This window comes from Ensifer sp. GW101-20A05 (assembly GCF_059424735.1).
Window position 1 is genome coordinate 444,258 of sequence record NZ_JBWKZT010000003.1, and the last position, 115,343, is coordinate 559,600.

91 protein-coding genes, 2 tRNA genes, 2 pseudogenes and 1 riboswitch (1 of these 96 only partly in view) are annotated in these 115,343 nt (G+C 62.0%); of the genes and pseudogenes, 46 read left to right on the forward strand and 49 right to left on the reverse strand.

Annotation, left to right across the window (positions count from 1 at the left end; translation table 11 throughout):
• Nucleotides 1-945, reverse strand: partial view of an alpha/beta hydrolase gene (locus AC070A_RS11365; RefSeq protein ID WP_082615711.1) — the 5' portion only. The gene continues 333 nt to the left of window position 1, outside the view; only the first 945 of its 1,278 coding nucleotides appear in the window; it begins with the start codon at nucleotides 943-945; its stop codon lies off the left edge, out of view.
• Nucleotides 946-1,139: 194 nt separating this feature from the next.
• Nucleotides 1,140-2,303, reverse strand: a complete 1,164-nt coding sequence (gene ampC, locus AC070A_RS11370) for a class C beta-lactamase (RefSeq protein WP_200964154.1) — start codon at nucleotides 2,301-2,303, stop codon at nucleotides 1,140-1,142.
• Between the two features lie 535 nt (nucleotides 2,304-2,838).
• Between ampC and AC070A_RS11375 the strand changes: the two genes are divergently transcribed.
• A complete protein-coding gene (locus AC070A_RS11375) occupies nucleotides 2,839-3,090 on the forward strand; it encodes a YMGG-like glycine zipper-containing protein (RefSeq protein ID WP_057248089.1) in 252 nt (83 codons plus the stop codon).
• A 17-nt stretch (nucleotides 3,091-3,107) separates the two neighbouring features.
• Nucleotides 3,108-3,458 (forward strand): EF-hand domain-containing protein, encoded by a 351-nt coding sequence (locus AC070A_RS11380; RefSeq protein ID WP_057248090.1) that lies wholly within the window; start codon nucleotides 3,108-3,110, stop codon nucleotides 3,456-3,458.
• Between the two features lie 83 nt (nucleotides 3,459-3,541).
• Here the strand turns inward: AC070A_RS11380 and AC070A_RS11385 are convergent, their stop codons facing one another.
• Nucleotides 3,542-4,216, reverse strand: a complete 675-nt coding sequence (locus tag AC070A_RS11385) for a type 1 glutamine amidotransferase domain-containing protein (RefSeq protein ID WP_057248091.1) — start codon at nucleotides 4,214-4,216, stop codon at nucleotides 3,542-3,544.
• A gap of 57 nt (nucleotides 4,217-4,273) precedes the next feature.
• A pseudogene (locus AC070A_RS11390) lies at nucleotides 4,274-4,878 on the reverse strand (enoyl-CoA hydratase/isomerase family protein); the annotation flags it as partial.
• Nucleotides 4,879-4,880: 2 nt separating this feature from the next.
• On the opposite strand from AC070A_RS11390, the pseudogene AC070A_RS11395 reads away from it, so the two are divergent.
• Nucleotides 4,881-5,093: pseudogene (locus AC070A_RS11395) on the forward strand (DUF2721 domain-containing protein); the annotation flags it as partial.
• 58 nt (nucleotides 5,094-5,151) lie between these two features.
• Here the strand turns inward: AC070A_RS11395 and AC070A_RS11400 are convergent.
• Nucleotides 5,152-6,162, reverse strand: a complete 1,011-nt coding sequence (locus AC070A_RS11400) for an AraC family transcriptional regulator (protein ID WP_057248092.1) — start codon at nucleotides 6,160-6,162, stop codon at nucleotides 5,152-5,154.
• Nucleotides 6,163-6,365: 203 nt separating this feature from the next.
• Between AC070A_RS11400 and AC070A_RS11405 the strand changes: the two genes are divergently transcribed.
• The 3 genes from AC070A_RS11405 to AC070A_RS11415 all read left to right on the forward strand — a co-directional run bounded on the left by AC070A_RS11405 (nucleotide 6,366) and on the right by AC070A_RS11415 (nucleotide 9,295).
• The gene (locus AC070A_RS11405) at nucleotides 6,366-6,827 is read left to right on the forward strand and encodes a hypothetical protein (RefSeq protein ID WP_057248259.1); all 462 of its coding nucleotides are present in this window, start codon (nucleotides 6,366-6,368) and stop codon (nucleotides 6,825-6,827) included.
• Between the two features lie 165 nt (nucleotides 6,828-6,992).
• Nucleotides 6,993-8,426: a DUF1254 domain-containing protein gene (locus AC070A_RS11410; RefSeq protein WP_057248093.1), complete on the forward strand. Its 1,434-nt coding sequence runs from the start codon at nucleotides 6,993-6,995 to the stop codon at nucleotides 8,424-8,426.
• 197 nt (nucleotides 8,427-8,623) lie between these two features.
• On the forward strand, nucleotides 8,624-9,295 hold the full coding sequence (locus AC070A_RS11415) for a VOC family protein (RefSeq protein WP_057248094.1): 672 nt from the start codon (nucleotides 8,624-8,626) through the stop codon (nucleotides 9,293-9,295).
• Between the two features lie 122 nt (nucleotides 9,296-9,417).
• Here AC070A_RS11415 and AC070A_RS11420 read toward each other — a convergent pair.
• Nucleotides 9,418-9,493: transfer RNA gene (locus AC070A_RS11420), tRNA-Thr, on the reverse strand.
• A gap of 76 nt (nucleotides 9,494-9,569) precedes the next feature.
• Nucleotides 9,570-10,580 (reverse strand): NAD(P)H-dependent flavin oxidoreductase, encoded by a 1,011-nt coding sequence (locus tag AC070A_RS11425; protein ID WP_057248095.1) that lies wholly within the window; start codon nucleotides 10,578-10,580, stop codon nucleotides 9,570-9,572.
• A 341-nt stretch (nucleotides 10,581-10,921) separates the two neighbouring features.
• On the opposite strand from AC070A_RS11425, the gene AC070A_RS11430 reads away from it, so the two are divergent.
• Complete coding sequence (locus AC070A_RS11430; protein ID WP_057248096.1) at nucleotides 10,922-12,133, forward strand: hypothetical protein; 1,212 nt, start codon at nucleotides 10,922-10,924, stop codon at nucleotides 12,131-12,133.
• Nucleotides 12,134-12,234: 101 nt separating this feature from the next.
• On the opposite strand, the gene ppk2 is transcribed toward AC070A_RS11430, so the two are convergent.
• Entirely contained in the window at nucleotides 12,235-13,131 is an 897-nt protein-coding gene (ppk2, locus tag AC070A_RS11435) for a polyphosphate kinase 2 (protein WP_057248260.1), read from the reverse strand.
• Nucleotides 13,132-13,363: 232 nt separating this feature from the next.
• On the opposite strand from ppk2, the gene phoR reads away from it, so the two are divergent.
• The 7 genes from phoR to phoB all read left to right on the forward strand — a co-directional run bounded on the left by phoR (nucleotide 13,364) and on the right by phoB (nucleotide 21,289).
• Nucleotides 13,364-14,632: a phosphate regulon sensor histidine kinase PhoR gene (gene phoR / locus AC070A_RS11440; protein WP_057248261.1), complete on the forward strand. Its 1,269-nt coding sequence runs from the start codon at nucleotides 13,364-13,366 to the stop codon at nucleotides 14,630-14,632.
• Between the two features lie 195 nt (nucleotides 14,633-14,827).
• Complete coding sequence (locus tag AC070A_RS11445; RefSeq protein ID WP_057248097.1) at nucleotides 14,828-15,862, forward strand: substrate-binding domain-containing protein; 1,035 nt, start codon at nucleotides 14,828-14,830, stop codon at nucleotides 15,860-15,862.
• 96 nt (nucleotides 15,863-15,958) lie between these two features.
• Nucleotides 15,959-17,443: a phosphate ABC transporter permease subunit PstC gene (gene pstC / locus AC070A_RS11450; protein WP_057248098.1), complete on the forward strand. Its 1,485-nt coding sequence runs from the start codon at nucleotides 15,959-15,961 to the stop codon at nucleotides 17,441-17,443.
• Nucleotides 17,440-18,762 (forward strand): phosphate ABC transporter permease PstA, encoded by a 1,323-nt coding sequence (gene pstA / locus AC070A_RS11455; RefSeq protein WP_057248099.1) that lies wholly within the window; start codon nucleotides 17,440-17,442, stop codon nucleotides 18,760-18,762. Before pstC ends, pstA begins: the two co-directional genes overlap by 4 nt.
• A gap of 13 nt (nucleotides 18,763-18,775) precedes the next feature.
• On the forward strand, nucleotides 18,776-19,591 hold the full coding sequence (gene pstB / locus AC070A_RS11460; RefSeq protein ID WP_057248100.1) for a phosphate ABC transporter ATP-binding protein PstB: 816 nt from the start codon (nucleotides 18,776-18,778) through the stop codon (nucleotides 19,589-19,591).
• A gap of 42 nt (nucleotides 19,592-19,633) precedes the next feature.
• Nucleotides 19,634-20,347 (forward strand): phosphate signaling complex protein PhoU, encoded by a 714-nt coding sequence (gene phoU / locus AC070A_RS11465; protein WP_093231848.1) that lies wholly within the window; start codon nucleotides 19,634-19,636, stop codon nucleotides 20,345-20,347.
• A 258-nt stretch (nucleotides 20,348-20,605) separates the two neighbouring features.
• On the forward strand, nucleotides 20,606-21,289 hold the full coding sequence (gene phoB, locus AC070A_RS11470) for a phosphate regulon transcriptional regulator PhoB (protein ID WP_057248102.1): 684 nt from the start codon (nucleotides 20,606-20,608) through the stop codon (nucleotides 21,287-21,289).
• 68 nt (nucleotides 21,290-21,357) lie between these two features.
• On the opposite strand, the gene AC070A_RS11475 is transcribed toward phoB, so the two are convergent.
• Nucleotides 21,358-21,879 carry a GcrA family cell cycle regulator gene (locus tag AC070A_RS11475; protein WP_057248103.1) on the reverse strand — a complete coding sequence of 174 codons (522 nt, stop codon included), beginning with the start codon at nucleotides 21,877-21,879 and terminating at the stop codon, nucleotides 21,358-21,360.
• Between the two features lie 420 nt (nucleotides 21,880-22,299).
• Here AC070A_RS11475 and AC070A_RS11480 point away from each other — a divergent pair, with 420 nt between their 5' ends.
• The 3 genes from AC070A_RS11480 to AC070A_RS11490 all read left to right on the forward strand — a co-directional run bounded on the left by AC070A_RS11480 (nucleotide 22,300) and on the right by AC070A_RS11490 (nucleotide 25,787).
• Nucleotides 22,300-23,499: an aspartate aminotransferase family protein gene (locus AC070A_RS11480; RefSeq protein ID WP_057248104.1), complete on the forward strand. Its 1,200-nt coding sequence runs from the start codon at nucleotides 22,300-22,302 to the stop codon at nucleotides 23,497-23,499.
• Nucleotides 23,500-23,599: 100 nt separating this feature from the next.
• Nucleotides 23,600-24,517 carry an ornithine carbamoyltransferase gene (gene argF / locus AC070A_RS11485; RefSeq protein WP_057248105.1) on the forward strand — a complete coding sequence of 306 codons (918 nt, stop codon included), beginning with the start codon at nucleotides 23,600-23,602 and terminating at the stop codon, nucleotides 24,515-24,517.
• Between the two features lie 280 nt (nucleotides 24,518-24,797).
• Nucleotides 24,798-25,787 carry an Hsp33 family molecular chaperone gene (locus AC070A_RS11490; protein ID WP_057248106.1) on the forward strand — a complete coding sequence of 330 codons (990 nt, stop codon included), beginning with the start codon at nucleotides 24,798-24,800 and terminating at the stop codon, nucleotides 25,785-25,787.
• 21 nt (nucleotides 25,788-25,808) lie between these two features.
• Here AC070A_RS11490 and apaG read toward each other — a convergent pair whose 3' ends face one another.
• Nucleotides 25,809-26,201, reverse strand: coding sequence for a Co2+/Mg2+ efflux facilitator ApaG/CorD (apaG, locus tag AC070A_RS11495; protein WP_057248107.1), 393 nt, complete (start codon nucleotides 26,199-26,201; stop codon nucleotides 25,809-25,811).
• A gap of 238 nt (nucleotides 26,202-26,439) precedes the next feature.
• Nucleotides 26,440-27,624 (reverse strand): O-succinylhomoserine sulfhydrylase, encoded by a 1,185-nt coding sequence (locus AC070A_RS11500; protein ID WP_057248108.1) that lies wholly within the window; start codon nucleotides 27,622-27,624, stop codon nucleotides 26,440-26,442.
• A gap of 46 nt (nucleotides 27,625-27,670) precedes the next feature.
• Nucleotides 27,671-27,749, reverse strand: a riboswitch (SAM riboswitch).
• A 74-nt stretch (nucleotides 27,750-27,823) separates the two neighbouring features.
• Between AC070A_RS11500 and AC070A_RS11505 the strand changes: the two genes are divergently transcribed.
• From AC070A_RS11505 to AC070A_RS11515, 3 genes are all read left to right on the forward strand, one after another.
• Nucleotides 27,824-28,921, forward strand: a complete 1,098-nt coding sequence (locus tag AC070A_RS11505; protein WP_057248109.1) for a 2'-deoxycytidine 5'-triphosphate deaminase — start codon at nucleotides 27,824-27,826, stop codon at nucleotides 28,919-28,921.
• 81 nt (nucleotides 28,922-29,002) lie between these two features.
• Nucleotides 29,003-29,077: transfer RNA gene (locus AC070A_RS11510), tRNA-Gly, on the forward strand.
• 141 nt (nucleotides 29,078-29,218) lie between these two features.
• Complete coding sequence (locus AC070A_RS11515; protein ID WP_057248110.1) at nucleotides 29,219-30,052, forward strand: transporter substrate-binding domain-containing protein; 834 nt, start codon at nucleotides 29,219-29,221, stop codon at nucleotides 30,050-30,052.
• 143 nt (nucleotides 30,053-30,195) lie between these two features.
• On the opposite strand, the gene AC070A_RS11520 is transcribed toward AC070A_RS11515, so the two are convergent.
• From AC070A_RS11520 to AC070A_RS11530, 3 genes are all read right to left on the reverse strand, one after another.
• Complete coding sequence (locus AC070A_RS11520; protein ID WP_057248111.1) at nucleotides 30,196-30,606, reverse strand: tellurite resistance TerB family protein; 411 nt, start codon at nucleotides 30,604-30,606, stop codon at nucleotides 30,196-30,198.
• 146 nt (nucleotides 30,607-30,752) lie between these two features.
• Entirely contained in the window at nucleotides 30,753-31,607 is an 855-nt protein-coding gene (locus AC070A_RS11525) for a thermonuclease family protein (protein WP_112994407.1), read from the reverse strand.
• A gap of 13 nt (nucleotides 31,608-31,620) precedes the next feature.
• Nucleotides 31,621-32,271 (reverse strand): S24 family peptidase, encoded by a 651-nt coding sequence (locus AC070A_RS11530; RefSeq protein ID WP_057248113.1) that lies wholly within the window; start codon nucleotides 32,269-32,271, stop codon nucleotides 31,621-31,623.
• 181 nt (nucleotides 32,272-32,452) lie between these two features.
• Here AC070A_RS11530 and AC070A_RS11535 point away from each other — a divergent pair, with 181 nt between their 5' ends.
• On the forward strand, nucleotides 32,453-33,541 hold the full coding sequence (locus AC070A_RS11535) for a calcium:cation antiporter (RefSeq protein ID WP_082615702.1): 1,089 nt from the start codon (nucleotides 32,453-32,455) through the stop codon (nucleotides 33,539-33,541).
• A gap of 27 nt (nucleotides 33,542-33,568) precedes the next feature.
• On the opposite strand, the gene AC070A_RS11540 is transcribed toward AC070A_RS11535, so the two are convergent.
• The gene (locus tag AC070A_RS11540; protein ID WP_057248115.1) at nucleotides 33,569-34,078 is read right to left on the reverse strand and encodes a winged helix-turn-helix transcriptional regulator; all 510 of its coding nucleotides are present in this window, start codon (nucleotides 34,076-34,078) and stop codon (nucleotides 33,569-33,571) included.
• Between the two features lie 135 nt (nucleotides 34,079-34,213).
• On the opposite strand from AC070A_RS11540, the gene AC070A_RS11545 reads away from it, so the two are divergent.
• Complete coding sequence (locus AC070A_RS11545; protein ID WP_057248116.1) at nucleotides 34,214-34,687, forward strand: SRPBCC family protein; 474 nt, start codon at nucleotides 34,214-34,216, stop codon at nucleotides 34,685-34,687.
• A gap of 60 nt (nucleotides 34,688-34,747) precedes the next feature.
• Here the strand turns inward: AC070A_RS11545 and AC070A_RS11550 are convergent, their stop codons facing one another.
• Nucleotides 34,748-35,329 (reverse strand): LysE family translocator, encoded by a 582-nt coding sequence (locus tag AC070A_RS11550; RefSeq protein WP_057248117.1) that lies wholly within the window; start codon nucleotides 35,327-35,329, stop codon nucleotides 34,748-34,750.
• Nucleotides 35,330-35,548: 219 nt separating this feature from the next.
• Between AC070A_RS11550 and AC070A_RS11555 the strand changes: the two genes are divergently transcribed.
• Entirely contained in the window at nucleotides 35,549-36,433 is an 885-nt protein-coding gene (locus AC070A_RS11555) for a DMT family transporter (RefSeq protein ID WP_057248118.1), read from the forward strand.
• A gap of 38 nt (nucleotides 36,434-36,471) precedes the next feature.
• On the opposite strand, the gene AC070A_RS11560 is transcribed toward AC070A_RS11555, so the two are convergent.
• The 6 genes from AC070A_RS11560 to AC070A_RS11585 all read right to left on the reverse strand — a co-directional run bounded on the left by AC070A_RS11560 (nucleotide 36,472) and on the right by AC070A_RS11585 (nucleotide 43,687).
• The gene (locus tag AC070A_RS11560; protein WP_065372322.1) at nucleotides 36,472-37,305 is read right to left on the reverse strand and encodes a methyltransferase domain-containing protein; all 834 of its coding nucleotides are present in this window, start codon (nucleotides 37,303-37,305) and stop codon (nucleotides 36,472-36,474) included.
• A 73-nt stretch (nucleotides 37,306-37,378) separates the two neighbouring features.
• Complete coding sequence (locus AC070A_RS11565; protein ID WP_057248120.1) at nucleotides 37,379-37,807, reverse strand: GNAT family N-acetyltransferase; 429 nt, start codon at nucleotides 37,805-37,807, stop codon at nucleotides 37,379-37,381.
• Between the two features lie 168 nt (nucleotides 37,808-37,975).
• Entirely contained in the window at nucleotides 37,976-40,192 is a 2,217-nt protein-coding gene (locus AC070A_RS11570) for an FAD-dependent oxidoreductase (RefSeq protein WP_113479368.1), read from the reverse strand.
• A gap of 11 nt (nucleotides 40,193-40,203) precedes the next feature.
• Complete coding sequence (locus AC070A_RS11575; RefSeq protein WP_057248122.1) at nucleotides 40,204-40,614, reverse strand: YbaY family lipoprotein; 411 nt, start codon at nucleotides 40,612-40,614, stop codon at nucleotides 40,204-40,206.
• Nucleotides 40,615-40,616: 2 nt separating this feature from the next.
• Complete coding sequence (locus tag AC070A_RS11580) at nucleotides 40,617-41,825, reverse strand: acetyl-CoA C-acetyltransferase (protein WP_057248123.1); 1,209 nt, start codon at nucleotides 41,823-41,825, stop codon at nucleotides 40,617-40,619.
• Nucleotides 41,826-41,890: 65 nt separating this feature from the next.
• A complete protein-coding gene (locus AC070A_RS11585) occupies nucleotides 41,891-43,687 on the reverse strand; it encodes an acyl-CoA dehydrogenase C-terminal domain-containing protein (RefSeq protein WP_057248124.1) in 1,797 nt (598 codons plus the stop codon).
• A gap of 485 nt (nucleotides 43,688-44,172) precedes the next feature.
• Here AC070A_RS11585 and AC070A_RS11590 point away from each other — a divergent pair, with 485 nt between their 5' ends.
• The 4 genes from AC070A_RS11590 (at nucleotide 44,173) to AC070A_RS11605 (ending at nucleotide 50,497) form a co-directional block, all read left to right on the forward strand.
• Nucleotides 44,173-47,994: a peptidoglycan-binding protein gene (locus AC070A_RS11590; RefSeq protein ID WP_057248125.1), complete on the forward strand. Its 3,822-nt coding sequence runs from the start codon at nucleotides 44,173-44,175 to the stop codon at nucleotides 47,992-47,994.
• Nucleotides 47,995-48,333: 339 nt separating this feature from the next.
• Nucleotides 48,334-49,260, forward strand: a complete 927-nt coding sequence (locus AC070A_RS11595; RefSeq protein WP_057248126.1) for a sulfite exporter TauE/SafE family protein — start codon at nucleotides 48,334-48,336, stop codon at nucleotides 49,258-49,260.
• Complete coding sequence (locus tag AC070A_RS11600; protein WP_057248127.1) at nucleotides 49,260-50,060, forward strand: TIGR02186 family protein; 801 nt, start codon at nucleotides 49,260-49,262, stop codon at nucleotides 50,058-50,060. The genes AC070A_RS11595 and AC070A_RS11600 overlap by 1 nt, the downstream gene beginning before the upstream one ends.
• Nucleotides 50,061-50,260: 200 nt before the next feature.
• Nucleotides 50,261-50,497, forward strand: coding sequence for an Lrp/AsnC ligand binding domain-containing protein (locus AC070A_RS11605; RefSeq protein ID WP_034797129.1), 237 nt, complete (start codon nucleotides 50,261-50,263; stop codon nucleotides 50,495-50,497).
• A 48-nt stretch (nucleotides 50,498-50,545) separates the two neighbouring features.
• Here the strand turns inward: AC070A_RS11605 and pdeM are convergent, their stop codons facing one another.
• From pdeM to AC070A_RS11625, 4 genes are all read right to left on the reverse strand, one after another.
• A complete protein-coding gene (pdeM, locus tag AC070A_RS11610; RefSeq protein WP_057248128.1) occupies nucleotides 50,546-51,271 on the reverse strand; it encodes a ligase-associated DNA damage response endonuclease PdeM in 726 nt (241 codons plus the stop codon).
• Nucleotides 51,272-51,358: 87 nt separating this feature from the next.
• Nucleotides 51,359-53,905, reverse strand: coding sequence for a ligase-associated DNA damage response DEXH box helicase (locus AC070A_RS11615; RefSeq protein WP_162770860.1), 2,547 nt, complete (start codon nucleotides 53,903-53,905; stop codon nucleotides 51,359-51,361).
• 175 nt (nucleotides 53,906-54,080) lie between these two features.
• Nucleotides 54,081-54,716 (reverse strand): YitT family protein, encoded by a 636-nt coding sequence (locus AC070A_RS11620; RefSeq protein ID WP_057248129.1) that lies wholly within the window; start codon nucleotides 54,714-54,716, stop codon nucleotides 54,081-54,083.
• A 106-nt stretch (nucleotides 54,717-54,822) separates the two neighbouring features.
• On the reverse strand, nucleotides 54,823-55,761 hold the full coding sequence (locus AC070A_RS11625) for a class I SAM-dependent methyltransferase (RefSeq protein WP_113479371.1): 939 nt from the start codon (nucleotides 55,759-55,761) through the stop codon (nucleotides 54,823-54,825).
• A 162-nt stretch (nucleotides 55,762-55,923) separates the two neighbouring features.
• Here AC070A_RS11625 and AC070A_RS11630 point away from each other — a divergent pair, with 162 nt between their 5' ends.
• The 3 genes from AC070A_RS11630 to AC070A_RS11640 all read left to right on the forward strand — a co-directional run bounded on the left by AC070A_RS11630 (nucleotide 55,924) and on the right by AC070A_RS11640 (nucleotide 58,374).
• The gene (locus AC070A_RS11630) at nucleotides 55,924-56,190 is read left to right on the forward strand and encodes a DUF6460 domain-containing protein (RefSeq protein ID WP_057248131.1); all 267 of its coding nucleotides are present in this window, start codon (nucleotides 55,924-55,926) and stop codon (nucleotides 56,188-56,190) included.
• Nucleotides 56,191-56,192: 2 nt separating this feature from the next.
• Complete coding sequence (locus AC070A_RS11635; protein WP_057248263.1) at nucleotides 56,193-56,696, forward strand: CAP domain-containing protein; 504 nt, start codon at nucleotides 56,193-56,195, stop codon at nucleotides 56,694-56,696.
• 322 nt (nucleotides 56,697-57,018) lie between these two features.
• Nucleotides 57,019-58,374 (forward strand): MATE family efflux transporter, encoded by a 1,356-nt coding sequence (locus AC070A_RS11640; RefSeq protein ID WP_057248132.1) that lies wholly within the window; start codon nucleotides 57,019-57,021, stop codon nucleotides 58,372-58,374.
• Here AC070A_RS11640 and AC070A_RS11645 read toward each other — a convergent pair.
• Together AC070A_RS11645 and AC070A_RS11650 are read right to left on the reverse strand one after the other, a co-directional pair.
• Nucleotides 58,350-59,435: a quinone-dependent dihydroorotate dehydrogenase gene (locus AC070A_RS11645; protein ID WP_113479373.1), complete on the reverse strand. Its 1,086-nt coding sequence runs from the start codon at nucleotides 59,433-59,435 to the stop codon at nucleotides 58,350-58,352. The genes AC070A_RS11640 and AC070A_RS11645 overlap by 25 nt on opposite strands.
• Complete coding sequence (locus AC070A_RS11650; protein ID WP_057248134.1) at nucleotides 59,432-59,779, reverse strand: DUF952 domain-containing protein; 348 nt, start codon at nucleotides 59,777-59,779, stop codon at nucleotides 59,432-59,434. The genes AC070A_RS11645 and AC070A_RS11650 overlap by 4 nt, the downstream gene beginning before the upstream one ends.
• 169 nt (nucleotides 59,780-59,948) lie before the next feature.
• Here AC070A_RS11650 and AC070A_RS11655 point away from each other — a divergent pair, with 169 nt between their 5' ends.
• Both AC070A_RS11655 and AC070A_RS11660 read left to right on the forward strand, forming a co-directional pair.
• Nucleotides 59,949-60,368, forward strand: a complete 420-nt coding sequence (locus AC070A_RS11655) for a hypothetical protein (protein WP_057248135.1) — start codon at nucleotides 59,949-59,951, stop codon at nucleotides 60,366-60,368.
• Nucleotides 60,369-60,449: 81 nt separating this feature from the next.
• On the forward strand, nucleotides 60,450-61,100 hold the full coding sequence (locus tag AC070A_RS11660; protein WP_113479375.1) for a response regulator transcription factor: 651 nt from the start codon (nucleotides 60,450-60,452) through the stop codon (nucleotides 61,098-61,100).
• 67 nt (nucleotides 61,101-61,167) lie between these two features.
• Here AC070A_RS11660 and AC070A_RS11665 read toward each other — a convergent pair whose 3' ends face one another.
• Nucleotides 61,168-64,671, reverse strand: coding sequence for a PAS domain-containing hybrid sensor histidine kinase/response regulator (locus AC070A_RS11665; protein WP_057248137.1), 3,504 nt, complete (start codon nucleotides 64,669-64,671; stop codon nucleotides 61,168-61,170).
• Between the two features lie 262 nt (nucleotides 64,672-64,933).
• Here AC070A_RS11665 and mscL point away from each other — a divergent pair, with 262 nt between their 5' ends.
• Together mscL and AC070A_RS11675 are read left to right on the forward strand one after the other, a co-directional pair.
• On the forward strand, nucleotides 64,934-65,362 hold the full coding sequence (mscL, locus tag AC070A_RS11670; RefSeq protein ID WP_057248138.1) for a large conductance mechanosensitive channel protein MscL: 429 nt from the start codon (nucleotides 64,934-64,936) through the stop codon (nucleotides 65,360-65,362).
• 207 nt (nucleotides 65,363-65,569) lie between these two features.
• Nucleotides 65,570-66,736: a pyridoxal phosphate-dependent aminotransferase gene (locus AC070A_RS11675; protein WP_057248139.1), complete on the forward strand. Its 1,167-nt coding sequence runs from the start codon at nucleotides 65,570-65,572 to the stop codon at nucleotides 66,734-66,736.
• Nucleotides 66,737-66,770: 34 nt separating this feature from the next.
• Here AC070A_RS11675 and AC070A_RS11680 read toward each other — a convergent pair whose 3' ends face one another.
• The 8 genes from AC070A_RS11680 to AC070A_RS11715 all read right to left on the reverse strand — a co-directional run bounded on the left by AC070A_RS11680 (nucleotide 66,771) and on the right by AC070A_RS11715 (nucleotide 74,689).
• On the reverse strand, nucleotides 66,771-67,079 hold the full coding sequence (locus tag AC070A_RS11680; protein WP_057248140.1) for a chorismate mutase family protein: 309 nt from the start codon (nucleotides 67,077-67,079) through the stop codon (nucleotides 66,771-66,773).
• A 467-nt stretch (nucleotides 67,080-67,546) separates the two neighbouring features.
• On the reverse strand, nucleotides 67,547-68,551 hold the full coding sequence (gene cydB / locus AC070A_RS11685; protein ID WP_058323579.1) for a cytochrome d ubiquinol oxidase subunit II: 1,005 nt from the start codon (nucleotides 68,549-68,551) through the stop codon (nucleotides 67,547-67,549).
• Nucleotides 68,541-69,962, reverse strand: coding sequence for a cytochrome ubiquinol oxidase subunit I (locus tag AC070A_RS11690; RefSeq protein ID WP_113398436.1), 1,422 nt, complete (start codon nucleotides 69,960-69,962; stop codon nucleotides 68,541-68,543). The genes cydB and AC070A_RS11690 overlap by 11 nt, the downstream gene beginning before the upstream one ends.
• Before the next feature lie 315 nt (nucleotides 69,963-70,277).
• A complete protein-coding gene (locus AC070A_RS11695) occupies nucleotides 70,278-71,447 on the reverse strand; it encodes a M20 aminoacylase family protein (protein WP_057248143.1) in 1,170 nt (389 codons plus the stop codon).
• A 1-nt stretch (nucleotide 71,448) separates the two neighbouring features.
• Entirely contained in the window at nucleotides 71,449-72,273 is an 825-nt protein-coding gene (locus AC070A_RS11700; RefSeq protein WP_057248144.1) for an ABC transporter permease, read from the reverse strand.
• The gene (locus tag AC070A_RS11705) at nucleotides 72,270-72,995 is read right to left on the reverse strand and encodes an ABC transporter permease (protein ID WP_057248145.1); all 726 of its coding nucleotides are present in this window, start codon (nucleotides 72,993-72,995) and stop codon (nucleotides 72,270-72,272) included. The genes AC070A_RS11700 and AC070A_RS11705 overlap by 4 nt, the downstream gene beginning before the upstream one ends.
• A gap of 101 nt (nucleotides 72,996-73,096) precedes the next feature.
• Nucleotides 73,097-73,879 carry a transporter substrate-binding domain-containing protein gene (locus AC070A_RS11710; protein ID WP_057248146.1) on the reverse strand — a complete coding sequence of 261 codons (783 nt, stop codon included), beginning with the start codon at nucleotides 73,877-73,879 and terminating at the stop codon, nucleotides 73,097-73,099.
• A gap of 36 nt (nucleotides 73,880-73,915) precedes the next feature.
• A complete protein-coding gene (locus AC070A_RS11715; RefSeq protein WP_057248147.1) occupies nucleotides 73,916-74,689 on the reverse strand; it encodes an ABC transporter ATP-binding protein in 774 nt (257 codons plus the stop codon).
• 272 nt (nucleotides 74,690-74,961) lie between these two features.
• Between AC070A_RS11715 and AC070A_RS11720 the strand changes: the two genes are divergently transcribed.
• The 8 genes from AC070A_RS11720 to AC070A_RS11755 all read left to right on the forward strand — a co-directional run bounded on the left by AC070A_RS11720 (nucleotide 74,962) and on the right by AC070A_RS11755 (nucleotide 84,184).
• Entirely contained in the window at nucleotides 74,962-75,585 is a 624-nt protein-coding gene (locus AC070A_RS11720; protein WP_057248148.1) for a TetR/AcrR family transcriptional regulator, read from the forward strand.
• Between the two features lie 17 nt (nucleotides 75,586-75,602).
• Complete coding sequence (locus AC070A_RS11725; RefSeq protein WP_112994394.1) at nucleotides 75,603-76,793, forward strand: pyridoxal phosphate-dependent aminotransferase; 1,191 nt, start codon at nucleotides 75,603-75,605, stop codon at nucleotides 76,791-76,793.
• Nucleotides 76,790-78,397, forward strand: coding sequence for a 5-guanidino-2-oxopentanoate decarboxylase (locus AC070A_RS11730; protein WP_057248150.1), 1,608 nt, complete (start codon nucleotides 76,790-76,792; stop codon nucleotides 78,395-78,397). The genes AC070A_RS11725 and AC070A_RS11730 overlap by 4 nt, the downstream gene beginning before the upstream one ends.
• A gap of 183 nt (nucleotides 78,398-78,580) precedes the next feature.
• Nucleotides 78,581-78,988 carry a hypothetical protein gene (locus tag AC070A_RS11735; protein WP_245299219.1) on the forward strand — a complete coding sequence of 136 codons (408 nt, stop codon included), beginning with the start codon at nucleotides 78,581-78,583 and terminating at the stop codon, nucleotides 78,986-78,988.
• Nucleotides 78,989-79,100: 112 nt separating this feature from the next.
• A complete protein-coding gene (secD, locus tag AC070A_RS11740; RefSeq protein WP_057248152.1) occupies nucleotides 79,101-81,638 on the forward strand; it encodes a protein translocase subunit SecD in 2,538 nt (845 codons plus the stop codon).
• A 509-nt stretch (nucleotides 81,639-82,147) separates the two neighbouring features.
• Nucleotides 82,148-82,360: a hypothetical protein gene (locus AC070A_RS11745; RefSeq protein ID WP_057248153.1), complete on the forward strand. Its 213-nt coding sequence runs from the start codon at nucleotides 82,148-82,150 to the stop codon at nucleotides 82,358-82,360.
• A 212-nt stretch (nucleotides 82,361-82,572) separates the two neighbouring features.
• Nucleotides 82,573-83,028 carry an RrF2 family transcriptional regulator gene (locus tag AC070A_RS11750; RefSeq protein ID WP_057248154.1) on the forward strand — a complete coding sequence of 152 codons (456 nt, stop codon included), beginning with the start codon at nucleotides 82,573-82,575 and terminating at the stop codon, nucleotides 83,026-83,028.
• Between the two features lie 145 nt (nucleotides 83,029-83,173).
• Complete coding sequence (locus tag AC070A_RS11755; protein WP_057248155.1) at nucleotides 83,174-84,184, forward strand: KpsF/GutQ family sugar-phosphate isomerase; 1,011 nt, start codon at nucleotides 83,174-83,176, stop codon at nucleotides 84,182-84,184.
• Between the two features lie 32 nt (nucleotides 84,185-84,216).
• Here AC070A_RS11755 and AC070A_RS11760 read toward each other — a convergent pair whose 3' ends face one another.
• Nucleotides 84,217-84,741 carry an Lrp/AsnC family transcriptional regulator gene (locus AC070A_RS11760; RefSeq protein ID WP_057248156.1) on the reverse strand — a complete coding sequence of 175 codons (525 nt, stop codon included), beginning with the start codon at nucleotides 84,739-84,741 and terminating at the stop codon, nucleotides 84,217-84,219.
• 48 nt (nucleotides 84,742-84,789) lie between these two features.
• On the opposite strand from AC070A_RS11760, the gene AC070A_RS11765 reads away from it, so the two are divergent.
• On the forward strand, nucleotides 84,790-85,962 hold the full coding sequence (locus AC070A_RS11765; RefSeq protein WP_058323572.1) for an MFS transporter: 1,173 nt from the start codon (nucleotides 84,790-84,792) through the stop codon (nucleotides 85,960-85,962).
• Nucleotides 85,963-85,998: 36 nt separating this feature from the next.
• Here AC070A_RS11765 and AC070A_RS11770 read toward each other — a convergent pair whose 3' ends face one another.
• The 5 genes from AC070A_RS11770 to AC070A_RS11790 form a co-directional block, all read right to left on the reverse strand.
• Complete coding sequence (locus tag AC070A_RS11770) at nucleotides 85,999-87,309, reverse strand: capsule polysaccharide biogenesis protein (RefSeq protein WP_113737125.1); 1,311 nt, start codon at nucleotides 87,307-87,309, stop codon at nucleotides 85,999-86,001.
• 28 nt (nucleotides 87,310-87,337) lie between these two features.
• Nucleotides 87,338-88,930 carry an LTA synthase family protein gene (locus AC070A_RS11775; RefSeq protein WP_093231877.1) on the reverse strand — a complete coding sequence of 531 codons (1,593 nt, stop codon included), beginning with the start codon at nucleotides 88,928-88,930 and terminating at the stop codon, nucleotides 87,338-87,340.
• 97 nt (nucleotides 88,931-89,027) lie between these two features.
• Complete coding sequence (locus tag AC070A_RS11780) at nucleotides 89,028-89,867, reverse strand: SDR family oxidoreductase (RefSeq protein WP_110877956.1); 840 nt, start codon at nucleotides 89,865-89,867, stop codon at nucleotides 89,028-89,030.
• A 100-nt stretch (nucleotides 89,868-89,967) separates the two neighbouring features.
• Nucleotides 89,968-91,383 (reverse strand): aminotransferase class I/II-fold pyridoxal phosphate-dependent enzyme, encoded by a 1,416-nt coding sequence (locus AC070A_RS11785; RefSeq protein ID WP_058329027.1) that lies wholly within the window; start codon nucleotides 91,381-91,383, stop codon nucleotides 89,968-89,970.
• Nucleotides 91,380-98,888, reverse strand: coding sequence for a type I polyketide synthase (locus tag AC070A_RS11790; RefSeq protein WP_112994390.1), 7,509 nt, complete (start codon nucleotides 98,886-98,888; stop codon nucleotides 91,380-91,382). The genes AC070A_RS11785 and AC070A_RS11790 overlap by 4 nt, the downstream gene beginning before the upstream one ends.
• A gap of 407 nt (nucleotides 98,889-99,295) precedes the next feature.
• On the opposite strand from AC070A_RS11790, the gene AC070A_RS11795 reads away from it, so the two are divergent.
• The 3 genes from AC070A_RS11795 (at nucleotide 99,296) to pncB (ending at nucleotide 102,596) form a co-directional block, all read left to right on the forward strand.
• On the forward strand, nucleotides 99,296-100,477 hold the full coding sequence (locus AC070A_RS11795) for a polysaccharide biosynthesis/export family protein (protein WP_057248163.1): 1,182 nt from the start codon (nucleotides 99,296-99,298) through the stop codon (nucleotides 100,475-100,477).
• Nucleotides 100,478-100,653: 176 nt separating this feature from the next.
• Nucleotides 100,654-101,253, forward strand: coding sequence for a bifunctional nicotinamidase/pyrazinamidase (gene pncA, locus AC070A_RS11800; RefSeq protein WP_057248164.1), 600 nt, complete (start codon nucleotides 100,654-100,656; stop codon nucleotides 101,251-101,253).
• 38 nt (nucleotides 101,254-101,291) lie between these two features.
• Nucleotides 101,292-102,596, forward strand: coding sequence for a nicotinate phosphoribosyltransferase (pncB, locus tag AC070A_RS11805; RefSeq protein ID WP_057248165.1), 1,305 nt, complete (start codon nucleotides 101,292-101,294; stop codon nucleotides 102,594-102,596).
• Between the two features lie 862 nt (nucleotides 102,597-103,458).
• Here pncB and AC070A_RS11810 read toward each other — a convergent pair.
• The 6 genes from AC070A_RS11810 to AC070A_RS11835 form a co-directional block, all read right to left on the reverse strand.
• Nucleotides 103,459-106,065: a P-loop NTPase gene (locus AC070A_RS11810; protein WP_492384473.1), complete on the reverse strand. Its 2,607-nt coding sequence runs from the start codon at nucleotides 106,063-106,065 to the stop codon at nucleotides 103,459-103,461.
• Nucleotides 106,066-106,459: 394 nt separating this feature from the next.
• On the reverse strand, nucleotides 106,460-109,570 hold the full coding sequence (locus tag AC070A_RS11815) for a type I restriction endonuclease subunit R (protein ID WP_492384474.1): 3,111 nt from the start codon (nucleotides 109,568-109,570) through the stop codon (nucleotides 106,460-106,462).
• Between the two features lie 6 nt (nucleotides 109,571-109,576).
• The gene (locus AC070A_RS11820) at nucleotides 109,577-110,473 is read right to left on the reverse strand and encodes a GIY-YIG nuclease family protein (protein WP_492384475.1); all 897 of its coding nucleotides are present in this window, start codon (nucleotides 110,471-110,473) and stop codon (nucleotides 109,577-109,579) included.
• Nucleotides 110,473-111,816 carry a restriction endonuclease subunit S gene (locus AC070A_RS11825; RefSeq protein ID WP_492384476.1) on the reverse strand — a complete coding sequence of 448 codons (1,344 nt, stop codon included), beginning with the start codon at nucleotides 111,814-111,816 and terminating at the stop codon, nucleotides 110,473-110,475. Before AC070A_RS11825 ends, AC070A_RS11820 begins: the two co-directional genes overlap by 1 nt.
• Complete coding sequence (locus AC070A_RS11830) at nucleotides 111,813-113,648, reverse strand: type I restriction-modification system subunit M (RefSeq protein WP_492384477.1); 1,836 nt, start codon at nucleotides 113,646-113,648, stop codon at nucleotides 111,813-111,815. Before AC070A_RS11830 ends, AC070A_RS11825 begins: the two co-directional genes overlap by 4 nt.
• 477 nt (nucleotides 113,649-114,125) lie before the next feature.
• Nucleotides 114,126-115,310, reverse strand: coding sequence for a hypothetical protein (locus tag AC070A_RS11835; RefSeq protein ID WP_492384478.1), 1,185 nt, complete (start codon nucleotides 115,308-115,310; stop codon nucleotides 114,126-114,128).
• Between the last annotated feature and the right edge of the window lie 33 nt (nucleotides 115,311-115,343).

Genomic DNA, 115,343 nt, shown 5'->3' on the forward strand with positions numbered 1-115,343 from the left:
CTGGGTACGGTAGGGCTCCGCCGATGGGTCGATCGCGCCAAGGCGAGATACGTCACCGGAAATGAAACTCGAAAGTGCCAGCGCACGATCGTCCTGCGAAACGAAGATCGTGAACTTCGGCCGCTTCTTGCCCATCTCGACGAATTGCTTGGCAAAGACGTCGAGATCGATATCCGGCGAGGCGAGAATGACGTTCTCGATCTTCGACGGCACGTTGCCGTCGCGGATGGCCATCTGCCGGAGCGATTCCATCGTCAGCCAGGTCCCCATCGAATGGGCGAGGATGGTGATGTCCTTCACCTTCGGCGCGTCCGAGAGCTTTTTCAGAATGTCTTCGAGTGCCGTGCGCGAATAGTTCGTGCTTTCCTTGTCGTAATTGTAGTCGAACACATTGGCACGGGACGGCCAGGTAAACAGGACTGGCGTTGCCTGGACCTCCGAGTCGTGGACGATCTGGGCAAGGCGGTAGACGGAATCCTCGTAGCGGTTGTTGAAGCCGTGGACGAAGACGAAGGCGTGGCCGCCGACGTCGTGTTGTAGAAACCAGGACTTGGCTTCATCGAGTGTCTGGAGCTCACGCACACGCGTGACGGCGAATTCCTTGGCGGGATCCGGGGGCAGCTTGCGCGGCCATTGCACGGTGCCAGATTTCCGCACCGTGTCCGGCGGGATCGAGACCGCGACGTCGGTGAGGAAGGTATTGGCGTCTCGCTCGCCGGAAAACAGCGTCGCCGGATCGCCGGACGGTTGGCGCGTGGTTGCGACAAGCATGTCTACGGTCGATGTACCGGGGGTGGGAGCGGTGACCGCGACAGGTGCCATCACGCCCTTGGCATGACCACCGCATCCGGCAAGCAATGCCAAAGCCGCCAGGACGAAGGTTGTCCGCCCTCCTCTTGCACATCCGTGCTGCAGCGAACCCTGAAACCCCACCCGCTCGAACATCGGCATCCCCATATACGCCTGAACTTGGCCGCATCTGATCGCGCTTTCGCGAAACGAAGATGACAACACTCGGCGCTAATATGCAAGCGGCTGGGGATTGCGGTTTCGCCGTTGGGTTGTTGATGAGCGCAGGTTCTCCCGTGCTGCGGGCTGCCGCAACACGGGGAGGGTGCCTTTGATGGACGCTTGGCCGCCTATTCCGCCGCAGTTGCCAGCGTCTTCAGAATTGCATGCACTGCCTTGATGCGCTCCGGATTCGGGAAGTTCCGGTTCGCCAGCATGACGACACCGATCTTCTTTTCCGGAACGAAGGCGACATAGCCGCCGAAGCCGCTGGTGGATCCGGTCTTGTTGTAAAGCGTCGCGCCATCGGGCCGCTTCGGAGGGTTCAATGCCGTAGCCGGATTGGCTTCCATGGCCATCGTCCCGGAGTTGCCGTCGAGCAGCCGCTCCAGCGAAACCGGGTAGGGATACTGCTCCCAGCCGAGGCTCTGGATCATCTTGCCGGTATCGAAGTAGCCGATATGCGTTCCCTCTAGGGCCTTGCGAACGGGGCCGTCGAACTGCTCCGGCTGGATATTGGCTTCGACGAAGCGGATCATGTCTGCCGCGGAGGATTTCACGCCGTAGGCCTCGGCGTCGAACATGCCCGGGTTGACCCGGATCGGCTTGTCTGCCTTGCCGTAGCCCCAGGCGTAGCTGCCCATCGCGCTTCTGGGCACGGTGACATAGCTGTGCTTGAGGCCGAGCTTCGGAAACAACTCGGTCTCGAGCGCCGTGGCGAAATTGCTGCCCATCGCCAGGCCCGCGGCATGGCCGAAGAGGCCGATGCTCGGGTTGGAGTAGCGACGCTCCTTGCCTGGTTCGGCGCCCGGTTTCCAGTTGCTGAAGTAAGTCAGCATGTCAGCGTTGCTCTTGACCTCGTCGGGGAACTGCAACGGCAGGCCGCCGGCGGTATAGGTGGCGAGATTGAGCAGGGTCGCCTTGTCGATCGCGCTGCCGCTGAGATCTGGCATGTATTTGCCGGGATGGTCGTCGAAGGACAGCTTGCCGAGCACCTGCGCATAGGATGCGAGCGTGCCGGCAAAGGTCTTGCTGATCGAGCCCAGCTCGAACAGTGTGTTTTCGGTGACGGGCGCCTTCGTTTCCTTGGAGGCGACGCCGTAGTTGACGAAGTAGTGCTGGCCGTCAACGGTGACCGCGATCGCCATGCCCGGCACCTTGTATTCGCCCATGATCGGTCGGATTGCCTTGTCCACGGTGGCGGCAATTCGGGCCTGCTCGCCGTCCGCGGCAAAGACGGTCGCGGTGAGTGAAAAGAGGATTGCAGTAGTAAGCCCTAATTTGATTGTCGTCATTCTATCCATTCGGTCTGCTCTTTCTTGCAAGGCGGGGATGCCCATGGTTTGGCCGGATCGGGCATCTGCCCGAAACAGCAGCGGATAATCGGGTCGGTTCCGCTGAATGTGCGTTTCGTCCGTGCGGTGGATACGCGAGGTGAAAGCAAGAGGCCCGTGCCGGGCAAGCCAGACCTAGCCCGCTCGCCGCTAGGCCACAAACGATGATATCTCGCGGGAGACCCAAATAAATCTAGGGCGAGGGGATTTTTCGTCCGTCGGCGCACGTCCCTGGCCAAGGCTGTGGGTTATTGCGGCGGGAAAGCTAATACTACGCGGAACATTGTCATTGCCGGCGGCAAAGGGTAGTATTCGCCCGTCAAGTTTGGGGCCCTTGTCTCCGGACTATGTGTTTTATTGGTGAGCTGCTTCAGAAAAAACAGAAGAGCCTCCCTTATCCTGGGAGCATACTCGGAAGCTTATTTACATCCGACGCCACTCAATGGCGCCTCCGCCCGATCTCTATTCCAAACAGACGGCCATATTGGAGGATAAAATGAGCAAACAGACCGTAACTATCATTCTTGCCGGCGCCCTAGCCTTGTCCGGGTGCCAATCTGCCTACGTGTCGAAGAGCGGCCCGACGGGCAACGAATTCGGCTGCATTGCCGGAACGGTGGGTGGCGCAATCGTCGGCGGCCTGATCGGCTCGACGATCGGCTCTGGTACTGGTCAGCTCTGGGCGGTTGGCGGTGGTGCGACACTTGGCGCTGCAGCCGGCAATGCGCTGACGTGCCGCTACTATTGATCGCGGAAGGTTGAGGGATGAGAAAGCTCGTTCTTTTCAGCGTCCTTGTGTTCTACCCGGCTGGTCTCGCTGTCGCGCAGCAGGCTGCAACGATGAACCAGGGCCAGATGAGTGCGCTCGACAGCAACAAGGACGGCGCGGTCGAACGTTCCGAATACGAGAGCTTCATGACGGCCGCCTTTGCCAACCTCGACAAGAACAAGGACGGAAGTCTCAGCCCCGACGAGACGAAGCAGGCGCTGAACGCTCAGCAGTTTGCTGCCACCGACGCCAACAGCGACGGCAAGGTCACCCAGAAGGAGTTTCTGGACAGGGTGATGGCCGACTTCAAGACTGCGGATCGCAGTGGCGACGGCAACCTGAAGTGACGGCTGAAACGGCAGGTTGGTCTGGGTTTGATGTCCCGTTGTGAATGTAGCGGCCGGCTGAAATGCCGGCCGCCACCTCGCATTCACCGCAGAAGCTTCAGCAATTCCTTGGCGCCGGAGGTCGAGGACGCCGGATTCTGTCCGGTGACGAGACGGCCATCGACGACCGTGAAATCCGCCCAATCGGCTGCCTTCTCGAAGCGACCGCCGAGACGCTTCAATTCGTCTTCGACGAGGAAGGGGACGACATCCGTCAGTTGCACGGCTTCCTCCTCCGAGTTGGTGAAGCCGGTGACGCGCTTTCCCTTGACGATAGGCTCACCCTGATAGGTTACCTTGCGGAGCACCCCCGGCCCATGGCAGACGGCAGCGACCGGCTTGCCGGCATTGTAGAAGCTCTCGATCAGCGCGATCGAGTTCACGTCGTTGGCGAGGTCCCACATCGGTCCGTGACCGCCCGGATAGAACACCGCGTCGAAATCATCGGCCTTGACGTCGGCAAGCCGGTGGGTGTTGGCGAGGACCCGTTGCGCGGCGGGATCGTCCTTGAAGCGGGCCATCGCTTCGGTCTGGTTGCCCGGATCGTCGCTTTTCGGGTCGATCGGCGGCTGCCCACCCTTGGGCGAGGCCAGGGTAATGTCGACGCCCGCATCCCGGAAAACGTAATAGGGCGCAGCGAATTCCTCGAGCCAGAAACCGGTCGGTTTGCCGGTATTGCCAAGCTGGTCATGTGAGGTCAGAACCATCAGTATCTTCATCTTTCGCTCCCTTTGACGCGGCGGCTCCCGTTGAGCCGCCGATTGGCATGGCACCGGCTACTCGCGGTACTTCGCGGTGTAGTGGCCGAGGTTCCTTTCAATGTCGCCGGGTTGCTGCAGTCCCTGCTCGACCAAAGCCTTGACGCGGGATTGCGCCGCTGGGCGCTGGACCGAAGTGATGAACGCATCCCACCCGGGTTGCATTTCCGCCTGCGGTGGCAGGCTGGCGCTGTCAATCAGCTTCTTGGTCTCGACAATGGCATATTGATCGAACGGGGCGATGCGTTTCGCCAGGGCATCGACAAAGGCATCAGTTCCGCGTCCGGTAGTGCTCTGTTCACGTAGCCGTAGCGTTCGGCCAGTTCACCGTTGAAATCATCCGCGCCGATCAGAATTTCGATCGCTCGGCCGCGGCCGACGAGGCGAGGCAGGTAGGCCATCGGCCCGCCGCCCGGGACGCAGCCGGCACCGACTTCGAACTGCGATAGTACCGCTTTCTCGCGGCTGGCGAAACGCATGTCGGCCGCAAGCGCCAGTTCGCTGCCGATGCCGCTTGCCCGCCCGCGAATGGAAACGATCGTCACGGCCTGCAGGCGGCTGAGGCGCGTCATGAAATCGGGCACGGGATGCATGCCCGTCGGCCCGGGAGGCATGCCGGTGGAAGATGGCCGGCATTTGCACGGGCGGCGCAATCCTAAATCTCCTTGCTGGCGCTCTTGCCATCGGGCTGCGCCAGGAGAATCTCTTCTGGTTTTTCGGTGGTGCCATAGTCTCGCTCATTGGATCACTTGTCGCATTCCTGTTTGAATTGCTGATCGCGGGACGAAACCTGTTGCGGCAGATACGAATGGACCGAGTTCCCATGGAGCAAGACTGACCAAATACTTCTCACCTTGGCAGCCGTTCACGCTGCTGAACGGCCAACGGCCGTACCTTCAAGGCGAGATATTCGAGCGAAATTCCCGCGGTCCGTTGCCGGTTGCCTTTCGGAATGCCCGGGCAAAATTGGCTGGGGACGAATACCCTAACTCCGCCGAGACGCGCGTGATCGAGCCGTTCGTATGCAGCAGCAGCTCAATGGCTCGCTGAACCCTTGCGGCGCCCGCCAACCCGCGAAAATCGGTGCCAGCCCGATTCAGTTCACGTTGCAGCGTCCGGACGCTGGTGTCCAATGTTTGCGCGGCGCTATCGATCGACACGCTGCCGGTGAGAACTTGGACCCGCACCTGCTCCACGATGACCTCGAGCAGATCCCGTGGAGCGCCGCCTTGCCGGTCTCGCGCCACATCCTCGATGGTGACAATTGGCCACGAAGCGGCCCTTGGAGCAGCGGAAAGATGATGGCGATCCATGACGATGCTTGTCGCGGGTGCGTTGAAGAGAACCGGACACTGGAAGACGTCTTCAAAAATGCCCGTCTGGCGCGGTCTGTCGGTGTCAAGCTCGACGCGCAGCGGTCGCCAGTCAGAGGGCAGATAAGGCTTGAAGAGGCTGAGCAGGACGCCCGCGGCGGCACAGACAATACTGGCATATCCAGAGTGGCCGGCCAAAGCGAACGCATAGCTGTACCGTACCTCGTCGCCAACCACTGCGACTGACATCCTATCAACCGTACTGTGAAAACGAAGGCCAGCAATGCTGCGCTCGATGGCCTGCCCCAAGGAGTCGGCGCCAAGCACGTAGTGTCCGAAGCTGCCATAGTTGGCGATGTTCATCATCGGCGTGATCAGAATTCCGAAGTTGGCCTCACCGGCTGTCCGCGCGGCCGCCTCGACGAAGCCGATTACCGCCGCGTGCGGGATGAAGCAGTTCTCTCCCTCGGTCAGTTCGAGATCGAACCCGATAGCACGATTGGCCTGCAGCAGCGCCTTTTGCCCCATTTCACGGCGTATGAAGGCCGGCATACCAGACAGGATGCGGTTGGAGATGACCGGGATCTCAGCCATGCGTGCAACACTCCAGAAATAAGACAGCCGTGGCGCAAAATGAGTGGTTTTGTATTGCGAATACTGTTTAGTGCCGTAAAACGTGTGAGTAGCACAAGTAGAGATCTGAACGTCTTGCGACCTATGGGAGGGGTACGACTATGACAACCAGACGGAACCTACTGCTAGCAGCCACAGCTGTCGCGGCGACGACAGTGCCGTTCATGCCGCGACTGGCGCAGGCGACCGATGAAGCGGCCGACTTCCTGTTCGTTCAAACCGCAAGCGCTATGAAATTCGACAAGGCGACGAGCAAGCTGACGCTCGAAGGTATTGGCGGCGCCACGTTGTTTTTCTCTGACCGTCCGGAGCGCATTGCCGGGAACATGGCCACGACCGCTTTCTTGCCGTTCTGGAGCAAGGGCAAGGACAGCTTCCTTTCCGATCCGCCGAATGCCGACCTGTCGATCCTCGAAGGGAACAAGCTCCGACAGGTTGTCGTCGTCCTGGAGAATCCGGAGCTGAACGACAATAACTTGACTTACACGGTCAAGGTGGTTGGTGGCGAAATGCCGGAGAAGGGCTCCGAGGTCTCTGTGTTCATCGACATCATCGGCATGCCGTTGACGCCGCTCTCTTATGCAGGCGTGGCCAGGCGCGGCTACCGGCGGGCATTTCTGTATTAGCACCCGCCGGATTGCGCGTCGGTGCGATCCCGACTGCAGCCTGCACAGCTCTCGCGAATACCTCACCAACAGCCAACGAACTGCACAATTGCGTCCAGGGTTCCTGAGCTGCCCCACAGCTCTCGTCGTTTCGATAACTCATCGAATAATGGAGGAGTACGGTAAATGTTGACGAAGAGAGATCTACTTCGATCCACCGCGGTGATCGCCGCTAGCGCTGCGATTGCGAGGCCAAGCCTGCTGATGGCGCAGAGCTATCCCGGCATCATCGAGGCCAAGGACATTGCCGAGGAAGGCTTCATCTATGGCCTGCCGCTCGTGATGAACTATGCGGTCATGCAGGAGTATGCCGTAGACCGAAACTCGGGGCAGTTCAAGGCACCGTTCAACGAAATTTACAACATGCACCATGTCGCCACCCCGGCGGACACGGCAATCATCACGCCGAACAGCGACACTCCTTACTCGATTCTCTGGCTGGATTTGCGCGCCGAACCGATGGTCATCTCTGTGCCGACGGTCGAAAAGGACCGCTACTACTCGGTCCAACTGATCGACGGCAACACCTACAATTTCGGCTACATCGGCACGCGCGCCACGGGGACTGAGCCGGGCAACTATCTGGTGGTCGGCCCCGACTGGAAAGGGGAAACGCCCCCCGGAATCAAGCAGGTCTTCCGATCGACGACGCCGTTCACGTTCGCGGCTTTCCGTACCCAGCTCTTCCACCCTGACGACATGCCGAACGTCGAGAAAATTCAGGCCGGCTACAAGGCGCAGCCGCTTTCCGCTTTCCTTCGACAACCCGCCCCGCTTGCCGCGCCCAAGATCGAGTTCCTTCCTGCCACCACTGCCGGGATCAAGGATAACTTCTTCCAGTATCTCGACGCGGCCCTGCAGTTCGTCCCTGAGACGGCAAGGGACAAGGAGGTTCGTGCGAAACTTGCCAAGATTGGCATCGGTCCCGGCAAGACCTTCGAGTTCAAGGATCTATCGCTCGAACATAGAGCCGAATTCCTGGTGGCCATGAAGCAAGGAAATGACAAAGTCGACAAATGGCTGGCCAGCGGAAACAAGGACATCAACGGCTGGAACATCGGCTCGTTCTTTGGCGACGAGGCCTTCTACAACGGCGATTGGTTGATGCGGGCAGGCGCCGCCAAGGGCGGCCTCTATGGCAACGATGCCGTAGAAGCCATGTACCCCTATACCCGAACGGACGCTACCGGTGAGCCGCTCGACGCCAGCAAGCATAACTACACGATCACCTTCGCACCCGATCAGTTGCCGCCAGTGAATGCGTTTTGGTCCGTTACGATGTACGACGGCAAGAGCCAGCTCTTGGTCAAGAATCCGATCAATCGCTACCTCATCAACTCTCCGATGTTGCCGGCGATGAAAAAGGGGGCGGACGGCTCGCTGACGCTGTACATCCAAAAAGACAGCCCCGGTGCGGACAAGGAGTCCAATTGGCTTCCGGCGCCGGACGACAAAATCTATCTCGTGATGCGCCTATATTGGCCGAAGCCTACGCCACCTTCGATCTTGCCGGCGGGCCAGGGCACCTGGCAGCCGCCGGGCGTCAAAGTGGCGCAATAATCCCGACCAAGCTGATGCGCGGCCGGTGCCAGTGCCCCTCGCGGCCATCGTGCCCGGAGGACAGTTGGCGACGGCCGGCATTTGCGCACACGGCGCCGGCAGCGGTGAATTGGTAACGCGAGCTTCTTGACCTCAACTTATGTTGAGGTCGTAACAAGGAGCTCGAAAAGCTAATTGCGTCGTCGGGATCGGATTTCATGCGCATAAATAAACTGACACTCCCTGCATCGGATGTCTCGAAGAGCGTAGCCTTCTTTCGCGATGTGCTGAAACTGCCGACAGCCGGGAATTCCATCCAAGTGGGATGGAGCGAAATCCGGCTGGTCTCGGCCGTTGGAGATGCACCACACGGCGTGCACCTGGCTTTCAATGTGCCCTATGATCGGTTCGATGCCGCAATAGAATGGCTGAAGGAACGTACGCCTCTCCAACGGGAACCGGATAGCGGAGAGTGCTTCGTTCTTGAGGGGCATTGGCAGTCAAAATCCATCTACTTCGATGGTCCCGATAGCTCGGTGCTGGAATTGATCGGCCGCCGGAGGCTAATCCGCCCGACTGGAAAGCGGCCGTTCAGCGGCGCTGATTTATCCTGCCTCAGCGAGGTCGGACTTCCGACCGAAGACGTCGGGAGTGTCGTTGCCGAGGCCGCCCGGACGTTCGGGGTCGCAACGCTCGGACCGGCCTCTCCCGGCTTTGCCGCCATAGGGAATGATGAAGGGGTGCTTATTGCCGTGGATACAAAGCGGCCATGGTTCCCGGAAAAGCGCCAATTGCCGAGCGCCAAGGGTTTGGAAATTTGGTTGGGCGGCGTGTGTGCGCCTGGAGCCATGTCGGACCTGGCTAATGGTTGGAAGATCCACGCGGCATAGCGCCGTTCTCCGTCGCGACCTGCAAACGGTCGCCTTGCCGCAAGCGAAAGCGCCGAAACGCAGACTTGGGAGCCACCGCACCAGGCTGCTGAATGGAGTTCGATTTGATTTCCGGAGAAGAATGGTGCCGCTTACGTGACTCGAACACGTGACCCCATCATTACGAATGATGTGCTCTACCGACTGAGCTAAAGCGGCCCGGAGGCGGTTCCGCGGAAGACCGCGGAACGAATGTGAGGCGCTGATAAACGCAAAGCGCCAAGATTTCAAGCCATCAGTTTCGAGAACTTGAAAATTCCTTGTTGGTGGCCGCGACGGGCATGGCGTTCAGGCCAAGGCGGGTACGTGCCGCATCGTATTCGCGCTCGAGCCGGTCGACGAGACGGGCGACGGAGGTCACTTCCCTGACCGCGCCGATGCCCTGGCCGCAGCCCCAGATGTCCTTCCAGGCCTTGGCGCTGTCGGTTGCGGCGCCAAAGTCCATCTTCGACGGATCTGCTTCCGGCAGATTGTCCGGATCCATGCCGGCAGCAGCGATCGAGGGCTTCAGGTAGTTGCCGTGAATGCCGGTGAAATAATTGGAATAGACGATGTCGGCAGCGTTGCTGTCGACGATCATCTGCTTGTAGGCGTCGGTGGCGCGCGCCTCTTCCGTCGCGATGAACGGCGAGCCGATATAGGCCATGTCGGCACCCATCGCCTGGGCGGCCAGGATGGCGCCGCCGGTGGCGATCGCGCCGGAAAGAAGCAGCGGGCCATCGAACCAGGAGCGGATTTCCTGGATGAGCGCAAACGGCGAAAGCGTGCCGGCATGACCGCCAGCGCCGGCAGCAACGGCGATCAGGCCATCGGCGCCCTTGCGGATCGCCGAATTGGCGTGGCGGTTGTTGATGATGTCATGCAGCACGATGCCGCCGTAGGAATGGATCGCGGCGTTGACCTCGGGCACGGCGCCAAGCGAGGAAATGACCACCGGAACCTTGTATTTGATGCAGAGCATCAGGTCCTGTTCGAGGCGCGCGTTGGACTTGTGCACGATCTGGTTGACGGCGAAGGGCGCGGCGCGCCGGCCCGGGTTCTTGGCGTCGTGATCGGCGAGCGTCTCGGTGATCTCGGCAAGCCATTCGTCGAGCTGCGAATGCGGACGAGCATTGAGTGCTGGGAAGGCGCCGATCACGCCGGCCTTGCACTGTGCAATCGTCAACTGGGGATTGGAGATGATGAACAGGGGCGCGCCGACGACCGGCAGTCTCGTCGTTCCGGAAAGAATTGGCGGAAGCGGCATCGGTTTCTCCATCCCTCGATTGGCGCATTGAACTTTGACGTTTGCGTAAACGTCAAAACAGATAGCAGCAAGTTCATCGCTTGCAAAGAGGTGGTTTTCGCGCTGGCGACGCCGGCTTATCCTGCATTGTGCCTGCGAAGTTGTCGCGTTTTCCCCGGGCTTGGCCGGTCGACCGGGCCGCCGGACTTGCGGATTCCGAAAGCAGCGGTTACGCAATTGTTAACAAAACCAACGGCGTGCCTCCAGATTTAACCGTTAGGCCCTTGGAGAAAGATCGAGGGGTACCGATCAGCTAGAGCGCGCCGGCAGGCCCAAAGCCCTGCCTACACAGAGGACTTGATGTGAGCGGACTTGAGACTGCGATCAGAAATGCGCTTGAGCGCTCCGACCGCGCCAGCGCGGAAACGCGCGCGCGCATCTACCAGTCGGCCCGCCAGGCGCTGGAAGCCGGGCTGCAGAAACAGGGAATTGAGGACGGCAACGTCATCGCCCAGCAGCGCCATCGGCTGGAGGCGGTGATCCATGCGATCGAAACGGAGGAGCGTGCCGCCCTCAGGGCGCGGCAACCGGCGCCTCCAGTTGCCACACCTCCCGTCGTCAGTGTCGATGATAACGTCCGCGCACGTGGCCCTGAGCAGGCGCGTATCGAGCCGCAATCCCAAGCGCAATCCCGGCCTCAGGCCCAAGCGCAGTCGCCGGCGGCGGACCGCCGCGAGCCTGGCTTTGCTGCCGATGCGTCCCGTCCCGCGGCGAATGACGGCGGTCTCGGCGGCCTTCGTGCCGACCGTGTTGGCCCGGTCGTCTCGACGCGTGCGGCAGCGGATACTGCTGCAAAGAGCGCGGAAGCCGCCGCCGCGCCCGAGGTTCGTGGAGATACCGATCGAAAGCGCCGCCGCAAGCGCAGCCGCTTCCTGTCCTTCACCATGGTGGTCGTCACCCTTGCCGCAGCCGCAGGTGCTGCCGCCTGGTGGGTGCAGACCAATGATCTTCTGAAATCCGCGGCCGAACGCGACACCAACGTCGCCAACCCGCCGGCATCGGTGGCATCGGAAGATTTCGACGGCGCTGCCGGTCTGCAAACGCTCGGCGCCCAGCAGGGCTTCACCGGTGACTGGGTGGAAGTCTTTGCGCCTGAAAACACTGCCGCGGTCGTGGCGGGCTCACGCGCCAAGGCCGAGCCGGTGGATGACGACGGTGGCAAGCGCATCCAGTTGACTTCCTCGGTTGCCGAAACGGAAGGCGACATCACCATCGAAATCCCGGCAACGGTCCTGGCGCAGCTGTCCGGCAAAACCTCGACCATGGCGCTGACGGTGCAGGCCCAGCCAGGCAAGACGACCGAGTTTGCCGTCGAGTGCAATTTCTCCTCGCTTGGCGAATGCGGCCGTCATCGCTTCACGGTGCATGACGAACGGCTCGACATGCTGTTCAAGGTCACCTTCGATCGCAGCCTTGCACCGAACTCCGCCGGCCGGATCGTGATCAACAGCGATATCAGCGGCGAGGGCAAGGGCCTCACCCTCTACGCCATACGCGTCCTTCCGGGCCAATAAGTCCCGCACGAGGCCTCTTCGTCCTCGAGCCTCTGACCCCAATTGACCGCGTTGGCCGCCCTCTGGCGGGGCCGTCGCCTTCGGCCGCTGTCGTATGGGCGCTACTTCAGAAAGCCCGGGCCGGACCCGACAATCTTGTCGTCGACCTCACCGATCGCGCCCTTGTCCTTGCCGTCATAGTCGAGCGTGGAGAGCATGTGGCGGATGAGATTGAGGCGCGCGCGTCGCTTGTCGTTGCCGCGCACCACGGTCCAGGGTGCGTGGTCCGTGTGTGTTGCCTTCAGCATCTCGTTGCGCTTTGCCGTGTAGTCGTCCCACTTGTTGAGGGCGGCGATGTCCATCGGCGACAGCTTCCAGATCTTCAGCGGATCGTGGCAGCGATCGTGGAAGCGCTTGAGCTGCATCTCGCGGCCGATGTTGATCCAGAATTTGAAGAACTGGATATCCTCGTGCACGATCATCTTTTCGAAGCGAGGCGTCTGCTTCAGGAACTGCTTGTGCTGCTCGGGCGTGCAGAAGCCCATGACCGGCTCGACGCCGGCGCGGTTGTACCAGGAGCGGTCGAACAGCACGAATTCCCCAGCCGTCGGCATGGTCGCGACATAGCGCTGAAAATACCATTGCCCGCGCTCAGTCTCTGTCGGCTTCGTCAGCGCCACGATGCGGGCCCAGCGTGGGTTCAGGTTGCCCATGGTCGCATGGATCGCGCCGCCCTTGCCGGCGGCGTCGCGGCCCTCGAACAGCGCGATGATGCGTTTTCCGGTTTTCTGCTGCCAGAGCTGAACCTTGACGAGCTCGATCTGAAGCTTCTCCAGCGTCTCGAGATATTCTTCCTCGTCGAGCTTCTTCTTGTAGGGATAGTCATCGGACGCAAACGCTGCGTCGTCGATCCACTTCGGCAACTCGGGATTGTCGATGTCGAAGACGCGGCTCTTGCCGTCGATCTGCAGCTCCACTGCGCGGCTTTCCGCCTTTTCCGCCGTCTCCGCTAACGCCATATGCTCGCCCCTTCGGCTTGGCGCACGGGCCCGAAAACCGGCTTCGATCATCGGCAGGATCATGCGCGTTTTCAAACTTCTGCAGCTCCAAGCAGCGCCGAAAAGTCGCGGTGCTCAAGGCCCGATTTCCTTGGAGGAGGCCACAATTGCATTGCGGATTCAAGCCGGTCGTGAAAATCATGTCATGAAGGATCGCTATTCCTCGATCATTTTGGTCCGGGAGGAAGACAAAGTGATTCATGAGGATGTCGAGGTGGACGGTTCGAAAGCGTTCTGGCGGGACCTGGTGCCGCGGCTGAAGGCTGAGCGCTGGCTGCTGGGCCTCACCCTGCTTTTGGCGATCCTTGCGACCTTTGCCGGCATCCATTTCCTTATCGTGCTTCCCTTCTGGATCGTTCTGGTTGCGGCGCTGCTCAACCGCAGTGCGCCGGCCTCGGTGATCTTGAGCCCGGCCAAGGCTGTGGCCGTCGATGGCCCGACCAGCGATCCGCTGGTGCCGGCGCTGAATGCGCTCGACATGCCGGTGTTGGTCGTCGCCGCCGATGAGACGGTGGTTTTCCAGAACATCGCCGCGGAGAAAGCCTTCGGCACCATTCCGCCGAACACTTACCTGGCCGCCCGGGTGCGTTCGCCCGGTGTTCTCGACATGATCCGCGAGACGATGGCGACCGGCAAGGCCAACCAGATCGAGCATACCGAGCGGCTGCCGTCGGATGCCGTCTATGTCGTGCGCGTGGCACCCGCCGAAATCGGCGGCGAGGGGCGGACGCCCCGCATCTTCCTGATCACCTTTCGCGATATCTCGCAGGCGCGCCGCATCGACCGCATGCGGTCGGATTTCGTGGCCAATGCCAGCCATGAGCTGCGCACGCCGCTGGCATCGCTTCGCGGTTTCATCGAGACCCTCCAGGGCCCCGCGCGCAACGACTTGAAGGCGCAGGAAAAATTCTTCGGCATCATGCATGAGCAGGTGACGCGCATGAGCCGCCTCGTCGACGACCTCCTGTCGCTCTCGCGACTGGAGCTGCGCTCGCATATCGCGCCGGACGATCCGGTGGACCTTGCGCCCTTGCTCGGCCATGTCCGCGACAGCCTCCTGCCGCTGGCGAAGGACCTGAACGTCACGGTCTCTCTCGTGGTGCCGGACAAGCCCGTCATCGTACAGGGCGATCGCGACGAGCTCATCGAAGTCTTCGAGAACCTGATCGAGAATGCCTGCAAGTACGGCCAGGAGGGCAAGAAGGTCGACATAACCTTGCGTGGCGGCGAAGAAGGCACGCAGGCCGAGGTGATCGTGAAGGACTATGGGCCGGGCATCCCCGCCGAGCATGTCCCGCGCATTACCGAGCGTTTTTATCGGGTCAATGTCGAGGCGAGCCGCTCGAAAAAGGGCACTGGATTGGGCCTTGCCATCGTCAAGCACATCCTCACCCGGCACCGTGCCCGGCTGCTGATCCATTCTGAGATCGGCAAAGGTACGACTTTTACGGTCCGGTTCTGACATATTGGCGCGGGAAAACCCGGGACCGTTCATTTTCCCTTAGCATTTTCAATGACATGAGCTGTCATAAATGTTTCGTCAAACTGACATAAAAGGTGTGGCCATCGGCAGCTAACTAGGGGCAGCCGATAAGACGGCGAAGAGCGCTGCAACGCTTGGCGCACACCAACACAAGCCCATTCCGGGAGAACTTTTATGAAAGCTCTTAAACTCACTGTCGCGGCGCTGGTAGCGTCTGCCGCATTTGCCGGCGCAGCCGCCGCCCGTGACCAGGTTCAGGTCGCTGGCTCCTCGACCGTTCTTCCCTACGCCAAGATCGTAGCCGAGACGTTCGGCGAGACCTTCCCCGACTTCAAGACCCCGGTCGTTGAATCTGGCGGCTCCTCGGCCGGCCTGAAGGAATTCTGCAAGGGCGTCGGCCCGGACACCATCGACGTCGCGAACTCCTCGCGCAAGATCAAGGACAGCGAAGTCGAGGCCTGCAAGGCCGCTGGCGTGACCGAAATCCAGGAAGTCAAGATCGGCTATGACGGTATCGTCTTCGCGACCGACGCCGGCAATGCCGACCTCGCCCTGAAGCCGGAAGACCTCTACAAGGCTCTCGCTGCTGAAGTCGTCGTCGACGGCAAGCTCGTTGCCAACCCTTACAAGAAGTGGTCGGAAGTCAACTCCGCCCTTCCGGAAGTTGAAATCGCCGCCTTCATCCCGGGCGAAAAGCACGGCACCCGCGAAGTCTTCGAAGAGAAGATCCTGGCTGCAGGCTGCAAGAACGCCGGCGCCGTTGACGTCATCAAGGCTGCCGTTACCGATGAAAAGCAGCAGCACAGCAAGTGCGTCGCGGTCCGCAAGGACGGCATGGCTGTCGACATCGACGGCGACTACACCGAGACGCTCGCCCGTATCGCTGCCAACAAGAACGGCATCGGTGTCTTCGGCCTGTCCTTCTACGAAAACAACGCCGACAAGCTGAAGGTCGCGACCGTCAACGGCATCGTACCGTCGACCGAAACGATCGCTTCCGGCGAGTATCCGGTTTCCCGCCCGCTGTTCTTCTACGTCAAGAAGGCACACCTTGGCGTTATCCCGGGCCTCAAGGAATATGTTGAGTTCTTCATCAACGACCAGATGATCGGCCCGGACAGCCCGCTCGCCGAGTACGGCCTGGTTGCTGCTCCGGACGCCGAGCGCGAAGAAATCCGCAAGGCTTTCGCAGCCGGCAACATGCTCTGATAACGACAAGCCCCGGCGCGATATCCTTCGCGCCGGGGCATGCCTTCATTCGATTTGCCGGCGGCCCATGGCGGGCGATACCGGGGAGACGTGCGGATGAGTACCTCGCTCCTTCTTTTGCTAATTATTGTTATTGGTTTCATTGCCTATTTTGCCGGTCGCGCACGTTCGCTGGCGCAGGCTGGCGGCAAGCTCTCCAACCTTCATTCCTTGCCGGGCTATCACGGCAGCTACGTCGCTATCTGGGCGATGCTGCCGGCGGCGCTCGTTCTCGGCACCTGGCTGATTGCCGCTCCTATCTATATTGACGGGAGCACGCGCGCGGCCCTGCCGGACACCGTCCAGAGCCAGGGGACCGCCGCGGTTCAGCTCGCGCTCGGCCAGGTCAAGTCCGTTGCCGGTGGTCTGCTGCGCCTGAGCGGCGAGGAGGTTGCGGCACTTCAAAGCGGTGCCGCCAATCTCCGCTCGACGCTCGCAGCCAAGGGCGTCGCCCTGGCCGGCGAAGGCGAGCCCTACATGGTCACCGTCGCCCAGCATTTCAACGCGATGGCCGCCGCCAACCGCTGGCTGATGACCGCGGCCGTACTGTTGATCGCGATTGCCGGCGGCATCTACGCCATCCGCAACATCGCGACCCGCTTCCGTGCACGCAACCAGGTCGAGCGGGTCATTCTCGGCTCGCTGATCGTCGCGTCTTCCATCGCCATCCTGACGACGGTCGGCATCGTCGCCTCGATGCTGTCGGAAGCCGGCCGCTTCTTCACCATGGTCTCGCCGTTCGAATTCTTCTTCGGCACGGTCTGGGATCCGCGCTTCGCTGCTGCCGGCAGCGGTGGCGCCTCCGGTCAGTTCGGCCTGGTCCCGCTTCTCACCGGCACGCTCTACATCGCCTTCGTCGCGATGCTCTTTGCGGTGCCGATCGGCCTCTTCGCAGCCATCTACATGGCGGAGTATGCAAGCCCGCGCTTGCGTTCGACCGCAAAGCCGCTGCTCGAAGTGCTCGCCGGCATCCCGACCATCGTCTACGGTTTCTTCGCTCTCGTGACCGTTGGTCCGTTCCTGCGTGATATCTCGGCGCAGCTGAACGGCCTTGCCACCGGCAATTACCAGAACTTCATCCAGGCGCAGAGCGTGGTCACCGCAGGCATCGTCATGGGCATCATGCTGATCCCGTTCGTGTCGTCGCTCTCGGACGACATCATCACCCAGGTGCCGCGCGCATTGCGTGACGGCTCGCTCGGTCTCGGTGCCACCCGCTCGGAAACGGTCAAGAAGGTTATTCTCCCGGCAGCACTTCCCGGCATTGTCGGCGCGCTGCTTCTGACCGCATCGCGTGCCGTCGGCGAGACGATGATCGTCGTGCTGGCAGCCGGTGTCGCGGCCCGCATGCAGATCAATCCCTTCGAGCCGATGACGACGGTGACCGTGAAGATCGTCAACCAGTTGACGGGCGACCTCGAGTTCACCTCGCCGCAGACGCTGGTGGCCTTCGCGCTGGGCATCACGCTCTTTGTCATCACGCTCGGCCTCAACATTTACGCGCTCTACATCGTGCGCAAATACCGGGAACAGTACGAATGACCGACATCGCTTCCCCGACCGTCCGGATCTCCGCCCGTCCTGAATCCGCAAAGCGCGATATCGGCATCAAGCGTCGCTATGCCGCCGAGCGCCGGTTCCGCGCCTACGGCATTGCGGCAATCAGCACCGGTCTCTTCTTCCTGGCGCTGCTGCTGTGGACCGTCATTTCCAACGGCTACACCGCGTTCCAGCAGACGACGATCACGCTGCCGATCGAATTCACCGAAAAGGTCATCGACCCCAACGGCGAACGCACGACCGACAGCAAGGTACTGATGACCGCCAACTATCCGCTGCTGGTGCGTGATGCGCTCGTCAAGCAGCTCGGCATCGATGCGACCAAACGGCCGCTGGTCAAGCAGGCGACCGACATGGTTTCTGCGAGCTCCCGTACGCTCTTGCGCGACATGGTCGTGGCGGATCCGTCCATCGTCGGCAAGACCATTCCGGTCACGCTGTTGGCCGAAGCCAACATCGACTCCGCCAACAAGGGCCAGATCGACCTCAAGGTCGAAGAGAGCAAGCGCAAGGTCAAGGACCAGCAGGTCACCTGGATGAACGAGCTCGCAAGCGCCGGCGTCCTGAAGAAGAGCTTCAACACCGGCATCTTCACCTTCGGCGCCTCCAGCCGTCCTGAAGCGGCGGGCGTCGGCGTTGCCGCCCTTGGCTCGTTCTACATGATGCTGATCGTGCTCGTGCTGTCGTTGCCGATCGGCGTTGCCGCCTCGATCTATCTCGAAGAGTTCGCTCCGAAGAACCGGCTCACCGACCTGATCGAGGTCAACATCAACAACCTCGCGGCCGTTCCGTCGATCGTCTACGGTTTGTTGGGTCTCGCCGTCTTCATCAACTTTGCCGGCATGCCGCGTTCGGCAGCGGTCGTCGGCGGTTTCGTGCTGACGCTGATGACCCTGCCGACGATCATCATCGCCACCCGCGCGGCCTTGAAGGCGGTCCCGCCGTCCATCCGCTCGGCGGCGCTCGGTCTCGGTGCCTCGAAGATGCAGACCATCTTCCACCACGTTCTGCCGCTGGCCATGCCGGGCATTCTGACCGGTACGATCATCGGCCTGGCCCACGCGCTTGGCGAAACCGCGCCGTTGCTGTTGATCGGCATGGTCGCCTTCGTCGTCGACTATCCCGGTTCGCCGATGGAGCCGTCGACAGCGCTGCCGGTGCAGATCTACATGTGGGCCAACGAGGCGGAACGCGCCTTCGTCGAGCGCACCTCCGGCGCGATCATCATTCTTCTCATCTTCCTCGTCGTCATGAACCTTGGCGCCATTCTGTTGCGACGTCGCTTTGAGCGCCGTTGGTAGTGAGGTAATTACTATGAACATCATGTCAGAAGCAGCGGTCGAGAAAGCCTTGGATCAGAAAATGAACACGGTTCCCTTCAAGATGATCGGCAAGGATGTGTCGGTCTACTACGGCGAGAAGCGGGCGCTTTTCGACGTCAACCTCAACATCCGCGAGAACACGGTAACGGCGCTGATCGGTCCGTCGGGCTGCGGCAAGTCGACCTTCCTGCGCACGCTGAACCGCATGAACGACACCATCGAGAACTGCCGCGTCACCGGCAAGATCACGCTCGATGAGGACGACATCTACGACCCGACCATTGACGTGGTCGAGCTGCGCGCCCGCGTCGGCATGGTGTTCCAGAAGCCGAACCCGTTCCCGAAGTCGATCTACGACAACGTCGCCTACGGTCCGCGCATCCACGGGCTTGCCCGCACCAAGGCGGATTTTGACGAGGTCGTCGAAACCAGCCTGCAGAAGGCAGGTTTGTGGAACGAGGTGAAGGACCGCCTGCAGGAGCCGGGCACCGGCCTCTCCGGTGGTCAGCAGCAGCGCCTTTGCATCGCACGCGCTGTTGCCGTCAGCCCGGAAGTCATCCTCATGGACGAGCCCTGCTCGGCACTCGACCCGATCGCGACCGCCAAGGTCGAGGAACTCATCCATGAACTGCGCACGAACTTCACGATCGTCATCGTGACCCACTCGATGCAGCAGGCCGCCCGCGTGTCGCAGCGCACCGCCATGTTCCACCTCGGCAATCTCGTCGAGGAGAACGACACCGACAAGATGTTCACCAATCCGGATGACCAGCGCACCCAGGATTACATCATGGGCCGCTTCGGCTGAGGCCAATCACGGCTGCAACAGTCACTCCCGTAAGGATCGACGATCATGTCCATGCATATCATGTCCGCCTATGACGAAGAACTGAAGTACCTGACGCGCCGCATCTCGGAAATGGGCGGTCTCGCCGAGCAGATGGTCGCCGAATCCGTCCGCGCTCTGGTCAATTCCGACCTGGCGCTGGCGCAAAAGGTAATCTCGGACGACACTGTTCTCGATGATGCCGAGCGTCAGATCGGCGAGAAGGCGATCGTCACGATCGCCAAGCGCCAGCCGGTCGCCGCCGACCTTCGCGAGATCATGGGGTCGATCCGCATCGCCTCCGACCTGGAGCGTGTCGGCGACCTCGGCAAGAACACTGCCAAACGCGTGATCGCGGTTGCCGGTTCGGGCATCCCGCGCAAGCTCGCCCGCGGTCTCGAGCACCTCGCCGAGCTCGCTCTGGTGCAGCTCAAGGAAGTGCTCGACGTCTATGCGTCGCGTTCGCCGGAAAAGGCCAACAGCATTCGTGAGCGCGACGAGGAGATCGACGCGATCTACACCTCGCTGTTCCGCGAGTTGCTCACCTACATGATGGAAGATCCGCGCAACATCACGCCCTGCACGCATCTTCTGTTCTGTGCCAAGAACATCGAGCGTATCGGCGACCACGCGACCAACATCGCCGAGACGATCTATTACATGGCGACGGGTGCCCAGCCGGAGGGCGAGCGCCCGAAGGATGACAACACGTCGACGTTGGGCTCGGTCAACGACTAGAAGGTTGGAGCGGGATGCGGGGGACAACCGCATACACTTTTCCTCATCCCGCTCTGGCGTTAAACGCGCCGTTCGCAATGCATGCCCCATGAATATCATCCGGTCGCGGCTTCGGTCGCGGCCCCGAATTCCTGTATCTGAAGCATGCGGTTTTCGCCCCGCCTTTGAAAACGGCGGATGTGCTCCAGATTTAGAGTGTCTGAGTGCCGGCCGGTCCGCTGGACCCGCGCGGCGCTCGCGGTAAGGAGACGTTACCTGATGTTGCCAAAAATCGCCGTGGTCGAAGACGAAGAGGCGCTGAGCGTCCTGCTGCGTTACAATCTGGAAGCTGAAGGCTTCGACGTCGATACGATCCTCAGGGGTGACGAGGCGGAGATCCGGCTACAGGAACGCCTGCCCGACCTTCTGATCCTCGACTGGATGTTGCCTGGCGTCTCCGGCATCGAGCTTTGCCGTAGGTTGCGCCAGCGCCCGGAGACGGAGCGGCTGCCGATTATCATGCTGACGGCGCGCGGCGAGGAAAGCGAGCGCGTTCGCGGTCTGGCGACCGGTGCCGACGACTATGTGGTCAAGCCCTTCTCCACGCCGGAGCTGATGGCCCGCGTCAAGGCGATGCTCCGCCGGGCGAAGCCCGAAGTTCTCTCGACGCTGCTGCGCTGCGGCGACATCGAGCTCGACCGGGAAACCCATCGCGTCCATCGCCGCAGCCGCGAAGTTCGCCTGGGGCCGACAGAGTTCCGCCTGCTGGAGTTCCTGATGTCCTCTCCGGGCCGTGTCTTCTCGCGCTCGCAGTTGCTGGACGGCGTCTGGGGCCACGACATCTATGTCGACGAGCGGACCGTCGACGTGCATGTCGGCCGCCTGCGCAAGGCGCTGAACTTCTCGACCATGCCTGATGTCATCCGCACCGTGCGCGGCGCCGGCTACTCGCTCGAAAGCTGAGAAGGGCAAACAGAAGTCAATAAAAAAGGGGCCGATCGGCCCCTTTCGTTTTGGTCCTGTGCGGATCCTTAGCGCATCCGACGGCGCTCGGCGGACGGCTGGTAGGCAAGCCGCGCATGAAAGCTGCAATAGGGCGAAGCTTCCGGGGAATCGTTGCCGCAGAAGTGGAACTCTTCCTTCAGCGGGTCGCCGATCGGCCACTTGCAGGTGCGTTCCGTGAGCTGGGTTAGCTCGAGGCGGCGCGACATCGGCACGACCACGTCGGTCTGGATGCTGAAATCCTGCTCGGCAACGAGATCGACTTCGATCTCTTCCTTGAGAACGGTGGCGCCGGACGGACGGGCAACGGTGCGGGTCGAAACGCGCGAGGCGTAGTTCGGAGCGCGCGGCGCCGAGGTCGGCCGCTTCGGGCGGGCCGCCGCAGTGGTGCTGCCGCCGGCTTTGGCACGGCCTGGAAGGCTCAGGCGATGAACCTTGCCGATGACAGCGTTACGGCTGACGCCGCCGAGCTGTGCCGCGATCTGGCTTGCGCTCAGGCCCTCGGACCAAAGCTTCTTCAGTTTCTCCACCCGCTCGTCAGTCCAGTTCATTTCTGCACTCTCCGTTCTCAGCGTTGGGGATGGCAGAATCCCTCACCGCACCCCGGTTGAATCCCGAGGTTGCAAACGCGATAACTCTTTTGGTGACTAGGTCCGCCGCATGCGTCTAGTAATTGAATGTTAACGTACTGACCGTCGGACTCCGTGGCAAGAGTCCCGGGATTCACGCCGAATCGATTTCGTAGTTTTCCCCAACTTGCTCGGCTGGCGTTGCATTTTTGCAAGCCCTTCCGGGCGATTTTTTCGCCGCCGGGAAACGGGCTTCTCTGTTGCACTGCAAGGCTTGGTTTTATTGACATTGCGGCGCGAAATAGGAATAGTGCCTGCGCCGCCGAAAGGCGGCATTTTTGATTTTTATCGGGCCGCATGAAGCAGCGGGACCGATGCCGACTGGAGTAAGGAGAGCCTCGCATGACTGCAACCACGCCGCTTTACGATACCTACATGCGCGCGCCGTTGCGTTTCGAGCGAGGAGAGGGCGTCTGGCTGATCGCCGAAGACGGCTCGCGCTATCTCGACTTCGCCGCCGGCGTTGCCGTGAACTCGCTCGGCCACGCGCATCCGCATCTCGTCGAGGCGCTGAAGGCGCAGGCCGAGAAGGTCTGGCACCTTTCCAACCTTTACGAAGTTCCCGGTCAGGAAAGTCTTGGACGCCGCTTGGCGGCCGTCACCTTTGCCGATCGGGTCTTCTTCACCAATTCCGGTGCGGAAGCGCTGGAATGCGCGATCAAGACGGCGCGGCGGTACCACTTCGCCAAAGGCCAGCCGGAGAAGTTTCACATCATCACCTTCGAGGGCGCGTTCCACGGTCGCACGATCGCGACGATCGCCGCCGGTGGTCAGCAAAAGTACATTGAAGGTTTCGGGCCAAAGGCCCCAGGGTTCTACCAGGTTCCGTTCGGCGACATCGCGGCCGTCAAGAATGCGATCACCGAGGAGACCGCCGCGATCCTGATCGAGCCGATCCAGGGCGAGGGCGGCATCCGTCCCGCGACCAAGGAATTCATGCAGGAACTGCGCGCCCTCTGCGACGAATTCGGCCTGCTCCTGATCCTCGACGAGGTTCAGACCGGCGTCGGCCGCACCGGCAAGCTTTTTGCCCATGAGTGGACGGGCATCCGCCCGGATATCATGGCCGTTGCCAAGGGTATCGGTGGCGGCTTCCCGCTCGGCGCTTGCCTGGCGACGGAAGAGGCGGCCGCCGGCATGGTGGCGGGCACGCATGGCTCGACCTATGGCGGCAATCCGCTGGCGATGGCCGTCGGCAACGCCGTGCTCGACGTCATCCTCGCTGATGGCTTCCTCGCCCATGTGCGCGACGTCGCGCTCGTCTTCCGCCAGGGCCTTGCTTCGCTGAAGGATCGCTATCCCGATGTCATCGAGGATATCCGCGGCGATGGCCTGATGCTGGGCATCAAGGTGAAGGGCCCCTCGGCCGATCTCCTGAAGGAGATCCGCGCCGAGAAGCTCCTGGCCGTGCCGGCCGGCGACAACGTGTTGCGCCTGCTGCCGCCGTTGACTGTGACGGCGGAGGAAGCACGCGAGGGCCTCGTACGCATCGAGCGCGCCGCCGAAGCAGTGACGAAGGCAAGTGGTAACGCTGCGGCCTGACCGATAGGGCCAAGACTGACCCAGGATGGTAGAATGACCTTCGTGCGTTCACGCCGCTGCGTGGCGCACATAGGTTCGATTTTTTGAGGAACCGAGTACGATGGCAGGCACCAGACACTTTCTCGATCTTTCGGCCATGACGGCCGCCGATCTTCGGACGATCATCGATGATGCCCGCGTCCGAAAGGCGACGACCAAGGCCGGAACCGCCGAGAAGCCGCTCGCCGGCAAGATGCTGGCGATGATCTTCGAAAAGCCGTCCACCCGCACCCGTGTGTCCTTCGATGTCGGCATGCGCCAGCTCGGCGGCGAAACCCTGTTCCTTTCGGGCACGGAGATGCAGCTCGGTCGCGCCGAGACGATCGGCGATACGGCGAAGGTCCTGTCGCGCTATGTCGACGCGATCATGATCCGCACCACCGACCATCGCCGCCTGCTGGAATTGGCAGAACACGCGACGGTACCCGTCATCAACGGCCTGACCGATGACACCCATCCGTGCCAGATCATGGCCGACATCATGACCTTCGAGGAGCATCGCGGACCGGTGAAGGGCAAGACGATCGCCTGGACCGGCGACGGCAACAACGTGCTGCACTCGCTGATCGAAGGCTCCGCCCGCTTCGGCTATCGCATGAACATGGCCGTGCCGCTCGGCTCCGAGCCGCAGGACAAGATCCTGAACTGGGCCCGCAACAACGGCGGCGAGATCCTGCTGTGTCACGATGCCGAGCAGGCGGTCGCCAACGCCAATTGCGTTGTCACCGACACCTGGGTGTCGATGAACCAGGAGCATCGTGCCCGCGGCCACAACGTCTTCCAGCCCTATCAGGTCAACGAGGCGCTGATGAAGCAAGCGGCATCCGATGCGCTGTTCATGCATTGCCTGCCGGCGCACCGTGGAGAGGAGGTGACCGACGAGGTGATCGACGGTCCGCAGTCGGTGGTCTTCGACGAGGCCGAAAACCGCCTGCATGCGCAGAAGTCGATCATCGCCTGGTGCATGGGGCTCGTCTAGGCCCTTGCGAGCGCCGCGGTGAGCGCGATGGCGCAGCGCTTCGGCGGCTGTGAGGCTGGCTATTGACATTGCCGCCGTGCGACACGATCTAGGCGGCTGCAGGGCGCTCCTGGCAACAGTGAAGCGCCGACTGCCACGGGTGGTGCGCGGCGCAATGGCTGATGGCGCATATCCGGTGGACAATCCGTTTATCGCGGGATCGATTGAGACAGCGGGCACGTTGCGCCGGGGGACAGGAATGTCCCCGGCGCAACGCAGTTGCTGAGGCAAGGAGCAAGACATGACTGACATGACGCCAGGGCTTGGTGAATTCGACTTCGCCGGTGACGATCACGTCGTGCCTTTCCAGGTGGAAGGCCTCGACGTGCGCGGCCGCGCCGTGCAGCTCGGCCCGATGCTCGACGCAATTCTGGAGCGCCACAACTATCCGCTTCCGGTCGCGCGGCTCGTTGCCGAAACCGTCGTGCTGACGGTTCTGCTCGGCACTTCGCTGAAGTTCGAAGGCAAGCTGATCGTCCAGACGAAAGGCGATGGTCCGGTCGATCTCGTCGTCGCAGACTTCTCGACGCCGGATCGCGTGCGCGCCTATGCCCGCTACGATGCAGATGCGCTTGCCGACGCCGAGAAGGATGGCCGCACCCTTTCGCATGAACTGCTTGGCAAGGGCGTACTCGCCTTCACCATCGACCAGGGCGCTCATACTCAGCGCTATCAGGGCATCGTTGCGCTGGACGGCGCCACGCTGGAAGAAATCGCTGGCGTCTATTTCCGCCAGTCAGAGCAGATCCCGACCAAGGTCAGGCTCGGCGTTGCCGAGCTGCTCGACCGCGATGAAAGCGGCAAGCCGCGCCATCGCTGGCGTGCCGGCGGCATGGTCGCGCAGTTCCTGCCGGAAGCGCCGGAGCGCATGCGCCAGCCTGATCTTTCCGGCGGCGATGGCGATGACGGGGAAGGCGTCTTCGAGGATGACGATCTCTGGGCGGAAGCCAAGGTGATGGTCGAGACGATCGACACCGACGAGCTGACCGACCCGATGGTCGGAACCGAACGCTTGCTCTACCGGCTGTTTCACGAGCGCGGCGTTCGCGTCTATGAGCCGCAGGCGGTTTATGACCGTTGCAGCTGCTCGCGCGAGAAGCTGCACTCGGTGCTCGCCAATCTGGACGCTGATGATATCGAAAGCACCATCGAGGATGGGGCCGTGAAGGTCACCTGCGAATTCTGCTCGACGACCTATCGTTTCGAGGCAAGCGAAGTGCGTCCACAGTAGCCGGCGCCACTCCGGATCAAGCTAGTTCAGGGTACGCACGAGCCCGGGTGAATCGAGCGAGAAGGCGGGGATGGCCACGTTGAAGGTCTCTCCGCCTTCCGCTTCCATACTGTAATGGCCGAACATCACGCCCGACGGCGTATCCAGCGGGCAGCCGGACGAATACTCATAGGTGTCGCCGGGATTGAGCAGCGGCTGTTCGCCGATCACGCCGGGACCGCTGACCTCATCGACCTGCCCATTCTCATCAGTGATATGCCAGTAGCGGGTCATCAACCGCACGGCTGCGTCCGAATGGTTTGAGATGACAATGCGATAGCCCCAGACATAGCGGCCGTCATCGGGGTCCGACTGCTCTTCGAGATAGTACGGCTCCACCGTAACTTCTATGTCGCGGGTCAAAGCGCGATACATGGGCAACACCTTGCTTCGGTCTTTCAGGGTATTCTACAGCAAGATGGTTTCGTCAAGAATAACGGCAAGATTGTGCATACCCATTCTGGGGCAAGGGCTTGCGGGTATCCGGATCGGCTGTTCGAACCCGCTCGATCCCGCTGGTGAGGCCATATTGGATGGCGGGGCGCCCGCTGCATGAGCGCCACGAGGGATCGACGGCCGCCGTCTGTTGTGGCGGCCGTATCTTTTCGTTGCCTCAGGCTTTGACGGCCTCAAGCGCGCGGGCGAAATCCTCGACGACATCCTCGCTGTCTTCGATGCCGGCCGAGAAACGCACCGTGCCGGCGGAAATGCCCAGCTCTTCGCGGGCCTCGTCGGTCAGGTTCTTGTGCGTCGTCGTTGCCGGATGGGTGATCAGGCTCTTGCTGTCGCCGAGATTGTTGGAGATGCGCACGATCTCGAGCGCATTCTGCAGCGCGAATGCCGCATCCTTGCCGCCCTTCAGTTCAAAGGCGACGAGGGTGGAGCCGCCGGTCATCTGCTTGGCGATGATGTCGGCCTGCGGGTGATCCTTGCGGCCGGGATAGATGACCTTCGCCACCTGCGGCTGCTCAGCCAGGAAGTCGGCGACGCGGCGTGCGGTTTCCGTCTGCTGGCGCACGCGCAACGGCAAGGTTTCGATGCCCTTCAGCAGCGTCCAGGCATTGAACGGCGACATGGCCGGGCCGGTATGACGGAAGTAGTCGTGCAGGTTCTCGTTGATCCATTCCTTGTCAGCAAGCACGACGCCGCCGAGGCAGCGGCCCTGGCCATCGATATGCTTGGTGGCGGAATAGACGACGATATGGGCGCCGAGTTCCAGCGGCTTCTGGAAGAGTGGCGTCGCAAAAACGTTGTCGACGACGACCTTGGCGCCGATCTGGTTGGCGAGCTTGGCCACACCGGCAATGTCGATGACTTCGAGCGTCGGGTTGGTCGGGCTTTCCAGGAAGAAGACCTTGGTGTTCTTCTGGATCGCCTTTTCCCAGTTGGCGAGATCGCGTCCATCGACCAGCGTGCATTCGATGCCGTATTTCGGCGCCAGCGTCTCGACCACCCAGCGGCAGGAACCGAACAGCGCACGGGCGGCAACGATATGATCGCCGGCCTTCAGCTGGCAGAGGATTGCCGCGGAAACGGCAGCCATGCCCGAAGCCGTGGCGCGCGCGTCTTCGGCGCCTTCCAGCATGCACATGCGCTTTTCGAACATGTCGTTGGTCGGGCTGCCGTAGCGGGCATAGATGAAGCCTTCGGTCTCGCCCTTGAAACGCGCTTCTGCCGCCTCGGATGTCTCGTAGACGAAGCCCTGGGTGAGGAAGATCGCCTCGGACGTCTCGCCGTGCTGGGAGCGGGTGGTTCCGCCGTGGACGAGTTGTGTTGCCGGGCGCCAGTTTTTGCTCATGTGACGATCACCTTCAAAAACAAAAAAAACCGGCCGCAAAAATGGGCCGGTTTGACACCCGGCCTTTTTAGCTACTTGTTTAACGTGGCTGCAAGCCGACCGGCCAAATCACCACGGGATAAAGCTTCAATACTGCTAGGGTGCGCTTGCGTCAATTCCCGGAGTTTGGTTTTGTCTCGCAACTGGAAAGAGGACTGCAATGGCCCGCGATACTGGGATTTTGGCCGACCGCGCGATCGCCGCGCTGCTCGAAACGGGGCGCCTGAAGAGCGAGAGGCCGCTGGATGACGATCAGATCCAGCCGGCAAGCCTCGACCTGCGCCTTGGCGCCAAGGCTTTCCGCGTCCGCGCGAGCTTCATGCCCGGCCCGTCCCACCTCGTCGCCGACAAGCTCGACCGGCTGAAGCTGCATGTCGTCGATCTCACCGACGGTGCCGTGCTTGAAACCGGCTGCGTGTACATCGTGCCGTTGATGGAGAGCCTGGCGCTGCCTGCGGGCATGTCGGCCTCGGCCAATCCGAAAAGCTCGACCGGCCGCCTCGACATCTTCACCCGCGTGATCACCGACCGCGCCCAGGAGTTCGACAAGATTCCTGCCGGCTATAGCGGTCCGCTCTATCTCGAAATCAGTCCGCGCACCTTCCCGATCGTCGTGCGCCGTGGTTCGCGCCTGTCGCAGATCCGCTTCCGCATGGGCCAGTCGCTGCTCTCCGAACAGGAGCTGCTGGCGCTGCATGAAAGCGACGTGCTGGTGGCGAGCGAACGCCCGAATGTCAGCGGCGGCGGCATTGCGCTGTCGATCGACCTCAAGGGCACCGGTCCGGAGGGTCTGATCGGCTACCGTGGCAAACACCACACCGCGGTCATCGACGTCGACAAGAAGGCGCAGCACAAGATCTTCGATTTCTGGGAGCCGCTCTACAGCCGCGGACGCGACGAGCTGATCCTCGATCCGGACGAGTTCTACATCCTCGTCTCGCGCGAAGCGGTGCATGTGCCGCCGCTTTACGCGGCCGAGATGACGCCGTTCGATCCGCTGGTGGGCGAGTTTCGCGTGCACTATGCCGGCTTCTTCGATCCCGGCTTCGGCCATGCCTCTGCCGGTGGCAGCGGTAGCCGCGCCGTTCTGGAAGTGCGCAGCCACGAGGTGCCGTTCATCCTCGAACATGGCCAGATCGTCGGCCGCCTGATCTATGAACACATGTTGGAGCGTCCTGACGGTCTCTACGGCCTCGGCGTCGGCTCCAACTACCAGGCCCAGGGCCTGAAGCTTTCGAAACATTTCCGCGCCGAGTAGGGATTTTGCACGGGACCCTCGTGCGATACCGCGCAAGGGTCCTTGACAGATCGTCCCGGTTCGGGAAATTTCGCAGGCATCGCGGGTGTAGTTCAGTGGTAGAACGCCAGCTTCCCAAGCTTGATGTCGTCGGTTCGATCCCGATCACCCGCTCCAATCCTTCCTGAAGCCTCTTTTGCCTCGTTCGAGCGAGACCTATGGCCAGTTGCCTTGCGGACGGTTACTTTACCGCTCGATGAATCATCCCGCGGTTCCAAGCGCCGCCCCTGAGACAAGAACCGTGCCGGCCCGCTGCCCATGAGATTTCTTTCCCTGTTCGCTCTCTGCGCGTCCCTGATCGCAACGCCGCTTGCGGCCCAGCCCAGGGACCTGCCCATTCTGTTCGATGCGCGCGAACGCATCGCCAAGCCCGATCTCACGGGCCTTGCGCGCTTGCGCTTCCTGACGACGGTCGACTTTCCGCCGTTCAACTTCATCGATCAGTCCGGCAAGCTCTCCGGTTTTCACGTCGATCTCGTGCGCGAGATCTGCCGCGAGCTCGACATCGAAGCCAAATGCCAGATCCAGGCAGTGACCTATGCGGAACTGCTGCCGGCGCTGGAGCAGGGGCAGGGCGAAGCGGTTGCCGCCGGTATCGCCGTCGGCCCGGAACTGCGCCAGCGCTTCGGCTTCTCGCGCGCCTTCATGCGGCTTCCGGCCCGCTTGGCCATCAACACCAAGGCGGCCGGCGCCGTGACGGGTCCGAAGGACCTCAGGAAAAAAACGGTCGGTGTCGTGGCGGGCACCACCCATGAGGCCATGTTCAAGGCGTTCTTCCCGAGTATCGGGGCCAAGGTCTTCCCAGATCGCGATGCCATGCTCACGGCACTGCAGAAGGGTGAGGTGCCGGCGGTCTTTTCCGACGGTTTGCAGCTTTCCTTCTGGATCTCAGGCACGACTGCCGGGGGCTGCTGCGCACTCGTCGATGGTGCCTATTTCTCGCAACGCTTTCTCGGTGAAGGCCTGACGATCATGAACCGCAAATCCGAACCGGCGCTGACCCAGGCGATCGACCACGCGCTGCTGGCGCTTTCGCGCAGCGGCCGGCTCGAGGAAATCTACCTGCGCTACTTCCCCAACGGCATCTATTGAGCGCCCACTGCATGTTTCCTTTAATCGTACCCGGTCAAAGGTCAAAAACATGCAGCAATTCAAAGTGCTACAGCGACCTTTGCGCGTCTGATAAGACGCGCAGCGCTGTAGACAGCTTGGCGTGAACGCCAGGAAATGATGAGCTACCGGCGGAAGCGGGCAAGCGCCCCTCGTTCGATGGCGGCGCAGGTGAGCTTGTCGAGACCGAGGCGGTCGCGCAGCAACTGCAACAGCCGGATCTCTTCGTTGCGAATGCGCTGGTCCGCGGCGGCGATCTCGACGGCAAGTGCGTAGGCCGTCTCATGGAACTTTTCCGGAAGCGCCTCGCGCACGATTTCCAGAGCGATGTCCAACCCCTCGGGGGCCGCGAGCTGGGCGGAGCATTCGTGGCCGATATGGACGAGCTGATCCTCGTTGAACCCCTCGAAGACCGGCAGGAACTGCACCAGCCGGCCGATGCGGGTGAATTCGTCGTCGCTCATCTCGCGGTCGACCGCCGACATCATCACCATGACATAGATGAGCGCTTCGTGGTGGCTGAGGCTTGGCAGCATGGGTCTTTCCAGCGGTAGCGCAATTCCGGGAACGGCGTGAAGCGGTTTTTCATCCGGAATTGCATAGTTTCAAAGAGTTGGATCATCTCACTGTCTCAACGATCAGATGATCTGGACGGTTGAGAGCTGGGAATTGCCGCGGCTGTTTACAAGTCCGGCTGCGGCTCGTCCATCCCGGTGCCGAGCGTTGGGTCGTCAAACGTCATCGGCGTGTGACTGAGGTCGCGCGGATCTTCGCCATAGAAGCCGAGCTTCGCCTGGTGCGCGGCGTCGGCCCGCTTCTTCAGCGGCGAGCCGGGTACCGGCGTCGCCCAGCCGTTGTCGACGAGCCAGGTTGCGAGATCCTGTCCACCGAGAGAGCAGGAAGCAGTGGCCGATGTGCCGGCGCTTCCCTCGGGCATGTCGCAGCTGACCGCACGTGCGCGCAGGAAGTTTCTGAAGGCCGTCCGTGCGACGATGCCGCAGGGCCAACTCTTCCCCCCGGTTTCGCAGGTTCTCTCTGCCTGCTCGGGCTCGATGCCATCGATCTGCAGCGTGAGCTTGTCGAACTGGATCACACCGGCGGCGATCGCCACGGGGCGATAGAGGATGGTCGGCCCGGCGGTCGCCTTCGCTTGCTTCTCCGGCTCTGACAGCGGGGCACGCGGCTCCGCGCGTTCGAGCGGCGCGCCGGTGACGGTGTCGGGCAGACCGAATTGTTGCGGCTCGATGGCGCGTGCGGCGTTTTCCGTCGTCGACGTCTGCGGTTGATCGCCGGTCGTAACCGCACCGGGCTGCGCGGTGCCGTCGGTCGGTGTTCCCAAGTCGAGCGGTACGTTATCATCCGTTTCGGCGTCATCCGGCGCCGGCTCGATTTCCGTCATGTCGGGCGTTTCGAGGACGAAGTCCGGCGTGGCGGCACTCTCGCGGTCGCGAATGGCGGCTGCACCCGCGTAGAGGATGCCGGTGAAAAGCGCGATCGCGGCGATGCCGCCGGCAAGGGAGTATAAATGCTGCCGCATCAGGAAGAACGTCCTATTGGCTGGCCCAGATGATCCGGGCGATCCATTCGATCTGGCTGATCTCGAAGCCCCGGTTCGGGTGCTCCGGGTTGAGGGAAAGGAGTTCGATCGTGCGCGGCGTCTGGCGTGTCAGGACCTTCGCCATGACCTCGCCTTCGCGTGTCTTGACCACGACGCGGTCGCCGCGCCGAACCTGCGCCCCCGGATCGACGATCAGGGTGTCGCCGTCGCGGTACAGTGGCAGCATGCTATCGCCCTGCACCTCAAGCGCGTAGATGCCCGTCCGGCGTTCCGCCACTGTTGGAAAGTCGATCACGTCCCAGCCCTGGCCGGCCGGAAAACCGCCGTCGTCGAAGAAGCCGCCGGCACCCGCCTGGGCGAAGCCGATCAGCGGGATCGCGGCACTTGCAGTCGCCGGGGTGGCCTGAGTGTCATTCGGGCTCAACAGGCTGGTGAACTGGTCCATCGTGGCGCCGGTCGCCTCGAGCACCTTGGCGATCGATTCCGTCGAAGGCCAGCGTTCCCGCCCGTCGGCAGAGTGGCGCTTGGACTTGTTGAAGGAGGTGGGGTCGAGCCCGGCGCGGCGGGCGAGACCGGAAGGCGAGAGCTGATTGCGCTCGGCCAATGCATCGATGGCGTGCCAGATCGTGCCGTGAGACAACATGCGAAAGGTCCGGGCCGAACAGGCGGCCACTTGCTGGGTTTGTTCGACACCACACTATCGAAACGCGAAGTACCGGTAAAGAATCCGAAGGAAAATAGTCCTTTCTCCGTCATTTGCTTTGGGGGCGGCGGCCCCTATAGTTCGCGTGACGGGCAGGACAGGCTTTCATCGGAGGGAACGTTTGTTGGCGCGCATGAGATCGGAGCGTCTGCTGTTCGTGGCCCTCGCTGCGGCGATTGCCGGGATCGCGCTGGAGCATGAGCTTCTCGAAATGGGGCGCCTGGCAACGCTTCTCGGTGCCGCCGGTCTCGTGGTGGCGATCGTGCTCGCCTCGCTGCGCGTGTCGCACCATGCCGAGGTGCTGGCGTCCAAGGTCGGCGATCCCTATGGCACGATGATCCTGACGCTCTCGGCGGTCTTGGTCGAGGTCGTCGTGCTGGCGATCATGATGACCAGCGAGACCTCGCCGACGCTCGTGCGCGACACGATCTATGCGGCCGTCATGCTCGATATCAACGGCATCCTGGGCCTCGCCGCCCTGCTTGGTGGCCTGAAACATGGAGAGCAGCCCTATAACGACGATTCCGCCCGCACCTACAGCGTCATGATTCTGACGGCGATGGGCATCTCGATGGTCGTTCCGGAGTTCGTGCCGGCGGCGAGATGGCATCTCTATTCGGCCTTCACCATCGGCGCGATGATCACCCTCTATGCCCTGTTCCTGCGCATGCAGGTGGGGGTGCACAGCTACTTCTTCAGCTACAGCTATCCGAAGGCGAAGGGCGAGGGGAGCGCGATACAGGGTGGGCCGGATCAGCCGGTGCTGCCGTCGATCGTGATACTGATCCTTGGCATCGTGTTGATCGGCGTGCTGGCGGAAGTGATGTCGTCGCTGCTGACCTCGGGCCTGAAGGGGAGCGGCGCCCCGCCGGCGGTGACCGCCATCGTCGTTGCCGTGATCTCTGCCTCGCCGGAAGTCATGACCGCGATGCGGGCGGCACTCGCCAACCGCATGCAGGCGGTCGTCAACATCGCGCTCGGGGCATCGCTTTCGACGGTCATCCTGACGGTGCCGGTCATGGAGGCGATCGCGCTCTATACCGGCCAGCCCTTCCTGATGGCCATGTCGCCGGTGCAGACGGTGATGGTGGCGGTCACTTTGATCGTGGCCGCGATCAACCTCAACGACGGCCAGACCAACGCCATTGAGGGCATGACTCATTTCGTGCTGTTCGCGACCTTCGTCATGCTGTCTGTGATCGGGCTCTGAGCGGATGAAGTGCCTGTTCGTATAGCCTCAGGCCGTCGCCTTTTCGCGTGCCTTTCTTGCCACCACCTCTTCATAGGCTGCCTGCAGTGTAGCGCGCACCCGCGGCGGACCATCGAGCAGCGCGCCGAGATGATCGTGTCGCAACTCGTCCATGAAGCGGTCCCAGAGTTCCGGACCGCCGTTTTCCATCTGCTCGGCGCGAATACTGAGCTCTTCGCTGACCGGCAGATAGCGCCGCCCCCAGGCGCCGAGCTGGGCCATGATCGGCACCAGCGCGATCGTCATCTCCGTGAGACTGTAGATCGCCTTCTGCTTGTGCGTGGGGTCGTCCGCCTTGGTCAGCATGCCCTGCTCGACCAGCATCTTCAGCCGATCCGCCAGGATGTTGGACGAGATGCCCTCCTGGGAACGCAGCAATTCCCGGAAGTGCCGTTTACCGCCGAAGATCATGTCGCGAATGATCAGCAGGCTCCATTTGTCGCCGAACACTTCGAGCGAAAGATTGATCGGGCAACCCGAGCGAATGTCGTCCTTCATTGGCACCTCTTCAAAACCGCTTGCATTATCGCATCAGTGAGGCTATCGTGCAACTGCTTTCAAAATTAGAGCAGTTTTTAAATGAAACCAGTTAGGCAAAGGCCAGCGGTATTCGAACATCAGAGGAGAGAGAACATGACCGACAGATCCGTGGAACATGCGAGCTTCACCATCGAGCGCAGCTTCAAGGCGACGCCGGGACAGGTGTTCAGGGCTTTCTCCGAGCCGGCTGCGAAGGAACGCTGGTTCGTCAGTGCTGACGGGCCGGTGGCCGAATTCAGCCATGACTTCCGCGTCGGCGGTCGCGAGAGCGGTCGCTTCAGCCAGGACGGCGAAACGATCTATCATGACGACACCATCTATCTCGACATCGTCGAGAACCGCCGGATCATCTTTGCTTACACGATGGCTGAGAACGACAAGAGGATCTCGGCGTCCGTCGCGACCGTCGACATTCAGCCGGAAGGCAACGGTACGCGCCTCGTCTTCACCGAACAGGTTGCCTTCCTCGACGGGCTCGACAAGCTCGAATACCGGCGCGACGGTTGGCAACAATTGATCGGTGTGGCACTGGCAGAGGAACTCGGCGAAGCGGCTGTTGCTGCGTGACGCAGCAATCGGTCTCGTGAGCGCATTGAACCCCCGAGACCTTTCTGTCTCCGGAGGGTCTCAGTGCATGGCCGCGATCGCGCTGCCGGCGATGCCCACCGAAAAAAGGGTGAGACAAACGGCAGCAATCCGTCGCGGCAGATGCGAGGCCGACAAGCCCTTCGACATCTGCACCAGCATGGCGCCGGCGCCGATCCAGGTCGATCCGGCGGCGACGACCAGCAGCGAGAAGCCGGCGATCCAGGGCCAGACGGCGGCCAGTCCAGTCTGTGGCAAGAGCACCAGGGCGACGATCAGCGCCTTCGGATTGAGCAGCGTCGTAACGAAGACCTGGCGGATGGAGATGACGACACCTTCGCTGCGCTCGGCATCGGTGGTCCAGAGCGCATAGGCGAGGTAGAGAACCCAGCAGGCGGCGACGAGCCTGAGCGCAAGGCCGAGCTGCGGATGGGCGGCAAGGAATGGCGCCAATAGTGCTACGGCCGGGATGATGACGGCGAGATAACCGCCGAGCTCGCCGGTGAGCAACGGCAGCGAACGGCGGAAACCGGCAGAGGCGCCGGACAGCCAGAGCAGCGTGTTTGTCGGCCCCGGCGTTGCGAGCAGGATCAGGGCGGCGAGGGCGAAGGTGAGCGGCTGCATGTCGTTGAACCTGGTTTTGTGGCCGTTATCGCCGTCTTCTACCAGCCGCGCAAGCGTCCGCTCTTGATCTCCATCAAGCGTGGCGCCCGATAGTACCGGAATCTACCCGCAAGAAATCGCCACACGTGTCCGTGGGAATGCCTCTTCCGCGTGTGTCGCGGCCGCGCTATCAGACGGGACGCTGCCGCTTCTCTCCCGCCGGCGCGATCGAGGCCTCCCATGAACAAGACCGTACTGTCAGGCATCGTCATGACGACGTTTTCCTATTTCCTGTTCTCGTTGCAGGATGCGTCGGTCAAATGGCTCGTCGTCGGCTATTCGGTCTGGCAGATCCTGTTTACCCGCAGCATCACCATTCTCGTGCTTTGCCTCGTCATCGGCCGCGGCAAGCTGGTGCGCAGCGCCATCTCATCTCCGGTGATCAAGCCGCTCTTCGTGCGCAACCTGCTGCTGCTCGCGGCCTGGCTTTCCTATTTCAACGCGGCGCGCGATCTTGGCCTCGCGGAGATGACGACGCTCTACTATGCAGCGCCGATCATCGTGACGCTGCTTGCCGTGCCGATCCTGAAGGAAGATGTGCCGCCGATCCGCTGGTTCGCCGTTTTCATCGGCTTCGTCGGCGTGCTCATCGCCTGTGACCCGCTCGGCACCGGCATGAAGCTGTCGCTGCCGGTGTTCCTGGCGCTCACCGCCGCCGTCTTCTGGGCGATCGGCACCGTCATGCTGCGCAAGACCGCGCTGCAGGAAACGACCCTGGTGCAGATGACCATCTCCAACGTCTTCTTCATCGCCATGACCGGGCTTGCGGTCGGCTTCTTCTGGACGCCGCCGGCGCTCTTCGACGTGGCACTGATGGCCGGCACGGGCGTCATTGCCGGCGCGGGGCAGTATGCGCTGTTCGAGGGCATGCGCCGAGCACCGATCTCCGTCATCGCGCCTTTCGAATACACCTCGCTCGTCTGGGCCTTCGGCCTCGGTTTCCTGATCTGGGGCGACGTGCCGGCCATGAATGTCTTTGCAGGCGCCGGCCTGATCTTCGCGGCCGGTCTGCTGATCATCGTCGGCGAACGCCTGGCGCACCGTCGCGCCGGTGCTGCCGCTTAGAGGATATCGAAGCGGTACGGCCCCGATGGAACGCCGCTTCAGGCCTTGATGACGAGGGCTTCAGGCACGCGGCCGGTCAGCCGGAAGAACAGATGGGACGTGACAAGCACGTTCGGGTCGGCCAGGTGGCGGTCGAGTGCGGCGAGATCGTCGTCCAGTTGGGCCTTGTCGATGAAACCCTCGGCGACAAGACCGTCTCGGACATTGTTGATGAAATCCTTAAAGATCGGCCGGCGGTCGTGGCCAGGCGGGTAGACATGTGCGACGGCGTCGACGGAAATTGCCTCGACACCCGCTTCCCGGAACAGCCGATGCAGGCGGCGGCCGATATGGAGGTCGATGCCTCTGGCCGCCGAATAGGCGATATAGGCGGCAAGCAGCCGGTCCCAGGCGGCAAGCGGCGGGTCGCAGACATGCGCCAGGAAATCGGCCTCGAAGCTCGCGATCCAGCCGCCGGGTTTTACCAGCGACACCATTTCGAGCACGATGAGCTCCGGCCGCGGCACGTTGACGAGCACCAGCCGCATATGGGCACCGTCGAAGGAGCGGCGCGGCAGGCCGGTCGCATAGGCGTCGCCCTCGCGCACCTCCACCTGGGGCAGGGCGTGGCTGGCGACGAAACGGCGCGCAAGTTCGACGAAGTGCGGGTCGCGCTCGATACCGAGCACGGAGCCCGTGGGCCCCACGCGTTTGCCAAGCAGGTGCAGCACACCACCGGGACCGCAACCGAGATCGATGACGTGTTCGCCTGGCTGGATGCCGACCCGTTCGAGCTGCTGGTCGGAATCTGGGGCGAGATTGGCGATCTGTCGCTTCAGGCGTTCTTCCTCGGGCCCGGCGCGCCCAAGCAGATAGAGATCAGGCTCGCTCATGGCGTGTCCCCCTCTGATCCCGGCGAGCATGCGCCCGCGCAGGGAGGCCGTCAATCGGGAGGTGCAAGTAGCCTTAACGCACCTGCGACGACATGAAGCGCCGTTCTGCGGTCTCCTCGTAGATGCTGAGACCTTCGCGTCGGTAGAAGGCGACGGCGGGGTTGGTGGCCAGGACGCTGAGGCGCAAGGGCAGGCCAACCGCCCTTGCTTCGCCGAGCACCTGCCTGAGCGCGATCGCGCCATTGCCGCGTTTCTGATGGCCGGGCGCCACATAGAGCTTGTTGACCCAGACATGGTCGTTGCGCACGGTGACCGAGACGCAGCCGACATCCTCGCCGTTCGCAACGATGATGCGATGTTCGTCAAGGATAAGCGCATCCGCCGGACGCGGCCGCCAGTTGCCCCAGAGCGCCATGGCATAGTCGCGCATGCAGGCCTCTTCCAGCCAGTGCAGATAGGGTTCGTCGCCGGCGATCGCGGGGCGGAGCAGGACTTTGTTCATGGCTTCATCACTTGCGCGGCTTCAACCCGAATAGGTCTAACATCGCAACCATAACAACTTGATGGTCACGCGAATGCGGGCGCTGCGTTAGGCCATGAGCCTTGGACGAGCCGTCGCCCAAACGAAAACAGGCCCCGAGGGGCCTGCTTCCAATTCGATGCGCGGAACTTACGCCGCCTGCTTCTTCTCGCCGTAGGGGTCGAAGCGACCGTAGAAGGTCTCGCCGCGCTCGGCCATTTCCTGCAAGAGCGCCGTCGGCTTGAAGTGGCTGCCGTAGTCCTTGGCAAGCTTGTCGCACATCTTGACAAAGGCCTTTACGCCCATGCCGTCGATGTAGGAGAGCGTGCCGCCCGTGTAGGGGGCAAAGCCGAAGCCGAGGATCGAGCCGACATCCGCCTCACGCGGATCGGTGACGATGCCCTCTTCCATGGTGCGGGCGGCTTCAAGCGCGATCGTCGCCAGGAACCGCTGCTTCAGCACTTCGATGTCGATTTTGTCGGCGTTCTTTTGCGGGTAGAGCGTCTTCAGCTCCGGCCACAGATACTTCTTGGCGGGCTTCGCCGGATACTCGTAGAAGCCCTTGCCGTTCTTGCGGCCGCGGCGGTCGAGGTCGTCGACCATCTTGTTGATCAGCGCCATGTGCTTGGGATCGACGGCCTTTTCGCCGAGGTCGGCGACGGTGGCCTTGAGGATCTTCTGGCTGAGGTCGATCGCCACTTCGTCGTTGAGCGACAGCGGTCCAACAGGCATGCCGGCCATCTTGGCGGCATTCTCGATCATCGCCGGCGGCACGCCTTCGATCAGCATGTCATAGGCTTCGTGGATGTAGCGGAAGACGCAGCGGTTGACATAGAAACCGCGGGTGTCGTTGACGACGATCGGCGTCTTCTTGATCGCGGCGACGTAGTCGAGTGCCGTAGCGAGCGCCTTGTCGCCGCTCTCCTTGCCGAGGATCACTTCGGTCAGCATCATCTTTTCGACCGGCGAGAAGAAGTGGATGCCGATGAACTGGCCGGGGCGTTTCGAGTTCTTGGCAAGGCCGGTGATCGGTAGTGTCGAGGTGTTGGAGGCGAAGATCGTGTCTTCGCCGATCACCGCCTCCACCTTCTCGATGACATCCTTCTTGACCTGGCGGTCTTCAAAGACGGCTTCGACCACGAGGCCGACTTCCTTCAGGTCGTTGTAATCGGCCGAAGGCGTGATGCGGGCGAGCAGCGCTTCGCCTTCTTCCTTGGTCAGGCGACCCTTGCCGACCGAATCCTTGACCAGGCCTTCCGAGTGGGCCTTGCCCTTCTCGGCCGCTTCCATGTCGCGGTCGATCAGCGTGACGGCAATGCCGGCGGCAGCCGTCACATAGGCGATCGAGGCGCCCATGAAGCCGGCGCCGACGACGCCCACATGCTTGAACTCCGACTTCGGCACGCCGGCCGGGCGGCGGGCGCCCTTGCCGAGCTCCTGCATCGAGACGAACAGCGAGCGGATCATCGAGAAGGCTTCGGTCGTCTGAAGGATCTCGGTGAAGTAGCGCTGCTCGATCTTGAGCGCCGTGTCGAACGGCACCTGCAGGCCTTCATAGACGCATTTCAGGATGGCAACGGCGCCCGGATAGTTGCCGTAGGTCTCGCGGCGCAGGATCCCGGAAGCGGCCGGCCAGAGCTGGGCCGAGGCCGGCGTCCAGATGCCGCCGCCCGGTACCTTGTAACCCTTCTCGTCCCAGGGCTGCACCGGCTTCAGGCCGTTCTTGATCATCGCCTTGGCGGCGTCGACCAGCTTGTCCGCATCGACGACTTCGTGCACGAGGCCGAGCGCCTTGGCGCGAGCCGACGTCAGCGACGAGCCCGTCGTCATCATCTGCAGCGCGTCCTGCGCATTGGTGAGCCGCGGCACGCGCTGGGTGCCGCCGGCGCCCGGGAAGATGCCGACCTTGACTTCCGGCAGGGCGATCTTCACCGACTTGGAATTGGACGCGACGCGGCCATGGCAGGCGAGCGACAGCTCGAAAGCGCCGCCCATGCAGGTGCCGTTGATCGCCGAGACCCAGGGCTTGCCCGAGGTTTCGAGCTTGCGGAAGAGCCCGGTCATGCGGCCGACGAGGTCGAAGAGCTTCTGGGCGGCGTTATCCGGATCCTTCTTCTTCTCTTCCTGCTGGAAGGTGAACATCGACTTGATCATCGACAGATCAGCGCCGCCGGAGAAGGTCGACTTGCCGGAGGTGAAGACGACGCCCTTGACCGCTGCGTCGGCAGTCGTTGCGTCGACGATGGCGTTGAGTTCCTCCATCACCTCCTGGGTGAAGACGTTCATCGACTTCTCAGGCATGTCCCAGGTGACGAGTGCGATGCCGTCGGCGTCGGTCTCGATCTTGAAATTGGTGTAATTCGTCATGGTTCTCCCCCTCAGTAGAGAATGGGTTCGATGCGCAGCGAGATATTCGATCCGCCGCTGTAACGTTGTTTGCTGGTATTGGTGGCGATCAGCCGGTCGTCGCGCTCGACGCGGATGGTGAAGCCCGCATCGGTGGCCTTATTGAGTTCAGGCTTCGGCACCTGCAGCACGAAGGGCACGCGGGTGGCCTTGCCATCGCTGACGACGGACGTTTCCGCGATCAGCTTGGCAGCGACGTCCATCACGCCTTGCTCTTCGAGCCTGATGGTGACGGTGCCGGCCGGAACCGGGCCGCTCGCGACATTGGTGATCGCACCGGTGAGCGTGAAGCTGTCGCTGCCTTCCTCGTCGGAGACGCAGCCAGCGGCTGCAAGCAGCCCCAGGCCCATCAGCGCGAGAAGAGAGCGGCGCATCACGTCCATCGTCAGACCCTTTCGATGATCGTGGCCGTGCCCATGCCGGCGCCGATGCAGAGCGTGACGAGCGCGGTGTTGAGATCGCGGCGCTCCAGCTCGTCGAGCACGGTGCCGAGGATCATCGCACCGGTGGCGCCGAGCGGATGGCCCATGGCGATCGCGCCACCGTTGACGTTGATCTTGTCGTGCGGGATGTCGAAGGCCTGCATGTAGCGCAGCACGACGGCGGCGAAGGCTTCGTTGAGTTCGAAGAGATCGATGTCCGACAGCTTCATGTCGGCGCGCTTCAGAAGCTTTTCGGTGACGTCGACCGGGCCGGTCAGCATCAGCGCCGGATCGGAGCCGATATTGGCGAAGGCGCGGATGCGGGCGCGGGGTTTCAGGCCCATGCTCTCGCCGCCGGCCTTGGAGCCGAGCAGCACGGCTGCGGCGCCGTCGACGATGCCCGACGAGTTGCCGGCATGGTGCACGTAGTTGATCTTTTCGATTTCCGGATGCGCCTGGATGCCGACGGCTTCAAAGCCGCCCATTTCGCCTGGCATTTGGAAGGACGGGTTGAGCGAGGCGAGCGCCTGCATGTCGGTGCCGGGACGCATGTGCTCGTCACGGTCGAGGATGGTCAGACCGTTCCCGTCCTTGACCGGCACGACGGACTTCTTGAAGTAACCCTTCTCCCAGGAATGCGCCGCGCGCTTCTGGCTTTCCACCGCATAGGCGTCGACGTCGTCGCGGCTGAAACCGTATTTCGTGGCGATGAGATCGGCCGAAACGCCCTGCGGCATGAAGAAGGCCGGCAGGTTGACCGAGGGGTCCATGAACCAGGAACCGCCGGACATGCCGAGGCCGACGCGCGACATGCTCTCGACGCCGCCGGCAATGACGATGTCGTCTGCACCCTGGGCGATCTTGGCCGCGCCGAAGTTGATGGCGTCGAGACCGGAGGCGCAGAAGCGCGAGATCTGCATGCCCGGCGCGCGGGTGGAATAGCCGGCTTCGAAGGCGGCCGCCTTCGGAATCACCGCACCGGCGTCCATGACCGGATCGACGCAGCCCATGATGATGTCGTCGACGGTCGAAGTATCGAGGTCGTTGCGGTCACGCACCGCCTCCAGCATCTTGGCGGCGAGGCGAACGGACGGCACTTCGTGCAGCGATCCGTCCTTCTTGCCACGGCCGCGCGGCGTGCGCACGTGGTCGTAAACGAAGACTTTCGTCATGTCTCATCTCCCTTTCGGCAGCACCGCCAGGTGCTGCCCGTCAAAACATTTTGAAATCGAACGGCTCAGAACGCGGCCGCGTCGAGCGCCATCAGCGTGTCGGCGCCGGTCTCGATGCGGGCCTTGCGCAGGGCCGTTTCCGGCAGGATCCTTTCCATGAAGAAGGTCGCGGTGATCAGCTTGTTCTTCAGATAGTCTGCGCGCGTCGTTTCGCCAGAGGCAAGTTTTTCCTCAGCCGTCTTGGCAATTTTTGCCCACATGTAGCCAAGCACGACAAGGCCGAAGAGGTGCATGTAGTCGGTCGAGCCGGCGCCGGCATTATCGGGCTTGGCCATCGCGTTCTGCATGAACCACATGGTGGCGGCCTGCAGGTCGTTGAGGCCCTTCTTCAGCGCCTTGGTATAGGCGGAGAGTTTCTCGTTGCTGCGGTTTTCCTCGCAGAAATCGCCGATTTCCTTGAACAGCGCCATGACGGCGCGGCCACCATTGAGGCCGAGCTTGCGGCCGACGAGGTCGAGCGCCTGGATGCCGTTGGCGCCTTCGTAGATCATCGCAATGCGGGCATCGCGGACGTACTGGCTCATCCCATGTTCTTCGATATAGCCGTGGCCGCCGAACATCTGCTGCGCCATGACGGCGTGGTCGAAGCCCTTGTCGGTGAGCACGCCTTTCAGGATCGGCGTCATCAGGCCGAGAATGTCGTCGGCCGTCTGGCGGTCCGCCTCATTGTCGGAGCGGTGGGCGATATCGGATTTGAGCGCTGTCCAGAGCGTGAAGGCGCGGCCGGCTTCGTTGAAGGCCCGGATCGTCATCAGCGTGCGGCGCACGTCCGGATGCACGATGATCGGGTCGGCCTTCTTGTCCGGCGCCTTCGGGCCGGAGAGCGAACGACCCTGGATGCGGTCGCGGGCATAGTTGGCGGCGTTCTGATAGGCGATCTCGGCGATCGACAGGCCCTGCAGGCCGACGCCGAGGCGGGCTTCGTTCATCATCACGAACATGGCGTTGAGGCCCTTGTTCTCCGTGCCGATGAGGTAGCCCTCGGCCTCGTCATAGTTCATGACGCAGGTGGAGTTGCCGTGGATGCCCATCTTGTGTTCGATCGCGCCGCAGGAAACGCCATTGCGTTCGCCCGGCTCGCCGTCGGCATCGAGCTTGAACTTCGGCACGATGAACAGCGAGATGCCCTTCACGCCCTCCGGTGCGCCCTCGATGCGGGCAAGCACCAGATGGATGATGTTGTCCGACATGTCGTGTTCGCCGGCGGAGATGAAGATCTTCTGGCCGGAAATCTTGTAGGAGCCGTTGCCATCAGGAACGGCCTTGGTGCGCAGCAGCCCGAGGTCCGTACCGCAATGCGGTTCGGTCAGGTTCATCGTGCCGGTCCAGGTGCCGGCAACCATCTTCGGCAGATAGGCCTGCTTCTGTTCGTCCGTACCGTGAACGAGGATTGCCGCGATCGCGCCCTGGGTGAGGCCGGGATACATGGTCAGCGCCATGTTGGCCGAGGACATGTACTCGCCGACGGCGGTATGCAGCGTATAGGGCAAGCCTTGGCCGCCGAATTCCTCCGGAACGGCGAGGCCGAGCCAGCCGCCTTCGCGGTAGAGGTCGAAGGCTTCCTTGAAGCCCTTGGGCACGCTGACCGAGCCGTCGTCGCGGCGCTTGCAGCCTTCCTGATCGCCGGAGAGATTGACGGGGAACAGGGCCTCCTCGGCAAGCTTGGCAGCCTCGCCGACGATCGCTTCGATCATGTCCGGCGTCGCATCAGCAAAACCGGGCAGGTTGTTGTAGCGCTCGATGCCGAGCACGTCGTTCAGGATGAAGAGGGTATCGTCGACCGGGGCCTTGTAGATGGGCATGCTTTCCTCGCCTTTTGGTGCTTCGGGCGCCGTACCTCGTCGTCGACGCCCGGTTGCAGGATGCCGGATGCGCCGCCATCGTCTTTGATTCTAGAGCATCTTTCCCTTCCAGTGATTCCACAGGAAAGCGGCCTGCTCCAGGGCGGTCTCGCATCGTTGGCCGGATGCTACAAAATTTTGACGTTTGCGTAAACGTCAAAAATTGCGGGCTGCGAAGTTTCGTCGCGGCACCAGGGGAGCCGAAAGGGGCGCCGGCAACCCGCGCTCACGGTACGATCCTGCCAAATCGTTAAAAATCCTGGGCAGATTAACGGCTTATTTACCACGTTTCGTGAAAGGTGCGTGTTGAGATGGTCAAAGCTGCAACCGGTCCTGGCGTCGTGTCGTTGTAGCTTTGCCCACGTCGGAAGCGCCACAGGGGTGAGGAAAGCTGTTTTCTTCCGTGACGACTTTCGGGATGGCCGACGACAGGGGCGAAGAACACCATGAATGGATCGCGATCAAATCCTCAGCGCGCAGGCAGCCAGTCCTATAGCGAGCGGCCGTCGCTCGACGCTTTGAACCGCACCATCGAAGGACTTGAGGCGCGGATCGAAGGCCTGATGAGCGGCGCTGCCCGCGACGTGGCGCCAAGGCCTGCCGAGCGTCTTCCGGCCCGCGAACCAGCCAGAGAACCCGCAACGCCCCGTGACGCCGTCGCCGAAATCATGCAGCGCCAGCGCAGCCTCAGCGCTTCGCGCGAGCGCCCGCCGCTTCGCGACCGAATGTCGGCGCGCGAACCGGAACGCTATGTTCCCGAACGTCCGGCCTCTGACCGTCTTACCGAAGAGCCCCGCCTGCAACCGTTGCACAGCCAGCCGCAGCGCCCGTCTTTGGCCGTCAACGATATCGCCGAGGCGCTCGTCGGTCTGCGCCAGGACCTGAAGCGCGACATCACCGATGGCCTCACGCGCGAGATGAATTCGCTCAGGTCCGAGATTCGCGGCATCAAGGCTCAGGCGCAGGATCACAGCTTCGCCGAAGACGTGCGCGGCGACATGCAGCGTCTTGCCGACAGCATCCAGCAGCTCGGCCGCCAGGCCTCGCCCGCCCAGGCCGACGCGCTGCGTGGCGACTTCGACGAACTGCGTGCGATGATCGACGGCCTTGCGCGTGAAGACAGCATGCGCCGCATGGAAAACCGCTGGACCGGCGTCGAGGATCGGCTGATCGCGTTTGATCAGAACCGCGACGACGAGCTGGTGGCGCTGGCCTATCGCCTGGACGAGATCAAGTCGCAGATCGGCTCGCTGAAGGGCAGCTCGGCCGTCGACGCGCTTGAGGACAAACTGATCGCCGTCGCCCAGGCCATCGAAATGCTGGGCCGCCAGATCCAACCCGATGACCGCCGTCTCGTTTCGCAGTTTGCGGATCTCGACGGTCGGCTCGATGAAATCAGCCGCGCGATCGCTGCCAACAGTCGCACGGCGACGGGTCTCGACGGTAGCTTCGTCAACCGGCTGGAAAGCCGGCTTGGCGACCTGTCCCGTCAGATCGACAGCCTGTCGCGCCCGAACGATTCCGGCCTCGGCGCCCGCCTGGAAGCCTTGACCGCCCGGGTCGAAGATCTCGCCGGCGAAAAGGCGGCCGCCCGTCTCGAAGAGCGTCTCGACCAGCTTTCGCTGGTGATGGAGCGCAGCAACAGGACCGCGCAGTCGGATCTCAACGATTATCTGTCGGATATTTCGCGCAAGATCGAGGCCCTGGACCAGGGCAGCGTCAACGACACACTGGCCGAGCGGCTCGACTATCTGGCACGCCGGATCGACGAACTCGACGCCCATGGCGTTCAACCGGCCTCCGATCCGCGCTTCGACCGGCTGGAAGATCGCCTTGTCGGCATCGCGCAGCGTCTGGAAGAGACCCACGCTGCGCCGTTCGATGATCGTGTCGCCCTGCAGAACCTCGAAGCGCAGATCGCCAATCTGTCGACGCTGGTCAGCCAGCCGCGCGCGGACGTCGCTGCGAGCGCGGTGCCCGTCGATTTCGAAAACCGCATGAGCGCGCTCGAGGACTACCTCTCGACCAGCGACGAATACATCGTCGAGGCCGCTCGCCAGGCGGCCGAAGCGGTGATGGAAGCCTATGCCAAGAACGGCTCTCCGCGGGGTTCCGGCGGAGATCTGGCCGCAATCTCGGCGCTTGCCGAAGACCTTCGCACGCTCGAGGACCTCAGCCGCTCCAGCGAGGAGCGCACGGCGCGCACCTTCGAGGCTTTGCACGAGACCCTCGTGCATATCGCCGACAAGCTGGAGCGCATCGAAAATCGCGAGCCGGCAATGCTGGCACGGGCTGAAACGCCGGTGCTGCGCGAACCCGCGCAGATGCCGAGGGCCGCGCAGCCGGAACTCGCTCCCTTCGGCGACAACGATCTCGATGACCGCTACGAGGATCTGCAGCGCAACGTCCGCGCGCTGCAGGCCGAAGATCAGGCTGTGGTCACCCAGACCGCCGAGCCGGCAACGACCTTTGCCGATGACCGGCAGGTCTCGACCGTTGAAGTCGAAAATGTGCGCGAACCGGCCGCTGCAGCCCGCACCGGCCTGCTCGCCGGCCTGACCCGGCGCTTCTCCGGCAAGCGGTCCGAGCCGGTGCACGAGCAGGAGCAGTCCCGACAGGTCGTCGAGCCGACTCCGTCGATCGATCCCTCCGAAATGCTTGCGCCCGAGGAAGCCAACCAGCTGCTGGAGCCGGGTTCCGGCGTTCCCGATGTCAAGAAGATCCTGGAACGCGTGCGCGCCGGGCAGATGAACAAGGCAGGTATTCAGCCTGGCGATGGCGACAAGTCGGACTTCATCGCTGCCGCCCGCCGTGCTGCCCAGCTCGCCGTTGAAGAGGCCGACACCCTGAACAAGGTTGGTCAAAGCGGAAAGACCTCCGGCATCGGCGGCGCTTTTGCCCGTCACCGCCGGCCGATCCTCATGGCCGTCGGCGCGGTCCTGCTGGCGATCATGTCCTATCCGCTGGTCAGCAATATGCTGAAGAAGCAAGAGACCGCACCGGTGGAGCCGGCCGCGATCATCGAGCAGCAGGCGGTGCCGGAATCGCGCGAAAACAAGATCGTCGAAGGCCTTCTGCCGCAGACCGCGGCCGTAGCCCCGGCTGAAACGCCGGTCACGGCATCCGAAATCGCAGTCGCAGCACCGGTCGATTCCGTTGAAGCCCCGGCGAAGGTATCCGAAGCTTCGATCTCGGTACCGGCGACGGCCGTGCCGACGACCACCATTGCGACACCGGCCGAAGAGAAGGCACCGATGCTCGCGCCGGTCGCAGAAACGAAAACCGCTTCGGCGGCCTCCGAGTTCCAGGCGACGCCCGCTGGCAACGCACCCGCCAGTGGTGCGGCCCTTATCAGTTCTCCGGCCGAGGGCGCGGCAACGACCGCGCTGGCGCCGGTGGCCGCACCGAGCGAGATCGTGCTGCCGGAAGGCTTCGGCCCGGCAGCCCTGGTGACGGCCGCCAAGGGCGGCGACCCGCTTGCCTTCTACGAAATCGGCGCCCGCTTTAGCGAAGGCCGCAGCGTTCCTGAAAACATGGCGGAAGCCGCCAAGTGGTATCAGCGCGCCGCCGACGCCGGCGTCGTTCCGGCGCAGTATCGCCTCGCGAGCATGTATGAAAAAGGCATGGGCCTAACGCGTGACGCCTCCAAGGCGAAGGCGCTCTATCTCGCCGCCGCCGGCCAGGGCAATGCCAGCGCCATGCACAACCTCGCGGTCATGCTGGCGAGTGGCCGCGATGCTTCGCCTGACTTTGCCGAGGCAACGAAGTGGTTCGCGAAGGCTGCCGAACTCGGCATTCGCGATAGCCAGTTCAACCTCGCCGTCCTCTATGCGCGTGGCAACGGCGTGCCGCAGGACCTGACCGAATCCTACAAATGGTTCTCCGCCGCTGCCCGCGAAGGCGACATGGATGCCGCCGCCAAGCGTGACGAAGTTGCCAAGGCGATGAAGCCTGAGCAGCTCGAAAGCGCCAAGGCGAAGGCCGATGCCTGGAAGGTGCAGCCGGTCGACGCCAAGGCGAACACGGTCGACGTTCCGGATGCCTGGGTCGGCCCGGCCAACAAGACCGCCAGCGTCGACATGACCAAGGCGGTCCGCAATATCCAGGCGATCCTGAACAACAACGGCTTCGACGCCGGCAAGCCCGACGGCCAGATGGGCAAGAAGACCGTGGCTGCCATCAAGGCCTTCCAGAAGTCGGTCGGCCAGGAGCCGACGGGCGAAATCACCGAGCAGTTGGTCAAGGAATTGCTGAAGCGCAATTCCTGACCCTTGGGCTTGCGCCGTAATAAAGCCGCAGAGCCGGGCGACACGGGTTGCGGGTGGCGAAGCCGTCTGCCATGTGGCTGAAAAGGTTGAAATGTCGGGCCTGCTGCATAATTCCTTAATCGGAATCAGGCTAGGGAAGAACTGATGCAGCAATCAAGGTCCGGTTGTGACCTTGGCATGTCCTGGCGGAAGCGCAACGCTGCAGGAGTGCATGACGGAAGCCGCCTCGCCCTCGGGAGAGGTGCCGGCCTTTCGAATAATCCCTCATTCGTGGTGAATTGCTTGCCACACTAACCGGTTTGCCCGCATTGCGGGCCGTTGGCATATCGAGGACCCGGCGTGACGATCTATCTGCCCATCGCAGAGTTGTCGGTGAACATACTCATCATTCTCGGTATGGGCGCGGCCGTCGGCTTTCTTTCCGGCATGTTCGGCGTTGGCGGTGGTTTCCTGATCACGCCGCTCCTGATCTTCTACAATATTCCGCCTGTCGTGGCGGTGGCGACCGGCGCCAACCAGGTGGTTGCCTCGTCGATATCCGGCGCGATCACGCATTTTCGGCGCGGCACCATCGATATCAAGCTCGGCACGGTGTTGCTCTGCGGTGGCCTCGTGGGCGCGACGGTCGGCGTCTGGCTGTTTTCGCTGCTGCGCCGCCTCGGCCAGCTCGATCTGGTGATCTCGCTGCTCTACGTCGTGCTGCTCGGCACTGTCGGCGGTCTGATGCTTTGGGAAAGCATCGTCGCCATGCGCAAGGCCGCCAAGAACGAGGCGACGACCCTGCGTCGCCCCGGCCAGCACAATTGGGTGCACGGCCTGCCGTTGAAGATGCGTTTCAAGAAGTCGAAGATCTATCTCAGCGTCATTCCGGTTGCCTTCCTCGGCTTCTGCATCGGTATCCTGACCTCGATCATGGGCGTCGGCGGCGGCTTCATCATGGTGCCGGCAATGATCTATCTCCTGCGCATCCCGACCAACGTCGTCGTCGGCACGTCGCTGTTCCAGATCGTCTTCGTCTCGGCCTATACGGTCATCGTCCAGGCGTCGACCAACTATACCGTCGATATCGTACTCGCCTTCGTCCTGATGATCGCCGGCGTCATCGGCGCGCAATACGGCGTGCGCGTCGGCCAGAAGCTGCGCGGCGAACAATTGCGAGCGCTCTTGGCGTTGCTCGTCCTTGCCGTCGGCATTCGTCTGGCGATCGAGCTCGTCATTCCGCCGAAGGATATCTATTCGGTCGTATCAGCGGGGCTCGGCTTCTGATGATCCGGTTCGCGCGCACAGCTCTCGCCCTTCTGGCACTCGCCGTCGCCGCTCCGACCCATGCGGCACTGCAGGACGAGAACGCCGATTTCACCGAGAAGCTGGAGATCGGCATCTCCACCGACGAGATTGCCATCACCTCGGATTTCCGCGGCGCGGATCTGACGATCTTCGGCGCCGTCGATGGTTTCGACCAGGGACTGCTGGCCCAGGGCAGGTACAACATCATCGTGTCCCTCGAAGGCCCCAAGGACAATGCGACGGTGCGCAAGAAGGAGCGCGTCTTCGGCATCTGGGTAAACACGCGGTCGATGACCTTCGAGCTGGTGCCGGAATCCTATTCGCTGTCAAGCACGCGCGACATCGAAACGATCGCGCCGCCCGGCGAGATGGGCAATATGGGCATCGGCGTCGACCACATGCGGCTGGTGCCGCTCGGCTTCGTCGGCGACGGCAGCAATCTCGGCGAGTTCCGCAACGCCTTTCGCCGCATCCGCGAAACGAGCGGCGTCTACGAGCGCGATCCGGGCGGCGTGCAGTTTATCAGCGCGAGCCTGTTCAAGGCGTCGGTGCGCCTGCCGGCGAACGTGCCGAACGGCGTCCACGTGGTGCGCGCCTACCTCTTTCGCGACGGCGTCTTCGTCGCCGCCAAGGCGCTGCCGTTGCGTGTCGTCAAGACTGGCCTGGAACAGTTCATTACCCAGGCAGCGCATCAGCAACCGCTCTTCTACGGTCTCGTCGCCGTGCTGCTCGCAGTCATCACCGGCTGGGGTGCCAGCGTGATCTTCCGCAAGGAATAGTTGGGCCAGGAGCTTACCCTGCGTTTTCTTTTGCCCGGCGTGCGTTTAAAGAAAGGGCAGCAGGATGCTGTAGGGATAAAATACCCAGGCATCTCGAACATGTTGATCTGAACACGCCGCGCCGAACGCGCGCTGAAGTTCGAGAAGGCGATGCTTGCGCTAGTAGCGGCAAGCGACGCCACACAGACAGAGGAAGCTCGATGAAACCGATTTTTGTCCAGTTGCAGTGCGCTCCCGGCAAGACCTACGAGGTCGCTGACGAGATCTACCGCAAGGAAATCGTTTCGGAAATGTACTCGACCAGCGGCGACTACGACCTGATCATCAAGGTCTACATCGAGGAAGGCCAGGACATCGGCAAGTTCATCAACGACAACATTGCCACGGTGCCGGGTATCTCGCGCTCGTTGACGACGCTGACCTTCAACGCGTTCTGATCACGGGGTCGGCGGTGTGCGGACGGAACCGCACGCCTTCCCCAAGCGTCAGGCAATCAGATTGGCAAACCGGACCGAATAGATCCGGTCGCGACCGAGCATGTGGGCGACCAGCCTGCTGCGGTCGAAGAGGCCGGTCATGGCCCGGTGTCGCAGATCTAGCCCGCCGGTCGTGACCCCGAAGGCGGGCATCAACATGCGCGTGCCATCCGTCGCAAAGCAGGCGCGGCGCACGGCCCTTTCGCGTCTCACCACCGTTGCCGCCGGATGCAGATGCCCGGCGATCTCGCCAACGGCATCGCCGCGCTTGGGCTCGTGCCGGAAGGCAAGACCCGCATGGTTGAGCTCGTCCATCGAGGCGCCCGGGAGCCCGAAGGCGCCATCCGGATCGTGATTGCCGTTGATCCAGACCCACTCGCGCCCGAGCGCCATCGCCGCGATCATGTGCCGGAAGGCGTCCGGCATCACGGCCGAACCGACACGATCGTGAAAATTGTCGCCGAGGCTGATGACGAGTTTCGGGTCGTGGCGCACGATCGCCGCCTCCAGCACGCGCAGCGTCGCAAGCGTGTCATAGGGCGGCAAAAGCATGCCGCGGCGGGCGAACGCCGAACCCTTTTCCAGATGCAGGTCGGAAACCACGAGCGTGCCGGTCTCGGGCAGGTAGAGACTGCCGAGCGGATCGCAGATCGCGACGACGCCGTTCACGATCGTCTGGGCGTGGAGGAGGGGGGCAGTCGTCTGAGCTGATAGGGCGTGGGCGAGGCGGTGCATGGTCACGATCCCGCACGCGACTGACTGTCGAGACGGAAGTGACCGGCCCAATTCGTTAGACTGCTCGTTCTCAAAGCCATTTTCCTATCAATCCACATCCAGACCGCCCATCGCCTCGTGGATCAAGTCGTCGGCGGCCTCCGAAAGCAGGAAGTCCTGCGCTTCGCCCTGGATCATTTCCTTGCCGATCTCCAGCATCACAGGCACCGCCAGCGGCGAGATCCGGTCGAGACGCCTGTGGGTGATGTGGCCCTTGATTCGCTTCAGCATATCCCCGAGCCGAGCGATGTCCAAAAGCCCCGTTGCCGCATCGTTGCGGGTCGCTTCGAGCAGCAGGTGATCCGGCTCGTGCGCGTGCAATACGTCGTATATGAGGTCGGCCGAGACCGTCACCTGCCGACCGGTCTTCTCCTTGCCGGGGTGACGCTGGTCGATGAGGCCGGCGATGACGGCGCAGTTGCGGAAGGTGCGTTTCAGAAGAAAGGACTCGTTCAGCCAGGCTTCGAGGTCATCGCCGAGCATGTCTTCGTCGAACAGCTCGGCAAGCGCGCCGCGCTTGAGCTTGAAGGTGGCGCCGAGGTCGTCGAGCGCCCAGACCGCCAGCGAGTAATCCGTCGCGACGAAGCCGAGCGGCTTCAAGCCGGCGCGGTCGAGCCTGCGGGTGAGCAGCATGCCGAGCGTCTGGTGCGCCAGTCGTCCCTCGAAGGCATAGATGACCATGTAGTGGCGGCTGCCGCGCGGGAAGGTCTCGATCAGAAGCTCGTCCTCGCGCGGCAACATCGAGACGTCTTTCTGTAGCGAGAGCCAGTCGCGCACCTGTTCCGGTAGTGCCGCCCTGCGCGCCGGATCGGCGAGCATCCTGCGAACCTGCTGTGCCAGATAGGTCGAGAGCGGAAACTTGCCGCCGGCATAGCTCGGCACCTTCGGGTCAAAGGTAAAGGCCTGGCTGACGAGGCATTCGTTCTCGCGAATGCCCTCGAAGCGCAGCACCTTGCCGGAGAACATGAAGGTGTCGCCCTGGGACAGCATTTCGAGGAAATACTCCTCGACCTTGCCGAGTGACATGCCGCCGCGACCGAGCGAGCCGCGCTGGTTGCGTTTGACCATGCGCACGTTCAGCATCGGCGACTCGACGATGGTGCCGACATTCAGGCGGTATTGTTGCGCCACCAGCGGATTGGAGACGCGGTAGAGCCCGTCCTTGGTCTTGCGGATCCGGGCGTAGCGCTCATAGGTCTTCAGCGCATAACCGCCGGTCGCGACGAAATCGATCACCCGCTCGAAGGTCTCCCAGGCGAGCGTCCTATAGGGCGAGGCACTGGTGATCTCGTCGTAAAGCGACAGCGGGTCGAAAGGCGCGGCACAGGCCATGCCGAGCACGTGCTGGGCGAGCACGTCGAGCGCGCCCTTGCCGACCGGCGGCGTGTCCTGCGCGCCGATATAGTTGGCGTCGAGCGCCGCCTGGCATTCCATCACCTCGAAGCGGTTGGCCGGCACAAGGATCGCCTTCGAGGGTTCATCCATGCGGTGGTTGGCGCGGCCGATGCGCTGGGCGAGGCGGCTCGCGCCTTTCGGCGCACCGACATGCACGACGAGATCGACGTCGCCCCAGTCGATGCCGAGGTCGAGCGTCGAGGTGGCGACGACGGCGCGCAGCCGGTTCTCGGCCATCGCCGCCTCGACCTTGCGGCGCTGGGTGACATCGAGCGAACCGTGATGCAGCGCGATCGGCAGATTGTCGTCGTTGATCGTCCAGAGTTCTTGGAAGAGCAGCTCCGCCTGGCTGCGGGTGTTGACGAAGAGCAGGGTGGTGCCGTGCTCCTTGATCGCGGCGTAGACATCGGCAATGGCGTAGCGCGCCGAGTGCCCGGCCCAGGGCACGTGCTCTTCCGTCTTGAGGATGGAGATCTGCGGGTTGGCGCCGCCTTCGACAAGCACGAGCCCTGCATGGTTGTTCATGTCCGGCTCCTGTGGCGCCAGCCAGCGCTGCAGGTCCATGGGATCGGAAACCGTTGCCGAAAGCCCGATCGTCTGCACGCTCGGCGCCAGCCGGCGAAGCCGCGCCAGACCGAGGGAGAGGAGATGGCCGCGCTTCGAGGTGACGAGCGAATGCAGCTCGTCGAAGACGACGTAGCGCAGGTCTTTGAAGAAGCGGGTCGCCTCGCCATTGGCAAGCAGCAGCGCCAGCTGTTCCGGCGTCGTCAGCAATATGTCGGGTGGATTGAGCTTCTGCCGCTGCCGCTTGGCGGTGGGCGTGTCGCCGGTGCGGTTTTCGATGCGAACCGGCAGGCCCATTTCGCCGACCGGTTTCATCAGGTTGCGCTCGATATCGACGGCGAGCGCCTTCAAAGGCGAGATGTAGAGCGTATGGATGCCGACGAAGGCAGAGCCGGGCGGGATCCTGCCGCGGCGAGTGAGATCGACCAGCGACGGCAGGAAGCCGGCAAGCGTCTTGCCGGCACCGGTCGGTGCGATCAGCAGCGTGCTGTTCCCGGCTTCGGCGCGTGCCAGGAGCTCGAGCTGGTGGGCGCGCGGCCGCCAGCCCTTCTCGCCGAACCAGCGCAGAAAGGGGGCGGGCAAGGTCAGGGCATCGCCCTGCGGTTCGCTGGAATCGATCCTGTTCACGGAGAACAAAGGTAGATCAAATCCGTCAAAAGAGAAGCCCGGAAGACTTGCCGCCGGGCGGCACATTGACTCCTGTTCGGAACCGGATCGCCGGCGGCTTCCGCTCCCCGCATCCGGTCGACGCACCGGCAAAGGGTCGCCTGAGACAGCCGAGCAATCGTTTTCGCGTGACGACTGGACTGATCTAGAGTGCGATGTAGCGATCGGCGCGGTGGTTGATGGCCACAAACAGGTTGAGCACGACCGCGCCGAGCACCGACCAGGCGACCACCGTGGGCGTCGTCACCCCAAAGGCGATAACGAGCACGACCATGTCGATCGCAAGCTGCACGAGGCCGGCGCGAATGCCGAAGCGCTCCTGCAGGTAGATGCCGAGAATGCCGACGCCGCCAAGGCTCGCGCGGTGGCGATAGAGTGCGAGCAGGCCATAACCGAGCAGCAGGCCGCCAAGCAGCGCTGCCCAGGCCGGCTGGATCGTACCGATCTGGAAGAGGCGCGACTGGATGTCGGTCAGGAACGAGGTAAGACCGATGGCGATGAAGGTCTTGACCGTGAAAGCCGGGCCGAGCCGCTTCAGCGACAGATAGAAGAACGGCAGGTTGAGCAGGAAGAAGGCAAGACCGAAATTGATGCCGAACGCATAGTGCAGCAGGAAGGCGACGCCCGCCGTGCTGCCGGTGAGCAGGCCGGCGCTTGCCAGGAAATAGAGGCCGAGTGCGGCGATCAGGCTGCCGGTGAAGATGCCCTGCAGGTCCTCGACCGCCGTATGCCGGGTCGGGCTGGTGTTCCAGATACCGAAAACGCTGCTGATCTGAGCCATGGCAAAACCTCGATTGCGATGGCCGCAGCAATGCTGCAACGCACAACAATATTCAAGAAAAATATGTCAGTAATGCTGACTTATTTTTGCGACTCTGCCTTGCGTTTTATGCAGGCTTGCGCGCCAGAAACAGGATGCCGAAAACCGGTTCGCCGGCATCCATGCGGATGACGGTACGCTCGATGGCCAGCAGCTTCAGCCCGTGCGCCGTGCAGAGGCCGCGAATATAGGCTTCGCTATGGGCGTAGCGCAGCGAGGGGCGCAGCAGAAAATCCACGCCATCGCCCGCATCCTCGACGGAAAAGGCGAAGTAGCCACCGGCGGCCAGCAGACGGAGCGCGATGTCGAAGACACTGTCGAGATTGCCGAGATACATGAGCACATCGGCGGCGCTGACGAGATCGGCGCGGGCGGACGCGAAGTTGCCGAAGATGCCGGAAGCTTCCGGCGGGAGCGAAAGATCGGCGCGTGCCAGCCGATCGTAGGTGGATTTCGCCTCGGCCTTGGCGAGCATGTTGATGGAGATGTCGAAACCTTCAAGGAATTGCGCCTGATCCCGGATGCGTTCGCCGAAGAGGCCGGTGCCGCAGCCGAGATCCGTCACATGCTCGAAGATGAGGCCCCCGGTGTGGCTTTGGATCAGCGCCGCGAGCTTTTGCGGCACCGTGTAGCCGAGCTTTTCCACCAGCGCCTGGTCGAAGCGATCGGCATAGTCGTCGAACAGGCGCTCGACATAGAGGCTCGGCGGCTGTTCGGGCACCGCGGCGGCACCGAGAAGCGCCAGCTTCAGGCCGGCGCCGAAGATGTCCTGAGGGCTCAGCGCCAGGGTTTTTCTGAGCGCGTCGATCGCCGCCTCTTTCCGGCCCGATTTTTCCTCATAGTCCGCGAGCCGAAACCAGCCGGCTGCCCAGTCCGGCGCCCGTTCCAGCGCCTGTGCCATGAGTTCGGCAGCACTTCCGGGCTCGCCGCCTTCGGCAAGCATTTTTGCGTAGTCGGCGCGGCGGTCGGCGATCAGGTCGCCGGAGGAGAGCTGGTTGAGCGTCATCAATGTGAGATATCGGTTGCGATCAGCGCTTCTGACGCCGGATGCTGCAAAACACAAGCGGAATCTGGCTGAAACCGAGAGCTTGGGCGCTGTGCAAGGTCTGGCCGACTTGCGACGCTGCCGATCGCGGCTTATGTGAAGACAAACAGGAGAAGTTCGCGGATGTCGGACGGAATGAACAGATTTTTGGGTGACTCGCCGCTGCGGGTGCTGGTCAAGCTCGTCGTGGTGTCGATCCTCGTCGGCTTCGTCATGACCGTCTTCGGCTGGTATCCGACCGACATCTATTTCGCGGTCCGCAACTTCCTGCTCGACCTCTGGTACACCGGCTTTGCCGCACTTGGCCGGGTGGGCGACTATCTGCTGCTCGGTGCGGCGATCGTCGTTCCGGCCTTCGTGATCCTGCGTGTTATGAGCTACCGGCGCTGATGATGCACGACCGGTTTCTCTTGATCGAACGCCGCGGCCTGCTGCGTGCAACCGCCATCCTCTCGCTCGGCGCGCTTGCCGGCTGCACGACGTCCCAACTGCTGACGCCCGATAGTGGCACTGGCAGCGACCAGACCGAGGCGAGCCTCGGCTACGTCAACAAGCTGCGCAAGGGCAAGGGGCTGACGGAGCTCGTGGCGGACCACGCGGCCTCGGTCGCCGCGATGAACCAGGCGGCGCGCATGGCACGGGTCGGCAAGATGCAGCATCTGATCGGCTGGAACGACAGTTTCTACGACCGGATGAAGGGCCAGGGCGTGACGCTTCCGGCAGCCGAAAACATCGCCATGGGCCAGGACGACGCCGAACGCGCCTATGATGCCTGGTACAAGTCGCCCAAGCATCTGGAAAACATGCTCGGTAACTATCGCGGTCTCGGCGTTGCCGTCGCCCAGAACGCTTCATCCGGCAACCGCCCCTTCTGGGCCATGGTGCTGTCGGCCTGATTCGGCCTTAGCGGACATCTGAACCGCACCTGGCCCCTCATCCCCTGCCGGGACCTTCTCCCCGCAGGCGGGGAGAAGGCAGGTTGCCGCACCCCCTCTATCCCCAGCAACCATGCGATTGGACTGCTCTTCCGATAGCGGCTCGGGATGCGGTGTTGCGGCTTGTCCACGTCCCCTCTCTCTCCGCTTGCGGGGAGAGGGCTAGGGTGAGGGGCTACTTGCGCGCTGAAACCTTTTCGTCGCAACTGCTCGGCGCGCTTGCATCCTCCCATGCACTTTCCCTAAAACGGTCGTCACTCACCCATAACGCCCGGACCGTTCGATGACCGCCTCTCCCGCCTCGCCGAACGATCCCGCCGGCGCCTTTCACGTCACCCATCGGCTGATCCTGGCGATTGCGCTGCCGATGACGCTCGGCTTCCTGACGACGCCCTTGCTGGGTCTGGTCGATACGGCTGTTATCGGCCGCATGGGGCAGGCGACGCTGCTCGCGGGGCTCGCGATCGGCGCCATCATATTCGACCTGATCTTTACCACCTTCAATTTCCTGCGCGCCGGCACGACCGGCCTCGTTGCTCAGGCCTATGGCCGTGGTGACAGACGTGAGCAGCAGGCGGTGTTCTGGCGGTCGCTTACGATCGCGCTTGTCTGCGGCACGGTCAGCGTTCTCATTTCACCTCTTCTGCTATCCGGCGGCCTCTGGCTGATGGGACCGGAGCCGGAGGTGGCGGCCGTCACCAGCACCTACTTTCTCTGTCGTATCATTTCGGCACCGGCAGCCCTTGCGAACTACGCCATCCTCGGCTTCGTGCTTGGCCGCGGCGAAGGCACCATCGGTCTGATGCTGCAGACGCTGATCAATGGCATTAACATCGTGCTGTCGATCCTGCTCGGTCTCGTCCTTGGCTGGGGCGTGATGGGGGTCGCACTTGCCACCGTCACAGGCGAGGTGATCGGGGCGCTTGCCGGCTTTGCGATCGTCTATGGCCGTTTCGACCGCAACGATGCGCCGGGCTGGGCGCTGATCTTCGATCGCGAGCGATTGAAGCCGCTCTTCGGCCTCAACCGCGACATCATGATCCGCTCCTTCGTGCTGCTCGCTGCCTTTACGCTGATGACGCGCATCGGCACGGCCTTTGGGCCGGTGACGCTTGCGGCAAACGCGGTGCTGATGACGATCTTCCTGGTCGCCGGCTACTATCTCGACGGCCTCGCCAACGCCGCCGAGCAATTGATCGGCCGCTCGATCGGTGCCCGCTACCGGCCAGCCTTCGATCGCGCGCTACGCCTGACGGCTGCCTGGTCGCTGGGGCTCGCCTTGGTCACCACCATCGTCCTTCTGCTTTTCGGCGATCGGCTCATCAATCTGTTGACGACGGCCGCCGATGTCCGCGTGGCCGCTTACGAGTATCTGCCCTGGGCGGCTGTCACTGCGACCACCGGCGCGCTCGCCTTTCTGATGGATGGCGTCTTCATCGGCGCCACCTGGTCGCGCGAAATGCGCAACATGATGGTCGCGGCCTTTGTCGGCTACGCGGCGGTGCTGGCTGTGCTCGTGCCCGTCTTCGGCAATCACGGGCTTTGGGCCGGCCTCAATCTCTTCCTGCTGCTGCGCGGCCTGTTCCTGCTTTCGAGAATTCCCTCGAAGGCGCGTCAGACCTTCCGGCCGGCCCAGTAGTCGAGGCGGCTGTCTCTGATATCGCGGATCGAGCTGAGCCGCTCACGGTCGCAGAGATCGGAAAGGCCACGCACGATGCGGCCGGGCAGCGCGGGGCCTTCATAGACCATGCAGGAATAGAGCTGGACCAGATCGGCGCCGGCGCGGATTTTTTCTGCCGCGGTCTCGGCCGAACTGACGCCACCGACACCGATGATCGGCAGATTTGGTCCGACGCGCTTGCGCATGCGGGCAAGTGCCGCGGTCGACTTCTCGAAGAGCGGCTTGCCGGAGAGGCCACCGGCTTCCTTCGCCTGGTTCTGGTCCTTCAAGCCTTCGCGTGAAAGCGTCGTGTTGGAGACGATCAGGCCGTCGAGATTGTGGGCGAGAATTTCGGCTGCGATGTCGTCCATGCCCTCTTCCGTCAGATCGGGCGCGATCTTGAGGAACACCGGAACGTACCGGTTGCTACGGCGGGCTTCCTCGTCGCGAGCGGCGAGCACGGCGGACAGCAGGGCGGCGAGGCTCTCGCGCGCCTGCAGGTCGCGCAGGCCCGGCGTGTTCGGCGAGGAGATGTTGGCGGTGAAATAGCGGGCGACCGAATAGAAGGCGTGAATGCCGTTCACATAGTCGGCAACGCGGTCGGCACTGTCCTTGTTGGCGCCGATATTGACGCCGATCAGCGCAGCGCGCGAGCAGGCCTTGAGCCGCGCCAGCGCCGCGCCATGACCCTCGTTGTTGAAGCCGAGGCGGTTGATGACGGCCTCGTCCTCGACCAGCCGGAAAATGCGCGGCTTGTCGTTGCCGGACTGCGGTTTCGGTGTGACGGTGCCGATTTCGGTAAAACCAAAACCGATCTTCAGGAGCGCTTCCGGCACCTCGGCGTTCTTGTCGTAGCCGGCCGCCATGCCGATCGGGTTTGGGAACTCGATGCCGGCGACCGTCTGGGAAAGCCGCTTGTCGGCCTTGGAAGGACAGCTGGGCACGAGCCCGGTCTTCAGCGCCTTGATCGACAGGCCGTGCGCGGCCTCAGGATCGAACAGGAAGAGGCCGCGGCGGGCGAGATTGGTAAGCGGATTCATGCGTCAAGTTCCGGGAAGATATGCGAGCCATCGGCGCCAAGCGGCAGGGGCTTTTCCCAGACCACGGCGGAGAGGAAGAGGGGTGCATAGAGATGCGGGAAGAGGGCGCCGCCGCGCGAGGGTTCGTAGACCAGTTCCACGCCGAGCGCGTCGCCGTCAACGGCGACCAAAAGTAGGCCTTCCTGTCCCTCGAAATGCCGCGCTGCCGTCTCCAGGGCCTGTTCGGCGGTGGAGAAATGGATGAAGCCGTCAGCAAGGTCGACGGGTGCGCCGTCGAAGCGTCCGCTGCGCTTGGCTTCCTGCCACAGCGAGGTCGGAACGATCTTGTAGATGATGGAACCCATTGTGCCCGTCTGCCCCCGTAATCTTCTGTCGTGGCCTTGCCGCAAATATCAGCGATTGTCCATCGCAGAAGGACGTCGATTCGCGCATAATCCTTGGTGAAGATCGATTTCGCTCTTCCCGTTCATGTGCCGGGCGTCATCTGGCAAGGACCGCAACGGAGAGGACGTCATGAGAAAAGCTACAGTCGCACTTCTGATCGGAGCCGGCCTGGCATTCGCCGGCATCGCCTCGGCGCAGGATCCGGCGCCCGGCCGCTACAGCATGCAGAAATCCGAGACCGGCATTGCCCGGCTCGACACGCAAACCGGCGAAGTGTCGCTCTGCCAGGAAAGGAGCGGCGAGCTCGTCTGCCGCATGGCAGCCGACGAACGCTCCGCGCTCGAGCTGGAGATCGAGCTTTTGACCAAACGGGTAGAGACCTTGGAAAAGGCCGTTAAATCCGGTGAAAGCGTCGCGAAACCGAACCTTCCGACCGACGAAGAGATTGACCGGACAATGGGCATCATGGAAAGAATGATGCGTAAGTTCATGGATATCGTGAAGGATCTCGAAGGCAGCGACCCCGCGACGGAGCCGCAGAAGACCTGAGACGCCGGAACGGCCATGCGGGATGCGGATCGGCGCGTGGAGGCGCGCAGGTCGCAGACCGGGCTCTTGGGAGGGAGCGACATGACGCCGGACATGACCATCATCATCGCGGACGATCACCCGCTGTTTCGTGGCGCCATGCGCCAGGCCCTGAGCGGGATGGACGGCCCGCCCGCCATCGTCGAGGCAGCTGATTTCGCCGCCGCGCGCAAGACTGCAGCCGATTACCCGGATGCCGATCTCCTTCTTCTGGACCTGACGATGCCTGGCGTCAGCGGCCTTTCCGGCCTGATTGCGCTTCGCGCCGAGTTTCCGAGCCTGCCGGTCATGGTGGTTTCCGCCCATGACGATCCGGCGACGATCCACCGCGCGCTCGACCTCGGGGCGTCCGGCTTCCTCTCAAAGTCGGCCGGTATCGAAGAGATCCGCGAGGGTATCGAGAAGGTCATGGCCGGTGAGGTTTTCGTGCCGGCGGGCTACGACGACGCGCAGGAGTACGAACCGGAAGTCGCCGATCTGCTCCAGCGGCTTCAGACGCTGACGCCGCAGCAGTCACGCGTCCTCAGCATGCTGGGCGAAGGCCTGCTCAACAAGCAGATCGCCTATGAGCTCGGCGTCTCCGAGGCGACCATCAAGGCGCATGTCTCGGCGATCCTGTTGAAGCTCAATGTCGACAGCCGCACCCAGGCGGTGATCCAGCTTTCGAAGATCGGCACCGTCGCCGCCGCCTGAGGCGGTCAATCGAGCACTGCGGCAGCATACGTCTAATGCAGGCGCGTTGCCGCAACGCCGAAGCAGCTTATTCTGCAGCCGTTCGCGCCGCCGTCGAAAGCTGTGTCAGCCACGCCCGCATCGCTGCCGGCCGCACCGGCTTGTTCTGGATCGAAACGCCGTCGCGCTCGGCCGCGGTGCGCACTTCCGGCGAGCGGTCCGCCGTCACCAGCAGGGCCGGGATCGCCTCGCCGGCGGAAAGCCGGATCTTCGCAATTGCCTCGATGCCAGTGCCGTCGTCGAGATGATAGTCGGCGATGATCGCGTGCGGTTTCTCGGCCGGCTCTCCCGTCATCTCGGCACAGGCGGCAACCGATTCCGCCGTGCTGACGACGCAGCCCCAGCCCGAAAGCAGCACTTTCATGCCCTCGAGGATGCGCGGTTCGTTGTCGATGCAGAGCACGCGCAAGCCGTTGAGCGCCTCGCTCGCCTTGTTGGGGACAACTGGGCGGACCGCGACCGGTTCGCCGGCGCTTACGTCCAGCGGCAGCGTCACCTTGAATCCGGTGCCCTTGCCCGGTGTCGATTGCAGGCTGACCGGATGGTTGAGCACGCGCGAGATGCGATCGACGATCGATAGGCCGAGGCCGAGCCCGGAAGCGGTGCGCGCGCCCTCGTCGAGCCGTGCGAATTCCTTGAAGACCGTCCGGAACTTCGACGACGGAATGCCGATGCCGGAATCGAGCACCTCGATCGTCGCCATCGCGCCATGTCTGCGCACGCCGACCAGCACCTTGCCGGTGAGCGTATACTTGATCGCGTTGGAAACGAGGTTCTGCACCACGCGGCGCAAAAGGTTCGGATCGCTGCGCACGACCAGCGAGGTCGGCATGACCACCAGGTCGAGATCCTTGGCGCGCGCGATCGGCGCGAAGTCGGTCTCGATGCGGCGGAGCAGGTCGTTGAGCGGGACGGATTGCAGCCGCGGCTTCATTGCGCCGGTGTCGAGGCGCGAAATATCGAGCACGGCGCCAAGAATGGCCTCGACCGATTCCAGCGAGGAATCGATGTTCTCGACGAGCGTGCTGTTGTCGGAATCGCCCAGCCGCTCGACCAGCGAGGACGAATAGAGACGGGCGGCATTGAGCGGCTGCAGAATATCGTGGCCGGCAGCGGCGAAGAACCGCGTCTTGCCGATATTGGCCTCTTCCGCGGCCGCCCGTGCTTCGGCGAGTTCCCGGTTCACGCGGGTCAGTTCGCCGGTGCGTTCCTCGACGCGCAGTTCCAGCGTCTCGTTCGCCTGCTTCAGCGCCATGTCGGCGGCAACGCGCTGGGTGATGTCGGTATAGGTGGTGACGATGCCCTTGTCGGGCATGGCATTGGTGCGCACTTCGATGATGCGCTCGCCATTGCCAAGTTCGAGCAGGAAGGGCTTGTCCAGCGTCAGAAAGTTGGCGATCAATCCCTTTTCCTGATCCTTGCGGATATCGCCGCGCTTGGTGAGGATCGAAACGATATCGGCGAGCGGGAAGCCCACCTGGCCGGCCGCCTCGGGCAGATCCAGAAGCTGGCGGAAGCGGCGGTTCCAGATGATCAGGTTGTTGGCGTTGTCGAAGACGGCGATGCCCTGGTCCATCTGCGAGAGCGCGGTCTGCAGCATATCCTGATTGTATTGCAGCGCCTCGCTCGCCTGGTCGAGCAGCCAGGCCGTGTCCGATGACGTGTCGTCGCCGCGCTGCAGGACGAGCGAAAGCACGAGCCGCGCCGACGACGAGCCGATGGCACTGCCGAGCAGTTGCTCGGAGAAATGCACAACGGCCATGTCCGCCGGCGCATTGTCGTCCAGCCAGCGGCCGGATTGGCGCTCATAGGTGTGGAACGAGCGCTGCATGCGCTCGGTGCCCATGTAGCGGCCGATCGTCGCCTTGAGATCGCGCACGGTGACCTTGGTCTTCCGGCCGCGGAACGTGCCTTCGGTGCGCGACCGCCGGGTGATGAAGACGCCGGCCTGAAAGCGCTCGATCGGTTTCGGCGTCCGGGTCAGCGAGCCGAGCACATAGGCGCTGCAGTTGACGAGCAGGCTCAGCATCGTGGCATTCACCAGCGGGTCGGCGCGGGGACCCGAGAAGAGGTCCGTAAATGGCAGCAGGAAGCTCAGCACCGTTGCCGCGACTTGGGAATTGTCCGGTCCGCCGAGGCTCGGCAGGAACAGGAGATACGCCCAGACGAAAAAGCCGGAGACCATGCCGGTGATCGCGCCGCGCGCATTCGCCTGGCGCCAGATGAGACCGCCGAGCATGGCCGGCGCCATCTGGGAGATGGCGACGAAGGAGAGGAGCCCGAGCGAAGCTAGACCGGCACTGATATCGGCGGAGCGGTAATAGCCATAGCCGAGCAGGAGGACGACGAAGATCGCCGAACGGCGGATGTTGAGCAGCGTCCCCGCGAGGTTTTCCTGAAGCCCGCCGCGCTGGCTGAGATTGCGGCGCAGGAACACCGGCATGACGATGTCGTTGGAGATCATGATCGACAGCGCCACGGAGGCGACGATCACCATGGCCGTTGCTGCCGAGAAGCCGCCAATGAAAGTGATGAGCGTCAGCAGCGGCAGGCCGTTGGCGAGCGGCAGAGTCAAGAGGTAAAGATCCGCGTCGCCGGAGCCCGAGAAAGTGAGGAGGCCGGCAATCGCGATCGGCAGCACGAAGAGATTGATGCCGATCAGGTAGAGCGGAAACAGAATGCCGGCGGTACGCAACTCCCCTTCGGTGCGGTTCTCGACGACGGTCACATGGAACTGCCGCGGCAGCATGATGATCGCGAAGGCGGAGGTGACGATCAGCAGGATCCAGCGCGCCGTCGGCGTTTCATAGGAAAGTGCGGATTGCACCGCCGGGCTCTCTGCCGCCAGCGACCAGAGATGCGCCGGGCCGTTGAAGATGACGAAGACGATGTAGAAGCCGGCAGTGACGAGCGCGACGAGCTTGACCAGCGATTCCATTGCGATCGCGAGGATCAGTCCGTCCTGATGTTCTGTCGCGTCCGTATGGCGCGTACCGAAGACGATGGCGAAGCAGGCGAGGAACAGGGTCACGAGCAGGGGCAGGTCGATGAAACTCTGCCCCGCGCCGATGCCATAGTCGCTGGTGTTGATCATCGCCGCGACGGAGCTCGAAATCGCCTTGAGCTGCAATGCGATATAGGGGATGGCACCGACCAGCGAGATCAGTGCAACGATCGCCGCCACGGCCGGGTTCTTGCCGTAGCGCGCGGCGATGAAGTCGGCGACGGAGGTCAGCTTCTCGGTCTTGGCAAGGCGGATGATCTTGCGGATCAGCGGCATGCCCAGCGTGAACATCAGGATGGGTCCGATGTAGATGCCGGTGAATTCGAGCCCGCGCTCGGCGGCAAGCCCGATGCCGCCGAAATAGGTCCAGGACGTGCAATAGATCGCAAGGCTGAGCGCATAGACGAGCGGTCTGCCTTTCAGCGCAGCGCTTTTCCTCCTGGCCCGCCGGTCGCCATAGCTCGCGACTGCAAACAGCAGCAGCAGATAGGCGAAGGCCGAGGCAAAGATGACCGAACCCGAAAGCATGCCTCACTCCTCCGACGCGAAGCATAGGACAAGTCCGCGAGGTTGAGAATTGCCCGCCATATGAGTCTTAAGTCCAAGGTGCTGCAAGAGAAAATGGTCTGCCGGATGTGGAAGGGAGTTTGATCCTTCTTTTGGCAGGCGTGGTTTGACCAAAGGCAAAGAAAGGTTTTCTCGGTGCCCGCTTTGGTTTAGTTTCCGTAAACGGTTGCAGCGCGGGACAGCGCCGGCGGTCGTTTTCAACGGGGATGATACGGAGAGACGTATGCTGAATGAGTTCAAGGAGTTTATTGCCCGCGGGAACGTGATGGACCTCGCGGTCGGTGTCATCATCGGCGCCGCCTTCAGCAAGATCGTCACGTCGGTCGTCGAAGACCTCGTGATGCCCATCGTCGGCGCGCTGACCGGTGGTGGTTTCGACTTCTCCAACTACTTCCTACCGCTGTCGGCCAACGTCACGGCGACGTCTCTCGCCGCTGCCCGTCAGCAGGGCGCTGTCTTTGCCTATGGCAACTTCATCACCGTGCTCATCAATTTCCTGATCCTCGCCTGGATCATCTTCTTGATGATCAAGGCCGTGAACCGCATGCGCGCGTCGATCGAGAAGAAGAAGGACGAGGCACCGGCCGCGCCACCGCCGGAAGATATCCTTCTGCTCTCCGAAATCCGCGACCTGTTGAAACAGCGCGCCTGAGGCTTCTCGCGGCCCCGTTCTGGCGGGGCCGCGAAACATCACAAAAATCGATAAACCGGTCAGATAAAGTCGCGTGATCGCAGAAGCGAAAGCGGCTAGAAGCGATGGGCAGTCTGGAGCGGTCCATTTCCGCTCTAATCCATTGGAATCTTTCACGATGATCTCGGGCGATCCGGCGCGGGACCGTCGTGCCTCCGGAGCCCGCCGATGACCATCCTCAGCACCATCAGCCCCCGCGCACTTGCGGCGCCCGAAAGCGGCATCGTCGAGGTGGTGAACTATGCCCGCGGGCGCGACGGCCTGATCCCGCTCTGGGTCGGCGAAGGCGACCTGCCGACGCCGGCCTTTATCAGCGATGCGGCACGCGAGGCGCTTTCCGCCGGCGAGACCTTCTACACTTGGCAGCGCGGCATCCCGCCGCTGCGCGAGGCGCTGTCGCGCTACTATCAGCGGCGTTTCCAGAAAGCCCTTTCGCCCGAAAATTTCTACGTCGTCGGCTCCGGCATGCAGGCAATCAAGCTCTCGATCGAGGCGATCGCTTCGCCGGGAGACGAGATGGTGCTGCTGACGCCGGCCTGGCCGAATTTTGCCGCTGCCGCTGACCTCTCTGGCGTCCGTCCAGTTTCCGTCGAACTGCGCTTTGAACACGGAAAGTGGCAGCTCGATCTCGATCGACTGGAAGCGGCGATCGGCCCGAAGACCAGGGCACTGTTCATCAACACGCCGTCGAACCCGACGGGATGGACCGCGACCAAGGAAGAACTGGCCGCGATCCTGGCGCTGGCGCGCAAGCATGGTCTGTGGATCATCGCCGACGAGATCTACGCGCTCTATTATTATGCCGGCGCCCGCGCGCCGTCCTTCCTCGATGTCATGGAAGAGGGCGACCGGATCCTCTTCGTCAATTCCTTCTCGAAGAACTGGTCGATGACCGGCTGGCGGGTGGGTTGGATCGTCGCCCCGCCGGAGATGGGGCAGGTGTTGGAGAACCTGGTGCAATATTCGACGTCAGGCGTCGCCCAGTTCATGCAGCGCGGTGCCGTCGTGGCGCTTGACGAGGGCGATGCCTTCCTGGACGCGAATGTCGCCAAGGCGACCAGCAACCGTGACGTCTTCTGCGACGCGCTGATCGCTACCAACCGGGTGGAAACGCTGAAGCCGGATGGAGCGCTCTACGCGTTCCTGAAAATCGACGGCGTCACGGATTCGCGCGCGGCCGCGATCGATATCGTCGACAAGACGGGCGTCGGCCTGGCGCCCGGCACCGCCTTTGGCGATGGTGGTTCGCTGTTCATGCGCGCCTGCTTCCTGCGCGACCCGGCCCAGGTGAAGGAAGCCGCGCACCGCTTGCAGGGTTACATCCTCGGGCGCTGACTTCTGCCAGGAAGGGCGATCGAAGACGGCGACGCTATTCGTCGCCGGTTTCGCCGAGCAGCTTCTGCTCATGGGCAATTGCGTGGCCAATCAGCCGCGCCCAGATGTCCTCGTAGAAGTCAGGATCGAGGTTGTAGCTCGCGGCGTTCTTGCGGGCGTTCTCACGCACTTCCATCACCCGCGCCGGAATGTCGGCCTTCAGCTTCAGCGGCCGTTTGATCTCGGCCGCCCGGTCGATATAGCCCCAGCGTTCGGCAAACAGCGTCATCAGCGCCTGGTCGAGCCGGTCGATTTCGGCACGCACGTCGGCCATGGTGGTGCATTGCGCGGGGGTCTTTTGCATCTGTCTCGTCCGATTGCCTGGTGCATGGCCGTCGTGGCCAAGCGCAGGTCCAGGTGTTCGAGCGTCCCTCGGCTCTGGGCAAGCGGAGCGCTCTTGCGGCGCACTGCTAACAAACGATGAGCTCAATGAGAAGGGGCAACAGGGTCGCAGCATGCGACCGGTGACGGTGGTCACCTCAGCAGGCGATCGCTGGGCAGGGGAGGAGGGTGCGGTCCTGTCTCCGTCTGCGGCGATCGCCTGCTGACGTGTTGAGGGAAGTTAGCCGGCCAAGCTTGAGCGAGGCTTTTTAGAGCGGGATGAGGAAAAGCGTATGCGGTTTTCCGCCCGCATCTCGCTCGAACTTATGAGAATCGATCACGTTCCGATCATCAGCTTGATCGCGAGGCCGACGATCGTCACGGCTGCCACCCCGGCGCACCACAGGCCCACGAACCAGAGAAGCTTGCGGCCGGTTCCGGTTTCATCAGTCAATGGTAACCCTCCTCCGGATCGACTTTGCCGCGGAACACCCAATAGGAATAGCCGGTATAGGCGAGGATGATCGGCACCAGCACCAGCGCGCCGGCGAGCAGGAAGGACAGGCTCTCCTCAGGCGCCGCCGCATCCCAGATGGTCAGCGATGGCGGCACCATATAGGGGTAGAAGCTGATGCCGATGCCGGCATAGCCGAGCACGAACAGGCCGAGCGCCGCAAGAAACGGCCGGCTGTCGTGCCTGTTGCGAATGCCTGTGATCAGCGCATACAGGCAACCGAGAACGAGGGCTGGCACGATGACGCTGAAGATCGCCGTCGGAAAGCCGAACCAGCGCTTCAGATATTGCGGCTCCAGGAACGGAGTCCACAGACTGACGATGCCCATGGCGGCGACGGTGCCGAACGAGCACTTGAGCGCGAGGTCGCGGGCGCGGTCGGCGAGGTCGCCATGGGTCTTCATGACCAGCCAGGTGGAGCCGAGCAGGGCATAACCGACGACGACGGCGACGCCGGTCATGATCGAGAAGGGCGTCAGCCAGTCCCACCAGCCGCCGACATAGGCGCGGTTCTCGACGGGGATACCCTGGACGAGCGCGCCGAGAGTTATGCCTTGCGCGAAGGCGGCGAGCATCGAACCGCCCGAGAACGCCCAGTTCCAGAGATATTCGGCACGCCTGGTGCGCCAGCGATATTCGAAGGCGACGCCGCGGAAGATGAGGCCGATGACCATGGCGATAACAGGGGCGTAGAGTGCCGGCAGGATCGTCGCATAAGCGAGCGGAAACACCGCCATCAGACCGCCGCCGCCGAGCACCAGCCAGGTTTCGTTGCCGTCCCAGACCGGCGCGACGGAATTCATCATCACGTCGCGGTCGTGCTTCTCCGGGAAGAACGGGAAGAGGATGCCGACGCCGAGGTCGAAGCCGTCGAGAATGACATAGGCGAGCACCGCAAAGGCGATGATGGCGGCCCAGATGAACGGCAGATCAAACTCCATGACGACCTCCATGAGTGCTGGTGCTGGCGATGGCGGGGCCTGGCATGATGCCGGAGCTGCGCAGCGGCCCTTCGTCGAGATCCGGCATCGGATCACGCGGCAATCGCGCCATCAGCCTCAGGATGTAGAAGGTGCCGGCGCCGAAGACGAAGAAGTAGACGATGATAAAGGCGATCAGCGAGGCGGCGACGGCAGGGGCTGCGATCGGCGCCACCGAGTTCACTGTCAGCAGGTGGCCGTAGACCGTGTAGGGCTGGCGGCCGACTTCGGTGGTGACCCAGCCGGCGAGCACGGCGACGAAGCCGGCCGGGCCCATCACGACTGCCGCCCGATGCAGCCAGACATTGCTGTCGAGCGTGCCGCGGTAACGACACCAGAGCGACCAGAGGCCGATGCCGAGCATGGCGAACCCAAGGCCGACCATCACCCGGAAGGACCAGAACACGATGCCGACGGGCGGATGCAGCTCTTCCGGGATCGTATCGAGGCCGGCGAGCGGCGCGTTGAGGTCGTGCTTCAGGATCAGGCTGGAGAGTTTTGGAACCTCGATGGCATAGTCGACGCGCTTTTCGGGCGAGTTCGGAATGCCGAAAAGGATCAGCGGCGCCCCATCCGGATGGCTCTGGTAGTGGCCTTCCATCGCCATCACCTTGGCCGGCTGGTGTTCCAGCGTGTTCAGCCCGTGCATGTCGCCGGCAAAGATCTGGATGGGCGCGACGATCGCCGCCATCCACATCGCCATCGAGAACATTTTGCGGGCGCGGCGCGGCGCCGTCTTGCGGATGAGGTGCCAGGCGCCGCAGGCGCCGACGACGAAGGCGGTCGTGAGGTAAGCGGCAAGCACCATATGGGTAAGGCGATAGGGGAAGGACGGGTTGAAGACGATCGCCCACCAGTCGACCGGGACGAACTGGCCCGCTTCGTTCATGGCGAAACCGGCGGGCGTCTGCATCCAGGAATTTGCCGAAAGGATCCAGGTGGCGGAAATCAACGTGCCGATGGCGACCATGACAGTGGCCAAGAAATGCAGTTTTGGCCCGACGCGGTTGAGCCCGAAGAGCATGACGCCGAGGAAGCCCGCCTCGAGGAAGAAGGCGGTAAGCACCTCGTAGCCCATCAGCGGCCCGATGATCGGCCCGGCCTTGTCGGAAAAGACGCTCCAGTTGGTGCCGAACTGGTAGGACATGACGATGCCGGAGACCACACCCATGCCGAAGGCGACCGCGAAGATCGTTTTCCAGAAGTGGAAGAGTTCGAGGTAGACCTCGTCCTTTTTCAAGAGCCACAAACCTTCCAGTACCGCGAGGTAGCTCGCAAGGCCGATGGAAAAAGCAGGGAAGATGATGTGGAAGGAGACGGTGAAGGCGAACTGGAAGCGAGCGAGCAGGGTCGCATCGAAACTCTCAAACACGGGCGCAATCCTTTCAGACATACGGCAACGCGCGTCGCTGACGCGTGGCCGTATCGCTCTGGCTGCTGCATCATTCGTCCCATGATCGATCGTCGATCAGGGGACTTTTCTTGGCCGTCCGTCGGGGCGTTTTCGGTGTTGGCCCCGGCTTCTCAGCATGCGCTTGAATCTGAGCCAAATTTGCCAAACGTCAATGACAGCGCGTCCGCCACGTTGTCACACTGCGGCAATGTCGCGCTGCGGCATATTGGACGGAGCTTCACCAGAGAGCGAAGCTGGCGACCGGCAATCGATCAAAGGGTTGCCGGGATGGCGTCAGCGGACCGGGAGATAGGCTTCGGCAAGCTCGGTCCAGAAGGCGGCGCCGATCGGCAGCAGGTCGTCGTTGAAGTTGTAGGCCGGATGGTGCAGCGGCTTGTCTTCGTCGCTGACCTTCGAGCCGAGGAAGAAATAGGTCCCCGGCTTTTCCTTGAGCATATAGGCGAAATCCTCGCTGCCCATGAAGGGACGGGCGAGATCGACCACCTTGTCGGCACCAGCAAAGCGTACTGCGAGATCGCGGACGAAATCCGTTTCGGCCTTGTGGTTGATCGTGGCATCGTAGCTGCGTTGGTAGTCGACTGTCGCGCGCATGCCGAAACTCGTGGCCTGCGCCTCGGCGATCATGCGGATGCGCCGTTCGAGTTCGTCGCGGACATCAGGCTCGAAGGAGCGGATGCCGACGACGATCTCGGCGCGCTCCGGGATGATGTTGCTGGCCGAGCCCGCATGGAAGGCGCCGACGGTGACGACGGTCGGATCCATCGGGTGGATGTTGCGCGAGACGATCGATTGCAGCGCCATGACGATCGAGGCACCGCAGACGATCGGGTCGGCCGTCTCCTGCGGTTCCGCGCCATGCCCGCCGCGGCCGTGCACGGTGATGCGCGCCTCGTCGACGGCCGCCATGATCGGGCCTTCTCTGAGTGCAAACTGGCCGAAGGGCAGGCCCGGTTCGTTGTGGAGCGCGAACACCGCGTCGCAGGGGAATTGTTCAAACAGCCCCTCGTCCATCATGATCTTGGCGCCGCCGAAATTCTCCTCGGCCGGCTGGAAGATCAAGTGGATCGTACCGTCGAAATTGCGCCGCTCTGCAAGCGCCCGCGCAGCGCCAAGCAGCATCGTCGTATGCCCGTCGTGGCCGCAGGCGTGCATCAATCCTGCGGTCTTGCTGGCATAGTCGAGCCCGGTCTTTTCCAGGATCGGCAGCGCATCGATATCGGCGCGAATGCCGATTGATCTCCCGCTCGTGCCGTTCCGGAGCGTGCCGACCACGCCGGTTTGGGCGAGACCCGTCGTCACCTCGTAGCCGAGGCTTTCGAGATGCTTGGCGATGAAGGCGGAGGTGCGCCTCTCCTCCAATCCAAGTTCCGGATGGGCATGCAGGTCGTGGCGGATGGCAACGAGTTCCGGCATGGCGTTGGTGATCGAGGAGGAGAGCTTCATGTCAGGCGCCACGGGTTGGGATACGATTTTCGAATGTGCGGAAGGCGACCACCAGAATGCCGGTGAGGCACATATAGATGAGCGCCAGCAGGAGCAGCGGCTCATAGGTGAGGAAGGTTTCCTGCCGCACCTTGGAGATGACGGCATAGACGTCGACGACGGTCACGGTGGCAACGAGCGGCGTCGATTTCAGCTGCAGCACGGTTTCGCCGTTCAGCGTCGGCAGCGCCCGGTGGATGGCGCGCGGCAACCAGATGCGGCGGAACATCGTCCAGCGGCCCATGCCATAGGCTTTGGCCGCCTCCAGCTCGCCCGGCGGCACGCCGGCAAAGGCGCCGCGCATGACCTCGCCCTCATAGGCGGCAAACGAGACGGTGAGTGCCGCCACGCCATAGGGCCAGGCCTCGCGCAAATAGGGCCAGAGGAAGGACTGGCGGATCGCCGGAAACTGCGGAAACAGCGAGCCGAGCCCGTAATAGAGCAGCCAGAGCTGCAGGAGCAGCGGCGTGCCGCGAATGACGGTGCAGAAGACCTTGGCCGGCAGTTTCAGGAACCAGGGGCCTGTCACCTGCACGAGGCCGATCGGCACCGCCAGCAGGAAACCGAGGATCGCGGTGCTGAACAGCATCACGAGGCTGACGAGAATGCCCCAGCCAAGCCGAGGCAGATAACGCGGCAGCCAGTCCCAGCGCATGAAGACGGCAACGGCGACGACGAAGGCGGCGAAGACCAGCATCATCACGATGCGATGCGGTACGAAGAAGCTCCGAGCCGTCGGCAGGTCCTCGGGCGTGAAGGCAACGGCGTGGGTGGTTTCGTTGGTCATCGCTGCACCGCAAAGCCGCGTCGGGCATGGCGTTCGAGCATGCCGATGAAGACGTTGGACACGAGTGTCAGCGCCAGATAGAGCGCGCCGGCGGCAAGGAAGAACAGCAGGTATGCCTTGGTCGTGCCGGCCGCCTGGCGCGTGACCAGCGTCAGCTCGCTGAAGCCAACGACAGCGAGAAGGGCGGTGTCCTTGGTGGCGATCAACCAGAGATTGGAAAGACCGGGAATGGCATAGGGCAGCATCGCCGGCAGGGTGATGCGCCGCAAGACCTTGGTCGGCGACATGCCATAGGCCCGCGCCGCTTCGATCTGTCCGGCGGGCACCGCCTTGATCGCGCCACGCAAGACTTCGGTCGAGTAAGCCCCCTGGACGACGCCGATGACGAAGATGCCGGCCATCAGGCCGCTGATGTCGACCGGGCCGATCGCAAAGAGCGCCAGCACCTGATTGAGAAGATCGGTGCCGGCGTAATAGAGCAGCAGGATCAGCACCAGTTCCGGCACCGCACGCACCACCGTGGTGTAGCATTCAAGCAGATCCCGCAGCACCGGACCGCCATAGAGCTTGCCGAAGGCGCCGCCGATGCCGAGTGCCAGGCCGAGCGTGAAGCCGCCGACGGCGATCTGGATGGAGTTGAAAAAGCCCTGCAGCAACACGCCGCCCCATCCGGGCGCGTTGAGCGAGAGCAGGCCCCAATTGATGAGGGAATCCGCAGCCATGCGTCGTACTCCGATGGCGCCAGCCGGCGGCGGCTGCTGCGCCCGCGTCCCCTTTCAGGCACACAAGGCACAGCACCTCTGGGCCGCCGGCCGATCGCGCCTTAATCGCCGTAGATGTCGAAGTCGAAGTACTTCTTCGAGAACGTATCATAGGTTCCGTTGTCACGGATCGCCTTGATCGCAGTGTTGACCTTGTCCTTGAGCTCGGTTTCGCCCTTGCGCAGGCCGACGCCCACACCCGGGCCGATCACGGCAACGTCTTCGGCGACGTCGCCCTTGTAGTCGCAGCATTCCTTGCCCTGGTCGGTCGCAAGGAAAGCCTTCAGCGCGATGGCGTCCGCCTGGACGGCATCGAGGCGGCCGGCGGCGAGGTCGTTGTTGGCTTCGTCCTGCGTCTGGTACTCCTTGACGTCGACGCCTGCCGGCGCGAAATGCTTGGCGGCATAGGCTTGGTGGACCGTCGAGACCTGGACGCCGAGCGCCTTGCCGTTGAGACCTTCCGGCGTCGGCTTGATGTCGACGCCCTTGGTGCCGATGATGCCGGTCGGGGTGTTGTAGTATTTGTCCGAGAAATCGATCGTTTTCAGGCGTTCGTCGGTGATCGACATCGAGCTGATGATCATGTCGATCTTCTTCGAGGTCAGCGCGGGGATGATGCCGTCCCAGGCGACCGGCGTCAGCACGCATTCGAGCTTCGCCTCGGCACACATCGCATTCATGAACTCGACTTCCCAGCCTTCCCATTTGCCGCTGGCGTCGGGCGCCGTGAACGGCGGATAGGGCTCGGCGGCGACGCCGACCTTAAGCGCTTCGGCCGAAGCGGCGACGCCGCCGCTGACGGCGATTGCCGTCGCAACGGCCAGGACTTTCAATGCCTTCTTCATGCTGTTCCCCTTTTTGGTTGTTTAGCATTCCGGAATTCAGTGAATGGAACTGATGAACTTCTTGAGCCTTTCCGACCGCGGCGAACCAAAGATGGCCTCTGGCGGGCCCTGTTCCTCGATCACGCCGTTGTGGAGGAAGACGATGTGGTTGGCGACGTCGCGCGCGAACTTCATCTCGTGGGTAACCAGGATCATCGTGCGCTTCTCGCGCGCGAGATCGCCGATGACCGAAAGCACTTCGCCGACGAGTTCAGGATCGAGCGCCGAGGTCGGCTCGTCGAAGAGCATGACCAGCGGCTGGATGGCGAGCGCCCGCGCGATGGCCGCGCGCTGCTGTTGGCCACCGGAAAGAAAGGCCGGGTAAGCGTCGCGCTTCTCATAGAGGCCGACGCGCTTGAGCAGCGTTTCGGCGGTGGCGACCGCTTCGGCCTTCGGCTTGCCGAGCACGTGGATCGGCGCCTCGATGACGTTTTCGAGGATGGTCATGTGCTGCCAGAGATTGAAGCTTTGGAAGACCATGCCGAGCTGGCTGCGGATGCGCTGGACTTGGCGGCGGTCCTCCGGCACGAGGCCGCCTCGGCCGTCGGGTTTCATCCGGATCTTCTCGCCATGCACGCTGACGCTGCCCGCGGACGGGAGTTCCAGAAGGTTGATACAGCGCAGGAAGGTGGATTTGCCGGAGCCGCTGCCGCCGATGATGGCGATCACGTCGCCCTGTTTCGCCGTCAGCGAAACACCCTTCAGCACTTCCAATGGCCCGAAACGCTTGTGCAGGTCAGTGACCGCGATTGCCTGGGCCGCATCCGTCATCGGCACGCCGCTCCAACGGCTCTGCGCGCTTTTTCTGTCAGCATGAGAACAGTTCCCCTGTCGTTTTCCGCGCGGCATCTTTGGCCTGTCACGGTTTTGTTGATTGGCATGGTTGCACTTGTGTCGCTATTATTCAAGCGTATAATAATACGCATCGTCGATTTTTCGACGCCCGCCCCCAGCCTTGATTTCCCGAAGGAGCCGCTCATGTCCCCGTTCCGGCCGAAGCCATCGTCGACCGCGCCAGGGCACTTGTTCCAGCGGGTCGCCGCATGAATCGGCGCAGCTTTCACCGCGCTCCGGAAGGCGAGCGCCGCCAGGAACTGATCGAGGCGACGCTCGATTGCATCTCCGAATTTGGGCTCAAGGGCGCGACGGTGCGGCAGATCGCGATCCGCGCCGGCGTGACCGCCGGGCTCGTGCGCCACTATTTCGAATCGAAGGATCAGATGGTTGCCGAGGCCTATCGCGCCGTCATCGCATCCTTGACGGACAAGGCGAGCCAGGTGGAGGGCGATCCGGAAACCCGCCTCAGGGATTTCATCGCGATCAACCTCACCGAACCGGTGGCCGACAGCCGGAGCATCTCGCTGTGGGCTGCCTTCATCAGCCAGGTGCGTGTCGATCCGGTGCTCGCCGAGATCCATCGCGAAGGCTACCTCGCCTTCCGCAACACACTGCAGGAACTGCTCGCCGATTTTCTTGCGGCGAAGGGCAAGCCGGCGGACGCCGAAACCTGCCGGGCGTTCGCCATTGCCATCAACGGGCTGGTCGACGGTCTTTGGGTGGAGGGGTGCCTGGCGGGCGACCTCTTTCGCGAGGGTGAACTGGTCGCCATCGCCATGTCGTCGGCCGAGGCACTGCTCGGCACGTCGATCGGAACTGCAAAACAATGACAACGGGAGAAAACACCATGCGCTACGCGTCCATCACCGAACGTCTTGCCGAGCTTGGTTCGGGAAAATGGTCGCTGCATATTCGTGCCCGCCAACTGAAGGCAAGTGGCGCCGACATCATCGAACTGACGATTGGCGAACCGGACCTTCCGCCGGACCGCGCCCTTCTCGAAGAATGCCAGCGCGCGATGAATGCCGGGCGCTACCGCTACTCCAATGGCCGCGGCGAGCCCCCGGTCGTGGCTGCGCTCGCGGAAAAATATCGCCGGCGCCGTGACGGCGTCACCGCGGCGAATGTCTTGTGCTTCCCCGGCACCCAGACGGCGCTCTTCTCCGTGATGCTGGCTCTGGTCGAAACCGGCGACGCGGTGCTCGTCGGCGACCCGCTCTATGCGACCTATGAGGGCGTGATCCGCTCCACCGGCGCCCATCCGGTGCTGGTGCCGCTGAAGCCGGAATTCGGCTTCCACATGCAGGCCGAAGATCTCGAAAAGGCGATCACACCGGAGAGCCGGGTGCTGCTGCTCAACACGCCGCACAATCCGACCGGGGCCGTGCTGACCGCGGCCGAGATCGCCGCGATCGGCGAGGTCGCGCGCCGTCACGATCTCTGGATCGTCTGCGATGAGGTCTACGAGGAACTTGTCTTCGACGCCGTCTTCGCCTCACCCTTCGACAATCCGGATCTCGCCGAACGCACCGTCGTCGTCTCGTCGATCTCCAAGTCCCACGCCGCGCCCGGCTTCCGCAGTGGTTGGGCAGTCGGCCCGGTCGAGTTTGCCAACCGGCTGCTGCCGGTTTCGGAAACGATGCTCTTCGGCACCCAGCCTTTCATCGCCGACATGACCGCCTATGCCCTGACCCATGACATCGATACCGCGCGGCGGATGCGCGAGTCCTATCAGTCCCGTGCCGCACAGATCGTAGCCGGTCTTGCCGCGGCACCCGGCATCGAGGTGTTCGCGCCGGAAGCCGGTATGTTCATTGTGATCGACGTTTCCGGAACCGGCCTTGACGGCGATGCGTTTGCCTGGGCGCTGCTCGAAGAGGAGGGGGTTGCCGTCATGCCTGGATCATCCTTTGGCGATCAGGCGCAGAACTATCTGCGCGTCAGCCTGACCGTGCCTGATCGGGACATCGACGAGGCCTGCCGTCGCATCGCTGCGCTCGCCGAGCGGTCCAGCCTGCGTAAGGAGCGCTGCGCATGACGATGGAAAAAACAGTTGGAGAAGTGCTGGTCGATCTGCTCGAGGCCAATGGCGTCGAGGTGGTTTTTGGCATTCCCGGGGTGCACACGGTCGAGCTTTATCGCGGGCTGGCGGCATCGAAGATCCGCCATGTGACCCCGCGCCATGAACAGGGTGCGGGCTTCATGGCCGATGGATATGCCCGGGTCAGCGGCAAGCCGGGTGTCGCCCTCGTCATCACCGGTCCGGGACTCACAAACACCATCACGGCGATGGCGCAGGCCCGGCAGGATTCCATCCCGATGCTGGTGATTTCCGGCGTCAATCGCCGCGATTCGCTTGGTCACGGTCGCGGGCTCTTGCATGAGCTTCCCGACCAGCATGGCATGATGAAGACGCTGGCGCTCTACTCGCACACGCTGCTCAATCCGGAAGACCTGCCTTTCGTCGTCGACCGCGCCTTCTCGGTGCTCGTCTCCGGCCGGCCGGGGCCGGTGCACATCGAGATTCCGACCGACGTGATGGCGGCGAAGATCGCGCCGCAGGCGGTGCGCCCGGCGACGGCGACGCGCCCGCGCTCAGACAGCGAGACGCTGCAGCGTGCAGCGATCCTCTGCGCCGACGCCTCGCGGCCAGTCATCATCTGCGGCGGCGGCGCGTTGACGGCGGAAGCCGAAGTGACGGCGCTTGCCGAGAAGATCGGCGCGCCTGTCGTCACCACGGTCAACGCCCGCGGCATGCTCGCCGGCAACCCCTTGCGCGTTCCCGCAAGCCCCAGCCTGAAGGCGGTGCGGTCGCTCCTCAAGGAAGCGGACCTTGTCCTGGCGCTCGGCACCGAAATGGGCCAGACGGACTACGACATGTATGCCGATGGCGGTTTCCCGGCCTTGCGCAATCTCATCCGCACCGACATTGACTCAGCGCAGCTCGCGCGCGGGCCGCATGCAGCCCTTTCCATTCTCTCCGGCGCCAAGGCGGCCACGGCAGGCATCCTCGCCTTCCTGCCCGGCCACACCGCGAAGGATGGCGTCGGGCGCGCCGAAACCGCGAGACGGGCAGCGCTGAAGGAACTGACGCCGAAGATGAAGGCCGAGATCGGCATCATCGACACGGTCTACAGGACGTTGCCGGACTGCACCGTTGTCGGTGACTCGACCCAGGCCGTCTATGCCGGCAATCTTTATTGCGATGCGCCGCGCCAGCGCAGCTGGTTCAATTCCGCGACCGGCTACGGCTCGCTCGGCTACGCTCCGCCGGCGGCCGTGGGCGCTGCGGTTGCCGATCCGTCGCGTCCGGTCGTGTGCCTTGTCGGCGACGGCGGCTTCCAGTTCTCGCTGGCCGAGATCGGGTCCGCGGTGGATGCGCAGGCGAAGGTGATCTTCCTCGTCTGGAACAATGACGGCTACCAGGAGATCGAGTCCTACATGGTCGACGCCGGCGTTACCCCTGAAGGGGTCAGGCCCTCGGCGCCGGACTTCCTGATGGCGGCCAAGGCCTATGGGGTCGAGGGGCAGCGGCTCACCGCGGTTGCCGATCTGGCGCAGGCGCTTGCCGCAGCCGCAGAGCGCAAAGGCCCGTCGCTCATCGAGATCCACGAGAGGCGGACGGCGGGTCTCTCGGCCTGACCGCGCCTCAGTCGCACAACGGGCCGGATTTGACTTTTCCGGCCCGCAATGGTGTTAAGGGCGCCCATGCTCGAATCCGGCCACGTTCTTTCGTTAAGGTCGGGCATTCGGGCTGAGTTTCGTCTCGCTGGCGCTGGAGCGCCGCGCGTCTTGTAGGCGCCAAGGAAAGGGACCGCGTCCTCGATGGACCGCTTGGGTGGTGGCAGCAAGAATATGCAGGCCGGCCGGCTTCTCGCCGTGCTGTGGCTGTTCTGCGCCTCCTTCGCAATGCAGGTCATCTCGGTTGGGCAGAGCATTCCGTCCCGCTCGTCCTCTGGCGCCCAGGCCGGTAATGTCACCGATACCGGCTCGACCGATCGCCCTGCAGCCCGGCAGATCTCGCGGGCGACACCGCTTTCAGACCTTCGGTTCACGGCCGAGCGCAAGGACGCGAAGTCCGCGACCGACGATGGGTTACCGGCGCTGCTGCCGGTATCCGCGGAGCTGGAATTTCCCCAATCGTCGGACGGTCGGTTCCTGCGCCGTGTCGCAGAGCAGATCGGCGGGGCTTCGAGCTATGGGCCCCATATTCGCGCACCCCCGCGCGCCTGATCCATCAAGCATATTCTGGCTCGTTTGCGGCTTGGACCGCTACGCCGCCATTGATGAAACAAAGTCCTGACGACGCGCCCCGTGCCCGTGCAGGCTCTTTTGGAACCACAACATGCGTACATCGAAATGGGCGATTCTCGTCTATGTCGCCGTGATCATCTTCGGATGCGTCGCGGCGCTTCCCAACGTGCTGACGCCAGCACAGCGTGAACAATTCGCCGCCTGGCTGCCGGTCAAGCCGGTGACTCTCGGCCTCGACCTCAAGGGCGGTTCGCACCTCGTCCTCGAAGTCGACGCCGCCGGCCTGCGCAAGGCCCGCCTCGAAACCTTACTCGACGATACGCGTCGGGCGCTGCGCGCCGAACGCGTTCCGGCTTCGTCGGCCCGCATCGCCGGCGACACCGTGACGGTCAAGATCGAAGACGCTGCCGACCGCGAGAAGGTTCTGCCGAAGCTTAAAGAGTTGGCTGCCCCGGTTGGCACGCTCGGCTTTGGCGGCTCGGCTTCCGATATCGCGGTCACCGAGGATGGCGACACCATCACGGTCGCCATGACCGAGGCCGGCCTCGCCGACCGCACCACCAAGGCGGTTGAGCAGAGCCTGGAAATCATTCGTCAGCGCGTCGATACCGTCGGTGTTGCCGAGCCGCTGATCCAGCGCGTCGGCTCCGACCGCATCCTCGTCCAGCTTCCAGGCCTCGAGGATCCGACGGCACTACGCCAGCTTCTCGGCTCCACAGCCCAGATGAGCTTCCACATGGTCGACCAGACTGTGGATCCCAATCAGCCGGCACCACGTGGCGTCGACATCCTGCCGGGTGCGCACGACAACAACAAATATGCGGTCGAAAGTCGCGTTGCGATTTCGGGCGAGCGGCTGGCCGATGCCAAGGCCGGCTTCGATCAGCGCACCAACGAGCCGATCGTTTCTTTCACCTTCGACTCCCTGGGTGCCCGCCAGTTCGCGGAAATTACCCAGGCCGCTGTCGGCCGGCCCTTTGCGATCGTGCTTGACGGCAAGGTTCTGACGGCACCGGTCATCCGCGAGCCGATCATCGGTGGCAATGGCCAGATCAGCGGCAATTTCACCGCGCAGGAAGCAACCGTTCTGTCAGCGCTCCTGCGCTCGGGCGCGCTGCCTGCACCGCTGACTGTCATCGAAGAACGCTCGGTCGGCCCGAACCTCGGCTCGGATTCCATCCGCATGGGCATCTATACCGGCCTTGCCGGCTTCGCCCTCGTGGTTACCCTCATGGTCGTGCTCTACGGCGCATGGGGCATGATCGCCAATGTCGGCCTGGTGCTGCACACGATCCTGACGATCGCGCTGTTGGCCATGCTCGGCTCGACGCTGACGTTGCCCGGCATCGCCGGTATCATTCTCGGCATCGGCATGGCGGTGGACGCCAACATCCTGATCAACGCGCGTATTCGCGAAGAGACGGAAGGCGGCGCCGGCGCGATGAAGGCGCTCGATATCGGCTTCAACAAGGCCTATGCAACCATCATCGACTCCAACGTCACGACGCTTTCGGGCACCGTGCTGCTGTTCGCCTTCGGCTCCGGCCCGGTGAAGGGCTTCGCGGTCACCATGATGCTCGGCATCATCATCTCGATGTTCACGTCGATCACCGTCGTACGCCTGATGATGCGTGAGGTCGTCGTTCGCCGGAAGATGAAGAAGCTCGAAATTCCGTCGCTCTTCGGCAAGGTTCCGAAGCTTCCGTCCTTCTCCTTCATGAAGGGCCGCTTCGTCGCCATCGGGATGTCGGCGTTCCTGTCGATTAGCTCGGTGGTGCTGTTCTTCACGCCGGGCCTCAACTACGGCATCGACTTCGTCGGCGGTATTCAGGTCGAAACCACCTCGAAGAACACGCTCGACCTTCCGACGCTGCGCCACAACCTCGAAGCGCTCAACATCGGCGAAGTGGCGCTGCAGGAGTTCGGCCAGGACAAGTCGGTTCTGATCCGCGTTCAGCGTCAGCCGGGCGGCGAGCAGGAGCAGACGGCGGCACTGAACCGCATCAAGGACACCGTAGTCCAGACAATCTCCGATGCGACCTTCGAGCGTACCGAGGTCGTCGGACCGACCGTCAGCACCGAACTTGCCCGTTCGGGCTTCCTCGCCGTCGGTCTCGCGATGGTGGCGATCCTGCTCTACATCTGGTTCCGCTTCGAATGGCACTTCGCCGTCGGCGCGATCGCAGTTCTATTGCTGGACATCACCAAGACGATCGGCTTCTTCGCGCTCACGGGCATCGACTTCAACCTGACGGCCATCGCCGCGCTGCTGACGATGATCGGCTACTCGGTCAACGACAAGGTCGTGGTTTATGACCGCATGCGCGAGAACCTCCGCAAGTATAAGTCGATGCCGTTCTCCGACCTGATCGACATGAGCATCAACCAGGTGATCGCGCGATGCATCTTCACCTCGATGGCGACGGCCCTGTCGCTGGTGCCGATGGCGATCTGGGGTGGCGACGCGGTCAAGAGCTTCGCCTGGCCGATGATTTTCGGCGTGATCGTTGCGACCACGTCGTCGATCTATATCGGCGGACCGATCCTGCTCTTCCTGAACCGTTGGTGGAAAGATCGCGAAGCGTCTCGTTCGAGCACCACGCCTCAGGCGGGCACGCCGGCGGCGTGATCCGGCGGTCCCGGGATACAAAACGTGAAGGGGCGGCCCGGCGGGCCGCCCCTTTTTTGTCCGAATGTGCTGTCTTTATCCCCTCGTGCCTTGCAGACTGATTCTTCGCTACCTAGATAGCGAGGGTCTCCGGTTCCGGGGCGGGAGAACGGATTTTGCGTCCGCGTCCCCCTAAGATTTGAAGGGTGAGAATTATTTTTCGCATCTTCATCTTTTTAATTGACGGAATTGGTAGATTATTCTAGTTTGCCAATACGTGACGCGGGGAGTCCGCCTCACGGTTGTTCATCAAACGCACCGGCATGCTGATGCCGGGCCAGCCAAAGGAGAGTGACATGTTCGGAAACGTCTCGACCGCCGCCTTCTTCGGCACGCGTCTCCTTTGTCGCGCAACAGAGAAACGTCACATTCGCAATCTCTGCCGAATGTGACCGTCGAACCCCTCGAACTTTATCTTTTGCCGAAATTGAAAGTCTCCGCGCCTCCGGCGTGGAAGGAGCGTTATTTGTATGAGCAAGCAAGTTATCGAATTTGGCGGCGAAGCCGTCGGTGTGGTCGTCCCGGATGAAGATCGCTTCAAGTTCGTGGCGGTGAAGTATCACGTCTGGGATCTGGACGCGAAGCGCTTCGGCTCGGCCGAGGAAGCACGTGCCGCGATCCGCCAGCTGCTGGCCCACCAGGCCGTGTCGGCGAAGCGGCGGGGTCACAGCGCAGCCGCATGAAGCGGGTGAGAAAGGTCGTTTTCGGCTTTTCTCCCGCATCCGCCCGATACTTCTGAAAATCGTCGTTGCTTCCGCTGCAAGCGTGGCCGCGACTTCGGCCAATTCCCCACTATAATTATATGTTGGCAGTACGTTTCTTGTGCTATGCCAAGATGTATTTGCATTTGCGCGGATGATTCCCGTATCGGGAGCCGCAGGGAAAGCGTGCCGGAATGCTGACGAAGAAGGGAAAATACGGTCTGAAGGCTTTGGTCGATCTTGCACGGCTGGAGCCGGGGGAGACCGCCTTCATCACCGAAATCGCCCAGCGCAACAATATCCCGAAGAAGTTCCTGGACACGATCCTGCTCGAACTGCGCAACGCCGGCATGCTGCGCTCGAAGAAGGGCCCGGGCGGCGGTTATTCGCTGTCGCGGCCCGCTGCCGAAATTCGCATCGGCCATGTGATCCGCACGCTGGATGGGCCGTTGGCGCCGATCCGCTGTGCCAGCCGCACGGCCTATGAGGTCTGCGAGGACTGCAACGATCCCGAGACCTGTCAGGTGCGGGTATCGATGACCACGGTGCGCGACGCCGTTGCTGCGATCCTCGACTCGATGACGCTTGAAGAATTCGCCGCCGACAAGTCGATGCCGCTCGAAACTGTCGAAGAAATGCGGGCCGGCTGACGAAAACGCCACCGATCGCGCCAGTTTTCCCCCGAAGTCTGCTTCCAAGGCTTGGTTTGCCAAGAAAAAGCGCTTATCTGCCGTCAATGGTCTGGCGGGCAGCGATGCAGCCTGCCACTTAAGTCTTCGTAAGATCGGGGTCATCATGGGTTTGAGACAAGCATCTGCGCATGAGCGCACCGCGGTTGCGGCTTTGGAGTCGATCGGCCGGACGCTGACGACTGCAATGGTCGGCATCAAGGCGCTGACTGACCACCTTGGTTCCGACGAAGCTTTTGCCCGCAGTGTCGTCGATGCAGTCGAGTTGATCGGCGAGAGCCAGGGGCGTGTCGTCGTCTCCGGCGTCGGCAAGAGTGGCCATATCGGCCGCAAGATCGCTGCGACCCTAGCATCGACCGGCACCTCGGCCTATTTCGTGCATCCGACCGAAGCGAGCCACGGCGACCTTGGCATGGTCACCTCGCAGGACGTGCTGATCCTGCTCTCGTGGTCGGGGGAGACGGCCGAGCTCGCCAACATGCTCACCTATGCCAAGCGCTTCAACGTGCCGATCGTCTCGATCTGTGCCAACCGCGACAGCGTGCTGGCGCGGAATTCCGAAGTGCCGATCGTACTGCCCAAGGTGCAGGAAGCCTGCCCGCACGGCCTCGCGCCGACGACATCCGCAATGCTGCAGCTCGCCGTCGGCGACGCGGTGGCGATCGCGCTTCTGGAACGGCGCGGCTTTTCGGCCGAAGATTTCAAGACATTCCACCCCGGTGGCAAGCTCGGTGCGCAGTTGCGGCTGGTCCGCGAGCTGGCGCATGAGGGCGCCCAGATGCCACTGCTCCAGACGGGGCGGCCGATGAGCGAGGCCCTCATCGAAATGTCGTCGAAGGGTTTCGGCGTCGTCGGCATCGTCGATGACACCGGCAAGCTTGTCGGTGTGATCACCGATGGCGACCTGCGCCGCCACATGTCGGGCGATCTGCTCCAGCAACCGGTCGAGGCGGTGATGTCGCGCAATCCGCGGGTGATCCGTGGCGACGTGCTCGCGAGTGGCGCCATGGAATTCATGCAGCAGCACAAGGTAACGGTGCTGTTCGTCGTCGGCGATGGCGGAGCACCGGTCAGCATCCTGCACATTCACGACCTGCTGCGCGCCGGCGTCGTCTGAGGGCTAGGGGTAGTACACCTCGCGAAAGCTGCCTAACCCTTGACCACGGCGGGCCAGTCGCCCGTCGTGCCCGGCTGCACCGGCCGTTCCAGATAGGTTGAAAGCACCACATAGCTGCGCGTCGCCTTGACGCCGGGCGTGTCGTAGAGGCGCGCCAGCAGCCCCTCCAGCGCATGGGTGCTTTCCGTGCGGACTTTGAGCAGCATGCAGGTATCGCCCGCGACCGAGTGGATCTCCTCCACCTCGGGGCATTCCTCGATGGCAAGCAGCGCCTGTGTCTTTCCCCAGCCGGTCGTGTCGACATGGACGAAGGCGAGCAACGTCTTGCCGACGGCCTCGGGATCGATCAGCGCTGCCACGCGGCGGATCGCCCCTGATCGCCTGAGCCGCTTCACACGCTCATGCGCCGCCGGTGGCGAAAGCCCGACCCGTTCACCGAGTTCGACATAGCTCGTCGTCGCATCCTCGACCAGCACGCCTAATAGTTTTCGGTCCATCGCGTCGAGGTCGCGCTCCGGTGGACGCTTCCGCCGAACGTCATCTGTATTTTGATCCATTCCGATGTTTCCTCTTGCTGCTGAATTTCATTCTGCAAACATGAGACAATGACGAACATCAATCAATCCATTTCCAGCGGTTCAGTCGACAGGGCACGTATCCCGCCCTTCGCCTACCTGCTCACCATCTGCATCGGCGTCATCGGCTCCAACTCCCTCGCCCTCGGGCCGATCGCGCCGGAGGTGGCGCGAAGCCTTGGCGCCAACGTTCCCGCCGTCATGACGGCCTCTGCCGTCTTTGGCCTGGGCACGGCCGTCAGCGCCGTTTTCCTTGGCCGCTTCATCGATCGCCATGGTCCGCGCCGCATGTTGGCTGCGGCTCTCTTGCTTCTGGCTGCAGGGCTCGGCGGCAGTGCGCTCGCGCCATCGCTTGCGTTCCTGGTTGCCGCCCAGCTCGTCGTCGGTCTGGCCGCGGGCATTGCGCTTCCCTCGATCTATACGCTGGCCTCGGTCATTGCGCCGACCGGACGCGAGAGCGAGACGATCGGCCTGGTGCTGACCGGCTGGACGCTCAGCATGGTGGCGGGCGTGCCGCTATCGGCAGCGATCGCTGATTTTGCCGGTTGGCGCACGGTCTATGTCATTGTCGCCGCCGCCACGTTGATCGCCTGCACTGCGGTCAAGTTTGCGCCGGCGCAGGAAGGCGCCACCGGTACAGCGACATCACCGCTGGCGGCATTGAGTGTTCCCGGCGTTGCACCGCTCTTGATCGCCTGCGCCGCCTTCATGGCCGCCTTCTACGGCGTCTATGCCTATATCGGCGAGCACCTGCATGCCGCACTCGGCCTGCCTGTCACCGCCAACGGTCTCATCGCCGTTTCCTATGGATTCGGTTTCGGCGCCGCCGCTTTTCTTGACCGCCTGATCGATCGTTTCGGCGCCGCCCGGTTGTTGCCGCTGATCTTCCTGGCGGTCGCGGGCGTCTACGTTGCCATGGCTGTGGCGAGCGGCTCCTACGCTGCCATGCTGGCCGTCGTCTTCCTTTGGGGGCTTGCCAACCATTTCGGGCTGAATGTGCTGATCATGCGGCTCACCGGCCTCGACCCCGCCAAGCGCGGCGCGATCATGGGGCTGAACAGCGGCGTCACCTATATCGCGCTCTTTGTCGGCACGATCGGGTTCGGTGCAGCCTATGCCCGGGCAGCCTTCTTTGTGCTGCCTTTGGCAGCGGCAGGCCTGATGCTCCTGGCGGCCTTCGCCGTCGCGACGGCGCGGCGGTAGTCTGGCTTAACAGACCCGCTGTTACGTCAGTCGTCGTCACGCGGAGGAGGCGATCCTCGGCCGCTTTTGCGGCTTGCGGCGTGGTGGCGGGTCCACGAAGGCGCCTGGCTGGTTGAGGCTGTTCTCACTCAGCCGCTTGGCGATCGCCTCGGCGCCGGCATCGCTTCCGGCGCGCGAATAAAGATTTCCGCGTACCTGGATCGAGGCGGCGAGCAGGCGGAACATTGCGTTCGCCAGATCCGGATCTGGCGCCTGCGGCGCACGCCAGAAATCGTCGAGCGGCTGCTGGTCGGTCAGTCCGGCGATGTCGAACAAGGCCGTGCCAAGCACCTTCACCGGTCGCCCCTGCTTCAATGCATGCAGACCGGCCGTCGAGTTGACCGTGACTATGCCTGCGCTTGCCTCTCCAAGCGTATCGAGGTTGCCGCCATCGAGATAGAAGACGCGCCCGCGAAGCCCCAGCGCTGCCGCTCGTTCGTCGATGATTCTGCGCCAGGGGATCAGATCATTGTCGAGCGGATGCACCTTGAAGACGAGGCGCGCGTCGCGCGCCGCAAAGGCGGCGAAGGAAGCCAGCACTTCGGCAATCGCTTGCCTCTGGCTATGGAAAGGCGAGTGGGCCCTGAGCTGGAAATCGGTTTCGAGCTGCAGCGGATAGACGAAATAGGGCGCGTCCTGCGAAAGCAGTTTGGCAACGGTCGCCTCGGCTTCCGAGTTGCGCCGCTTTTCGGACAGGAGCCGGCGGACCCAGCCCGCATATTCGGCGAGCGGATGAAAGATCGCGTGGCGCTGATAGTGTGGGAAGAGGAACCAGAGAAAGACGTTCGGCAGATTGTAGAACAGGTCATAGCTCGCATCGGCGAGGAACGTCTGGCTGTAGTGCTTGCGCCAGTCCGGTTCCGGGACGCCCGCTGCCGCCGCAAGGATTTGCGCGGGATCGGACGGGAAATGTGAGTTCGAGGACATGCCGTTGCGCTCGAGCGTCAGCCAGTCCGGCCGAAGATACCCCATCTCGACGATGGCGACTGCGACACCCTTGCGCCGCGCGACCGTGGTGGCTGCCTGGTGGTAGGCGCGTTCCTCGCCGAGCAGCAGCATGTCGGTGACGCCATGGCGCGCGATGAAGGCCTCGATATAGGCTGGCCAATCGGCTGCCGTGCCGCGATAATTATAGGCACCCTTGCGGCCCCAGATGATCTGGTCGCCGACATTGAGGTTGATCCTCAGGCAGGTGTGGCCAATGGCTTCGAGCCGATCGGCGATCTTGCGGAAGATCGGCGACGAAGGGCCTTGCAGGAACAGGAACACCCGTCGCCTTGGCCGATCGACCGCCCCGGTCGATGTCATCGAAGCGTTCTCCATCCGTCCACTGCTGCTACCGCAGCGTATCCTTTCTGAGGTTGGCGTGGTTGAGCAGGGCCTCGATCAAGTTCCAGGCTTCGACATTACTCGGTTCCACCGGCTTGTGGGAAGACGACTTGGCCTTGGCAAGCGGTACGATCAGGTAGTCGGTTCGCGGGTCGGGGAAGGGATCGGCAAAGGATTTGAGCAGCGGCGCATGGTCGCCGTAGAAGACGAGCCAGACCGGGCGGTCCAGCTTGTCGAGTCGTTCGCTCAGCATGTTCAGCGCCGCATCGGATTGTTCGAGAATGGCCAGATAGATGTCGACGGGATTGGTAAGATCACCGACGCGACCCGGCTCCCACGGACCGTGATTGGCCATGGAGGCAACGAAGATGAAGCCGTTTTCATCCTCCGGCAGCTTCTCGCATGCGTCGATCACTTTTGCCGCAAGTTTCTCGTCGGAGACGTAGGGGCCGTCTCTTTCGGGGCGATGGTCGAAGCCGTCGAGCATGGTCAGCTTGGAAAAGCCGAGTTGCGGCATCGCCTTGTGCCGGAGAAAGAAGGTGCGGTCATAGGGATGGATGAAATGCGTGTTCCAGCCGGCGCGCTTCATCTTTCCCGGCCAGACCACGTCGGCATAGTGCGAGGCCCTGAGATAGGGGTAGCTGGCGTCGACGTGGATGTCGTCAGGCACCAGGCCGCTGATGACCGCGAATTCCGTGCGCAGCGTATAGCCGCCTTCGAAGACGCTGCTGAGGCGGCCCCATTGCACCGCCTCGCGCCGCAGCCGATCCAGCGTCGGCATATCAAGCGTATCGACGCCGAAGTGCCGCATGTCGATGAAGGATTCCGATTGCCAGACGACGATCAGCGGCGAGCCGTCGTCGCCGATCAGATCATGCACGGCGGCCCGGACGATCTCGGAGAGTTCCGCGACGATCTTTTCACGCCGCACGCCGAGCCAGACGATGAAGCGGAACACGACCGAGCCGAAGGTGCCGAAGCGCACCGTGTTCACCTTGACGTCGAGTGTTTTCAGCAGCCTTTGCACCAGCGCCGCCGTCGGGCGGTTCACCGGGCCGTAGAAGAGCAGAAGCCAGGGTCCGTAGGCGATCCCGAGCATCAACAGGATCCAGAACGCCTTGCCGCGATCGGGCAGGATGGCCGGCTCGAAATACATGTAAAGGCCGGACACGCCGAAGACATAGAGGAAGGCGACGGTCCAGAAGACGACGTTTAAAGAACTCGCATAGAAAATCGTCTTGTACTTGAAGACGTCGACGACGAGCGCGATATCCGAAAAGATCAGCGGCTCGCGGATGAACTTGAACTTGGCGCGGGAAATGCCGGTGAAGATGATGAAGAAGCTCATCGTGCCGGCTGCGGCATACAGCGGCCGCCAGGAGCCGGCGAAGAATCCTGCAAAGACCAGCGCGATGACCGGCAGGCGGGCAACCGCATCGACGACATCCTGCGTCCGCCCGAAGGGCGAGGGATGGGCGCGCCGCTCCCGCTTCGGCAGGGCAAAGCGATCGGTAAAGAAGATCACCGCACAGGAGAGCACGTAACAACAGAGCGTCAGTGTTCTTGGGTAGTCGTGCAGCTGAAAGGGAAGCAACGCCAAGCGGAAACCTTCATGTCTTCATGCCGGCCGACGCCGCTTGATGCGGCACAGCGTCCGCCCGACACTTAGATCTTATCGCTTGGACGTACAAGCGCCGTCAGGTCCGGCGCTCCGACACTCCACTATTATGCGTCGCGGTGTTGCCGCCGCGCGCAATCACCCTGTCGAACCACCAGTTGAGCAAGGGACGAATGGCCGGCGCGAAGCGGCCGAGGAGAAAGAGCGTGGTGCCGAAGTAGATTTCGAACCGCCCGCGGTCGATGCCCTTGGCGATTGTCTTCGCCACGGCGTCGGCAGGCCAGGGACGGACCGTGCCCATAATTTTGGCCGCTTCCGGAGGACGGCTTGCGAGTTCGCGCTGAAACTGGGGTGTCTCCGTATCCGGCGGAAAACACACGGAGACGCTGACGCCGTGGGCGCAGGCTTCCGAGCGCAGCGCCTGGGCGAAGCCGTGCAGCGCGAACTTCGACGCGCAATAGGCGGAATAGCCGTAGATGCCGATGAGGCCGGCGCCGGAGGAGATCATCATGATCCGGCCATGGCCACGCCGCTTCATGCCGTCATAGACAGCACGGACCGCGTGCACCGTGCCGGAGAAGTTGGTTTCCATCTGGCGTCGGAATGAAGCGCTGTCGAGTTCCTCGAAACGGCCGGGCTCGACGATACCTGCCGATGTCACCAGGATGTCGCAAGGACCGAAGGCTTGTTCGCACCGTAGGATCGCCGCCTCGACATCGCTTTCCGCAGCAACATCGGCAGCCTCGATCCTGATGTTGTCGGCGCCGCTAGCGCCTGAGCGGGCCAGGTCTGCTTGCGCCCGTTCCAAGAGGTCCCGGGAGCGCGCGATGAGCGAGACGCGGGCGCCACGAGCCGCGTAGATGGACGCAACCGCAAATCCGATACCGCTCGAGCCACCGGTGATGATCACATGCGTCATGCTGATATCCCGCTCAAGAGCAATTCCAGGAAAAGTGCGAAGCGGTTTTGCGTCCGGATTTGCGTGAAAACAACTCGGCGGCACACGCGGTGATCTCTAGTCAGCGCGCCGAGAGTGCCTTCATCATCTCGTCGATGTCGATGCCGCCCAGTCCGAAGTTTCGCTCGGTAAGGTCCGTCAGCCGTTCCGCCGTCAATGTTACCGTCCGGCGGATCTGCTCTTCCGTATGATCGCTGGTGATGAAGAAGCGCAGGCGCGCTAGACCCTCGGGCACCGCCGGATGGATGATCGGCAGTGCATTGACCCCTTCGGCAAGCAGGTCGTTCGAAAGCTGAACGGCCCGCAGGGAATCGCCGACGATAACAGGAACGACGGAAAAGCCGCTGCTGAGACCCGTGTCGAGGCCGGCTTCCTTGGCAAGCTTCAGGAACAGGGCACCATTGCGGCGCAATGCCGCCGTCCGCGCCGGTTCGCGTTCCAGCACGTCCAGGCTCGCGGTGGCGGATGCGGCCAGCACCGGCGCAAGGCCGACGCTGTAGACGAAGCCGCCGGCGGATGCCTTGAGTACCTCGACCAGTGCTTCGCTACCGGCGATGTAACCGCCGCAGCTCGAGGTGGTCTTCGACAGCGTGCCCATCCAGACGTCGATCTCATGCGGATCGACGCCGAAATGCTCGGCAAGCCCCCGGCCGGTCTTGCCGAGGACGCCGAGCGAGTGCGCCTCGTCGACCATCAGCCAGAAGCCGTATTCGGCCCGGAGCTTCAGAAGAGCCGGCAGGTCGGCGACGTCACCGTCCATCGAGTAGATGCCCTCGACGATGACCATGATGCGGCGATAGTCGCCCGCGACGGTGCGCAGCACGTGTTCGAGATCGGCGACGTCATTGTGTTTGAACAGCCGCCGGGTCGCGCCCGAGAGCTTGATGCCGGCAAGCGCGCTGTTGTGGATGAACTCGTCATGGACGACGAGGTCCTTCGGGCCCATCAGGCAGCTGATGGCGGCGACGTTGGTCAGGTAGCCGCTGACGAAACAGACGGCGGCATCGACGCCGTAGAAACCCGCGATCTTTTCTTCGAGCGCCATATGCACCGGCCGCTCTCCGGCAACGAGGCGGCTCGCCGAGGCGGAGATGCCAAAGGTGCCGATCGTATCCCGCGCCTTGGCCAGCACCTCCGCATGGCGGTTGAGGCCGAGGTAGTCGTAGGAGGCGAAGTTGATCAGCTTTCGGCCGTCGATGACGGTGGTCGCCCCGGCCGCGGTCTGGTGCGCGCGATAGAACGGATTGGCGATGCCGAGTTGCTCGCTCGCGAACTTCTGGGTCATCACCTGCTTGTATTCCGGCAGATCTTCGAAACGGGCCTGCTGCCGGCGCGCCGGCGGCGGCATCTCCCGCTCCGAGCGCGCCATGCGGTTGCGCTCGGAGGATTGATGCGTGTTCCGCATCCGGTCCAGCAGGTTCTCCTTGAGGCTGCTGGTCATCTTGGATGCGCCTGGACCGTTTCCGTTCGTGCTCATTGGCTCTGTGCTTTTTCCTTCGCCGTGCCGACGTGCCGCTGTGCGAGTTCGTTGACGATCTTGTCGTCGGCGGGCTCGGCATCGTCGCTCTGGTCGCGCTTGCTGACCTTCTCATAGAGCTTGCGGGCGACATCGCCAACCGTCGTGTTGTCCGCGACCCCACTGAGCGGCATGTCGAAACCGGTATTCTGCTGGAAGCTCATGCCGAGTTCGACCGCCATCAGGCTGTCGAGGCCGATTTCCTTCAGCACCTTGCTGCGTGTGACCGTATCCTTCGATACGCGCAGGATCGCGGCGATCTCGCCGGCGACGAGGTCGAAGAGGATGTCCTCGGCCTCCTGCGGCGACTTGCCCTCGATCATTGCGACGAGGTCCATCTGGGCGCCTTCGCCGCCGGTGGCGTGCTGGTCGGCGCTGCGCAGGATGACTTCGAAGAGGGCGTTTTTGGCAACCGGCAGGTTACGCGCAGCCGACCAGTCGATCTCCGAGATCATCACCGTGGCCGCATCGACGGTGCCCGGATCGAAGGCCAGGTGGCTCTCGACCATGTCGAGCGCCGTCTGTGCCTTCAGTGCCGTCTTGCCGATACGCTTGGCGAGCAGATCGTTCACATCGGTGTTCTGGACCAGATATCCCTTGTCGGCGATCGCGCCGAAGCCGACGGCAAGACCCGCAAGACCACGGGCGCGACGGGCGCGGGCGAGACCTTCGAGGTAGCCGTTGGCGGCGACGTAGTTCGCCTGTCCCGGATTGCCGACAAGCGTTGTCGCCGACGAGAACAGGATGAAGTTGTCGAGCTTGTCGTCGTTGGTCAGCTGATCGAGAACGGCGGCACCCTTGGCCTTGGTGTCGATGACCGGTCGGTTGCGCTCGCGATTGAGATTGCTGATCAGCGCGTCGTCGAGCACCATGGCGGCGTGGACGATCGAGCGGAGCGGTGCAATCGCACGCAACTCCTTGAGGAGACGCTCGGTCGCCGTCGGGTCGGTGACGTCACAGGCGTGTACCGTTGCCGACACGCCGGCCTTCGCCCAGGCCTCGATCATCGCCGTCGTTTCGGCATCCGCCTGACCGCGGCGCGAGCAGAGCGCAATCTTCGTCGCGCCTTTTTCGACGAGCCAGTTGGCAGCAGCCAGACCGAATCCGCCGATGCCGCCGACGACGAGATGCATGCCGTTCGGATCGACCTTCATGCCGCCATGCGGGCGCTTGGCGACGCGATGCTTGCCGGTGACCGGAGGCAACACGACGATCTTGCCGATATGGCCCGCATTCTGCATCAGCCGGAACGCGTTGCCGATCTCGTCGAAGTCGAAGGCACGGTAGGGAAGCGGCGTGAGCTTGCCGTCTTCGAACAGCGCGCCGATCTCGGTGAAGATCCGCTTGGTAAGCTTCGGCTGGTTGACCAGCAGCTGGTCGGCGTCGATGCCGAAATAGCTGACATTGCGGCGGAAGGGCCGGAGACCAATCTTGCTGTCGGCATAGTAGTCGCGTTTGCCGAGCTCGAGGAAGCGACCGAAGGGCTTCACGAGTGCCAGGCTCTGTTCCATGGCTTCGGCAAAGAGCGAATTCAGAACGAGATCGACACCCTCTCCGTCCGTTACGGCGCGAACGTCGTTGACGAAACCGAGCGAACGGGAATCGAAGACGTGATCGGCACCCAGCATCGACAGGAAGCGGCGCTTCTCGCGCGTGCCTGCCGTGGCGATGACCTTGGCACCCTTCAGTTTCGCGACCTGCAGCGCGGCAAGGCCGACGCCGCCGGCAGCGCCGTGGATGAGGATCGTTTCGTCCGGCTGGATGCGGCCGAGTTCCACCATGGCGTAATAGGCGGTCAGGAAGGCGACAGGCACCGTTGCCGCGGCAACCGGGCTGACAGTCTGCGGCAACCTGGCGACGCCGGCGCGTGAGACGACGGCGTGGGTCGAGAAGGCGGATGAGGCGATTGCCATGACGGCATCACCGACCACGAGATCGTCGACGCCTTCGCCAACGGCAACCACGTGGCCGGAGAGTTCCATGCCGATCGTCGCGCCTGCGAAACCATCTTCGAGCGCTTCTTCGGGCAGCAGGCCCATCGCCCACATCACGTCGCGGAAGTTGAGGCCTGTCGCGGCAACCGCGACGACGACTTCACCCGGACCTGCGGCGGGAATGTCGCTCTCTTCCCAGACGATGCTGCCCACCTGCGAGCTGACGCGCTGGCGGATCGTTGCGGCCTTGAAGGTGTCGATCGCCGCATGGGCGTTGTCGACCGGGCCGGGCACGGCACGGATTTCGGAAAGCGCCGCGTCTTGTCCCTCTAGCAGCCACTCGCGGTTGGCGTTGGCGCTGCCGAGCAGCGGAGATGCTGCCGCGATCTGCTCGATCGTGGTCGGCGAACCGTCGATATCGAGCGAGTGCACTTCGAGGAACTCATATTCGTTCTGAAGCACGCGGGCGAAGGCCCAGAGACCGGCATTGACGCCGTCGCTTGCAACCGTTTTGCCCGTTGTCCGGCTCGCGATCGGGGCTCCGCCTGGCGCGACGAGCACGAGACGCGGACGATTTTCGCCAGCAGGCTCGGCTCCGCCGATATGCTGACGCAAGGCTTCGGCGAAGGCGCCGAGAGCAAGGATTTGGGTCTGCAGCGAAGCGGAATCGTCTGTTCGGGATGCAGCTGTCGGCGACGCGAGGAAGATTGCCCGCAGCGGCTGTTCGCCAAGGGCCTCGAAACCGCTGAGAAGCGCTGCTTTGTCGGCTGCGATATCGCCGCTGAGATTGACCGGAATAGCCGATGCCGAAGGCTTGTTGCCCTTGCCGCCCGCGATCTGCAGCAGCAGATAGGGGCCGGTAGCCGGTGCTTCGGCACTTACGGACGCCGCGGCGGCGCCGCGCGCTTCGAGCAGGATGACATTGCCGCTCGCGCATTCGCGGTCTGCAATATTGACGTCGCGTAGATCGAGATCACCGAAACATTTCTGCCAGTGCGGGACCGCCGCAAGATTGCCGATCGGGAACTCCGCGGTCTGGCTGCGGGCGAACCACCCCTCGGAAAGTCCGAGGGCGAAATCGTTGAAGAGCGATGGCGCGCTGACGGCGGCTATCAACCCGCCGGTATCGCGAAGCGTCGAGCGAAGCGCGGTGCGGACCGTCACGTCGTCCTCGATCAGGCTGTAAAGCCCGTCAGAGGCGCTGACTGCGAGGTCGAAGGACGTGAGCGTTGCAAGCTCACCCTTTTTGAGAATGCGCACATGGGCGTCGTTCTCGAAGGCCAATTCAAGGCCACGCTGGGCGTTGTCGCGCGCTTCGAATACGGTGAGGCTTGCGCCGTGCTTTTCGGCAAGCGTCGCCAGGCGGCGGGTAAAGGCCGAGGAAACGCTGCCGAGTTCGACGATGCGCAGGCGCGCGCCGGAAGATGCCGAAGTCAGGCTCTTTTCGAGCGCCTCGAGAACGAACACCATCCGCTCCCGGCTTGCCCCGGAGTGGACGGCTTGATGATCAAGCGTGGCATCGCTGATGAAGGTGGTGCCATGAGCCGTTTCGTCGCCGGCCTGGAGCGCGTCAAGGCGCGCAAGGGCCTCCGCATAGGCATTGTTGATCAAGACGGCTTCAACGGCGCGGTCGGACCGCTCGCCGTAGAGTTCGCGCAGGATCTCCGGGACGCTCGGCAGGTTGAATTCCTGAGCAATCGTCCAGACGCCGTCCTTGTGCTCGCAGAGACCGGCGTCTTCCAGGACGTAGAGGCAGCTCGTCAGGAAACATTGGAAGGCAAAATCGCCGGGCAGGTTGTTGCCCTGAATGGTCGATCGACCCTTGGCGAGTTTGAGCGCAATCTCCTGGCAGGCGCGATAGATGGCTGCGTTGAAGAGCAACGTCGTGTTGTCGACGCCGGCTTCGCTGGCGGCGGGCATGGCGATCTTGATCGGCGCCGGCGCCTGACGCTGCAGACCCGGCAGCGTCGCTTCCGATTGCACGGCCTCGTAGTGGAAGGACAGCGCGTCGAGCGTCTTGTGCTTGCGCAGATAGGTACGGCGGAAGCGGCAATCCTCGAAGTGCGCGATCGGTGCGCCCGACTTGTCGAAGAAATGGAACTTCGCCTTGATCGAATTGGGGCTGACGCGCTCGATCTCGATCATTGCGCGCGCGATTGGCTGGCTGCCGTTGACGACCCGCACCGAACCGAAGCGCACGGGGATATAGGGGGCACCGCTCTTGTCGCCGGTGAAACGATCGAAGAGGGCGACAAGTCCGTGGAAGGTTGCGTCGACAGAGATCGGGTTCAAGGCGTAGGTGACGAGCGGATGGCCAGCAGCATCAGGCGTCTTCAGCTCGACATCGACCAGCCGGTCGCCATAGGCGACGGCCTTGGCCAGCAGCTGGAAGCGCGGGCCGTAGTCGAGACCGAACTGTTTCGCCGTCTCATAGGCACGGCCAGGCGCAACCGTTGCGGTCTTCGCCAAGCCGGCAAGCGACGGATAGGCGCGCTCCTCGGCCGGCAATGGCTTGCGGCAGCGGGCAACCGCATGCACGGCCCAATCGTCTTCCGACAGCCGTTCGCGCGAGCGGATCTCGATGTCGCCGGTCTCCGGCGAAAGCACCGTCGACAGCTCCATGATCTTCGTATCGCTGAGTTCCAGCGGGCGAACGATCTCCAGATTGGTGATCTCAACTTCGTCGCTGCCGTAGAACTGCTGTGCAGCGGCGACAGCGATTTCGATGAAGCCGCTGCCCGGCAGGATCGCCTTGCCGTCCACGACGTGTTCGGCGAGGTCGGGGAAGAGATGGGCGTCGACATGATTCTTCCAGCTGCCGCTGTTCGGGTCGCTGCGCCAGCCGATCAGGCGGTAGGGCTTGGCGGTCCGGCCGAAGAGGTCGGTAGCGTCGGTCGTTGCCGCGGGGCGCAGCTCGACGGGCTCGAACGGCAGGCTGGGAAGGGCGATCGAAGCGTTGCGCTTGCCGAAGACGCGGGTCGTGTCGACCACCGCGCCGTGCGCGACGGCACGCGCCATCGCTGCCGAAATCGGGTCCTGGCCGGTTTCGCCGACATCCCGGAGCAGGGTCGGTACGACCATGCCCGGGGCTGCGGCCTGCTTGATCGTCTCCTTGACATAGGACGACAGGATCGGACGCGGCGAAATTTCAATGAACAGGCGGCAACCCATCTCGATCGCGGCCTCGGCGGCCGCCTGGAAGCGGACCGGCTCGCGCACGTTCTTCCACCAGTAGTCCGGATCGAGTTGCGTGCCATCGAGCGCGGCACCTGTGACCGTCGACAGATAGGCGAGCTCGGTGCGGCGCGGTGCGATATCCGGAATGTCGGAGAGGAAGGCGTCCTTCGCCCGATCGATGATCGGGTGGTGGAAGGGATAGTTGATGTCGAGAATCTGGACCGGGATCTTCGCCTTGCGCGCAGCGTCGCGGAAGGCCGAGATCTGGTCGGCCGGTCCGGAGATCGTCACGGAATTGTGGGCGTTGACCGCTGCGACGCAGAGGTTGTCGAGACCGCGCGCCTCGGCAAAGGCCCGTGCGGCGTCTTCTCCGAGCATGACGGCCGCCATCGTGCCGTGGCCGGCAAGCAGGTCCTGATGCAGCGAGCGCTTCGCCACGATCGAAACGGCGTCGACCAGTGAGAGCGCACCGGCGGCGTAGGCGGCGGCGATTTCACCGACGGAGTGGCCGAAGACCGCGACCGGCTTGACGCCCATGGCAACCAGCGAGTCGGAGAGGGCGGCCTGCACCGCGAAGAGCAATGGCTGGGCGATCTTCGTATCGGCAAGCTTCTTGTCGAGATCAGGATCGGTGAGAAGATCGGTCAATGCGATGTCGGAGTGGAACTTGAACAGCGCGCTGACCGAGGTGAAGCACTGACGGAAATGCAGGTTCTCGCGGAACGCTTCGACGCCCATGCCGGCCCATTGTGAGCCGTTGCCGGAGAAGACGAAGGCGACCTTGGCGTCGCGGACGACGGCTTCGCCGACTTCACCGATGCCGGAGCCCGGCTTTTCCAGGTGGCTGGCGATCGCGCGGACGATATCTTCCGGCTGATCGCTGCGGGCGGCAAAGCGATGGCGCATGTGGGTGCGGTTTGCACCCGATGCGGCGATCATCGCCCGTGCTTCCCCCTTGGAAGCATGTGCGAACGCCGCCTTATAGTCGCTGAGAAGCGCCTCCAGGCTCGACGCCGTATGGGCGCTCGCCAGGAAGACATGGCCGGAAGACGATGGGTTTGACGCCCTTTCGTCGGCCGCGGGTTCCGGATCGCTGATGACGACGTGGGCATTGGCGCCGCCGAAGCCGAAGGAATTGATGCCGGCAAGGCGAGCGCGTTTTCCCCGCAGCAGCTCGATCGGGTTCGCCGTGACGCGCACGTTGAGACCGTCGAAGTCGATGTGTTCGTTCGGCGTGTCGAAGTGCAGCGAAGCCGGCAGATAGTTGTTTTCAAGCGCCATGACGGCCTTCAGCATGCCGAAGAGGCCGGAAGCGGGTTCCGTGTGGCCGATGTTCGACTTGATCGAACCGATCGGCACCGGTGCCCGGCGCTTGGCGCCGATGACCGTTCCGATCGACCAGACCTCGGCCGGATCGCCGACCTTGGTGCCGGTGCCGTGCCCCTCGACAAAGGCCACCTGGTTGGCGTCGATGCCGTTGCCTTCATAGATCGCCCGCAGAAGATTGGCCTGCGCCTCGCGGGAGGGGAGCGAAATGCCGTTGGTGCGCCCGGCCGAGTTCACGCCGGTCGCGACGATGCGCGCGTAGCTGCGGTCCTTCTCCCGGCGCGCCCTGTCCGAGCGGCGCAAGACGAAGACCACGCCACCTTCGGCGCGCACATAACCGGCGCCGTCATTGTCATAGGCGCGGCAAAGCCCCTCGGGCGAAAGCATGCGCGCCTGGGCGAAGCCGACGAAGGGAAGGGGATGGGCAAGGATGTTGACGCCACCGACGATCGCGGTGTCGATCTCGCCCGACGTCAGAGCCCGCATCGCCTGGTCGAGCGCGACCAGCGAGGAGGAACAGGCGGTATCGACCGTCATGCTCGGACCGCTGAGGCCAAAGATGTGCGAGATACGGTTGGAAACGATCGACAGCGTGTTGCCGGTCATGAAGTAAGGGCCGGCGGCAGCCGGGTCCTCGACCGTCAGGTTGGCATGATCGAGGCTCGATGCGCCGATATAGACGCCGACATTCTCGCCATTCAGCGACGTTGCAGAGATATTGGCGTCTTCCAGTGCGCGCCAGGCGAGCTGAAGCAGCACGCGCTGCTGCGGATCCATGTACATGGCTTCGCGCTGCGACATGCCGAAGACGGCGGGATCGAAATCATAGAGTTGGTCCAGCACGCCGGCGGCAAAGGAATAGGTCTTGCCCTGCGTGCCCATGACGGGGTGCCAAAAACGCGCGACGTCCCAGCGATCCGACGGAATGCTGGTGACGGTGCACTTGCCCTGACGAAGAAGTTTGAACAACGCCGAAGGCGATTCTGCTCCAGGGGCGAGGCATGCTCGCCCAATTATCTCAACAGCCATGTATGATCGAACGCTCTAAACTGCCGCTAAAGTTGCATCTGCGATTGCGCGTCGGAGGCCGAAATGCAATCGCCAATCGTCATGCTGCCAGGCTATCCCCAGCTATATTCGTTCCGCCTCATTAGTCAGCTTTTAACTTAAAGTCCCTAGCTTTCAACCCCAAAGACTGAAGATATACACGCTGTCAACGCCAATCCAAGGCGGATAGGGCGATAAACCACACTCAAGGTAGAGAAGGTATGACCAGAAAGACGCGGCTCCAAATATTTTGCCCGTCTTGGTCTTCGGATGACTTGTTGTGGGACGGCGATTGTGCTTTTCAGAGACCGGCGAATTCCCGGTCGGGAGATAATGCGGCACGGAACTGTGAGTAAAATCATGGCTGTGTCGAATTTGGAGTGTCGTAGTTGAAACGAGTCAGTGCCCTTCTGCTTTGTACCGCCCTCGTGGGATGCCAGGCCGTTCCGGGCGAGGGGCCGCTGGCTGGGGCGATCGTCAAGGATGCCGGTCAATCCGGCGCCGAGATCGGCCGGCAAAATGCCACCGTTTTTGATATTGTCGATGTGGATGGCCGCTCCGCGCGCCTCGTTTCCGACTATGTCTCGTCGACGCTCAACCGCCGTTTCGGCATTGGCGGCGGCGTCGGCCGAGTCGTGATCGGCGTCGGCGACCAGCTCAAGGTCTCAATCTTCGAAGCCGGCAGCGACGGGCTGTTCTCGACGGCAGAGTCCAAGCAGACGAGCATCGATCTCGTCGTTCAGCCTGATGGCAAGGCTGCGATCCCCTATGTCGGTCCGGTCAACTTTGCCGGCCTGACGCTGGAGCAGGCGCGCCAGGAGATCCTGGAGGCGCTGAAGCAGAAGGCGGTCGAGCCTGATGTCATCGTCACCAGCATGAGCACCGCCTCGCGCAACGTCACGGTTTCCGGTGCAGTCGGCAAGTCGTCGGTCGTGCCGCTCAGCCTCGTCGACGAGACGATCAATGAGGTCATCGCCAAGGCGGGTGGCCCCGTTGCGCAGCCCTACGAGACCTATGTCACGCTGGTGCGCGGCAAGAAGACCGGAACGGTCCTCCTGAAGTCGATTATCGAAAATCCGTCGGAAAACATCCACGTCAAGCCGGGTGACCAGATCTTCGTATCGCGCGACCCGCGCCGCTTCACGATCCTCGGCGCAGTCAAGGCCAACCAGCGTGTCGAATTCGGCGCCAATGACCTGAACCTGCTCGAAGCCATGGGCCTTGCCGGCGGCGGCTCGGACTACACGCTCGACATGAAGGGCTATTTCATCTTCCGTTACGAAGAGCCTGATGTCGTCATGAGCCTGCTTGGCCAGCAGCGTTTCAACGAGATGCTGCGCAAGGGCATGAAGACCGACAGCACGGGTCGCTACCCGATCGTCTACCGCTTCGACATGAGCAAGCCGGATAGCCTGATCGTCGGCCAGACCTTCCCGATCAAGAACCGCGACGTCATCTATGCTTCGCGCCACCCCTCGGTCGACTTCTCGAAGTTCCTCAACTTCATCGCCCAGCCGGTCGGCATCGCCAATTCCGGTTTCTCGATCGCCGACAATCTCAACGGCAACTAATCACGTTAAACAGCTTTTCTCGGGGGCGTCGACCGCAGGGTCGGCGCCTTTTGCTTATCTGTCCTCCTGATTTTCAAAGCACGTGGAAGCGGCTTGTCGCCGCTCAAATTCTGTGATTGATCTTGGACTTAAATCGATTTTGGTGATCGATGGACGTTGGCAGGCAGGAATGAACTATGGCGGATAAAGCGTTGATCGTCGTGGACGTGCAGAACGATTTCTGCCCGGGCGGAGCGCTTGCGGTTGCAGGCGGTGATGAGATCGTGCCGATGATCAACGGCTTGATTGGCCGCTTCGAGCACGTGGTGCTGACGCAGGACTGGCATCCCGCCGGCCATTCGAGCTTTGCCTCCAGCCATCCCGGCAAGACCCCGTTCGAGATGATCGCCATGCCCTATGGCGGCCAGACGCTCTGGCCGGATCATTGCGTCCAGGGAACAGCCGGTGCCGATTTCCATCCGGCGCTCGCGTGGACGCGGGCCGAACTCCTGATCCGCAAGGGCTTCCGGCCCGAGATCGACAGCTATTCCGCCTTCTTCGAAAACGATCGCCGGACACCGACGGGTCTCACCGGCTATCTCAGGGACCGCGGCATCAAGAAGGTGACGCTGTGTGGGTTGGCGACCGATTTCTGCGTCGCCTTTTCCGCGCTTGATGCGGTTACACAGGGATTTTCGACATCCGTCATTCTCGAGGCCTGTCGGGGCATCGACCTCAACGGTTCGCTTCAGGCAATGGTCACGCGCATGCGCGATGCCGGTGTCGAGCTGAACTAGTTCGAGACCCTCGCGCTGAGGAAGGAGAGATTTCACCAATGACGAAGACCGATATCGCCAGGCGTGTCTATAACCATGCCTGGAAGCTCGACCCGATCGTGCGCAGCCTGCTGGACACGGATTTCTACAAGCTTTTGATGCTGCAGATGATCTGGCAGCTCTATCCGGATGTCGATGCGACCTTCTCGCTGATCAACCGCACGAAGACGGTGCGGCTTGCCGACGAGATCGACGAGCAGGAACTGCGCGATCAGCTTGATCATGCGCGCGAGCTGCGCTTCTCCAAGAAGGAGATGATCTGGCTCGCCGGTAACACGTTCTACGGTCGCAAGCAGATCTTCTCGCCGGAATTTCTTGCCTGGCTCGCCAAGTTCCGCCTGCCGGACTATGAGTTGAAACGCAGCGGCGGTCAGTTCGAATTGACCTTCCGTGGCCGCTGGGCGGAAACCACCATGTGGGAAATCCCGGCGCTCGCGATCATCAATGAGTTGCGTTCACGCTCGGCGATGAAGGGCCTCGGCCCCTTTACCCTCGACGTGCTCTATGCTCGCGCCAAGGCAAAGATGTGGTCCAAGGTCGAGCGCCTGCGGCAGTATCCGAACCTCAGGATTTCGGATTTCGGTACGCGGCGCCGACACAGCTTCCTCTGGCAACGCTGGTGCGTGGAGGCGCTGAAGGAAGGGATCGGAAGTTCCTTCTCGGGCTCCAGCAACGTGCTGCTTGCCATGGATACGGATCTGGAAGCGCTCGGCACCAACGCGCATGAGCTTCCGATGGTGGCCGCGGCGCTTGCCCGCAACGACAAGGAACTGGCCGCCGCCCCCTACAAGGTGTTGCAGGACTGGAACCAGCTCTATGGCGGCAACCTGTTGATCGTGCTGCCGGATGCGTTTGGAACAGCGGCGTTCCTTCGCGATGCACCCAAATGGGTCGCGGACTGGACGGGCTTCCGGCCGGATAGTGCGCCGCCGATCGAAGGTGGCGAGAAGATCCTCGCTTGGTGGAAGAAGATGGGCAAGGACCCGCGGGAGAAGCTGCTGATCTTCTCCGATGGCCTCGACGTCGACACGATCATCGAGACCTATCGCCATTTCGAGGGACGCGTGCGCATGAGCTTCGGCTGGGGCACCAACCTTACCAACGATTTTGCCGATTGCGCCCCGACGGAAATCAGCGGCCTCAACCCGATCTCGATCGTCTGCAAGGTCAGCGAAGCCGATGGCCGCCCGGCGGTGAAACTCTCCGATAATCCACGCAAGGCGACCGGCGATCCGGCGGAGGTCGAGCGCTACCTCAAGTTCTTCGGCTCACAGGATTTCGTCGAGCAGGCGGTCAAGGTTTAGCCGTCAAAGCTACTCCAGGAAAAGCCTGGAGCGGCTTTCCAGCACTTCAAAAAAAGAAACCGGCAGAAGCCGGTTTCAAAAGGGGATCAAAGATGTTGCGACTGTCCATCATCGCAATGTCAAATCTGGCAGTGGAATCTTAAGGTTGCGTTAAGGCGCCAACCTGCCGTTGCATTTCACCTCTCTAGAACACGAACATATAGAGAAGGATGATGACGATGAGCGGCACGCCCATGAGCCAGAGAACGATACCTTTCATATGCAAGCCTCCGCGTTACTGCCTTTGAAACGGTAACGCGGCATCGGGGAATACGTTCCCGATGCTTGGTGCTCGAACAGTCGGTTCGATGGCGAGAGTGCCCCGTATGAAATCTACTTTCCCGAGCGGAGGGGGGAGGCGTGGGCGCGCCCGAATCGAAGGATATCGCAATTGGCCGAACACGATAATTGCTCCCGAAGGAAAATTCGGGAGCGGGAGGTCGGACTTTTGCGGACGCCTTGGATGGTTGCCCGAACAGAACGGCAGTGCAGGTGTCGCCGTTTACGCAGGACAAGCCAGGATAGTCGCGGCGTCCCAACGGAGATATCTGATTGATTTCGCATGAGGAAAACTGGTGCTGCTAGAGAGATTTGAACTCGGTGGCTTGTTGCTGTCGGCATTGGTTTTATTGATGAAATCGGATGGATCTGCAAGGGGTGTGTACCACCAACGTGGACGCTCCCTACCTGCGGGAGCACAAAGATCGCACTAGATTTGGCCACGATCCCCCGACCGCAGCCATCTCATTCCCAAAAGAACTGCTGTTACGGCTGTGCGGAAACCCAACGAATTGAACAAGGCCGAATGCTCACGACTCTAAGTTCATGCGCCACCCCTCCCACCCGTCGTTGAGCGACGCCTCCATTTCGACTTCTTTCTCTTTTTACGCTGATCCTGTCGCGGTGCGAGTTGGGATAGCCCGTCTTTCTCCCAGGTGCCATGTGTGATGAAATGTGCCAACTTCGTTTTTGCGCGCAATAACTGGTCACTCTGGAGCGGCATATCGCTGATGATCTGAAAGTACCTTCGAGCAGCTGCTGTCGCGGATTTCAACTGGCCATGTTTCAAAAGCGCTCCGACATACCTGTCTGCCAAGGTAACGATCGGATAGTAGTCGGCGTCGACGAAGTGACTGCTGTGCAGTTCTTCTAGGGTACGCATAGCGTCGCCAAGCAACTCTATTGTCTCGGAATCGTAATTCTCTCGCTGATAGGCCACCTTCAATTGAAGGTCAGCCAAAGCATGAACAGCGTAAGTGTTTTCAGGATAGGCTGCGATCGATTTCCGCAAAACACGAAGGGCGGGTTCCAGTTCCCCGAACATCGCAAGATACTGGCCGTATTGCAGCCAAAAATGCCCATCAAGCTGGAACTCGACTTCGAATGATTGGTAGATCTGTAAGCCTTCCGCAACCTCATTTCGTCGGCGAGAAATATCGCCTAAGAAGTTATGGTTCAGTATGAACTTGAATAGAGCTCCGTCCAATCGATTGGTATTCTTCACAACCGGAAGGTTAAACTTGGTGTATGTTCTTAGAAGTTCAATCGTGGCATCGATTATTTTTTGAAATTCGGCAACATTCTCAATGATATGCCTGACATAGATCTCGTGGCGTGCGACGTACCGATCCGACGCATTAAGGGAGACAATCCCCTCTAGATTTCCTAGGGCTCCCTCGAACGAAAGACTTGATTTAACTCTATTAAACGCTTCTCGTGCTGCGCCTTTGGAAATGCCAGTCCTTGCAATGGTGGCCAAGCCCACGATGAGGAATAGGGAGCGGCAGTCTTCGTGCGGAAGATTTTGATATTCGTCTGTAATGACTTTGGTGAATTTCTCCGACGAGGTTGTCTCTTTCAGAGCAATCAAGAGTTGGTCGTTTGAGGAGGCTAACTTCTTTATCCGATCGGCGGGTGACATCCTACGGAACTTAGGAGCAGGCACATATTTTAGTAGACGTTCGATAAGGTCCGGGTAATCGGCTGGGACAAACCTTTGGAATTCGAAAGATGTAGAAAATTCTCCGATGTGTCTCTCGATATTTTGGCGCCACTCTCCAGAGCGGGCGCTCGCAACAATTGTAAGACTCCCATGTGCGAAGGATAAAAGATCCTCTTCTAGTGAGTCTCCGTAAATGAAGGCATCGCCTATGTATACGATGGCGTGTTCGTCTTTATGGATTCTGTGAATTAGATCTAGAGAGGATCGTAACGATTTTACGCCTCCCTTAATTTCGTAAACTGGGTAGTCTTCGTTTCTTTGCATAAACTTCAGCAATGCTTGAAGCAGCGCAGTCGTTTTTCCACTCCCGGATTGTCCGTAGGCAACGAACATGCGGTCTCTCGCTGAGATCGCGGTTTCTAGAGCGTCGAATAGCTCACTTGTCTTTGACAACCATACTGGCACATCGGTAGCAGCAATCGTCCACGATGGTGGCCGTCCCTCCAGGAATGCCCGGGCCGCCTGACTTCTCGCCAATCCCTGCAGTTCATTTGCGCGTTTTTGAGCATCCCGCCAAGTGTGCAAGATAATGGACTGCGCTGTGTCAACTTCGGATCGCGTCGGAGTAATTCTTGAAACCAGATTGGTTGCGAATGAATTGGTGGCTTGCGCTACAGCAAGCGGTGTGAGATTGGATCCGGCTACCTTATTGAGCCATCGTACAAAATCGGCCAAGGTCGACTTGACGACAACAATGTTTCTTGCTGCAAATCCAGCCAACTTCAGCTCAGTGAAGTCGTCAGGCGTGATCAGGAATGCCGCACCAAGTTGCGTATCCGGATTTGGACGGGCACGGTCCAGTTCTGCTGATAGTATCGGCTCCTGCAGCTGGCTGCCAATGAAGATCGGTACATGAGCGGCATAGTCCGTCACAGCTTGTCGGTACCAATCGTGTCGATCTTGATTTAATCGGGCGTTGTATTCTTTGGGTGTAAAAATAAAGCCATGCTCAGGTTTTATGGCTTCCCCATGTAAGTGGACGACTTGGACATACTCGATGCCGTCGTATGATGAGACCTTATCAACGACGCCGTTTATGTATCTTCGTTGTTGCACCCCGCCTTTTACGTTTTCGATCGCATCATCCACGTTCCACGTATAAATCCGTCTCCAGCTATATTGGAAAAGTTCGGAAAGTTCCGACGAGGGTTTTATTTTAGTATACTCCTCACGGAGAACAGCATGAAGCTGATCATGGCTAATTCTAGGGCCGAGAACTGCCTCAAGGACGTCGGGAAGAGTTTCGTCCGTATGCGTGAATCCAGACATTTCAGAAAGTCTGTGAGCCAGTGCTTTGCCTGTCTTGACCGTTTCGCCCTTTGCATTGATAGACGTGGCTGATGTGCCTGCCCCTAGGAGCAGTATCGCATTTCCGTTCTTGACTGCTTTTTCAAGTAGTTTGGAATTCACTTCATCGAGCTCGAACATGACTGCCTCCAACCTGAGTACTGACTACCAGTGGTCGCTCAGCGGATGCAAGAGCAACGATTGGCGGTGCCGTCTTCAATGCCATTGGTGTGTACAAAATGCTGCGGATCTGGGGTTTATTATTTTATTTATACCAATCGGCATTGATCAGAACCTACGCAATCCTTAAAGGATCTAGATCCGCGGGCTTCGGCCCTTTCGCCGCCTTCTTTGGTTTCGCTACAGGGGGCTTAGTTGCGGAAGATTTCGTAACTTTCGGCTTTGCACCGGCACGAGGGCCGTCAATCCCCGTGAACCAACCTGACAGGGGTCCCACGACAGTGCTGCCGCCCAGATAACCTCCCTTACCCATTCTCGCTGTCCCCGTTAGAAAAGTCTGTATTGAAGAGTTTGGCTAAGCGTTCTCTGCCTTCTTCCTCAGGCCTTCCCAAAGCTGCCCCGGTCCAAGCAGGATGTCCTTAATGCCTTCGCGGATCTTCGGCGAGTCGAGGGCCTGCTTGCTCATTACGGAATGGGCTTCGAAGGCGTCCATGATCGCATCGAGAATGGCCTTCGAGAGATCCGGCGAACTCGCGAACTGCTCCTTCGTGTTGTGCTCGGCTTGCTGGACGAGCGTTTCGGACTCCAGCAACTTCCCCTTCAAGACGCTGTTCACATAGATGACCTGGTCGTCATCCGTCAGTTCGCCCAGGAACAGGTCGTTCACCCTCGCGACGATCTCAGCGAGCAGCGCCTTCTCTCTGTCCTGTACCGAACCCGAGCCAGGGGCCGTATAGGGCATCAATGGGGACCCTTCGCCCGTGAGAGCGAGAGAGCGCTGCCCCTTGGTCGACAGCTTGTGATGCGTCAGCTTGATCTGGGAGACATCAACAGTGTCCCGTTCGCGACCGAAGTCTAGCAGCGGGATCAGCCGCTTATAGAAGATTGATCGCTTTTCGATGTCGGTATTGCCGTAATCGAAGATCTGCGACAGGAAGGCGTACACGCGAATGAATGCACCCATGTCGTTGCGGAACAGCAGGAGGGCATCCATCTCGTCCTTGGCGTCCTTCGCCCCCTTTGTGTCCTCTTTTGACAGGGCGACCCTGCGGCGATCCTGTGCCGCCTTGTAGGCACGGAGCAAACGATCGGCGACAGGCATGATGGCCGCAACGAGATCACCTTGCTTTGATTGTGGGTCGAGTTCGGCCTTGGCCACTCGATCCACCTCGAAGCTGTCGTAGTGGCCTGAGGCGTCCAGCTTCGCCCTGAGGTCGAACACGAGGTTCGGGTCCGTGACCCCGGCGAGTTCAGCCGTCTCGTAGTAGGTCTGAAACGCGGTAAGGATGTCGTCGCCGCTGTTGACGAAGTCGAGGACATAGGTTGTGTCCTTGCCGGGATGCGCCCGGTTGAGGCGCGAGAGCGTCTGGACTGCCTGTATCCCCGCTAAGCGTCGGTCGACATACATTCCGCAGAGAAGCGGCTGATCAAACCCTGTCTGGAATTTGTTGGCAACCAGTAGCACGTGGTATTCCGGCAGCTTGAAAGCCTCGCGAATGTCGCGCCCGTTCAGTCCCGGGTTCAGCTCCTTGCTGGCCTCCGAGAAGGGCTCCGGTCCGCTTTCCTTGTCATCGACCTCCCCGGAGAACGCCACGAGGGTGCCGAGGTCGTACTTCTGGTCCCTGATGTATTTCTGCATGGCGATCTGCCACCGCACCGCCTCGACGCGGCTGCCGGTGACCACCATGGCCTTCGCCTTGCCGTCGAGCAGCGGTTGCACGTTCGCCCGGTAATGCTCGACGACGATCTGGACCTTCTGGCTGATATTGTAGGGATGCAGCCGCACCCAGCGCATCAGCGCCTTGACCGCCTCCTTGCGCTCCACCTCTTTGTCGTCCATCTCCCCGCCAGCATTGGCTAGCTTGAAGGCGAGATCATAGGGCGTGTAGTTCTTCAGCACATCGAGGATGAAACCCTCTTCGATGGCCTGACGCATCGAATAGACATGGAAGGGCTGTGGCTTGTTGGTCTCGCTCGCCGGTTCGCTCGGCTTCGGGCGGCGGCCAAAGAGCTCCAGTGTCTTGCCCTTGGGAGTCGCCGTGAAGGCCACATAGGTGATACCGCTTTCGCTCGCCCGAGCCGCCATCTGGGCCGCGAGAATGTCTTCGCTGCTGACCTCGCCTCCGTCCCCGAGTTCCGCGAGTTCATCAGCTGAAAGAACCTGCTTCAGCTTCGATGCTGCCTCGCCCGTCTGACTTGAATGGGCCTCGTCGGCGATCACCGCGAACGTCTTGCCCTGGGTCGCTGCTAGCTCCCGCACAGCCTCCAGCGCGAAGGGGAAGGTCTGGATGGTGCAGACGACGATCTTCTTCCCCCCGGCCAGCGCCTGGGCGAGCTTGCCACTCTTCGCCCCACCCTCATTTGTTATCGTCTCGACGACACCCGTGGTCCGCTCGAAGCTGAAGATTGCTTCCTGAAGCTGGGTGTCGATCACATTGCGATCGGAGACGACGATGATGGTGTCGAAGATCTTCTTGTGCTGCTCGTCATGGAGATCGGCGAGGAAATGCGCCGACCATGCAATCGAGTTGGTCTTTCCCGATCCTGCCGAGTGCTGGATCAGATATTTTCCTCCCGCGCCCTCGGCGAGGACGGCTGCTTGTAGCTTTCGGGTTGCATCAAGCTGGTGGAAGCGCGGGAATGTAAGGCCGGAAATCTTCTTCTTGGCGTCCTTCTGAGCGACGATGTAGCGCCCAAGGATCTCCAGCCAAGAATGGCGCCCCCAGATCTCCTGCCAGAGATAGGCTGTCGGATGTCCGTTCGGGTTGGGCGGATTGCCCTTGCCACCCTCATTGCCCTTGTTGAACGGCAGGAAGCGGGTGTCGGCACCTTCGAGCTTCGTCGCCATCATCACTTCGGCATTGCTGACCGCGAAGTGGACGAGCGCACCGCTGGGGAAACTCAACAGCGGCTCGGGGGATTGCCCTTTGGGGCTCGGATGCCGGTCGAACCTGTACTGGTCCACGGCGTCCTGGATACTCTGGGTGAAGTCGGTCTTCAGTTCGATCGTCGAGACGGGAAGGCCGTTGAGGAACAGGACGAGGTCGATGCAATTCTCGTTGCTGTTCGAGTAGCGCACCTGCCGCACGACACGCAGCCGGTTGGAGTTGTACCGAGCGAGGATCTCCTCGTTGAGTCCGAAAGGCGGTTTGAACTCGGCGAGCTTCAGAGGGGATCTGAGGCCGATCAGCTCGACACCCTGGCGCAGCACGTCCAGTGTTCCGCGTTCATCAAGCTGTTTGCGAATACGGTCGAGCAGCATGATCTCGGCAGCAGACCCGTGGTTCTTGGAAAGCGTCTCCCATGCGTTCGGCTGGGAGATCTGCACCCACCGCACAACATCGGCCGGAAACAGCGCCCGGGAACGGTCGTATGCTGCGGCGTCGCCATCGGCGCCAAGCCAGCCGTGGATAGCCAAGTGGCTATAGATTTCGGTCTCGAAGCTGACTTCCTTGTGAAGGCTCATCGTCAGTCACTCCGATGCACCGATTTGCCGAGCTTCCCATTCCTTGTAGGTCATGCTCGTACCTTGCACCTTCCATTCGGTCTGCCCATTCGCCGAACGTCCAAGTACAACTGCGGCAGCCGCACTTGGGCTCTTGAAGGCATAACTCTCAGCGAATAATCGGTGATCACCATTGAGGATCAGTGTTCCCGTGCTGACGAGTTCCTCATAAAGCTCGCGATAAGTCGCTTGTCCGACCTCCCGCCCCTCCCAGCTCTTGCGAGCAAGAGATTGCGCTTCGACAATGAAGTCACCTTTTTCCAACCTTGCCGTGGCTTTGATCGAATGCTTCGTACTATCGATCTCGAAGATAGGAGCTGAGGTAACGGGGCGGGAAAGAGACCCGCTGGGCGGTCGAGCGTTCTCAAGGAACATGTCCACTCGAAGCGCTGGTAGAACCATCAGCAGATAGTCTAGGAAGACTTCCATGTTGGACGTCGCTGCCTCGGTCAGCGTCGGACGAGCGGGGATGTTTCCGTTGTCCAATTCGATGCGCCCGACAGATTTAGCTACTTCAATCAGCCGTGCCTCCAGATACTGAACGTGGGCCTTGTTCAGGTTGTTAGCAGCAGACGTGATGAACACGGCGCTCGTCCACCAATCCTTGTTGGTGTCATGGTTTTTGATCCGTAGGCTAACATCATCGCCTTCGCCGATATATGCAGCGGCTTTGCCGTTACGTTCGCCCAGCAGAATATAAGTCCCGGCGTGACGCGCCTCCCTTCGTGCCAGGGCGGCAGCAAGCTGGGTGCGTGGGGCCATGAGAAGATGGCCTGTCCAGTTGAACACCTCCGCTGTAAGCATCCCATCAGGCTTTCCGTCGATGAAATAAAGCTCCAACGAGCGCCCCTCAGCCCCAGCCATCACGCGGCCTCCACCCTTTCATAGAAGGATCGCACATCGATTTTGCCAGTGATCGCAGCGGAAATCAGAGCAGACCGGCGTTCTTGAAGCAATTCAATAGACTGGTGGACCGAGGCTCCAAGTGCATCAAGCTCGGTCAGTTGGGTTTGAACCCACCTCACGATTTGATCTTGTTCATCAGCAGGTGGCTTTGGAACGGGAAGTTCCATCAAATTCGATGATGAGATCGAGGCCAAATTTGTGCTCTGCTTCGAGTGAAGCACGAAATAGAACTGCGCGGGCGATGAACTGGTGAAATAATTGAGCCACTCTGATCTCACCCCGTGCGGTCGAACTGCGAATACATGGTTCTGATGCACACAAGGATCGATCAAGCCATCCCAAACGTGGCCACGCCCTAACTTGTCGAAGTCGCCGCCTTCATTCATCAGCACATCACCTTGACGGAGCCGGTAACGCTCAAGCGAGTTAGCCGCGATGTCGATGGTCGCCACGTCCTCCAAATCGATATAGCCGTCTTGAACATTGGCAACACGGAGATACGGGACAGTGATCGTTTCGACATCTGAAAGATCTTTTCCCTTTGCCACACCGGTCTGGACAACAGCCCAACGCTTGAGAGGGGCGAAATCCCAATGCTCCGGCACCTTGCCGAGCCACTCGATACCCGAGTCCTTCATCGGAGCACCGGGGTTGAGGCCCTTGGTGACCGCGTGGGAAATGACGGCCTGACGCTTTTCCTTCAGTAATTCGATCAGTCGCTTCTGTTCATCGACCAGTGCATCAATCTTGGCGGTCTCGCGGTCAAGGAAAGTGGCGATAGCGGTTTGCTCGGTGAGCGGCGGGAGCCAAAGTGGAAAGTTCTCGATTGTTTCTTGGGTAACTCCGAAGAACGTAGTTCCGCTTTGATTGATGTCGCAATAGCCTTTGAAATCGTGAGAGCTAAGGCAAAAGTAGAGAAACTTTGGATTATATTTTCCGCACATAGGCCTTATTATCAGCAAGTGACTGTTTAGCGTCGCGAGCCCAGGCAGTTCGTCAATATATGCCAACTTTCCGATTGTTCCGTCTTTGGTAATTAGAACATCGTCGACCTTTAGCTGTATCTCAGGAGCGATGTTATATCGCTCTTCGGAAATGTGATAGCATGAAGACCAATCGACTTTTCCAGACTGGAAGTGCATTCCGGTAACAAGATAGGGTCCTTCATCAATAAATTCATCGCTTCGCAAGTTCTGCCAGCCGATGCGTCCCTTGATGTATGAATTGTATTTGAGTGGTTCTGTCTGCCATCCGTCCGACGTTTCTCCGATCGCGACGTCATTCTGCACACTCTGTTTCATGCTGAAAGCTCTCCGATCATTCGGAGGATGCGGTCGGTCACCTGCTTCAGATCTGCATCGATGTCCGCGAGTAGCCGCGGCGGTTCGAAGACATAGAAGTGTCGGTTAAAGGGGATCTCATAGCCCACTTTGGTCTTCTCGTGATCGATCCAGGCATCGGTGGCGTGTCGCTGAACCTCCCGCTCGAAATAGGTCTCGACCTCCTCACCTAGCGGCACGTTCTCGGTGTCGCGAACTGAGCTGTCGGCTAGTGGCTTGCCCTTTGCCTTGCCCTTGGTGCCGACGACGACCTCGCCCTTCTCGTCCCTCAGGGGGCGCTCGACGGTGATCGTGCGATAGCCGAAAGCCTCGTTGGGGAAGATGCGCGACAGCGGCACGAGCTTCACCTTGCCGCCTTCGGGGGCAGCCGGGGGCTTCTCGCCGTCAACTACGATCTCGCGCCCGATCTCCTTGCCGCCGGCATCCAGCACGGTGGCGATCTGAGCCTCGGAGAAGCTACCGAACAGCCTGGTGACGGAGGCAATATCAGGGTCTCCCATTTCCTTGCGCTTGGACCCGAGGCTCTTTCGCATTTTCTGCCAGAACAACGAGGCGTCGATCAGTTGGACCTTGCCCTTGCGGTGGTCCGGTTTGCGGTTCGACAGCACCCAGACATAGGTGGCGATGCCCGTGTTGTAGAACATGTCGGTCGGCAACGCGATGATCGCTTCGAGCAGGTCGTTCTCCAGCACGTAGCGGCGGATTTCGCTTTCACCGCTGCCAGCCCCGCCCGTGAACAGGGGAGACCCGTTGAGGACGATGGCGAACCGGCTGCCGCCGTCGACCGCCGGGCGCATCTTCGAGACGAGGTGTAGGAGGAACAGCAGCGAGCCATCGGAAACCCGGGGAAGACCGGGACCAAAGCGGCCATTGAAGCCCTTCTGTTCGTGTTCCGCCCTAATCTCATTCTCCACCTTCTTCCACTCGACGCCAAACGGCGGATTGGAAAGCATGTAGTCGAACTTCTCCCCGGTATGGCCATCGTCGGACAAGGTGTTGCCGAAGACAATGTTGCTGACATCCTGCCCCTTGATGAGCATGTCTGCCTTGCAGATGGCGTAGGACTCTGGGTTCAGTTCCTGCCCATTCATCACCAGACGGGCCTGTTCGTTATGTTCGGTGAGATACTCCTCGGCAATCGACAGCATCCCGCCGGTTCCTGCCGTCGGATCGTAGATTGTGCGAACTACACCGGGCCTGGACAAGATGTCATCGTCCTCGACGAACAGCAGGTTGACCATCAGCCGGATGACCTCGCGGGGGGTGAAATGTTCCCCGGCGGTCTCGTTGGAGAGTTCGGAGAACTTGCGGATCAGTTCCTCGAAGACGAGGCCCATCTGGTGGTTGCTGACCTTGCCCGGGTGAAGGTCGATACGGGCAAACTTCTCGGTTACCTGATAGAGGAGCTTGGCCTTGGCCAGACGATCGATCTGGGCCGCGAACTCGAAGCTCTCGAAGATGTCCCGAACGTCCGCCGAGAAGCCCTGGATGTAGGCATAGAGATTGGCGGCGATGTTGTCCTGATCGCCCATGAGAAGTCGCATGTCGAGCTTCGAGACGTTGTAAAAGGTCTGTCCAGCCTTGCGGAGGACGAAGGGTTCGGGATTGATCCCGGCTGCGGACTTGGCGGCATGTTCGGCAAGCACCGCTTCCTTGGTCGGCTCCAGAACGCAGTCGATGCGGCGCAGCACTGTGAACGGCAAGATCACCTTGCCATAGTCGGCTTGCTTGTAGTCGCCCCTTAGAAGATCCGCTACGGACCAGATGAATGCCGATAGTGCCTGTTGGTTCATGCGTTTCCCCCGATGCGTGTACCGGATCCTTTATGTCCGCCTTGTTCGCCTTTAACAAGACCGCACAGTTTCAGGAGACCGGAATGTTTGGTGCAGAAATGTGAGCCACCCAATCAGACAAGCGGACTGGTCGCTTCCCCCCGGTACCCCGGGTTCACACACCGCGAGCGTCGGCTTTCTTTCGTTCGTCGCTCTCGGATTACAGGTGCGGTCAAGACCATGGTCGCACGGCGGTTCGGTCAAAGTGCGCTCTGCGGATGCAGTTCCGGCGCTCGCGGCTCTCCTCTACCGCGCATTGCGGCGTCGGTTTCATTAAGGTGTGGTTGTGGCGAGCTTCGCTGAGGAGCGCGGATTGAAGATCGTCTCTTGGTATGTCGAGAACGAGAGCGGTGCTTTACATTGGTGCCCACGAAACCGGCCAGTCCGCCACAGCCTATTAGGTTCTCTGTCGCTTCGACACTCGGCTCGCCCAGTGATCTAGGGTAGAAGCTTCAGTGTGCCTTCAAGTATGTCTCCGACCACAAGCTTCGCAGATTCACCATCCCCATCACTCTTAATCCCGGACCATGAGAACCCCGCAAAGTCAGAGAGCGCGCTGGGGCGACTCTGTTCCGCTATCTCGGCTACAGTGTTATGAAGCGCCTTTGGGACAGACAGGATCGCTGCGATTGATCGGAAGACTTTCCCACCAGAGATGATCTCGAATGGCAGGGTCATCTGGATTTGCCTGCCTATACGATCACCCACGTCGTATGCGTTCACCCCACGATTCTGGCGAGTACGAAATTCCTCCATTGTCGCACCGAATCTGGCACTAAGGGCGCGCTTTCTTCTGGTCTCCCACCTCCCTGTAGTCTCGCGGTCGAACGGCCTGGAACCATATGGGGCGGCAATGAGGGAAGCTGCGTTATGGAATCCTGCTACACCCAGAGAGCGAGCTATCGTCGCGCGAGCCATCGCTTCTTCTGCGTCCGCCAGCAAATCCTCGGTTATTTCAATTTGCAAATCCCCTTCGGGATCCTCGATTAATAGGGACGAACCTATCGAGCCGCCGTCTCGACCGATCAAAAGGCCAGATACAAGCCGCTGCCCCTGGCGCGTTGCGGGAAATACAATGTTTGCCTTCTGCGCCCGACCGGTTGCCATTTGGCTTTCCCGTGCCCCGTTAGTCTGCGTACCCTTACACTCGATTGCATGCCACCTACCAATCCGGTCTCGTCCGATGAAATCAGGCGACTTGAACTGACCGTTCTTTGCAACCTTTGCTACCGTCACACCGAGTTTAGGGGCGATGAACTGAACGAAATACCGACCATCGAAGAGCGTCTGCATATGCAGCGCAGGGGCCACATACGTAAGCGCGATCCCCATCCCAAAGTCGTCGCTCAGGATCGTTTTTTGATGACCATCGACGTCGGCATACTCCTGCCGAAGAAGAAAATCCGGCTTAGGCGAAAATGCAGAGGCATATCTAAGCCAGGCCCACCAGGCGTTGATGTCGAGTGCCGTCGATTGCGCAGGGAAAGCCAGGCAACCAATCCGGAGCATCATCTCCAAGATATCAATCTGCGGCGGCAAGACCTTGGGCCAGAGGTTTCTCGGCGGCTTTTTTCCGGCCGGCCAAGTACTGGCATCCACGCTGATGGAAATGTTCTTTTTCATTCAACACCAAGGGGGCCGCTATCATTGAGACCA

Coding starts and splice junctions, on each gene's coding strand:
- AC070A_RS11625 (WP_113479371.1), bottom strand. CDS start 55,761: ATGACGCTCAACCAGCTCTCCTCCGGCGACCTGATCGCCGACCGCCGC.
- AC070A_RS11490 (WP_057248106.1), top strand. CDS start 24,798: ATGACTGACATGACGCCAGGGCTTGGTGAATTCGACTTCGCCGGTGAC.
- AC070A_RS11540 (WP_057248115.1), bottom strand. CDS start 34,078: ATGAAGGACGACATTCGCTCGGGTTGCCCGATCAATCTTTCGCTCGAA.
- AC070A_RS11585 (WP_057248124.1), bottom strand. CDS start 43,687: ATGCCCATCTACAAGGCCCCGGTCGACGATACCCTCTTCATCCTGAAC.
- pstC (WP_057248098.1), top strand. CDS start 15,959: ATGAGTACCTCGCTCCTTCTTTTGCTAATTATTGTTATTGGTTTCATT.
- AC070A_RS11530 (WP_057248113.1), bottom strand. CDS start 32,271: ATGTTGTCTCACGGCACGATCTGGCACGCCATCGATGCATTGGCCGAG.
- AC070A_RS11475 (WP_057248103.1), bottom strand. CDS start 21,879: ATGAACTGGACTGACGAGCGGGTGGAGAAACTGAAGAAGCTTTGGTCC.
- AC070A_RS11660 (WP_113479375.1), top strand. CDS start 60,450: ATGACGCCGGACATGACCATCATCATCGCGGACGATCACCCGCTGTTT.
- apaG (WP_057248107.1), bottom strand. CDS start 26,201: ATGTATCGCGCTTTGACCCGCGACATAGAAGTTACGGTGGAGCCGTAC.
- AC070A_RS11580 (WP_057248123.1), bottom strand. CDS start 41,825: ATGACGAAAGTCTTCGTTTACGACCACGTGCGCACGCCGCGCGGCCGT.
- AC070A_RS11655 (WP_057248135.1), top strand. CDS start 59,949: ATGAGAAAAGCTACAGTCGCACTTCTGATCGGAGCCGGCCTGGCATTC.
- AC070A_RS11825 (WP_492384476.1), bottom strand. CDS start 111,816: ATGAAACAGAGTGTGCAGAATGACGTCGCGATCGGAGAAACGTCGGAC.
- AC070A_RS11385 (WP_057248091.1), bottom strand. CDS start 4,216: ATGAAGATACTGATGGTTCTGACCTCACATGACCAGCTTGGCAATACC.
- AC070A_RS11575 (WP_057248122.1), bottom strand. CDS start 40,614: ATGGACGTGATGCGCCGCTCTCTTCTCGCGCTGATGGGCCTGGGGCTG.
- AC070A_RS11730 (WP_057248150.1), top strand. CDS start 76,790: ATGACGATGGAAAAAACAGTTGGAGAAGTGCTGGTCGATCTGCTCGAG.
- pncA (WP_057248164.1), top strand. CDS start 100,654: ATGGCGGATAAAGCGTTGATCGTCGTGGACGTGCAGAACGATTTCTGC.
- argF (WP_057248105.1), top strand. CDS start 23,600: ATGGCAGGCACCAGACACTTTCTCGATCTTTCGGCCATGACGGCCGCC.
- AC070A_RS11515 (WP_057248110.1), top strand. CDS start 29,219: ATGAGATTTCTTTCCCTGTTCGCTCTCTGCGCGTCCCTGATCGCAACG.
- pncB (WP_057248165.1), top strand. CDS start 101,292: ATGACGAAGACCGATATCGCCAGGCGTGTCTATAACCATGCCTGGAAG.
- AC070A_RS11820 (WP_492384475.1), bottom strand. CDS start 110,473: ATGGCTGGGGCTGAGGGGCGCTCGTTGGAGCTTTATTTCATCGACGGA.
- AC070A_RS11815 (WP_492384474.1), bottom strand. CDS start 109,570: ATGAGCCTTCACAAGGAAGTCAGCTTCGAGACCGAAATCTATAGCCAC.
- AC070A_RS11550 (WP_057248117.1), bottom strand. CDS start 35,329: ATGCAGCCGCTCACCTTCGCCCTCGCCGCCCTGATCCTGCTCGCAACG.
- AC070A_RS11480 (WP_057248104.1), top strand. CDS start 22,300: ATGACTGCAACCACGCCGCTTTACGATACCTACATGCGCGCGCCGTTG.
- ppk2 (WP_057248260.1), bottom strand. CDS start 13,131: ATGGCGTTAGCGGAGACGGCGGAAAAGGCGGAAAGCCGCGCAGTGGAG.
- AC070A_RS11605 (WP_034797129.1), top strand. CDS start 50,261: ATGAAACCGATTTTTGTCCAGTTGCAGTGCGCTCCCGGCAAGACCTAC.
- secD (WP_057248152.1), top strand. CDS start 79,101: ATGCGTACATCGAAATGGGCGATTCTCGTCTATGTCGCCGTGATCATC.
- AC070A_RS11505 (WP_057248109.1), top strand. CDS start 27,824: ATGGCCCGCGATACTGGGATTTTGGCCGACCGCGCGATCGCCGCGCTG.
- AC070A_RS11560 (WP_065372322.1), bottom strand. CDS start 37,305: ATGAGCGAGCCTGATCTCTATCTGCTTGGGCGCGCCGGGCCCGAGGAA.
- AC070A_RS11735 (WP_245299219.1), top strand. CDS start 78,581: ATGGACCGCTTGGGTGGTGGCAGCAAGAATATGCAGGCCGGCCGGCTT.
- pstA (WP_057248099.1), top strand. CDS start 17,440: ATGACCGACATCGCTTCCCCGACCGTCCGGATCTCCGCCCGTCCTGAA.
- AC070A_RS11725 (WP_112994394.1), top strand. CDS start 75,603: ATGCGCTACGCGTCCATCACCGAACGTCTTGCCGAGCTTGGTTCGGGA.
- AC070A_RS11525 (WP_112994407.1), bottom strand. CDS start 31,607: ATGCGGCAGCATTTATACTCCCTTGCCGGCGGCATCGCCGCGATCGCG.
- pstB (WP_057248100.1), top strand. CDS start 18,776: ATGAACATCATGTCAGAAGCAGCGGTCGAGAAAGCCTTGGATCAGAAA.
- AC070A_RS11750 (WP_057248154.1), top strand. CDS start 82,573: ATGCTGACGAAGAAGGGAAAATACGGTCTGAAGGCTTTGGTCGATCTT.
- AC070A_RS11555 (WP_057248118.1), top strand. CDS start 35,549: ATGAACAAGACCGTACTGTCAGGCATCGTCATGACGACGTTTTCCTAT.
- AC070A_RS11710 (WP_057248146.1), bottom strand. CDS start 73,879: ATGAAGAAGGCATTGAAAGTCCTGGCCGTTGCGACGGCAATCGCCGTC.
- AC070A_RS11705 (WP_057248145.1), bottom strand. CDS start 72,995: ATGGCTGCGGATTCCCTCATCAATTGGGGCCTGCTCTCGCTCAACGCG.
- mscL (WP_057248138.1), top strand. CDS start 64,934: ATGCTGAATGAGTTCAAGGAGTTTATTGCCCGCGGGAACGTGATGGAC.
- AC070A_RS11645 (WP_113479373.1), bottom strand. CDS start 59,435: ATGAATCCGCTTACCAATCTCGCCCGCCGCGGCCTCTTCCTGTTCGAT.
- AC070A_RS11830 (WP_492384477.1), bottom strand. CDS start 113,648: ATGAACCAACAGGCACTATCGGCATTCATCTGGTCCGTAGCGGATCTT.
- AC070A_RS11415 (WP_057248094.1), top strand. CDS start 8,624: ATGCGCATAAATAAACTGACACTCCCTGCATCGGATGTCTCGAAGAGC.
- AC070A_RS11760 (WP_057248156.1), bottom strand. CDS start 84,741: ATGGATCAAAATACAGATGACGTTCGGCGGAAGCGTCCACCGGAGCGC.
- AC070A_RS11700 (WP_057248144.1), bottom strand. CDS start 72,273: ATGACCAACGAAACCACCCACGCCGTTGCCTTCACGCCCGAGGACCTG.
- AC070A_RS11590 (WP_057248125.1), top strand. CDS start 44,173: ATGAATGGATCGCGATCAAATCCTCAGCGCGCAGGCAGCCAGTCCTAT.
- AC070A_RS11445 (WP_057248097.1), top strand. CDS start 14,828: ATGAAAGCTCTTAAACTCACTGTCGCGGCGCTGGTAGCGTCTGCCGCA.
- AC070A_RS11675 (WP_057248139.1), top strand. CDS start 65,570: ATGACCATCCTCAGCACCATCAGCCCCCGCGCACTTGCGGCGCCCGAA.
- AC070A_RS11835 (WP_492384478.1), bottom strand. CDS start 115,310: ATGAAAAAGAACATTTCCATCAGCGTGGATGCCAGTACTTGGCCGGCC.
- AC070A_RS11570 (WP_113479368.1), bottom strand. CDS start 40,192: ATGACGAATTACACCAATTTCAAGATCGAGACCGACGCCGACGGCATC.
- AC070A_RS11640 (WP_057248132.1), top strand. CDS start 57,019: ATGACCGCCTCTCCCGCCTCGCCGAACGATCCCGCCGGCGCCTTTCAC.
- AC070A_RS11565 (WP_057248120.1), bottom strand. CDS start 37,807: ATGAACAAAGTCCTGCTCCGCCCCGCGATCGCCGGCGACGAACCCTAT.
- AC070A_RS11810 (WP_492384473.1), bottom strand. CDS start 106,065: ATGTTCGAGCTCGATGAAGTGAATTCCAAACTACTTGAAAAAGCAGTC.
- AC070A_RS11665 (WP_057248137.1), bottom strand. CDS start 64,671: ATGCTTTCGGGTTCGGTCATCTTTGCCTCGGCCTTCGCCTATCTGCTG.
- AC070A_RS11500 (WP_057248108.1), bottom strand. CDS start 27,624: ATGAGCAAAAACTGGCGCCCGGCAACACAACTCGTCCACGGCGGAACC.
- AC070A_RS11410 (WP_057248093.1), top strand. CDS start 6,993: ATGTTGACGAAGAGAGATCTACTTCGATCCACCGCGGTGATCGCCGCT.
- AC070A_RS11720 (WP_057248148.1), top strand. CDS start 74,962: ATGAATCGGCGCAGCTTTCACCGCGCTCCGGAAGGCGAGCGCCGCCAG.
- AC070A_RS11770 (WP_113737125.1), bottom strand. CDS start 87,309: ATGACATCGACCGGGGCGGTCGATCGGCCAAGGCGACGGGTGTTCCTG.
- AC070A_RS11790 (WP_112994390.1), bottom strand. CDS start 98,888: ATGGCTGTTGAGATAATTGGGCGAGCATGCCTCGCCCCTGGAGCAGAA.
- AC070A_RS11520 (WP_057248111.1), bottom strand. CDS start 30,606: ATGCTGCCAAGCCTCAGCCACCACGAAGCGCTCATCTATGTCATGGTG.
- AC070A_RS11405 (WP_057248259.1), top strand. CDS start 6,366: ATGCCGCGACTGGCGCAGGCGACCGATGAAGCGGCCGACTTCCTGTTC.
- cydB (WP_058323579.1), bottom strand. CDS start 68,551: ATGGAGTTTGATCTGCCGTTCATCTGGGCCGCCATCATCGCCTTTGCG.
- AC070A_RS11635 (WP_057248263.1), top strand. CDS start 56,193: ATGCACGACCGGTTTCTCTTGATCGAACGCCGCGGCCTGCTGCGTGCA.
- AC070A_RS11765 (WP_058323572.1), top strand. CDS start 84,790: ATGACGAACATCAATCAATCCATTTCCAGCGGTTCAGTCGACAGGGCA.
- AC070A_RS11745 (WP_057248153.1), top strand. CDS start 82,148: ATGAGCAAGCAAGTTATCGAATTTGGCGGCGAAGCCGTCGGTGTGGTC.
- AC070A_RS11380 (WP_057248090.1), top strand. CDS start 3,108: ATGAGAAAGCTCGTTCTTTTCAGCGTCCTTGTGTTCTACCCGGCTGGT.
- AC070A_RS11785 (WP_058329027.1), bottom strand. CDS start 91,383: ATGAGCACGAACGGAAACGGTCCAGGCGCATCCAAGATGACCAGCAGC.
- AC070A_RS11755 (WP_057248155.1), top strand. CDS start 83,174: ATGGGTTTGAGACAAGCATCTGCGCATGAGCGCACCGCGGTTGCGGCT.
- AC070A_RS11680 (WP_057248140.1), bottom strand. CDS start 67,079: ATGCAAAAGACCCCCGCGCAATGCACCACCATGGCCGACGTGCGTGCC.
- AC070A_RS11400 (WP_057248092.1), bottom strand. CDS start 6,162: ATGGCTGAGATCCCGGTCATCTCCAACCGCATCCTGTCTGGTATGCCG.
- AC070A_RS11630 (WP_057248131.1), top strand. CDS start 55,924: ATGTCGGACGGAATGAACAGATTTTTGGGTGACTCGCCGCTGCGGGTG.
- phoB (WP_057248102.1), top strand. CDS start 20,606: ATGTTGCCAAAAATCGCCGTGGTCGAAGACGAAGAGGCGCTGAGCGTC.
- AC070A_RS11715 (WP_057248147.1), bottom strand. CDS start 74,689: ATGACGGATGCGGCCCAGGCAATCGCGGTCACTGACCTGCACAAGCGT.
- AC070A_RS11780 (WP_110877956.1), bottom strand. CDS start 89,867: ATGACGCATGTGATCATCACCGGTGGCTCGAGCGGTATCGGATTTGCG.
- AC070A_RS11695 (WP_057248143.1), bottom strand. CDS start 71,447: ATGAAGCTCTCCTCCTCGATCACCAACGCCATGCCGGAACTCGTTGCC.
- AC070A_RS11375 (WP_057248089.1), top strand. CDS start 2,839: ATGAGCAAACAGACCGTAACTATCATTCTTGCCGGCGCCCTAGCCTTG.
- AC070A_RS11620 (WP_057248129.1), bottom strand. CDS start 54,716: ATGGCTCAGATCAGCAGCGTTTTCGGTATCTGGAACACCAGCCCGACC.
- AC070A_RS11600 (WP_057248127.1), top strand. CDS start 49,260: ATGATCCGGTTCGCGCGCACAGCTCTCGCCCTTCTGGCACTCGCCGTC.
- AC070A_RS11425 (WP_057248095.1), bottom strand. CDS start 10,580: ATGCCGCTTCCGCCAATTCTTTCCGGAACGACGAGACTGCCGGTCGTC.
- pdeM (WP_057248128.1), bottom strand. CDS start 51,271: ATGCACCGCCTCGCCCACGCCCTATCAGCTCAGACGACTGCCCCCCTC.
- ampC (WP_200964154.1), bottom strand. CDS start 2,303: ATGACGACAATCAAATTAGGGCTTACTACTGCAATCCTCTTTTCACTC.
- AC070A_RS11650 (WP_057248134.1), bottom strand. CDS start 59,779: ATGGGTTCCATCATCTACAAGATCGTTCCGACCTCGCTGTGGCAGGAA.
- AC070A_RS11545 (WP_057248116.1), top strand. CDS start 34,214: ATGACCGACAGATCCGTGGAACATGCGAGCTTCACCATCGAGCGCAGC.